The 114294-nt window shown below is 56.5% G+C and carries 111 protein-coding genes, 7 tRNA genes and 1 pseudogene (2 of these 119 running past the window's edge); 49 read left to right on the top strand and 70 right to left on the bottom strand.

The annotated features are described in order from the left end of the window. Together O1723_RS15885 and O1723_RS15880 are read left to right on the top strand one after the other, a co-directional pair. Positions 1–681, top strand: partial view of an alcohol dehydrogenase catalytic domain-containing protein gene (locus O1723_RS15885; protein WP_014882909.1) — the 3' portion only. 348 nt of this gene lie to the left of the window's left edge; the window shows 681 of its 1029 coding nt (coding positions 349–1029); the start codon falls outside the window, past its left edge; the stop codon is at positions 679–681. A gap of 4 nt (positions 682–685) precedes the next feature. Beyond that, on the top strand, positions 686–1891 hold the full coding sequence (locus tag O1723_RS15880) for an MFS transporter (protein ID WP_023336873.1): 1206 nt from the start codon (positions 686–688) through the stop codon (positions 1889–1891). Between the two features lie 228 nt (positions 1892–2119). Here the strand turns inward: O1723_RS15880 and O1723_RS15875 are convergent, their stop codons facing one another. Then, complete coding sequence (locus O1723_RS15875) at positions 2120–2575, bottom strand: hypothetical protein (protein WP_014882911.1); 456 nt, start codon at positions 2573–2575, stop codon at positions 2120–2122. A gap of 294 nt (positions 2576–2869) precedes the next feature. After that, on the bottom strand, positions 2870–3754 hold the full coding sequence (locus tag O1723_RS15870; protein ID WP_014882912.1) for a LysR family transcriptional regulator: 885 nt from the start codon (positions 3752–3754) through the stop codon (positions 2870–2872). Positions 3755–3873: 119 nt separating this feature from the next. On the opposite strand from O1723_RS15870, the gene gstA reads away from it, so the two are divergent. From gstA to O1723_RS15855, 3 genes are all read left to right on the top strand, one after another. Beyond that, positions 3874–4479 (top strand): glutathione transferase GstA, encoded by a 606-nt coding sequence (gene gstA / locus O1723_RS15865; RefSeq protein ID WP_023336874.1) that lies wholly within the window; start codon positions 3874–3876, stop codon positions 4477–4479. A 211-nt stretch (positions 4480–4690) separates the two neighbouring features. Next, the gene (locus O1723_RS15860; RefSeq protein ID WP_023336875.1) at positions 4691–5509 is read left to right on the top strand and encodes an AraC family transcriptional regulator; all 819 of its coding nucleotides are present in this window, start codon (positions 4691–4693) and stop codon (positions 5507–5509) included. Positions 5510–5584: 75 nt separating this feature from the next. Beyond that, a complete protein-coding gene (locus O1723_RS15855; protein ID WP_014882915.1) occupies positions 5585–5947 on the top strand; it encodes a cupin domain-containing protein in 363 nt (120 codons plus the stop codon). A gap of 65 nt (positions 5948–6012) precedes the next feature. Here O1723_RS15855 and O1723_RS15850 read toward each other — a convergent pair whose 3' ends face one another. Beyond that, positions 6013–6894, bottom strand: a complete 882-nt coding sequence (locus O1723_RS15850; RefSeq protein WP_014882916.1) for a LysR family transcriptional regulator — start codon at positions 6892–6894, stop codon at positions 6013–6015. Positions 6895–6999: 105 nt separating this feature from the next. Between O1723_RS15850 and budA the strand changes: the two genes are divergently transcribed. From budA to O1723_RS15830, 4 genes are all read left to right on the top strand, one after another. Then, positions 7000–7779: an acetolactate decarboxylase gene (gene budA, locus O1723_RS15845; RefSeq protein ID WP_014882917.1), complete on the top strand. Its 780-nt coding sequence runs from the start codon at positions 7000–7002 to the stop codon at positions 7777–7779. Positions 7780–7837: 58 nt separating this feature from the next. Beyond that, positions 7838–9472 (top strand): acetolactate synthase AlsS, encoded by a 1635-nt coding sequence (gene alsS, locus O1723_RS15840; protein ID WP_226862280.1) that lies wholly within the window; start codon positions 7838–7840, stop codon positions 9470–9472. Between the two features lie 20 nt (positions 9473–9492). Further along, positions 9493–10263, top strand: a complete 771-nt coding sequence (locus tag O1723_RS15835) for a (S)-acetoin forming diacetyl reductase (RefSeq protein WP_014882919.1) — start codon at positions 9493–9495, stop codon at positions 10261–10263. Between the two features lie 131 nt (positions 10264–10394). After that, a complete protein-coding gene (locus O1723_RS15830; protein WP_479983840.1) occupies positions 10395–10868 on the top strand; it encodes a cold-shock protein in 474 nt (157 codons plus the stop codon). Positions 10869–10976: 108 nt separating this feature from the next. Here the strand turns inward: O1723_RS15830 and O1723_RS15825 are convergent, their stop codons facing one another. From O1723_RS15825 to O1723_RS15805, 5 genes are all read right to left on the bottom strand, one after another. Beyond that, on the bottom strand, positions 10977–11681 hold the full coding sequence (locus tag O1723_RS15825; RefSeq protein ID WP_014882921.1) for an ABC transporter ATP-binding protein: 705 nt from the start codon (positions 11679–11681) through the stop codon (positions 10977–10979). Next, complete coding sequence (locus O1723_RS15820) at positions 11668–12504, bottom strand: ABC transporter ATP-binding protein (RefSeq protein ID WP_248190751.1); 837 nt, start codon at positions 12502–12504, stop codon at positions 11668–11670. Before O1723_RS15820 ends, O1723_RS15825 begins: the two co-directional genes overlap by 14 nt. Then, positions 12497–13330, bottom strand: a complete 834-nt coding sequence (locus tag O1723_RS15815) for an ABC transporter permease (RefSeq protein WP_023336877.1) — start codon at positions 13328–13330, stop codon at positions 12497–12499. The genes O1723_RS15820 and O1723_RS15815 overlap by 8 nt, the downstream gene beginning before the upstream one ends. Next, positions 13330–14343 carry an ABC transporter permease gene (locus O1723_RS15810; protein ID WP_248190750.1) on the bottom strand — a complete coding sequence of 338 codons (1014 nt, stop codon included), beginning with the start codon at positions 14341–14343 and terminating at the stop codon, positions 13330–13332. Before O1723_RS15810 ends, O1723_RS15815 begins: the two co-directional genes overlap by 1 nt. A 97-nt stretch (positions 14344–14440) precedes the next feature. Beyond that, on the bottom strand, positions 14441–16009 hold the full coding sequence (locus O1723_RS15805; RefSeq protein WP_014882925.1) for an ABC transporter substrate-binding protein: 1569 nt from the start codon (positions 16007–16009) through the stop codon (positions 14441–14443). A 201-nt stretch (positions 16010–16210) separates the two neighbouring features. On the opposite strand from O1723_RS15805, the gene O1723_RS15800 reads away from it, so the two are divergent. Then, entirely contained in the window at positions 16211–16909 is a 699-nt protein-coding gene (locus O1723_RS15800) for a GNAT family N-acetyltransferase (RefSeq protein WP_014882926.1), read from the top strand. 327 nt (positions 16910–17236) lie between these two features. Here O1723_RS15800 and O1723_RS15795 read toward each other — a convergent pair whose 3' ends face one another. The 7 genes from O1723_RS15795 to betI form a co-directional block, all read right to left on the bottom strand. Continuing rightward, entirely contained in the window at positions 17237–17977 is a 741-nt protein-coding gene (locus O1723_RS15795; RefSeq protein WP_014882927.1) for an SDR family oxidoreductase, read from the bottom strand. 274 nt (positions 17978–18251) lie between these two features. Further along, complete coding sequence (locus tag O1723_RS15790) at positions 18252–18899, bottom strand: anti-sigma factor (protein WP_014882928.1); 648 nt, start codon at positions 18897–18899, stop codon at positions 18252–18254. Beyond that, entirely contained in the window at positions 18896–19450 is a 555-nt protein-coding gene (locus O1723_RS15785) for an RNA polymerase sigma factor (protein WP_023332333.1), read from the bottom strand. Before O1723_RS15785 ends, O1723_RS15790 begins: the two co-directional genes overlap by 4 nt. A gap of 43 nt (positions 19451–19493) precedes the next feature. After that, on the bottom strand, positions 19494–20057 hold the full coding sequence (locus O1723_RS15780) for a fasciclin domain-containing protein (protein ID WP_014882930.1): 564 nt from the start codon (positions 20055–20057) through the stop codon (positions 19494–19496). Between the two features lie 150 nt (positions 20058–20207). Then, positions 20208–21872 (bottom strand): choline dehydrogenase, encoded by a 1665-nt coding sequence (gene betA, locus O1723_RS15775; protein ID WP_023336878.1) that lies wholly within the window; start codon positions 21870–21872, stop codon positions 20208–20210. A 13-nt stretch (positions 21873–21885) separates the two neighbouring features. Next, positions 21886–23358 carry a betaine-aldehyde dehydrogenase gene (betB, locus tag O1723_RS15770; protein ID WP_023336879.1) on the bottom strand — a complete coding sequence of 491 codons (1473 nt, stop codon included), beginning with the start codon at positions 23356–23358 and terminating at the stop codon, positions 21886–21888. A 13-nt stretch (positions 23359–23371) separates the two neighbouring features. Beyond that, positions 23372–23959 (bottom strand): transcriptional regulator BetI, encoded by a 588-nt coding sequence (gene betI / locus O1723_RS15765; protein ID WP_014882933.1) that lies wholly within the window; start codon positions 23957–23959, stop codon positions 23372–23374. A 128-nt stretch (positions 23960–24087) separates the two neighbouring features. Here betI and betT point away from each other — a divergent pair, with 128 nt between their 5' ends. The 7 genes from betT to O1723_RS15730 all read left to right on the top strand — a co-directional run bounded on the left by betT (position 24088) and on the right by O1723_RS15730 (position 30508). Next, a complete protein-coding gene (betT, locus tag O1723_RS15760) occupies positions 24088–26121 on the top strand; it encodes a choline BCCT transporter BetT (protein ID WP_023336880.1) in 2034 nt (677 codons plus the stop codon). A gap of 136 nt (positions 26122–26257) precedes the next feature. Continuing rightward, entirely contained in the window at positions 26258–26650 is a 393-nt protein-coding gene (locus tag O1723_RS15755) for a type II toxin-antitoxin system RelE/ParE family toxin (RefSeq protein WP_023336881.1), read from the top strand. Continuing rightward, entirely contained in the window at positions 26647–26931 is a 285-nt protein-coding gene (gene nadS, locus O1723_RS15750; protein WP_014882936.1) for a NadS family protein, read from the top strand. The genes O1723_RS15755 and nadS overlap by 4 nt, the downstream gene beginning before the upstream one ends. Before the next feature lie 166 nt (positions 26932–27097). Then, positions 27098–28009 carry a metal ABC transporter substrate-binding protein gene (locus O1723_RS15745; protein WP_014882937.1) on the top strand — a complete coding sequence of 304 codons (912 nt, stop codon included), beginning with the start codon at positions 27098–27100 and terminating at the stop codon, positions 28007–28009. Between the two features lie 2 nt (positions 28010–28011). After that, positions 28012–28818 carry an iron/manganese ABC transporter ATP-binding protein SitB gene (gene sitB / locus O1723_RS15740; protein WP_023336882.1) on the top strand — a complete coding sequence of 269 codons (807 nt, stop codon included), beginning with the start codon at positions 28012–28014 and terminating at the stop codon, positions 28816–28818. Beyond that, on the top strand, positions 28815–29672 hold the full coding sequence (sitC, locus tag O1723_RS15735; protein WP_023336883.1) for an iron/manganese ABC transporter permease subunit SitC: 858 nt from the start codon (positions 28815–28817) through the stop codon (positions 29670–29672). The genes sitB and sitC overlap by 4 nt, the downstream gene beginning before the upstream one ends. Further along, positions 29669–30508 (top strand): metal ABC transporter permease, encoded by an 840-nt coding sequence (locus O1723_RS15730; RefSeq protein ID WP_023336884.1) that lies wholly within the window; start codon positions 29669–29671, stop codon positions 30506–30508. The genes sitC and O1723_RS15730 overlap by 4 nt, the downstream gene beginning before the upstream one ends. Here O1723_RS15730 and entD read toward each other — a convergent pair. Further along, positions 30462–31136, bottom strand: a complete 675-nt coding sequence (gene entD / locus O1723_RS15725; RefSeq protein WP_248190748.1) for an enterobactin synthase subunit EntD — start codon at positions 31134–31136, stop codon at positions 30462–30464. The two genes, O1723_RS15730 and entD, sit on opposite strands and share 47 nt — an antisense overlap. Positions 31137–31195: 59 nt before the next feature. After that, positions 31196–33436 (bottom strand): TonB-dependent siderophore receptor, encoded by a 2241-nt coding sequence (locus O1723_RS15720; protein ID WP_023332349.1) that lies wholly within the window; start codon positions 33434–33436, stop codon positions 31196–31198. A 145-nt stretch (positions 33437–33581) separates the two neighbouring features. On the opposite strand from O1723_RS15720, the gene fes reads away from it, so the two are divergent. The 3 genes from fes to entF are packed head-to-tail and all read left to right on the top strand — an operon-like array spanning position 33582 to position 38855. After that, positions 33582–34778, top strand: a complete 1197-nt coding sequence (fes, locus tag O1723_RS15715) for an enterochelin esterase (RefSeq protein WP_023336886.1) — start codon at positions 33582–33584, stop codon at positions 34776–34778. Positions 34779–34788: 10 nt separating this feature from the next. Next, complete coding sequence (locus O1723_RS15710; RefSeq protein ID WP_023336887.1) at positions 34789–35001, top strand: MbtH family protein; 213 nt, start codon at positions 34789–34791, stop codon at positions 34999–35001. Then, on the top strand, positions 34998–38855 hold the full coding sequence (gene entF / locus O1723_RS15705; RefSeq protein WP_032665318.1) for an enterobactin non-ribosomal peptide synthetase EntF: 3858 nt from the start codon (positions 34998–35000) through the stop codon (positions 38853–38855). The genes O1723_RS15710 and entF overlap by 4 nt, the downstream gene beginning before the upstream one ends. 82 nt (positions 38856–38937) lie before the next feature. On the opposite strand, the gene fepC is transcribed toward entF, so the two are convergent. From fepC to fepD, 3 genes are read right to left on the bottom strand one after another with little or no spacing between them, the layout of a single operon-like run. Next, positions 38938–39732 (bottom strand): iron-enterobactin ABC transporter ATP-binding protein, encoded by a 795-nt coding sequence (fepC, locus tag O1723_RS15700; protein WP_023336889.1) that lies wholly within the window; start codon positions 39730–39732, stop codon positions 38938–38940. Continuing rightward, complete coding sequence (gene fepG, locus O1723_RS15695) at positions 39729–40721, bottom strand: iron-enterobactin ABC transporter permease (RefSeq protein WP_023338160.1); 993 nt, start codon at positions 40719–40721, stop codon at positions 39729–39731. The genes fepC and fepG overlap by 4 nt, the downstream gene beginning before the upstream one ends. Continuing rightward, complete coding sequence (fepD, locus tag O1723_RS15690) at positions 40718–41722, bottom strand: Fe(3+)-siderophore ABC transporter permease (protein ID WP_023336891.1); 1005 nt, start codon at positions 41720–41722, stop codon at positions 40718–40720. Before fepD ends, fepG begins: the two co-directional genes overlap by 4 nt. Positions 41723–41830: 108 nt before the next feature. Here fepD and entS point away from each other — a divergent pair, with 108 nt between their 5' ends. Next, positions 41831–43066 (top strand): enterobactin transporter EntS, encoded by a 1236-nt coding sequence (gene entS / locus O1723_RS15685; RefSeq protein WP_023332356.1) that lies wholly within the window; start codon positions 41831–41833, stop codon positions 43064–43066. Between the two features lie 83 nt (positions 43067–43149). On the opposite strand, the gene fepB is transcribed toward entS, so the two are convergent. Further along, positions 43150–44109 carry a Fe2+-enterobactin ABC transporter substrate-binding protein gene (gene fepB / locus O1723_RS15680; RefSeq protein ID WP_023336893.1) on the bottom strand — a complete coding sequence of 320 codons (960 nt, stop codon included), beginning with the start codon at positions 44107–44109 and terminating at the stop codon, positions 43150–43152. Between the two features lie 187 nt (positions 44110–44296). On the opposite strand from fepB, the gene entC reads away from it, so the two are divergent. From entC to O1723_RS15645, 7 genes are all read left to right on the top strand, one after another. After that, positions 44297–45472 (top strand): isochorismate synthase EntC, encoded by a 1176-nt coding sequence (entC, locus tag O1723_RS15675; RefSeq protein WP_023336894.1) that lies wholly within the window; start codon positions 44297–44299, stop codon positions 45470–45472. Between the two features lie 9 nt (positions 45473–45481). Next, a complete protein-coding gene (gene entE, locus O1723_RS15670) occupies positions 45482–47092 on the top strand; it encodes a (2,3-dihydroxybenzoyl)adenylate synthase EntE (RefSeq protein ID WP_023336895.1) in 1611 nt (536 codons plus the stop codon). Between the two features lie 10 nt (positions 47093–47102). After that, on the top strand, positions 47103–47957 hold the full coding sequence (locus O1723_RS15665; protein ID WP_023336896.1) for an isochorismatase: 855 nt from the start codon (positions 47103–47105) through the stop codon (positions 47955–47957). Further along, positions 47957–48712: a 2,3-dihydro-2,3-dihydroxybenzoate dehydrogenase EntA gene (gene entA, locus O1723_RS15660; RefSeq protein ID WP_023336897.1), complete on the top strand. Its 756-nt coding sequence runs from the start codon at positions 47957–47959 to the stop codon at positions 48710–48712. The genes O1723_RS15665 and entA overlap by 1 nt, the downstream gene beginning before the upstream one ends. After that, a complete protein-coding gene (gene entH / locus O1723_RS15655) occupies positions 48713–49126 on the top strand; it encodes a proofreading thioesterase EntH (protein WP_014882954.1) in 414 nt (137 codons plus the stop codon). A gap of 149 nt (positions 49127–49275) precedes the next feature. Next, positions 49276–51381 (top strand): pyruvate/proton symporter CstA, encoded by a 2106-nt coding sequence (cstA, locus tag O1723_RS15650; protein ID WP_023336898.1) that lies wholly within the window; start codon positions 49276–49278, stop codon positions 51379–51381. A gap of 59 nt (positions 51382–51440) precedes the next feature. After that, on the top strand, positions 51441–51638 hold the full coding sequence (locus O1723_RS15645) for a YbdD/YjiX family protein (RefSeq protein WP_014169079.1): 198 nt from the start codon (positions 51441–51443) through the stop codon (positions 51636–51638). Here the strand turns inward: O1723_RS15645 and O1723_RS15640 are convergent. The 4 genes and pseudogenes from O1723_RS15640 to O1723_RS15625 all read right to left on the bottom strand — a co-directional run bounded on the left by O1723_RS15640 (position 51635) and on the right by O1723_RS15625 (position 54391). After that, the gene (locus O1723_RS15640) at positions 51635–52039 is read right to left on the bottom strand and encodes a helix-turn-helix domain-containing protein (RefSeq protein WP_023336899.1); all 405 of its coding nucleotides are present in this window, start codon (positions 52037–52039) and stop codon (positions 51635–51637) included. The genes O1723_RS15645 and O1723_RS15640 overlap by 4 nt on opposite strands. Further along, positions 52020–52316 (bottom strand): annotated as a pseudogene (locus tag O1723_RS15635) (type II toxin-antitoxin system RelE family toxin). The gene O1723_RS15640 and the pseudogene O1723_RS15635 overlap by 20 nt, the downstream one beginning before the upstream one ends. Before the next feature lie 183 nt (positions 52317–52499). After that, positions 52500–53243: an SDR family NAD(P)-dependent oxidoreductase gene (locus tag O1723_RS15630; protein WP_014882958.1), complete on the bottom strand. Its 744-nt coding sequence runs from the start codon at positions 53241–53243 to the stop codon at positions 52500–52502. 59 nt (positions 53244–53302) lie between these two features. After that, positions 53303–54391, bottom strand: a complete 1089-nt coding sequence (locus tag O1723_RS15625) for an oxidoreductase (protein WP_023336901.1) — start codon at positions 54389–54391, stop codon at positions 53303–53305. A gap of 159 nt (positions 54392–54550) precedes the next feature. Between O1723_RS15625 and O1723_RS15620 the strand changes: the two genes are divergently transcribed. The 4 genes from O1723_RS15620 to O1723_RS15605 are packed head-to-tail and all read left to right on the top strand — an operon-like array spanning position 54551 to position 59367. Then, positions 54551–56053 carry a sugar ABC transporter ATP-binding protein gene (locus O1723_RS15620; RefSeq protein ID WP_023336902.1) on the top strand — a complete coding sequence of 501 codons (1503 nt, stop codon included), beginning with the start codon at positions 54551–54553 and terminating at the stop codon, positions 56051–56053. Further along, positions 56050–57045, top strand: coding sequence for an ABC transporter permease (locus tag O1723_RS15615; RefSeq protein ID WP_023332366.1), 996 nt, complete (start codon positions 56050–56052; stop codon positions 57043–57045). The genes O1723_RS15620 and O1723_RS15615 overlap by 4 nt, the downstream gene beginning before the upstream one ends. 19 nt (positions 57046–57064) lie before the next feature. Next, a complete protein-coding gene (locus tag O1723_RS15610) occupies positions 57065–58129 on the top strand; it encodes a sugar ABC transporter substrate-binding protein (protein WP_023336903.1) in 1065 nt (354 codons plus the stop codon). Beyond that, the gene (locus O1723_RS15605) at positions 58126–59367 is read left to right on the top strand and encodes an LVIVD repeat-containing protein (RefSeq protein ID WP_023336904.1); all 1242 of its coding nucleotides are present in this window, start codon (positions 58126–58128) and stop codon (positions 59365–59367) included. Before O1723_RS15610 ends, O1723_RS15605 begins: the two co-directional genes overlap by 4 nt. A gap of 61 nt (positions 59368–59428) precedes the next feature. Here the strand turns inward: O1723_RS15605 and mtnK are convergent, their stop codons facing one another. Next, a complete protein-coding gene (gene mtnK, locus O1723_RS15600) occupies positions 59429–60628 on the bottom strand; it encodes an S-methyl-5-thioribose kinase (protein ID WP_325824751.1) in 1200 nt (399 codons plus the stop codon). A 104-nt stretch (positions 60629–60732) separates the two neighbouring features. On the opposite strand from mtnK, the gene mtnA reads away from it, so the two are divergent. Next, a complete protein-coding gene (gene mtnA / locus O1723_RS15595; protein WP_023336906.1) occupies positions 60733–61749 on the top strand; it encodes an S-methyl-5-thioribose-1-phosphate isomerase in 1017 nt (338 codons plus the stop codon). A gap of 42 nt (positions 61750–61791) precedes the next feature. Then, entirely contained in the window at positions 61792–62262 is a 471-nt protein-coding gene (locus O1723_RS15590) for an SRPBCC family protein (RefSeq protein WP_248190744.1), read from the top strand. 52 nt (positions 62263–62314) lie between these two features. Here O1723_RS15590 and O1723_RS15585 read toward each other — a convergent pair whose 3' ends face one another. Genes O1723_RS15585 through O1723_RS15575 form a run of 3 tightly spaced genes read right to left on the bottom strand, consistent with a single transcriptional unit; the run spans position 62315 to position 64154 of the window. After that, a complete protein-coding gene (locus tag O1723_RS15585) occupies positions 62315–62857 on the bottom strand; it encodes a 1,2-dihydroxy-3-keto-5-methylthiopentene dioxygenase (protein WP_014882967.1) in 543 nt (180 codons plus the stop codon). Beyond that, positions 62854–63543, bottom strand: a complete 690-nt coding sequence (gene mtnC / locus O1723_RS15580) for an acireductone synthase (protein ID WP_014882968.1) — start codon at positions 63541–63543, stop codon at positions 62854–62856. Before mtnC ends, O1723_RS15585 begins: the two co-directional genes overlap by 4 nt. Continuing rightward, the gene (locus O1723_RS15575) at positions 63540–64154 is read right to left on the bottom strand and encodes a methylthioribulose 1-phosphate dehydratase (protein ID WP_014882969.1); all 615 of its coding nucleotides are present in this window, start codon (positions 64152–64154) and stop codon (positions 63540–63542) included. Before O1723_RS15575 ends, mtnC begins: the two co-directional genes overlap by 4 nt. 121 nt (positions 64155–64275) lie before the next feature. On the opposite strand from O1723_RS15575, the gene O1723_RS15570 reads away from it, so the two are divergent. Continuing rightward, a complete protein-coding gene (locus O1723_RS15570) occupies positions 64276–65436 on the top strand; it encodes a pyridoxal phosphate-dependent aminotransferase (RefSeq protein ID WP_023336908.1) in 1161 nt (386 codons plus the stop codon). On the opposite strand, the gene O1723_RS15565 is transcribed toward O1723_RS15570, so the two are convergent. The 3 genes from O1723_RS15565 to citR all read right to left on the bottom strand — a co-directional run bounded on the left by O1723_RS15565 (position 65437) and on the right by citR (position 68341). Continuing rightward, positions 65437–66063 (bottom strand): IbrB-like domain-containing protein, encoded by a 627-nt coding sequence (locus tag O1723_RS15565; protein ID WP_014882971.1) that lies wholly within the window; start codon positions 66061–66063, stop codon positions 65437–65439. Then, positions 66048–67271, bottom strand: a complete 1224-nt coding sequence (locus O1723_RS15560) for a phosphoadenosine phosphosulfate reductase (RefSeq protein ID WP_023332379.1) — start codon at positions 67269–67271, stop codon at positions 66048–66050. Before O1723_RS15560 ends, O1723_RS15565 begins: the two co-directional genes overlap by 16 nt. A 167-nt stretch (positions 67272–67438) precedes the next feature. Further along, positions 67439–68341 carry a DNA-binding transcriptional repressor CitR gene (citR, locus tag O1723_RS15555; RefSeq protein WP_023332380.1) on the bottom strand — a complete coding sequence of 301 codons (903 nt, stop codon included), beginning with the start codon at positions 68339–68341 and terminating at the stop codon, positions 67439–67441. A 616-nt stretch (positions 68342–68957) separates the two neighbouring features. Between citR and ahpC the strand changes: the two genes are divergently transcribed. From ahpC to O1723_RS15525, 6 genes are all read left to right on the top strand, one after another. After that, positions 68958–69521 carry an alkyl hydroperoxide reductase subunit C gene (gene ahpC / locus O1723_RS15550; RefSeq protein WP_014882974.1) on the top strand — a complete coding sequence of 188 codons (564 nt, stop codon included), beginning with the start codon at positions 68958–68960 and terminating at the stop codon, positions 69519–69521. Positions 69522–69706: 185 nt separating this feature from the next. Continuing rightward, complete coding sequence (gene ahpF / locus O1723_RS15545; RefSeq protein WP_023336909.1) at positions 69707–71272, top strand: alkyl hydroperoxide reductase subunit F; 1566 nt, start codon at positions 69707–69709, stop codon at positions 71270–71272. A gap of 186 nt (positions 71273–71458) precedes the next feature. Next, positions 71459–72034 carry a TorD/DmsD family molecular chaperone gene (locus O1723_RS15540; protein WP_032645219.1) on the top strand — a complete coding sequence of 192 codons (576 nt, stop codon included), beginning with the start codon at positions 71459–71461 and terminating at the stop codon, positions 72032–72034. After that, a complete protein-coding gene (locus tag O1723_RS15535) occupies positions 72031–74307 on the top strand; it encodes a molybdopterin-dependent oxidoreductase (protein WP_014882977.1) in 2277 nt (758 codons plus the stop codon). The genes O1723_RS15540 and O1723_RS15535 overlap by 4 nt, the downstream gene beginning before the upstream one ends. Next, the gene (locus tag O1723_RS15530; RefSeq protein WP_014882978.1) at positions 74304–74861 is read left to right on the top strand and encodes a 4Fe-4S dicluster domain-containing protein; all 558 of its coding nucleotides are present in this window, start codon (positions 74304–74306) and stop codon (positions 74859–74861) included. Before O1723_RS15535 ends, O1723_RS15530 begins: the two co-directional genes overlap by 4 nt. Then, positions 74861–75628 carry a dimethyl sulfoxide reductase anchor subunit family protein gene (locus O1723_RS15525; RefSeq protein WP_014882979.1) on the top strand — a complete coding sequence of 256 codons (768 nt, stop codon included), beginning with the start codon at positions 74861–74863 and terminating at the stop codon, positions 75626–75628. Before O1723_RS15530 ends, O1723_RS15525 begins: the two co-directional genes overlap by 1 nt. A 39-nt stretch (positions 75629–75667) precedes the next feature. Here the strand turns inward: O1723_RS15525 and uspG are convergent, their stop codons facing one another. The 3 genes from uspG to rnk form a co-directional block, all read right to left on the bottom strand. Next, positions 75668–76096: a universal stress protein UspG gene (gene uspG / locus O1723_RS15520; protein WP_014882980.1), complete on the bottom strand. Its 429-nt coding sequence runs from the start codon at positions 76094–76096 to the stop codon at positions 75668–75670. A 149-nt stretch (positions 76097–76245) separates the two neighbouring features. Continuing rightward, complete coding sequence (locus tag O1723_RS15515; protein WP_416241526.1) at positions 76246–76293, bottom strand: hypothetical protein; 48 nt, start codon at positions 76291–76293, stop codon at positions 76246–76248. A 182-nt stretch (positions 76294–76475) separates the two neighbouring features. Beyond that, a complete protein-coding gene (rnk, locus tag O1723_RS15510; protein WP_014882981.1) occupies positions 76476–76886 on the bottom strand; it encodes a nucleoside diphosphate kinase regulator in 411 nt (136 codons plus the stop codon). Positions 76887–77155: 269 nt separating this feature from the next. Between rnk and O1723_RS15505 the strand changes: the two genes are divergently transcribed. Further along, on the top strand, positions 77156–77773 hold the full coding sequence (locus tag O1723_RS15505) for a flavin reductase family protein (protein ID WP_023336911.1): 618 nt from the start codon (positions 77156–77158) through the stop codon (positions 77771–77773). Here O1723_RS15505 and rna read toward each other — a convergent pair. Both rna and dcuC read right to left on the bottom strand, forming a co-directional pair. Continuing rightward, the gene (rna, locus tag O1723_RS15500; RefSeq protein ID WP_023336912.1) at positions 77767–78576 is read right to left on the bottom strand and encodes a ribonuclease I; all 810 of its coding nucleotides are present in this window, start codon (positions 78574–78576) and stop codon (positions 77767–77769) included. The two genes, O1723_RS15505 and rna, sit on opposite strands and share 7 nt — an antisense overlap. 94 nt (positions 78577–78670) lie before the next feature. Beyond that, on the bottom strand, positions 78671–80038 hold the full coding sequence (dcuC, locus tag O1723_RS15495) for an anaerobic C4-dicarboxylate transporter DcuC (protein WP_014882984.1): 1368 nt from the start codon (positions 80036–80038) through the stop codon (positions 78671–78673). Positions 80039–80496: 458 nt separating this feature from the next. Between dcuC and O1723_RS15490 the strand changes: the two genes are divergently transcribed. The 3 genes from O1723_RS15490 (at position 80497) to cspE (ending at position 82512) form a co-directional block, all read left to right on the top strand. Then, entirely contained in the window at positions 80497–81465 is a 969-nt protein-coding gene (locus O1723_RS15490; protein WP_000654804.1) for an IS5-like element IS903B family transposase, read from the top strand. A gap of 71 nt (positions 81466–81536) precedes the next feature. Beyond that, positions 81537–82112, top strand: coding sequence for a lipid IV(A) palmitoyltransferase PagP (pagP, locus tag O1723_RS15485; RefSeq protein ID WP_014882985.1), 576 nt, complete (start codon positions 81537–81539; stop codon positions 82110–82112). A gap of 190 nt (positions 82113–82302) precedes the next feature. Next, positions 82303–82512, top strand: coding sequence for a transcription antiterminator/RNA stability regulator CspE (gene cspE / locus O1723_RS15480; RefSeq protein WP_002439184.1), 210 nt, complete (start codon positions 82303–82305; stop codon positions 82510–82512). A 219-nt stretch (positions 82513–82731) separates the two neighbouring features. On the opposite strand, the gene crcB is transcribed toward cspE, so the two are convergent. Beyond that, entirely contained in the window at positions 82732–83115 is a 384-nt protein-coding gene (crcB, locus tag O1723_RS15475; protein WP_479983839.1) for a fluoride efflux transporter CrcB, read from the bottom strand. A 67-nt stretch (positions 83116–83182) separates the two neighbouring features. On the opposite strand from crcB, the gene O1723_RS15470 reads away from it, so the two are divergent. Together O1723_RS15470 and tatE are read left to right on the top strand one after the other, a co-directional pair. Next, positions 83183–83971, top strand: coding sequence for a deaminated glutathione amidase (locus O1723_RS15470; protein WP_014882987.1), 789 nt, complete (start codon positions 83183–83185; stop codon positions 83969–83971). 125 nt (positions 83972–84096) lie between these two features. Then, positions 84097–84297 (top strand): twin-arginine translocase subunit TatE, encoded by a 201-nt coding sequence (tatE, locus tag O1723_RS15465; RefSeq protein WP_014882988.1) that lies wholly within the window; start codon positions 84097–84099, stop codon positions 84295–84297. A gap of 81 nt (positions 84298–84378) precedes the next feature. Here the strand turns inward: tatE and lipA are convergent, their stop codons facing one another. From lipA to leuS, 14 genes are all read right to left on the bottom strand, one after another. Continuing rightward, positions 84379–85344 (bottom strand): lipoyl synthase, encoded by a 966-nt coding sequence (gene lipA / locus O1723_RS15460; RefSeq protein WP_008501032.1) that lies wholly within the window; start codon positions 85342–85344, stop codon positions 84379–84381. A gap of 207 nt (positions 85345–85551) precedes the next feature. Then, a complete protein-coding gene (locus tag O1723_RS15455; RefSeq protein ID WP_014882989.1) occupies positions 85552–86505 on the bottom strand; it encodes a YbeF family transcriptional regulator in 954 nt (317 codons plus the stop codon). Between the two features lie 291 nt (positions 86506–86796). Then, entirely contained in the window at positions 86797–87438 is a 642-nt protein-coding gene (gene lipB / locus O1723_RS15450) for a lipoyl(octanoyl) transferase LipB (RefSeq protein WP_014882990.1), read from the bottom strand. Between the two features lie 95 nt (positions 87439–87533). Next, the gene (gene ybeD / locus O1723_RS15445) at positions 87534–87797 is read right to left on the bottom strand and encodes a DUF493 family protein YbeD (protein WP_003858718.1); all 264 of its coding nucleotides are present in this window, start codon (positions 87795–87797) and stop codon (positions 87534–87536) included. Between the two features lie 105 nt (positions 87798–87902). Beyond that, positions 87903–89114, bottom strand: coding sequence for a D-alanyl-D-alanine carboxypeptidase DacA (dacA, locus tag O1723_RS15440; RefSeq protein ID WP_014882991.1), 1212 nt, complete (start codon positions 89112–89114; stop codon positions 87903–87905). A 139-nt stretch (positions 89115–89253) separates the two neighbouring features. Then, a complete protein-coding gene (gene rlpA, locus O1723_RS15435) occupies positions 89254–90360 on the bottom strand; it encodes an endolytic peptidoglycan transglycosylase RlpA (protein ID WP_023336914.1) in 1107 nt (368 codons plus the stop codon). A 16-nt stretch (positions 90361–90376) separates the two neighbouring features. Continuing rightward, the gene (gene mrdB / locus O1723_RS15430) at positions 90377–91489 is read right to left on the bottom strand and encodes a peptidoglycan glycosyltransferase MrdB (RefSeq protein WP_014882993.1); all 1113 of its coding nucleotides are present in this window, start codon (positions 91487–91489) and stop codon (positions 90377–90379) included. A gap of 2 nt (positions 91490–91491) precedes the next feature. Next, complete coding sequence (gene mrdA / locus O1723_RS15425) at positions 91492–93393, bottom strand: peptidoglycan DD-transpeptidase MrdA (protein ID WP_014882994.1); 1902 nt, start codon at positions 93391–93393, stop codon at positions 91492–91494. Positions 93394–93421: 28 nt separating this feature from the next. Continuing rightward, positions 93422–93889, bottom strand: coding sequence for a 23S rRNA (pseudouridine(1915)-N(3))-methyltransferase RlmH (gene rlmH / locus O1723_RS15420; RefSeq protein WP_003858701.1), 468 nt, complete (start codon positions 93887–93889; stop codon positions 93422–93424). A 3-nt stretch (positions 93890–93892) separates the two neighbouring features. Next, a complete protein-coding gene (gene rsfS / locus O1723_RS15415) occupies positions 93893–94210 on the bottom strand; it encodes a ribosome silencing factor (protein ID WP_003858696.1) in 318 nt (105 codons plus the stop codon). 268 nt (positions 94211–94478) lie between these two features. Then, positions 94479–95144 (bottom strand): nicotinate-nucleotide adenylyltransferase, encoded by a 666-nt coding sequence (nadD, locus tag O1723_RS15410; RefSeq protein WP_032645220.1) that lies wholly within the window; start codon positions 95142–95144, stop codon positions 94479–94481. Further along, positions 95137–96168: a DNA polymerase III subunit delta gene (holA, locus tag O1723_RS15405; protein WP_023336916.1), complete on the bottom strand. Its 1032-nt coding sequence runs from the start codon at positions 96166–96168 to the stop codon at positions 95137–95139. Before holA ends, nadD begins: the two co-directional genes overlap by 8 nt. Beyond that, positions 96168–96737, bottom strand: a complete 570-nt coding sequence (lptE, locus tag O1723_RS15400; protein WP_014882997.1) for an LPS assembly lipoprotein LptE — start codon at positions 96735–96737, stop codon at positions 96168–96170. The genes holA and lptE overlap by 1 nt, the downstream gene beginning before the upstream one ends. Positions 96738–96751: 14 nt before the next feature. After that, complete coding sequence (gene leuS, locus O1723_RS15395; RefSeq protein ID WP_023336917.1) at positions 96752–99334, bottom strand: leucine--tRNA ligase; 2583 nt, start codon at positions 99332–99334, stop codon at positions 96752–96754. 214 nt (positions 99335–99548) lie between these two features. Between leuS and O1723_RS15390 the strand changes: the two genes are divergently transcribed. Further along, positions 99549–100031, top strand: a complete 483-nt coding sequence (locus O1723_RS15390) for a zinc ribbon-containing protein (RefSeq protein WP_014882999.1) — start codon at positions 99549–99551, stop codon at positions 100029–100031. Positions 100032–100110: 79 nt separating this feature from the next. Here O1723_RS15390 and rihA read toward each other — a convergent pair whose 3' ends face one another. The 10 genes from rihA to miaB form a co-directional block, all read right to left on the bottom strand. Continuing rightward, a complete protein-coding gene (rihA, locus tag O1723_RS15385) occupies positions 100111–101052 on the bottom strand; it encodes a pyrimidine-specific ribonucleoside hydrolase RihA (protein WP_038421218.1) in 942 nt (313 codons plus the stop codon). 120 nt (positions 101053–101172) lie between these two features. Continuing rightward, a complete protein-coding gene (locus O1723_RS15380) occupies positions 101173–101898 on the bottom strand; it encodes an amino acid ABC transporter ATP-binding protein (protein WP_014883001.1) in 726 nt (241 codons plus the stop codon). Then, a complete protein-coding gene (gene gltK, locus O1723_RS15375) occupies positions 101898–102572 on the bottom strand; it encodes a glutamate/aspartate ABC transporter permease GltK (protein WP_014883002.1) in 675 nt (224 codons plus the stop codon). Before gltK ends, O1723_RS15380 begins: the two co-directional genes overlap by 1 nt. Beyond that, entirely contained in the window at positions 102572–103312 is a 741-nt protein-coding gene (gene gltJ / locus O1723_RS15370) for a glutamate/aspartate ABC transporter permease GltJ (protein ID WP_014883003.1), read from the bottom strand. Before gltJ ends, gltK begins: the two co-directional genes overlap by 1 nt. Before the next feature lie 155 nt (positions 103313–103467). After that, positions 103468–104373: an amino acid ABC transporter substrate-binding protein gene (locus O1723_RS15365; RefSeq protein ID WP_014883004.1), complete on the bottom strand. Its 906-nt coding sequence runs from the start codon at positions 104371–104373 to the stop codon at positions 103468–103470. Between the two features lie 400 nt (positions 104374–104773). Continuing rightward, entirely contained in the window at positions 104774–106312 is a 1539-nt protein-coding gene (lnt, locus tag O1723_RS15360; RefSeq protein WP_014883005.1) for an apolipoprotein N-acyltransferase, read from the bottom strand. Between the two features lie 5 nt (positions 106313–106317). Next, a complete protein-coding gene (gene corC / locus O1723_RS15355; RefSeq protein WP_014883006.1) occupies positions 106318–107196 on the bottom strand; it encodes a CNNM family magnesium/cobalt transport protein CorC in 879 nt (292 codons plus the stop codon). A gap of 89 nt (positions 107197–107285) precedes the next feature. Next, positions 107286–107753 (bottom strand): rRNA maturation RNase YbeY, encoded by a 468-nt coding sequence (gene ybeY / locus O1723_RS15350; RefSeq protein ID WP_008501052.1) that lies wholly within the window; start codon positions 107751–107753, stop codon positions 107286–107288. Beyond that, a complete protein-coding gene (locus tag O1723_RS15345; protein WP_014883007.1) occupies positions 107750–108796 on the bottom strand; it encodes a PhoH family protein in 1047 nt (348 codons plus the stop codon). Before O1723_RS15345 ends, ybeY begins: the two co-directional genes overlap by 4 nt. 163 nt (positions 108797–108959) lie before the next feature. After that, the gene (miaB, locus tag O1723_RS15340; protein WP_014883008.1) at positions 108960–110384 is read right to left on the bottom strand and encodes a tRNA (N6-isopentenyl adenosine(37)-C2)-methylthiotransferase MiaB; all 1425 of its coding nucleotides are present in this window, start codon (positions 110382–110384) and stop codon (positions 108960–108962) included. A 135-nt stretch (positions 110385–110519) separates the two neighbouring features. Between miaB and ubiF the strand changes: the two genes are divergently transcribed. Further along, a complete protein-coding gene (ubiF, locus tag O1723_RS15335) occupies positions 110520–111695 on the top strand; it encodes a 3-demethoxyubiquinol 3-hydroxylase (protein ID WP_014883009.1) in 1176 nt (391 codons plus the stop codon). Between the two features lie 116 nt (positions 111696–111811). Here ubiF and O1723_RS15330 read toward each other — a convergent pair. The 8 genes from O1723_RS15330 to asnB all read right to left on the bottom strand — a co-directional run. Further along, positions 111812–111886 (bottom strand) — tRNA-Gln (locus tag O1723_RS15330). Between the two features lie 36 nt (positions 111887–111922). Then, positions 111923–111997 (bottom strand) — tRNA-Gln (locus tag O1723_RS15325). Between the two features lie 40 nt (positions 111998–112037). Continuing rightward, positions 112038–112114: transfer RNA gene (locus O1723_RS15320), tRNA-Met, on the bottom strand. Positions 112115–112131: 17 nt separating this feature from the next. After that, positions 112132–112206: transfer RNA gene (locus O1723_RS15315), tRNA-Gln, on the bottom strand. Positions 112207–112238: 32 nt separating this feature from the next. After that, positions 112239–112313: transfer RNA gene (locus tag O1723_RS15310), tRNA-Gln, on the bottom strand. A gap of 23 nt (positions 112314–112336) precedes the next feature. Beyond that, positions 112337–112421 (bottom strand) — tRNA-Leu (locus O1723_RS15305). Between the two features lie 8 nt (positions 112422–112429). Continuing rightward, positions 112430–112506, bottom strand: a tRNA-Met gene (locus O1723_RS15300). A gap of 224 nt (positions 112507–112730) precedes the next feature. Next, positions 112731–114294 carry the 3' portion of an asparagine synthase B gene (gene asnB / locus O1723_RS15295; RefSeq protein ID WP_014883010.1) on the bottom strand. 101 nt of this gene lie beyond the right edge of the window, so the window shows 1564 of its 1665 coding nt (coding positions 102–1665); its start codon lies off the right edge, out of view; its stop codon occupies positions 112731–112733.

Below are 114294 nucleotides of genomic sequence, written 5' to 3'. Positions count from 1 at the left end.
CTCAGCTGCGATGGCGGCTACGCAGAGTACGTTGTCATGCGGCATACCGCGCTGATAGCCATCCCCTCCGCGCTCTCTTCCGTACATGCAGCGCCGATCCTTTGCGCCGGTACCGCAACCTTCAACGCACTGCGTAATTCTGGCGCCAGAGCGGGTGACAGAGTGGCGGTTCTCGGAATGGGTGGCCTTGGCCACATGGCCGTTCAGTACGCCCGTAAAATGGGCTTTGAGGTGACCGTAATTGCGCGGGGTAATGAAAAAGAACGAGCGGCCATTGAGCTGGGTGCGCATCACTACATCGATACACTTAAGGAAAGCGCATCAGAACGTCTGAAAAATGACGGCGGTGTGGATTTTATTGTGGCAACGGCACCGGCTTCAGAAACGGTATCAGCCCTTCTGTCCGCCCTCGCTCCCCGGGGAAAAGGGATCCTGCTGGGTACCGGACAAACGCCGGTGCAGGTCGCGCCGGGTATGATGATCGGCGCTGAACGCACCCTGACAGGATCCTTCGTCAGCACACCGGCGCAAACCGAGCGCGCACTACAGTTCAGCCACCTCTTTCAGACGTTGCCTGTCACTGAACTGCTGCCATTTGAAAGGGCAAATGAGGCGCTCAGCAGAGTGAAGCAGGGTCTGGCGCGATACCGGATAGTGCTCACCATGAATCAGGATAATTAATCACATGTCCGCAGAACATTTCCTGCCCGTTGCAGATCAGAAAAATAATATTATACGCCTGTCGGCCGCACAGGCTCTCGCCGGTGCTAACTCCGTCGTCTTTTATGCCACAGGGGCAATTGTGGGTAACGCGATTGCACCCAGCAACTCACTGGCCACGCTGCCCATCACCATGTTTGTTCTGGGGATGGCAGCCTGCATTCTGCCGTTAGGCTCATTGGCGCGGAAAAATGGTCGTAAAACTGCCTTTATGGTCGGCACCGGAGCAGGCGTCATCACCGGCCTGACGGCTGCTCTGGCCGTCTTCATCGGCTCATTCCTGCTGTTCTGCATTGCTGCATTTATGGGCGGTGCCTATGCGGCGGTCGCGCTAAGCTTTCGTTTTGCCGCAACGGATGGCGTTACGCCCGAACGCCGGGCCCGGGCCCTGTCGCTGGTTATGGGGGGAGGAGTGATAGCTGGCGTGGTTGGTCCTATGCTGGTTTCCGGAACGATGCACCTCTGGCCGCCTCATACCTTTGCCGTCACGTTCATCGCCCAGGCGCTCGTGGCCGTTATATCAGCGTTCATTCTTAAAGGCGTGAAAACGATAGATTCCGTCAGCACGGTTGGAACAGGTGGACGACCTCTGAGCGTAATAGTCCGACAGCCGGGGTTTGCCAGAACCGTATTCAGCGGTGCGGTAACCTATATGGTGATGAACTTCCTGATGACAGCAGCACCACTCTCGATGCACATGCACGGCATTTCTCAGCAGGCGTCAAATCTCGGTATCCAGTGGCATGTTATTGCCATGTACGGTCCCGGTTTTTTCACCGGTAAATTAATTAACCGCTTTGGGGCTATGCGTATCGCCGCTGCGGGTCTGCTTATCACGGCATGCTCTGTGCTGGCCGGACTCGGTGGAACCGATATTTTCCACTACTGGCTGTCGTTAATATTGCTGGGTCTGGGCTGGAACTTTGGCTTCACCGGCGCATCGGCGAAGATCATTGAATATCACCGACCCGAAGAGAAAACCCAGGTCCAGTCCCTGAACGATTTTGTGGTGTTTGGGGTGATGATTGTTGGGTCATTTTCTTCAGGGGCCCTGCTCAGTCTCTACGGCTGGAACGCCGTCCTGTGGGGATCCCTTGTTCCCGTTGGGCTTGCATTTTTAGGTATTATTAACGGGTTGCGGACAAAAAAGCAGGATAAATTAATCTTCTGAAGCAGTTATATTTGCGGCCTGGAAGCGGTTTATATTGATGTGAAAGGTATCCAAAGCCCAAAATCAACGAGCATGATTTTGGGTATATTTCTCGATGTTCACTAGCCCCATAATCTAATCAACGTCCGTTTCTCGCTCTTATCAGACATTCAACAAACAAAATTGCATTTTGCGTAAGGACGACATCCTGTTTTTCATCAAGCAGAACCCGGCCCTTCATCACCCGCCTCAATGCGCCGTAATATAAGGCTTCTTCACAAACTCCGCCAGCAGCCAGACCATATCATGCAGCAGTCCGACGAGTTCTTTCGCCACGCTTGCAGGCAGTGTCTCGCCCATCACCGCCAGCGTTAACGCCACCGCATAGTCCACTTGCAGCGTCGTCTCCTGCCAGCAGTCCGGCACGCAGGAGGTCATCTTTTCCCCTGCTATTAACTGTTCAACCAGATACGACGGCAGTTCAGCATCACAGCACTCCCGCAGCCGCTTCAACGCAGCCAGCAATCGCTTGCAGAGCGTTTTAACCGTCACCGCGTCGTCAGTGTCCACCAGCACGCTGACATACGCGGTACAGGTATCGACCAATTCAAAGAGATCCGCAGAATCGGAAATTGTAGTATTGATAAGGTGATGAACTGCGCTTTCTTCACAGAACGCGTAAGAAACTTCAGGGGTAGTAGCCATTTAGCATCCTAATTGTCCAAAATAAGTCATGTTATGCTAACGGGTTCCTACGCCCGGTTACGGATGTGCCGCAACGCAGGCACTTTACGACCGTGAAGAAGGGAAGAAAAGCGATACACCTGAATTACATAAGGTTGCTTGCAGGTTTGCGAGGCGGCTTCCAGAAGGGCATTGCCGGGTGGCGGCTACGCCTTACCCGGCCTACAACGCCGCCAATCAGCTTACCCGCGACACGAACCGTGGGCCCGCGCAAGCGCAGCGCCGCCGGGAACTGTTTGCACCGCGGTTACGCCTTCACGCAGATCTTTTCATTTTGAGCAACCCTTCTAATAACGCCTGCGTTGCCTGGGAAGATTTTCCCGCCGCCGAACAAACCAGCCCAAATTCCCGGCAGAGTGAAGGCGTCACGGGCACGACGCACAACCCGCGTAATTCACCAGGCAGGGCGGATTCTGGTATCAGCGTGACGCCCATGCCTTCGCGTACCAGCAAGCAGGCGCTGATCCAGTCGCGGACGGTCACACGTACATCAGACAGCTGCAAACCAGCCTGTTCCATCAGGCTTTCTCCGTTGACGGCACAACCGCCCGTGGCGAGCACGAAGGGCTGGTCCGCCAGTTCCTCAAGCGTGATGCCGCGCGAACGTACATAGCGAGCCTGACGGTGACTGGCCGACAACACCGCGACCCATGCATCTTGTCCTAAGATCGCTTCAGCACGTCCGGGAACAGGGTTCATGACCACACCCACATCAACCGTATCTGCCGCCAGCCACTCTTCGACCTCCTGGTCCGTTCCTTCGAGTACGACCACCTCAATTTCAGGATGCAGGCGCTTAAAGTCGCGCAGCAGTCCTGGCAAAAATGTGGCTGTCACCGAGGGAAAACTGGCAAGACGAATGCGCCCGCCACTCAGCCCCCGGCTCTTATCCGCCAGTACGCGGATGGCGTCCAGCCGCGCCAGCATGCTCCTTGCTTCTTTGACCACCCGTTCACCCTGGGCAGTCACGCCGACGTGGCGTCGCTCACGCGTGAATACCGCAAATCCTAATGAAGCCTCTAACTGAGCGATCGCCTGGCTGGCACCCGATTGCGTCATGCCGACCTCTTCAGCGGCACGCGAAATATTACTGGCATCGGCCACGGCAACCAGTAAGCGCCAGTGTAAAAGATTCATCATATTTATCAGTAGCTCAGCTAATGGCTTATTTATGGATCATTAATTTTACAGCGAAGGCGGCTTTAAGCACAGTGTATTCAAACCGAAGTGTCACCCCTCACAGCTTTAACGGAGAGATTATGAAACTCTATTACGCCCCGGACACCTGTTCACTTTCACCCCATATTGTGCTTCGCGAACTGGCGATTGAGTTCGAACTGGTTAAAGTAGATAACAGAAGCAAGCTTACCGCTGACGGGCGCGACTTCCTGACCATCAACCCCAAAGGTTATGTCGCCGCGCTTGAACTGGATGACGGGAAAATCCTGACCGAGGGGCCAGCCATTTTGCAGTATCTTGCAGACCTCAAGCCAGAAAGCGGGCTGGCACCGCGAGCAGACAGCTGGGAGCGAGTGCGGCTTCAGGAATGGCTTAACTTTATCACCAGCGAAATACACGCGGGATCGGCACCTCTTTTTAACCGCCAACTGCCCGAAGAGGTCAAATCCATTTTTCGTGAGAAGCTGTTCAGGCGGTTCTGTTTTCTTCAGGAGACGCTTTCCGCAAACGCTTATCTGACAGGCTCGTCGTTCAGCGTGGCGGATGCCTATCTTTTCACCGTGCTGGGATGGTGCACGTTCTTCTCAATTGAACTGAACGACTGGCCAGCACTACTGGCATTCAGAGAAAAAATCAGTACCCGCCCCGCAGTGCAGGCCGCAATGCGTGCGGAGGCGAAAGTCTAGTTCTGCGTATTCCGCCGCATGGAGTAATGCCTGAAGCAGGAGTCTAGTGAGGATGGGGAGCCAGGATGCGTTAGCATCCTGTCACTCTGCATCTGATTGCCCTGCGCTGAGAGGGTGCTCTCCGACCCCGCGATGCCTACAACGACTTTCCAAACTCCACTCGATGCGTTTATGGTGTTGTTTCACCCTCACTGGGCATCAGGTGTCAGCTATGTCGAATGCAAAAGCCAACAAAGACTGGGTCAGACTGGCGCAACAACCCGGAAAAATAGAGCGCATAGAGGCGTATTTCAGCGGACATGGCTATGAGCCGCATCGTCATGACACTTACGCCATAGGACGGACCTTATCCGGGGTGCAGAGTTTTCACTATCGGGGGAGTAAACAACATAGCTTGCCGGGCGGGACAATGGTCCTGCACCCTGACGAAATACATGACGGAGAGGCGGGAACGAACGACGGATTCCAGTATCGGATGCTGTATATCGATCCGGCGTTAATTCAAAAAATCCTGGGCGGAAAGCCTTTGCCGTTTATTCCCGGCGGCATTTCATCCGATCCCCGGCTTTTTGCAGCGACCGAACCGCTGTTAAAAGCGCCAGAAGAATCTTTCGATACGCTGGAAGAAGACGATGCGCTCTACGATCTCGCCCACACGCTGGCCGTTGTGGGAGGGCAACGTTTTCGCCGGAATTGCGTGGATTATCACTCCGCAGAACGCGCGCGCGAATATATACACACTGAATTCATTCAGAACATTACGCTGGATACCTTATCCGCCGTAAGTGGCAGAGATCGCTGGAGCCTGAGTCGGGACTTCCGTGCGCTTTATGGAACGAGTCCTTATCGCTATGTGACCATGCGTCGTCTTGAGTACTGTCGGCGCCTGATTCAGGCGGGCCTGTCGCTTGCTGAGGCTGCCGTTGCTTCGGGATTTTCAGATCAAAGCCACATGACTCGTCAGTTCATCAAAACGTTGGGTATGTCACCGGGGCGTTGGCAAAAATTCATCAAAGGTAACCCTGCCTGACTTGCACGATCGTTCAAGACCGGCACTCCGACCTTATTCTATCCTGGACGTTTCTCAACCATAGGGAATGTCACCATGTATCAACCTGTTAATCTGGAAAATAAGTTTTCTCTCTTCGACGCACACTGGCAGCCGAAAGTCATCGCCCAGATGAACGACTATCAGTTTAAAATCGTCAAAATATCGGGTGATTTTATATGGCACGCGCACCCGGAAACCGATGAAGCATTCATCGTAGTTGAGGGTGTGTTACGTATTGATTTTCGTGACGGACATGTGCTCGTCAATCCAGGGGAAATGTACGTTGTGCCAAAAGGCGTTGAACATAAAACGTCTGCTGAAACAACGGTAAAAATGATGATGATAGAACCTTGTGGGGTCCTGAATACCGGACACGAAGGCGGGGATCGCACCGCAGAAAACGACGTCTGGATTTAACGACGGAGTCTATGTTGCCGGGTGGTGGCTACGCCTTACCCGGCCTACAAAAACCTATACAGCCGCTACCCCTCACTCATCATCGTCAAAAACCGCTTCACTGTCCGCGAACGCTCAAACCGACGCCAGCAGAGCGCGATATCGGTATAAAGTTCCGGTGAGTTCAACGCATGATAGGTGACATTCGGCGGAGAAATGGCCGCCATCGATTTCGGCACCAGCGCGAATCCGCCGCCCGCGGAAACCATGCTCAGCGAAGATGAAAGCTGTGACGCCTGCAGCGCATGCTGCACGTCGATTCCGGCCCGCTCGCAGTAGCTGTAAACCCGGTCATACAATCCCGGCGCGACCTCCTGCGGGAACAGCACCACCGGTGTATCCCGCAGCTGCTCTAAGGCCAGCGAATCGCTCTCCGCCAGCGGATGGTCGCGATGCAGCGCCACCACCATCGGCTCGCGGTCGAGAATTTTGATTTCAAACATCTTGCTGCTTTCGCACGGCAGGCGCACGAAGGCGATATCCAGTTCACCGTCCGCCAGCATCGTCGTCAGCGACGACATATTGGCTTCTACCTGATGAACCTGCACCGCCATGTTCTGCACCTGAAACTGACGGATTAGCGCGAAAATCTGAGGATGAAAAGCGTCGGAGCTGGTGATGCCTATCGACAGGCTGCCGTTCAGCCCGCGCGCGATGCCGCGCGCTTTCTCCAGCGCGGCGTCGCTCAGCGCCAGGATCTTACAGGCGTCCTCATAGAAGGCTTCTCCCGCCTCGGTCAGCTCTACGCCTCGCGTCAGACGCCTGAACAGCGGGGTGCCCACTTCCTCTTCGAGCCGTTTGATCTGCTGACTCAGAGGTGGCTGTGAAATGCCCAGCGCTTTGGCTGCTTTGGTGAAGTGTCGCTCGCGTGCAACCGCGACAAAATACCGCAGATAACGAAGTTCCATATCTAAAACGTCTCAAACCAGCATGGTTTCTATATTGGAACTCTCTGCTGAATCGGGTCAACATTTATTTAACCTTTCTAAATAAAGTTGAAGAGGACGAGCATGATGATGCATTCATCTGCCTGCGACTGTGAGGCCAGCTTGTGCGAGACCCTGCGTGGGTTCTCCGCCCAGCATCCTGACAGCGTGATCTATCAAACATCGCTAATGAGCGCCCTGCTAAGCGGCGTCTACGAAGGTGAGACCACCATCGCCGATCTGCTGGCACACGGTGATTTTGGCCTGGGTACGTTCAACGAACTGGATGGCGAAATGATTGCCTTCAGCAGCCAGGTATACCAGCTGCGTGCCGACGGCAGCGCCCGGGCTGCGAAGCCGGAACAGAAAACGCCGTTCGCGGTGATGACCTGGTTTCAGCCGCAGTACCGTAAAACCTTTGATACGCCGGTCAGCCGTCAGCAGATCCACGATGTGATCGACCAGCAAATCCCGTCCGATAACCTGTTCTGTGCGTTGCGTATCGACGGTAATTTCCGCCACGCCCACACCCGCACCGTACCGCGCCAGACGCCGCCGTACCGGGCGATGACCGACGTGCTGGATGACCAGCCGGTGTTCCGCTTCAACCAGCGCGAGGGCGTGCTGGTCGGGTTCCGCACCCCGCAGCATATGCAGGGCATTAACGTGGCCGGTTATCACGAGCATTTTATTACTGACGACCGTCAGGGCGGGGGACACCTGCTCGACTATCAGCTTGAGAGTGGTGTGCTCACCTTCGGCGAAATTCACAAGCTCATGATTGACCTGCCCGCCGACAGCGCGTTCTTACAGGCCAACCTTCACCCGAGCAATCTGGATGCCGCGATCCGTTCCGTCGAAAACTAACAGGAGAACTACCGTGAACAGTGAGAAACAGTCACGTCAGTGGGCGCATGGCGCCGATATGGTTGTCGGCCAGCTGGAAGCGCAGGGCGTGAAGCAGGTATTCGGGATCCCGGGGGCGAAAATCGACAAAGTGTTTGACTCCCTGCTGGACTCCTCCATCGAGATCATACCCGTGCGTCACGAAGCGAATGCGGCGTTTATGGCGGCAGCGGTAGGGCGGTTGACCGGTAAAGCCGGGGTGGCGCTGGTGACCTCCGGCCCCGGCTGTTCCAATCTGATCACCGGCATTGCCACCGCCAACAGCGAGGGCGATCCGGTGGTCGCCCTGGGCGGGGCGGTCAAACGCGCGGATAAAGCGAAGCTGGTGCACCAGAGCATGGACACCGTCGCCATGTTCAGCCCGGTGACCAAATATGCCGTCGAAGTCAGCTCGCCGGACGCGATTGCCGAGGTGGTATCGAACGCGTTTCGCGCCGCCGAGCACGGCAGGCCGGGGGGCGCGTTCGTCAGCCTGCCGCAGGATATCGTCGACCAGCCTGCGACGGGGACGATTTTACCCGCCAGCGGTGCGACGCTGATGGGTCCGGCACCGGAGTCTGCGATTAACGACGTGGCGAAGCTTATCGAAAACGCTAAAAACCCGGTCATTTTACTTGGCCTGATGGCCAGCCAGCCCGCGAACAGCGATGCCCTGCGTAAGCTGCTGGAGAAAAGCCGTATCCCTGTCACCAGCACCTATCAGGCCGCCGGGGCGGTGAACCAGGAGAACTTTACCCGCTTTGCCGGACGTGTCGGCCTGTTCAATAACCAGGCGGGCGACCGACTACTGCATCTGGCGGATCTGATTATCTGCATCGGCTACAGCCCGGTGGAGTACGAGCCGTCTATGTGGAACAGCGGCGACGCCACACTGGTGCACATTGACGTGCTGCCTGCCTATGAAGAGCGTAACTACGTGCCGGATCTTGAGCTGGTGGGGGATATCGCCGGAACGCTGAACCTGCTTGCCAGCCGGATCGAGCATAAGCTGGAGCTGAGCCAGCGCGCCTCTGAAATCCTGGTCGATCGTCAGCATCAGCGGGATCTGCTCGATCGTCGCGGCGCCTCGCTCAACCAGTTTGCTCTGCACCCGCTGCGCATCGTGCGCGCCATGCAGGACATCGTCAATAACGACGTGACCCTGACCGTCGATATGGGCAGCTTCCACATCTGGATCGCCCGCTACCTTTACAGCTTCCGCGCGCGTCAGGTAATGATCTCCAACGGCCAGCAGACCATGGGCGTTGCCCTGCCGTGGGCGATTGGTGCCTGGCTGGTGAACCCGGGCCGCAAGGTGGTATCGGTCTCCGGTGACGGTGGCTTCCTGCAGTCGAGCATGGAGCTGGAAACCGCGGTGCGCCTCAACGCCAACGTGCTGCACATCATCTGGGTGGATAACGCCTACAACATGGTGGCGATCCAGGAAGAGAAAAAATACCAGCGCCTTTCCGGCGTCGAGTTCGGCCCGGTCGATTTCAAAGTCTATGCCGATGCCTTCGGCGCGAAAGGCTTTGCCGTGGAGAGTGCTGAAGCGCTCGAACCGACGCTGCGCGCGGCGATGGATGTCGATGGCCCGGCCGTGGTGGCCATTCCCGTCGACTACAGCGATAACCCGCTGCTGATGGGCCAGCTCCATCTCAGCCAGATTTTGTGACTCAATATAAGGACAGAGAAATGCAAAAAGTTGCTCTCGTAACCGGCTCAGGCCAGGGGATTGGTAAAGCGATTGCGCTGCGCCTGGTGAAGGATGGCTTTGCCGTTGCCATTGCCGACTATAACGATGAGACGGCAAGAGCGGTCGCCGATGAAATCATCCGCAACGGCGGCAAGGCCGTCGCCGTGAAGGTGGATGTCTCTGACCGCGAGCAGGTGTTTGCGGCGGTGGAAAAAGCGCGCACCGCGCTGGGCGGATTTAACGTCATCGTTAATAACGCCGGGATTGCGCCGTCCACGCCTATCGAATCCATCACGCCAGAGATTGTCGACAAGGTCTACAACATCAACGTGAAAGGGGTGATCTGGGGTATTCAGGCTGCCATCGACGCGTTCCGCAAAGAGGGGCACGGCGGGAAGATCATCAACGCCTGCTCCCAGGCAGGCCACACCGGCAACCCGGAACTGGCCGTGTACAGCTCCAGCAAGTTCGCGGTTCGCGGCTTAACCCAGACCGCAGCGCGAGACCTTGCTCCGCTGGGCATCACCGTTAACGCCTATTGCCCAGGCATCGTCAAAACGCCGATGTGGGCAGAAATCGACCGTCAGGTCTCCGAGGCGGCGGGCAAACCGCTTGGCTACGGGACGGAAACTTTTGCCAAACGCATTACGCTGGGTCGTTTGTCCGAGCCGGAAGATGTCGCCGCCTGCGTTTCATACCTCGCCGGGCCGGATTCTGATTACATGACCGGGCAATCCTTATTGATTGATGGTGGGATGGTGTTCAACTAAATACTAATAAGCTCTGACATGAGTTTTCCCCTGCCCCCGTGCAGGGGCTTTTTTTTGTCTCCTTAGCCATTGTGCATTACACTGCGCGCTGCAAAACTTTAGTCATTACGATCTGACAGGCGGTAACAGCGATGAACGGAACAATCACAACGTGGTTTAAAGATAAAGGCTTTGGATTTATCAAAGATGAAAACGGCGATAACCGCTATTTTCATGTGATTAAGGTCGCCAACCCTGATCTGATTAAGAAAGATGCGGCGGTGACGTTCGAACCGACGACGAATAATAAAGGCCTTTCCGCCTATGCGGTGAAGGTGATCCCCGAGAGTAAACACCTCTATATTGCGGGCGAGCGCGTGAGGCTCACCTCGATCAAATCCTTCGTGGTGTTCAGCGAAGAAGAGCCGGTTGAAACCAAAATCGACAAAGAAAACGCGGTGCTGTCGGTGGGTCTGCTGATGAACAGCATTAAACCGAAATCCGAGGTAAAATCGGGTGAAATGCGCACCGTGAAGAAGCTGGCGATCACGACCTTCCAGAACACGACGCTGATCTTTACCGAAGATGAAATTGACATTGACGCTACGGTCAAGCTGCTGAAGTGATTTGTTGCCGGGTGGCGGCGATGCCTTACCCGGCCTACGAAAAACCCTCAACGCGGCACGAAACGTAGGCCCGGTAAGCATCGCGCCACCGGGCACAGCCGCACCCGTTTACCCCATCCTGTGCTCGCCCCGTAACATCGCCTCCCGATCAAACACCTTCTGGATCTCCCCGTGTGCCATAAATGCCGCCCGGTCGGACATATGGGCAATCACGTCCGCATCGTGGCTCACCAGAAGATAGGTCATGTCGTGGGCGGCTTTCAGGCGGTTGAGCAGGTTAAGAATTTCCGCCTGCACGGACATATCTAGTGCCGAGGTCGGTTCATCCAGCAGCAGAAGCTGCGGGCGCAACAGCAGGGCACGGGCAATCGCCACGCGCTGACGCTGGCCGCCGGAAAGCTGGTGCGGATAACGTTTCCCCGCATCGGCAGACAGGCCCACCTGTTTAAGCGCATCCGCCACCTTTTCCGCAATCTGCGTTTCGCCATGGATGTTCAACGGCTCCGACAGCGTGCGTGCAATGGTGTGGTTCGGGTGCAAAGACGCCCACGGATCCTGAAACACCATCTGCACGTTGCGACGCAGCGTGCCTTGAAAACGTCGCCCGGGCGTTAACGTCTCTCCCAGTAGCGTAATGTTCCCGCGCCACTCGCGCTGCAGCCCCGCCAGCACGCGCAGAAGGGTCGATTTCCCGCAGCCGGATTCCCCGATCAGGCTGAAGGTTTCGCCTTTCGCGATGGTAAAGCTGGCGGCAGAGACCGCCGTCTTTTCCCCGAAGGTGACCTGAACCTGGTTAACCTCAACGAGCGCCATCGTTCGCCTCCTTCCACGGCTGCGAACGGTCGAGCGTCGGCAGCATCTGCCCAAAGGTATTGGCATTTGGCCTGCAGGTCCACAGGGTGCGCGTATACGGATGCGTTGCCTGAGGGAGGTGGCTTGCCGCCATCTCATCTACCTTTTCGCCCTGATACATCACCAGCACGCGGTCGCAGTGTTCCGCCACCAGCGGCAGGTCATGGCTGATTAACAGCATCGCCATCTGGCGCGCTTCACACTGCTGCACCAGCAGTTCGAGGATCTGGTTGCGCAGGCGAGCGTCCAGCGCTGAGGTCGGTTCGTCGGCAATCAGCACCTGCGGGTTGTTGATGAGCGCAATCGCAATCATCACCCGCTGGCCCATGCCGCCGGAAAGTTCGCCGGGATAACGCTGAAGCACATGTTCGCTCAGTCCGACAGCACGAATGATGTCGTGAATGCGCGCCACGCGTTCTGAACGGGGCAGGCGCTGATGCAGCGTGAGCGCCTCGTCAAGCTGAGCGGCAACGCTTTTCACCGGATTGAGCGCGTAGCGCGGGTCCTGCAAAACCATCGCAATCCCGTTGCCGCGCAGCGCTTGCCAGCGGCGGGCGTTCAGGGTCAGCAGATCGTTGCCCAGCACGTTAAGTTGCCGGGCGCTCACCATGCCGGGCTTACGTACCAGCCCCATCAGGGCGCGGGCAGACATCGATTTACCCGAGCCGGATTCACCCACCAGCGCCAGACGCTCGTTGCCAAGCGTAAAGCTCAGGTTGTTGACCACGCGTGCGGCGGGGTAGTCGATATTCAGCGCATCGACGATAACGCGGTGTTCAGTCATGTTGCGGCTCCAGTACGTCACGCAGGCCATCGCCTAGCAGGTTAAAGGCCAGGCTGGCAAACAGAATGGCTCCGCCGGGAATGGCGGCGATCCACCACTGGTCGAAAATCACCTGCATGCCGTCAGCAATCATTGCCCCCCATTCAGCCATTGGCGGACGGGCGCCAAGGCCGAGGAAACCGAGCCCGGCGGCGGCCAGAATAATGCCGGCCAGATCCAGCGCCAGCCGCACAATCGCAGACGGCAGACACAGCGGCAGAATATGGCCGACCAGCAGGCGCGGGCCGCGAATTCCCATCATCTCGGCAGCGGCCAGATAATCGCTGTGGCGCAGACGCTGAATTTCACTTCGCGCCTGACGTGCATAAGCAGGCCAGGTGGTTAAGGCCAGCGCCAGCGCGCCGTTGACCAGCCCTGGGCCCAGCATCGCCACAAACGCGAACGCAAGGATGAGGCGCGGCATCGACATCACCACGTCGGTAAAGCGCATCAGGAGGCGCTCCATCCAGCCGCCGTAGTAGCCGGACAGGATCCCCACCAGCAGCCCGGTGGGCAGGGTAATGACCGTCACTAAGGCCACCAGCCCGAGCGCCGGACGGGTGCCGTAAATCAGGCGCGAGAGCAGGTCGCGCCCGTAGCTGTCGGTGCCGAGCCAGTGCTGGCTATTCGGTGCCTGCAGGCGCGAGGCGGCGTCCTGCCAGTTCGGGTCAACCGGTGCAAGCCAGGAGGCGAACAGGGCGATCACCATCAGCAGCACGATGGCAATCAACCCGCAAAAGGCGGCAGGAGAACGTCGCAGGCGACGTATAAAGAGATAAAACGGCATCAGCGCACCCTGGGATCGGTTGCCTGCACAAGCAGGTCGGTAAGGTTATTGATCAGCACAAAACAGATGCCAATCAGCAGCGTGCCGCCCATGACGGCGGTAGTGTCTCCGGCGAGCAGGGCGGTGGTGAGGTAGCGTCCGATGCCTGGCCAGGAGAAGACGGTTTCCGTTAATACCGCACCTTCCAGCATGCTGGTGTAGGCCAGCGCAATCACCGTCAGCAGGGTGCTGCGAATGTTCGGCAGCACGTGGCGCAGCAGAATAGTCATCTCCCCGGCCCCCTTGGCGCGAGCGAGCAGGATGTACTCTTTGTTCATTTCGCTCAGACAGGCGGAGCGCGTCAGGCGGGTAATGCTTGCGAGCGAGTAATAGGCCAGCAGCAGCACCGGCAGCACAAGGTGGCTGAGGGCATTGCGAAACGCCTCGCGATCGCCAGAAAGCCAGGTATCCACCAGCGCAAAGCCGGTGCGTGGTTCGACGGTGAACTGCCAGATGTCATCCAGCCTGCCGGGACCCGCGCTCCACTGCAGCTTCGCGTAGAACAGGGCCAGCATCAGCAGGCCAAGCCAGAAAATCGGCACCGAGTTGCCGAGCAGGGTGAGCGTTCTGAGCGTTAAATCAAGCGGCGAACCGGCATAGCGGGCGCACAGCACCCCGGCAATCACGCCGAGCACGGCGCCGATGATTAAGGCCAGCGTAGCCAGTTCGAGCGTGGCGGGAAAAGCGTGCAGCAAGTCCTGCAACACCGGCTGGCCGGTGGCGCTGGCAGTGCCCAGATCACCGTGGGCAAGGTCTTGCAGGTAGTGCCAGAACTGCACGGGCAGGGGGCGATCTAACCCGAGCTGGTGGCGAACCTGATCGTAGGTGGACTGGCTGGCGTGATCGCCGACGATCTGCAGCACGCGATCGACCGGTGAAAATGCCGAGAGCGCAAACGTGACGAGCAGCAGCCCGAAAAGCGTGAGCAGCAGAGTCAGCAGAGCCTGAAGCACGCGGGTGGAAAGATGTGGCATGGGAAATCTCTTCATGCCGGGTGGCGGCTTCGCCTTACCCGGCCTACAAAACCGAGAACACAGGCCGGGTAAGCGCAGCGCCACCCGGCAACAAAGGCTACTTCGTGACGCGATCGTACCAGACCATGTCCGCGTTCAAGCCCTGCTGATATCCCTTCACGTTATCGCGCACCACGATCTGGGTTTTGCCCTGATCGACGAACACATACGGCGAGCTATGTTGCAGCTGTTCCTGCATTTTCTTGTACAGATCCAGACGTTTCGCCGGATCCGGCTCGGCAACCGCCGCCAGCGTGGCTTTGTTAAGCTCGGGAATTTTCCAGCTGTTCAGACCGGCTACGGTACTGGATTTGCCATCGTTCCACGCAAAGGCGCTGGCGTTAGAGTGCGCATCAAAGTAGTCCGGGATCCACAGACGAATCGCCGCCTGATGCTGCTTTGCGCGCACGCGGGCATAGACCTGGCTCCCGGCAGCGGGCAGCAGATCGACCTTCACGCCCCCCTGAGCAAAGCTCGCCTGCATGGACTGGGCGATGGTGATAAACGGCGGCTTGTTCTCCACGTCCAGCGTGAAGTGCGCGTCTTTAATGCCCGCTTTGGCGAGAATTTCTTTCGCCTTAGCCGGGTCAAACGTGAATGGATTCGCTTCCAGCGCGCCCGGCAGACCGACCGGCAGGAAGCTCTGATGCACAAAATACTGGCCTTTCAGCAGGTTTTTGGTAATGCCTTCATAATCAACCAGCCAGCGTGAAGCCTCCCAGAACGCCGGGTTGTTGAGCAGCGGGTTAGCGCTGTTGCCGGTGTTAAACACCAGATAATTTTGCTCGGCGGACGGAATGCTCAGCACCTTCACGCCCGGCTTGCCCTCCAGGGCGCTAATCTGGTCTGCACCCAGATCGCGCGCCACGTCGGCATCACCCTGCTGGATCAGCAGGCGACGGGAAGCCGGATCGGGAACGTTTTTAATGATGATGCTTTTAAGCTTCGGCGCGCCGCCGGGAGCCGATTCGTTGGCTTCCAGCACGATAGCTTGATGCGGCTGATAAACGCGCATTTTGAACGCGCCGCTGCCTGCCGAGTGCATTTTCAGCCAGGCGTTGCCGAAGTCGTTGTCCTTCACGTTCGCCACCACCTGCTTTTCATCGACGATGGAGGCAATCGGCGTGGAGAGAATATTCAGCGCCACCGACGGGCTAACGTCCGCCGTCCAGTGAAGCTGGAGGGTATGGTCATCCACTTTTTTCAGCTGGCTGGCGATGTTGCTCGCGTCCCAGCCCAGCACGTTGAGGATAAACGCCGGGGATTTGTTCAGCGTCACGGCGCGGGTATACGAGAAGATCACGTCTTCCGGGCGCAGTGGGTTTCCGGAAGCGAATTTCGCATCGGGCTTAAGCTTGATGGTCAAGGTTTTTGCTGCCGCGTCGGCTTCCCAGCTTTCCGCCAGAATCGGCGTGATTTTTTCCGGGTTATCGCGGTCCGGTTGCACCAGACGCTGATACAGGCTCGGTACGGTCTGGATGCTGGAGAGCTCGTTGGCTTCGGCCGGGTCGAGGCTTACGATGTCATCAAGCCCCTGGGCAACCACCAGCGTATTCGGCGGAGTAGCGGCGTGGACTGCGTTTGAGAGCGCGGCCAGCACCAGTAACGGCAACAGTTTTTTTGTCATAGCGATCCCTGAAATAACTCTATTGTGATTGTTTTATGCTCCGCTACGTTAGGTCGACTAAGACATTCCGCAAAGTCGAAATTCAGCTTTGCTTATGCCTTCCGGGAATAACGCATACGCTAAGGCTATTAGAATGCGCTGCTTTTCGTCCGCTTTTTAACCTGCTATAACAAACTCCTTACCTTTCAGGGAGTCACCGCCGTGCCCGAAATCAATCAACATGGTCAAACCGTTAACGATATTGTTCCAGACTGGAAATGCGCCCGGATCTTAACCCGCACCCCACTTACCGGTCAGTATTGCCGACTGGAGCCGCTGGATACCGATCGCCATTCGGCTGATTTATACGAAGCCTACGCGCTGGGTGATGACAGTGACTGGACGTGGCTTGCCAGCACTCAGCCGGAAAGCGTTGAGGCCACTGCGCACTGGGTGCTGGGAAAGGTGATGGATGACGATCTGGTGCCCTTTGCCGTAATCGATTTACGCACTGAACAGGCGGTAGGGCTGGTGAGTTACATGGCGATTGAGCGGTTTCTCGGCTCGGTGGAAATCGGGCATGTCACCTGGTCGCGCAAAATGAAGGGCACGCGTTTGGGTACCGAGGCGGTGTGGCTGCTGCTGAAAAATGCCTTTGAGCATAAGTACCGTCGACTGGAATGGAAATGCGATTCAATGAACATTGCCTCGCGCAATGCGGCGGAGCGGCTGGGTTTTGTCTGGGAAGGTCGCCTGCGTCAGAAACTTGTGCGCAAAGGGCGTAACCGCGACAGCGATATGCTCTCCATTATTGATGGCGAATGGCCGCAAAGAAACGCGGAGCTGTGCGCCTGGCTGGCTGCGGAGAATTTTGACGCAGAAGGGCGGCAGATTCAGCGGCTTGAGGCATTTAGGTTATAAGTCTTGTATGTAGGGTACAGCTGGAACGGATAATTACTCTGAGGAAATGGCAATTTCAATCAGGTTGGTTTCTCCGGACTGGACACCCATGGCGTGACCAGGACCGCTGGCGGTATGCAAATTGATAAAGCCCGTTTTGCCGAGGCTTTGGCATAGCCGTCGGCAATGGCAACCACGCTGCTCTTCTGGAGTACCAAATATATTTTCTACGTCTTCTCTTTCCAGAAGTTCAAGGAAAATATCGGCACCCGTCCGCATATTTCAATCTGATATAGACGTTAATGATTTAATCATGATGACACCTCATTTAGCGTTATTTAAGGCATGCTAAAATTCTTCCTGCGTCGGACGAACCACAATTTCATTAATATCAACGTCGCCAGGCTGTTCAATGGCAAATAAAACGGCTCGGGCAATGGCGTCAGCCGGAATAGCCTGCTTATAGAATTCGTGCAAAAACGCCAGGCTGTCTTTATCAGAACTGCCGAACTGCAGTTCGCTTTCGACGGCGCCGGGGGAAATAAGCGTCGTGCGGATAGTTTTCCCCACCTCCTGACGTAACCCTTCGCTCAGGGCGCGAACGGCAAATTTAGTGGCGCTGTAAACGACGCCGCCGGGGGCAAGCACTTTGATACCCGCAACGGAAGCCACGTTAATAAAGTGTCCGCTACCCTGACGCTGGAACACCGGTAACGCCGCGGCAATGCCGTACAGCACGCCCTTCAGGTTAGTATCAATCATCTTGTCCCACTCGTCGGTTTTGCGCTCGCTGATGGGGGCTATCGCCATGTAACCGGCGTTATTGATCAATACGTCCACGCGCTGGTAGGCCGTCACAGCGGCATCGATGGCGGCCTGAACCTCTTCCTGACGGGTGACATCGGCCTTCACGGCAATCGCCTTGCCGCCCTGCTGGATAATCTGATCCACCAGGGCATTAATCCTGTCGAGGCGGCGCGCCACCAGCACCAGCGAAAAGGCCTTATTCGCTAAATACAGGGCAATGGCCTGACCGATGCCGCTGCTGGCGCCGGTGATAACGACAACGTTGTATGCACTGTTATTCATGATCTTATCTCGCTGTTGAGTAATGCAAAAAATAAAAGGCAGGGAGGTGTTAATGAATAATGACAAATTCATTAACGCGGATTTTTGATATATTGTGTATCGGAAATAAAATGATGGCTATTTAAAACTTAATGGAGTGTGGAAGAGTCTGTCAATATCATATTTTTAATATTTAAACGGATTGCATGCCTAACGTTTATTTATTATATGTAAGCGAGAATAGTATAAAAAGAAATGGGGTGACGCTGGAGGCCCTGCGAACAAGGCCTAAGGATTAGATTTTGCCACTATAAAGCACCGGGCCTGTTGGCAAGCCTGTGGGTGATCCGCCCTCTGGTTCAAGGCTTATCGCTATCGTGGCGCCAGGAGGAAGCGTTGTGTTCCTGAGGGTCACCTTCGTCGGTATGTTGCTATGCAGTAATCCCAGCGAGACAGGGTTCTGTCCGGTCGGAATCAGCCAAAGCTGCAGGCTGTGCTGCGCCGGGACGGCGGCAGGTCCGAGAGGAGCAATACTCAGCTGCTGACGGCGGCTGTCCGCACTCACGACCCACTGCCCGTGCTGTTGGGCATCGTTGAGCACCATCAGCGGTGCGAGCGTCGGCGCGCGGGTGGAATACCACGTCACGACGCTAAAGGCGGCAAGACCGGCTGCCACCATCCAGCCGAGGTAAGGTCGATGGTTGCGCAACGGCTGTTTAGACGGCAGTTCGAGGGCAATTTTTTTCCACACCGACTCAGGGGGAGGAATGGGGACAAGATGGCTATCGAGCGTGCTGAGCATTTCCTGCCAGTACGCTACGCGGGCGGCCAGAGCGGGCTCATTGGCAAGCCTTTTCTGGAACTGAAGCCGCGCGCCTCCCCGCAGGGTGCCGAGGGCATATTCTGCTGCCAGCATGTCGTCGCGTTTTTCTGCGTTATTCATAGCCCCACACACTCCCGGAGATGATCCATTGCGCGACGTATCCAGCTTTTCACTGAGCCTACAGGCTGCTGGAGCCAGTCGGCAATATCGCTGTGAGACATCCCCTGATAGTAGGCGAGCGTAATGCTCTGGCGCTGCTCGCTACTCAAATGTTCGAGACAATGCCTGAGCCGTTCTGCCTGCACATCGTCGTGCCAGTTGTTCTGCTCGTCATTCTCGCTCGGCAGAAGCGCGTCGGTATACGGCGTCTCGCGGTCGGCTGCCCGGGTTTGCCCGCAACGCAGCCAGTCAATACAGCGATTGCGAACAATATGCGTAAGCCAGGTCATCGGGGAACTGAGGGCGGCGTTATAGGTTTCGGCTTTACTCCAGACCGTGAGAAAACAGTCGTGAAGGATCTCTTCTGCCCATGCCCGGTCACGCAACATGCGCAGCGCGACGGCAAACAGATGCGGCGAGGTGAGTCGGTAGAGTTGTTCAAATGCACGGCGATCGCCTTTCGCGACCGCCTGCATTAATTTCTGCTGCTGTTCAGCCAGCGCGTTATCCATGTTTTTCCCGAAAGGCAACGGCACACTTCCGAAGTATAGACAACTACTTAGGCATCAGAACGGTATCAATGACATCGATAACGCCATTTTTTTGATGAACGTCGTAGGTGCTGATGTTTGCCACATTGCCCTGACCATCCTTAAGCTGAATATTGTGCAGGCCGTTGCTCATGATCCACAGCGGCTGACCGTTAACGGTCTTCAGCTCCGCGCGACCACCACCCTGTTTAATTTTCTGCTCCAGCGCTTTCATATCGTAATTACCGGCAACCACGTGATAGGTCAGGATGCTGGTTAGCAGTGCTTTGTTTTCGGGTTTGACCAGGTTATCGACCGTACCGGCGGGTAATTTCGCAAACGCCGCATTGGTCGGCGCAAACACGGTGAACGGTCCTTTGCTCTGCAGCGTATCCACCAGTCCGGCAGCTTTGACAGCGGCCACCAGAGTCGTGTGATCTTTCGAGTTCACGGCGTTTTCAACAATATTTTTGCTCGGGAACATTGCCGCTCCGCCCACCATCACGGTGTCAGACGTCATGGCTGCTGATGCGCCTGCACAGAAGAGTAAAGCGCTGGTTACGAATGCAACACGGGTTAGCTTTTTCATCATCATTCCTCGGATTGGGGAGCAAAGGGGTTGCTCACATACCCATATACGAAGGGAGGGTGGAAACTGGATGCAGGGAAATGAAAATAAATTTAGGAGACGTTTATTCCCTCTCCCCTGTGGGGAGAGGGTAAGGGTGAGGGGGCACCCTCAGCGGCGAACCGGCGCCCCGTTCGCGACATAATACGCGGCCGTGCTCTTCGCCAGCGGTTCGCGCCCGCGAATGGCGTCTGCAATCTTCTCGCCAATCATGATGGTGGTGGCGTTCAGGTTACCAGTGATGATCTGCGGCATGATCGACGCATCCACCACGCGCAGCCCTTCCAGCCCGTGAACGCGGCCTTCGCCGTCGACAACCGCCATCTCGTCATAGCCCATCTTACAGGTACCGCACGGGTGGAAGGCGGTTTCGGCGTGGTTGCGCACGAACTCGTCCAGCTGTTCGTCGGTCTGGCACTCGACGCCCGGGCTGATCTCGCGACCGCGGTACTTGTCCAGCGCAGGCTGGTGCATGATCTCGCGGGTGATACGGATCGCGTCGCGGAACTCCTGCCAGTCCTGTTCGTGAGACATGTAGTTGAACAGGATCGCCGGATGCTGATGCGGATCGCGCGACTTGATGCGCACGTGGCCGCGGCTCGGCGAGCGCATGGAGCCGACGTGGCACTGGAAGCCGTGCTCTTTTACCGCATTCGAACCGTTGTAGTTAATCGCCACCGGCAGGAAGTGGTACTGAATGTTCGGCCACGCGAACTCCTCGCGGCTGCGGATAAACCCGCCCGCTTCGAAGTGGTTGCTCGCGCCCACGCCGGTGCCGCCAAACAGCCACTCGGCGCCAATCTTCGGCTGGTTCCACCACTGCAGGGCAGGGTAGAGGGAGACCGGCTCTTTGCATTCGTACTGGAGGTACATCTCCAGGTGATCCTGCAGGTTCTCACCCACGCCGGGTAAGTCATGCACCAGCGGAATGTCGAACTGCTTCAGGAGTTCAGCGTTGCCCACGCCGGAACGCTGAAGGATCTGCGGAGAGGCAATCGCCCCCGCGCACAGCAGCACTTCTTTGTTCGCCGTTGCTTTCGACGGGATAGTGCTTTCGCCCTCCAGCCACTCGACGCCCACCGCGCGTTTGCCTTCAAAGAGGATGCGATCGGTCATGGCGTGGGTACGGATGGTCAGGTTCGGGCGTTGCTTTGCCTGGTCCAGATAGCCGCGCGCGGTGCTGGCGCGTCGGCCCTTCGGCGTGACCGTGCGGTCCATCGGGCCGAAGCCTTCCTGCTGATAGCCGTTGAGATCGTCCGTGCGCGGGTAGCCCGCCTGCACGCCCGCTTCCACCATCGCCTCAAACAGCGGGTTCACGCCCGGTTTGGAGGTGGTAACGCTCACCGGACCGTCGCCGCCATGGTAGTCATTCGGCCCTACGTCGCGCGTCTCCGCCTTGCGGTAGTAGGGCAGGCAGTTGAGATAGCTCCAGTGCTCCAGACCCGGCTCTTTCGCCCAGTGGTCGAGATCCATCGCGTTACCGCGCACGTAGCACATGCCGTTGATCAGCGATGAGCCGCCCAGCCCTTTACCGCGTCCGCACTCCATGCGGCGGTTGTTCATAAACGGCTCTGGCTCGGTTTCATACGCCCAGTTGTAGCGCTTGCCCTGCAGCGGGAACGCCAGCGCGGCAGGCATCTGGGTGCGGAAGTCAAAGCGGTAATCCGGTCCGCCCGCCTCAAGCAGCAGCACGGTGGTATTCGGATCTTCAGTCAGTCGTGTTGCCAGTACGTTGCCGGCAGAGCCGGCGCCGATAATGATGTAGTCAAATTGCAAATAAACCTCCCGGTTAAAATATGGACTGGAATTTACCCATCTCAACCTGGATGGACTTCACCTGGGTGTAGCTCTGCAGCGTCATAACGCCGTTCTCGCGGCCAATGCCGGAGTGTTTGTAACCGCCCACCGGCATCTCTGCGGCGGATTCACCCCAGGTGTTGATCCAGCAGATGCCCGCTTCGAGCTGATGAATGGTGCCGTGGGCGCGGTTCAGATCGGCAGTGACGATACCCGCCGCCAGTCCGTAGTCGGTATCGTTGGCGCGGCGAATCGCTTCTTCATCGGTTTCATAGGTGAGGATGGACATCACCGGGCCGAAGATCTCTTCGCGCACGATGGTCATCTCGTCGGTGCAGTCGGTGAACACGGTCGGGGCCACCCACGCGCCGTTATCAAACCCTTCGCCCTTCAGCACGTCGCCGCCGCACAGCACGCGCGCGCCTTCTTCTTTACCTTTGGCGATGTAGCGCAGCACGCTGTCGCGGTGCGGGAAGCTGACCATCGGGCCAAAGTTGGTTTTCACATCGAACAGATCGCCCGCGCGGATGCGGCCCACGCGCTCAACGATTTTCTGCTCAAACGCGGCCTTAAATTTCGCGGGCACGAACACGCGGGTGCCGTTGGTGCAGACCTGACCGGAGCTGAAGAAGTTGGCCATCATGGCGATGTCTGCCGCCAGATCCAGATCCGCATCGTCGAAAACAATCAGCGGCGATTTGCCGCCCAGCTCCATCGTCACCTCTTTCAGGGACGAGGCCGCCGAGTTGGCCATCACCTTTTTGCCGCTGGCAACGCCGCCGGTAAAGGAGACCTTCGCGATGCCCGGATGCTCGGTCAGGTACTGGCCGGTCTCCGCGCCTACGCCCGGCAGGACGTTAAACACGCCGTCCGGCAGACCCGCTTCGGTATAGATTTCGGCAAGCCTGAGGGCGGTGAGCGGCGTCACTTCGCTCGGCTTGAAGATCATCGCGTTACCCGCCGCCAGCGCCGGGGCCGATTTCCACAGGGCGATCTGGATCGGGTAGTTCCACGCGCCGATGCCCGCCACCACGCCCAGTGGCTCGCGGCGGGTGTAGACGAATGAGGTGTCGCGCAGCGGGATCTGGCTGCCTTCCAGCGCCGGGATCAGCCCTGCGTAATACTCCAGCACGTCCGCGCCGGTGACGATGTCCACTGTCGAGGTTTCGGAATACGCTTTACCGGTATCGAGGGTTTCCAGCTTCGCCAGCGCGTCGTTACGCTCGCGCAGGATATCCACGGCGCGACGCAGGATGCGTGAGCGCTCCATGGCGGTCATTGCCGCCCAAATTTTTTGCCCGCGTGTTGCGCTTTCCACGGCGCGGTCGACGTCTTCACGCCCGGCGGCCTGAACGCTCGCCAGGACTTCACCGTTGGCCGGGTTGATGGTCTCGAAGGTGCGACCGCTGGTGGCGGGTGTATAACCACCATTGATATAAAGCTGCTGTTCTGCCATTCGGGACATACTTTCTCCTCGGTTATTCGGTCGGTAAATGCTGGCTGATAAAGTGGCTGGTGAGCGACTGGGCCAGCGTTTTATCCAGCGGTTTGCCGCTCAGTGCGGCACGCAGCCAAAGCCCGTCGATCAGTGCCGCCAGCCCGTAGCCCGCTTCCTGCGCCTGCTCGCGTGGCAGTTCGCGGCGGAACTCGTACACCAGGTTCGACAGCAGGCGGCGGCTGCTGACCTGCTGCAGACGGTAGAGCATCGGCTGGTGCATGCTGCTCGCCCAGAAGGCCAGCCAGGCTTTCATTGCCGCGCTGCTGATCTGGGTTTCATCAAAATTGCCGCCGACAATCGCCTGTAATCGCTGCTCCGCGCTGCCGTCCGGCAGGGCGTGCAAGCGGCTTAATACCGCATCGCGCAACTGCCCGGTGATGTCGCGCATGGTCGCTTCCAGCAGACCGTTTTTGTCTTTGAAATAGTGACTGATGATCCCCGTGGAAACGCCCGCCCGACGGGCGATCTGTGCGATGGTTGCGTCGTGCATTCCCACTTCATTTATTGCTTCCAGCGTGGCGTTAATAAGCTGCCTGCGCCGGATCGGCTGCATCCCCACTTTGGGCATTGTTGCCACTCCATTCATCAGCGTTGGTAATACATTAAAGCGGTTTTTGATTGGACGTTCAATATAAAATGTGTCTTAATTGTTGCTGATTTGGATTTTAATAGTTACAAAAACAGTGGGGATACTGGATGACAGACCTTTCACAAGACAGAGAAAAAGACAAAATCAACCCGGTCGTTTTTTATACTTCCGCCGGGCTGATTTTGTTGTTTTCCCTGACGACGATCTTCTTTCGTGATTTTTCCGCCGAGTGGATTGGGCACACGCTGAACTGGGTGTCGAAGACCTTTGGCTGGTACTATCTTCTGGCGGCGACGCTCTATATTGTCTTCGTGGTTTGCATCGCCTGCTCGCGCTTCGGTTCGGTGAAGCTTGGGCCAGAGCAGTCCAAGCCCGAGTTCAGCCTGCTGAGCTGGGCCGCAATGCTGTTTGCTGCGGGTATCGGCATCGACCTGATGTTCTTCTCCGTGGCTGAACCGGTCACGCAGTATATGCAGCCGCCGGAAGGGGCAGGGCAGACGATGGAGGCCGCGCGCCAGGCGATGGTCTGGACGCTGTTCCACTACGGCCTGACGGGCTGGTCGATGTACGCCCTGATGGGGATGGCGCTCGGATACTTTAGCTACCGTTATAATTTGCCCCTCACTATCCGCTCTGCGCTGTACCCGATTTTTGGCAAAAAAATTAACGGGCCGATTGGTCACACCGTTGATATCGCAGCAGTGATTGGCACCATCTTCGGCATCGCGACCACGCTCGGTATCGGCGTGGTGCAGCTCAACTACGGGCTAAGCGTGCTGTTTGATATTCCGGATTCAATGGCGGCGAAAGCGGCGCTGATTGCGCTCTCCGTGATTATCGCCACCATCTCGGTGACCTCCGGCGTGGACAAGGGCATCCGCGTGCTCTCCGAGCTGAACGTCGCGCTGGCGCTGGGCCTGATCCTGTTCGTGCTGTTTATGGGCGACACCTCGTTCCTGCTCAACGCGCTGGTGCTCAACGTGGGCGACTACGTGAACCGCTTTATGGGGATGACGCTGAACAGTTTCGCCTTCGACCGTCCGGTGGAGTGGATGAATAACTGGACGCTGTTCTTCTGGGCGTGGTGGGTTGCGTGGTCGCCGTTTGTCGGCCTGTTCCTGGCGCGAATTTCGCGCGGGCGCACCATCCGCCAGTTTGTGATGGGCACGCTGATTATCCCGTTCACCTTTACCCTGCTGTGGCTGTCGATTTTCGGCAACAGCGCGCTGCACGAGATCATCCACGGCAATGCGGGTTTTGCTCAGGAAGCGATGGCGCACCCGGAGCGCGGCTTCTACAGCCTGCTGGCGCAGTACCCGGCGTTCACCTTTAGCGCCTCCGTGGCGACCATCACCGGGCTGCTGTTCTACGTCACCTCGGCGGATTCCGGCGCGCTGGTGCTGGGGAACTTCACCTCGAAGCTGAAGGACATCAACAGCGACGCGCCGAACTGGCTGCGCATCTTCTGGTCGGTCGCCATCGGTCTTCTGACGCTCGGCATGCTGATGACCAACGGTATTTCGGCGCTGCAGAACACGACGGTGATCATGGGCCTGCCGTTTAGCTTCGTCATCTTCTTCGTGATGGCCGGGCTGTATAAATCGCTCAAAGTGGAAGACTATCGCCGCGTCAGCGCCAGCCGTGATACCGCGCCGCGTCCGATGGGCGCGCAGGACAGGCTGAGCTGGAAGAAACGTCTGTCGCGCCTGATGAACTACCCGGGCACGCGCTACACCAAACAGATGATGGAGACGGTCTGCTTCCCGGCGATGGAGGAAGTCGCACAGGAGTTGCGCCTGCGGGGTGCCTACGTGGAGCTGAAAAATCTGCCGCCGGATGAAGGCGAAAACCTGGGGCACCTGGATCTGCTGGTGCACATGGGCGACGAGCAAAACTTCGTCTACCAGATCTGGCCGCAGCAGTATTCGGTGCCCGGGTTTACCTACCGGGCGCGCAGCGGGAAGTCGACCTATTACCGGCTGGAGACCTTCCTGCTGGAAGGTAGCCAGGGGAACGACCTGATGGACTACAGCAAGGAGCAGGTGATTACGGACATTCTGGACCAGTACGAGCGCCACCTGAACTTTATCCATCTGCACAGGGAAGCGCCGGGGAATAGCGTGATGTTCCCGGATGTCTAAACAGATTCTTAAAACTTCATCATGCTGTATATAAATACAGTCAACTGACGCAATATTACTCATGGAAGAGTAATATTGCAGCGACAGCCTGCGCTGATGAGCCAGGCTGTTATTGTTTTTCGGGAAGGAACCATGGATGAGTCACGCGATAGAATTTATCGAAACTTCACTTTTTACCCGCCAGATCAAAAGCATTGCTACGGATGATGAATTAAAGGATCTCCAAAAGGAACTCATTGCCCGGCCTGATAAAGGTGACCTGATTCAGCATACGGGGGGATTACGTAAAATAAGGCTGGCCGCAGGCTCAAAAGGAAAGAGAGGGGGAGCCAGAGTGATTTACTTTCTGGCAACGGAAGAGGTGATCTATTTCATCATGGCCTACCTAAAAAGCACCAGGGACAGCCTGACTGAGGCAGAGAAAGCTGAACTTAAAAAACTGACTTCTGTTCTGAAAAATACTACTTCCTATGCCATAAATGGTAGGTGTACTATGTACTCCATTCAGGCAGGAGGAGGCAGACAATGAGTATATTCGATGAATTAAAATCTTCGCTTGAAGAAGCCGTTGAGATCCATAGCGGAAGGAAGGCAGCTTCCAGAGTAACCCGCTATGAAGTTGCAGATGTTCGCGCAATCAGAGAACAGCTCAATATCACCCAAAGCGAAATGGCGAAGGCGCTTGGCACGAGCGTTGACACGATAAAAAGCTGGGAGTCTAAACGTCGCAACCCAACCGGACTGGCGGCGAAGGTACTGAATGTGATTCGGGAGAACCCTGCATTTTATAAGGCCCTTGCCGGGCATTAGGTAGCCCTCTTGCCGGGTGGCGCTGCGCTTACCCGGCCCACAAAACGAACCGCCTTCGTTGAGATATCTTTAATGATAACTATTTTCATTTAAATATAGCCTGTGCTATACCTTATAGCACGGGCTAATTTTGCTTTGAATTTAATCACCTCGGGAGAGTTCTGCGATGCACCTACTGCAAGGATTGAAGCGTCTGTTGTTCAGCTCGCTGCTACTGACCGCGGCCACCACGGGCGCGCAGGCGGCTGAAAAATTCCAGGTCATCACGACCTTTACCGTTATCGCTGATATGGCGAAAAACGTGGCGGGGGACGCCGCAGATGTCACTTCTATCACCAAACCGGGCGCTGAAATCCATGAGTATCAGCCCACGCCCGGCGACATCAAGCGCGCGCAAAAGGCGCAGCTGATTCTGGCGAACGGCATGAATCTGGAACTGTGGTTCCAGCGGTTTTATCAGCATCTGAACGGCGTGCCGGAAGTGATTGTCACCAAAGGCATTACGCCGATGGGGATCGGGGAAGGGCCGTATAACGGCAAACCCAACCCGCACGCGTGGATGTCTCCGGATAACGCCCTGATTTACGTCGATAACATTCGTGACGCGCTGGTGAAGTACGACCCGGCGAATGCGCAGACCTATCAGCGCAACGCTGAAGCCTATAAGCAGAAGATCACCGCTACCCTCGAACCGCTGCGTAAGCAGGTTGCGGAGATCCCGGAAGATAAGCGCTGGATGGTCACCAGTGAAGGGGCGTTCTCCTATCTGGCGCGGGATCTGGGCCTGAAAGAGCTTTACCTGTGGCCGATCAACGCCGATCAGCAGGGCACGCCTCAGCAGGTGCGCAAGGTTATCGATCTGGTGAAAAAACATCGCATCCCGGCGGTGTTCAGCGAAAGTACGGTCTCCGATAAACCCGCGCGCCAGGTGGCACGGGAAACCGATACCCATTACGGCGGCGTGCTGTATGTCGACTCCCTGAGCGCAGAAAACGGCCCGGTGCCGACCTATATCGATCTGTTGAACGTCACGACCCGCACGCTGGTGCAGGGCATCCGTGACGGCATGAAGGAGTAACCATGCAGAAGGGGATTGTCGTAACCGATTTGACCGTGACCTACCGTAACGGTCATACCGCATTGCGTGATGCCTCGTTCAGCGTGCCGGGCGGTTCGATTGCCGCACTGGTCGGCGTGAACGGTTCCGGCAAATCTACGCTGTTTAAGGCGGTGATGGGCTTTGTACGGGCGGCAAGCGGCACGATCACTATTCTGGGATTACCGCCTCACCGGGCGCTCCGTCAGAACCTGGTCGCCTACGTGCCGCAGTCGGAAGAGGTTGACTGGTCGTTCCCGGTGCTGGTGGAAGACGTGGTGATGATGGGCCGCTACGGACATATGGGTTTTTTGCGTCGGCCAAAAGCGCTGGATCGGCAGATCGTCACCGACGCTCTGAAACGGGTGGATATGCTTGAGCTGCGCCATCGGCAGATTGGCGAGCTCTCCGGCGGGCAAAAGAAACGCGTGTTTCTGGCGCGGGCGATTGCCCAGCAGGGCGAGGTGATCCTGCTCGACGAGCCGTTTACCGGCGTGGACGTTAAAACTGAAGCCAGAATTATCACCCTGCTGCGGGAACTGCGCGATGAGGGCAAAACCATGCTGGTATCGACCCACAATTTAGGCTCCGTCTCCGAGTTTTGCGATTACACGGTCATGGTCAAAGGTACCGTGCTGGCAAGCGGCCCGACGGAAACCACCTTTACCGCCGAAAATCTGGAGCGCGCCTTCAGCGGCGTGCTGCGCCACGTGGTGCTCAGCGGCTCTGAAGATCGCATTATTACCGACGATGAACGCCCCTTCGTGACGCACCGTCAGGAGGTAAAATGAGCGTACTTCTGGAACCCTTCGGCTACGAGTACATGCTGAACGCGATGTGGGTTTCGGCGATGGTGGGCGGGCTGTGCGCGTTTCTCTCGTGCTATCTGATGCTAAAAGGCTGGTCGCTGATTGGCGATGCGCTCTCGCACTCCATCGTACCGGGCGTGGCGGGAGCCTACATGCTCGGGCTGCCGTTTTCGCTGGGGGCGTTCCTGTCGGGCGGGCTGGCGGCGGGCAGCATGCTGTTTCTCAACCAGCGCAGCCGCCTGAAAGAGGACGCCATCATCGGGCTGATCTTCTCCTCCTTTTTCGGTCTGGGGCTGTTTATGGTCTCACTCAACCCGACCTCGGTGAATATTCAGACTATCGTCCTCGGGAATATCCTCGCCATTGCCCCGGAAGACATCGTCCAGCTGGCGATTATCGGCGTGGTGTCGATGCTTGTTCTGCTGTTCAAATGGAAAGATTTGATGGTGACCTTTTTTGATGAGAACCACGCCCGCGCCATCGGTCTGCGTCCTGAACGTCTGAAGATCCTTTTCTTTACCCTGCTGGCGGTTTCCACCGTGGCTGCGCTGCAAACCGTCGGCGCATTTCTGGTGATCTGTCTGGTGGTCACGCCCGGCGCGACCGCGTGGCTACTGACCGATCGCTTCCCGCGACTGCTGATGATTGCCGTCGCCATGGGTAGCATTACCAGCTTCCTTGGCGCATGGGCGAGCTATTATCTCGACGGCGCGACCGGCGGTATTATCGTGGTCGCCCAGACGCTGCTGTTCCTGCTGGCGTTCGTCTTTGCGCCGAAGCACGGGCTGCTCGCCAGCCGCCGTCGGGCGCGCCGGGCGCAGGAGGTCCACCCATGATCGCGCTGCTCCTTGAACCCTTCCAGTTTGCGTTTATGAACAACGCGCTGCTGATTTCACTGCTGGTCGCCGTGCCCTGCGCGCTGCTGTCGGTTTTTCTGGTGCTCAAGGGCTGGGCGCTGATGGGCGACGCCATGAGCCATGCGGTGTTTCCCGGCGTCGTGCTGGCCTGGATGATGGGGCTGCCGCTGGCGCTGGGCGCATTCATTGCCGGTCTGTTCTGCGCGGTCGCCACCGGATACCTGAAAGACAATAGCCGCATCAAGCAGGATACGGTTATGGGGATCGTCTTTTCCGGCATGTTCGGTGCCGGGTTGATCCTCTACATCGCCGTCAAACCCGAGGTGCATCTCGACCATATTCTGTTCGGCGATATGCTGGGTATTAACGGGATGGACATTCTGCAAAGCGGGATTGTGGCGGGGCTGATTGCGCTGGTGATTGGCCTGAAGTGGCGGGACTTTTTGCTGTTCTGCTTTGATTATCTGCAGGCGCAGGCGAGCGGGTTGCGCACTCGCTGGCTGCACTATGGATTACTGTGCATGGTTTCGCTGACTATCGTGGCGACGCTGAAAGCGGTGGGGATTATTCTGTCGATTTCGTTGCTCATTGCGCCCGGCGCGGTGGCGGTGCTGATCACCCGGCGCTTCCACATGGCGCTGCTGGTGGCGGTAGCCGTTTCCGCGCTCGTGTCCGTAAGCGGCGTCTATGCGTCGTTTTATCTCGACAGCGCGCCTGCTCCGACCATCGTCGTGCTGTTCGCGGTCGTGTTTATCGTGACGTTTGTAGTCACCAGCGTGAAGGCCCGTCGACAGGAGAGTGTGACAGCAGGGTAATCGCCTTTTCGCCGTGCTGTTGCCAGTGAACGGTAAAGGCGGTGCCTTCGGGATAGCCCGCGCGCTGGCAGGTCAATGCCAGCGTAAGCGTCTTATCGACGAGCTGCGTGACGCGGGCGCTGTCAAATCCCATCCAGGCCTGCACCTGCGGAAAGAGGGCTTTGAACAGGCTCTCTTTGGCGCTAAACACCAGCGTCAGGGCGAGGGCGAACGGGTAACCCGAGCGGGAAAGGACGCTCTCTTCCTGCGCATCAATAATGCCGTCTTTGATTTCCCGGGCTTCGTTTTCGGGGAGGATCGTTTCGCAATCAATGCCGATAAGCGCAGGGTGTTCGCGCATAACGACAGCCATGGCCTGCGTGCTGATGTGGGTAATGCTGCCAGACACTTCCTGTGGCCAGAGTGGTTCCCCGCTGGGGCCGATGCCGGGTATGGTGTGGTCCGGTAAGGCATGCGCCGCGGCGATGCGCCCGGCAAGATGCTCGGCTTTGCGTTTGCGTCCGGCGTTTGAAAGCTCTGCGTGATGGGGAAGCCAGAGGAGATCGGCGTCGGTAAAAGTGGTGGGGGCGAAGGTGACGCGGTGAACGGTGCGGTCGGCGAGAATGAACGTGCTGTGGGTTGTGTGCATGGTTTTCCCTCACGCTGACCCTCTCCCCGGAGAGGAGAGGGAAGGTTTACTTCAGTGCCTTAAAAATGCGTATTCACACTCATATACCACGTGCGACCCGGCTCATTATACGTATACGCTCCCGCACCGTACATATACGCGCCGGTGGTGGCATTCCCCGTGGTTTGGGCATTACCCGCACGCCACTGGCGCTTGTCGAAGACGTTATCCACGCCGCCGGTCAGGCTGACGTTTTTGGTCACGTCCCAGGTCGCGCTCAGGCCAACGATGCTGTACGGGCTAACTTCGTCTTTCTCAGACCCGCTCACCGGTTCTCCCTTGTAGTTGTATTTCTTCGGCTGCTGCTTGCCGTACCAGGTGAAGGTCGACTGCAGCGACACATCCTGATGCACCTGCCAGCTCAGGGTCGAGTTTAGCGTGTACTCCGGAATGATCGACAGACGGTCGCCGGTCTCCTTGTTCTTACTCTGCAGCATGTAAGTGATGTTATTGGTCCAGTTGATCGTGTCGCTGACCGGCACGTTCAGGGAGCCTTCCAGCCCTTCAACCACCGCTTTCGGGACGTTTTCCCACTGGTAAATATCCGTCTGCACCTTACCGGAAGAGGTGTGGCCAATTGGCGCATAGCCCGCTTCAATCTTGTCGCGGTAGTCGTTGCGGAACCAGGTCACGCCCGCCAGCCAGCCGTCGCGTTTCCACTCCAGACCGATCTCTTTGTTGATGCTGGTTTCGGCTTTCAGATCGTCGTTGCCCATCATGTAGCAGCCGACGCCGTCGCCGCTTGCGTAGCAACCCTGGCCTTTACTGTAGAGCAGATAGTTCGGGTTGGTCTGATACAGGCTTGGCGCTTTGTAAGCCCGCGCAATACCCATCTTCAGCGTGAAGTCATCTCCCAGACCTTGCGACAGGTTAAGTGACGGGCTCCAGTTATTGCCGACGATGGTGTGGTGATCGAAGCGCAGGGCAGGGGTCAGCATGGTGCTGTCGGTCAGCTCCATGTTGTTCTCCGCAAACAGGGAGAAAATCTCCGCCGAGGTGTACGGACTACGGTCGTTGCTCATGCCCGGAATGGTGCCGCCCTGCTGGGTTTGCGTGAAGGAGGTCGAATCCTTCATGCGCTGCTGGTTCCACTCGGTGCCCAGGGTCAGATTCTGGTTAACGAGGAAATCAATCGGCAGATTGATTTCGCTGTGCAGCATCACGTCGGCCAGATCGGTGTCGGTGAATTTATCGCTGTTAAACAGACCTTCCGTCCCGCCAGCCAGCCCTTCGCCCAGACGGGAGTTGCGGGTGTGTTCGTACTGCGCCCAGTTGCTGGTGGTAATGCCGTTATCCCAGCCGCCGTTCCAGGTCACCGCGAAATTCTGGCGATAAATACGGTTGGTCTCTTTGCCGTAGTTTTTCTTCACCAGCGCGTTGTCGTTATTGGTGTTCTGCGTGTCGCCCGCATAAAGGTTGTTCTGGCGGCTATAGCCTGCTTCAAACTCCAGGGACTGCATGGGGGCGAAGTCCCAGCGCACGACGCCGTTGATGTCTTTGTTCTCTACACCTTCACGACCTGCGGGCAGGGTGTTGGCGTAGGCGCCGGTACGGTCAGACTGATGGCCCTGGTTGATGTCCCACGCGTCGGCCTGGGTTTTGTCCAGGTTACCGAACATGCGGAAGCTGAAATCGCCGCCCAGCGGGCCGCTCAGGCTGAAGTTGGTGCGCTTAGTGGAACCTTCATCTTTATGTTCCGGCGCATTCAGGTAGGTGTTCCAGGAGCCGTGCCACTGGTCGTCGAATTTTTTGGTGATGATGTTGACCACGCCACCTGCCGCGCCGTTGCCGTAGCGGGCGGCCGCCGGACCACGGATCACTTCGATGCGCTCGATCATCTCCGGCGGTACCCAGCCGGTATCGCCCCGGGTATCACGCTCGCCGCGCCAGCCCAGACGGATGGAGTTACGGCTGGTAACCGGTTTACCGTCGATCAGGATCAGGGTGTTTTCCGGGCCCATGCCGCGGATATCAATCTGACGGTTATTCCCGCGCTGGCCGCTGGTGGAGTTACCGGTGAGGTTCACGCCCGGCATGGTGCGGATGATTTCCGACACGTCGCGCGCGGGCGGGTTTTTACGGATCTCATCGGCGGTGATGGTCGATACGCCCGGCGCCTGCAAATTTTGCTCGGCGGCGGTGATCACCATCGTGTCTTCGTGCTGCGCGGAGGCGGCGTTGTCGTCTGCCATGGCGGGCAGCGCGACGCCATAAATCCCTAAATTGACCAGCAAGGCCAGAGAGTGAATCTTCTTATTCATTGTACGTCCCGCTTTTATGGTTATTCATGAACGCGCTTCCCACAGCGCGGGCATTACGCTATTGCAAATGCAAATAGTTATCAATAATATTATCAATAAAATTTGTCCTGAAACAAAAAAGACTGTTAAACATGAGGTTATAAGGGTGACGGCGTTAACAACGGGCAGTGAAGCGTGGTGGCAGTCGAAAAGCGGGCCTGACTTGAAACCTGAAAACGGTAAATTTCGCGTCACGTTCTGGTGGCGCGATCCGAACGGAACGCAGACCTCGTCACCGATTAAACACGTCTGGCTCAATATCACCGGCGTGACCGATCACCATCAAAATGCCCGCCCGCAGTCCCTCAAACGCATCCCGGATACCGACGTCTGGCAGTGGGAGGGAGAGTTCAGTCCCGCGTGGCGGGGGAGCTACTGTTTTATCCCTTCCGTGAATGAAAACGATTTTGCCGACGCGGTGTTTGAAGGCGAGAGTCCGGACCGTATAGCGCTGCGCGAAGGCTGGGGTAAATTGCTGCCGCACGCGGTTTCCGACCCGCTTAACCCGCAGAGCTGGCGCGGTGGCCGCGGTCATGCCGTTTCGGCGCTGGAAATGCCGGGCGCACCCGTTCAGCCAGGCTGGGATCGTCCTGATACGCCCCACCACGCGCCGGTCTGCATTGATTGGGAAAGCGCACGCCTGAAAAACCGCCGCCGAGTCTGGATTTTTACCACCGGGGAGGAAAACCCCGAGCGCCCGCTGGCGGTGCTGCTTGATGGCCAGTTCTGGGCCGAAAGCATGCCCGTCTGGCCCGCGCTGGCCGCGCTTACCCGTGAAGGCAAACTGCCCCCGGCGGTCTATGTCTTAATTGATGTGATTGATACCGCACACCGCAGCCGCGAGCTGCCCTGCAACCCCGATTTCTGGCTGGCGGTGCAGGAAGAACTCCTCCCACAGATACAACGCATTGCCCCCTTCAGCGACCGCGCCGACCGTACCGTGGCGGCAGGTCAGAGCTTCGGCGGGCTTTCCTCCCTTTATGCGGGCCTCAACTGGCCGCAGCGCTTTGGCTGCGTGCTCAGTCAGTCCGGTTCCTACTGGTGGCCGCACCGCGGCGCACAGCAGGAGGGGCTACTCATCGGGCAACTTAAAGCGGGTGAAAAAACCGCACGCGGACTGCGCATCGTCCTTGAGGCCGGGCGCAACGAACCGCTTATCTTCCGCGTGAATCAGGCGATTTACGCCGAATTGCACGCGCAGCAGGTTTACTGGCGTCAGGTTGACGGCGGACACGACGCGCTTTGCTGGCGCGGTGGGCTGACGCAGGGGCTGATGACCCTCTGGCAGCCGCTTATTCAATAACGGAGTCTGTATGGAATTCAGCAATCCTTTCGATAATCCGCAGGGACAGTTTGTCATTTTGCAAAACGACCAGGGGCAGTACAGCCTGTGGCCGCAGCAGTGCGAATTGCCCGCGGGCTGGCGCGTGGTATGCGAAGCGCACTCTCAGGACGTGTGCCAGCAGTGGCTGGCGGAACACTGGAAGACGCTTGAGCCGTCCTGTTTTGCGGGGGAAAACGCATGAGCCGTCTTCCGCTTGTCGCCGCCCAGCCGGGTATCTGGATGGCGGAGCAGTTGTCCGCGCTGCCAAATGCCTGGAGCGTGGCGCACTACACTGAGCTAAAGGGCGATATCGACGCGACGTTGCTGGCAAAAGCCATTGCTGAAGGCATGATGCAGGCCGATACCCTGCGGATGCGTTTTGCCGAAGATAACGGTGAGGTATGGCAGTGGGTGGATGAAACCGTCATGCTGCCGGAAACGTCCATCATTCGCGTGGACTCTCATGATGCCGCCGTGGCGCTGATGGAAGCCGATCTCAACCAGAACCTGCGCGTCGACAGCGGTCAACCGCTGGCGTTTCATCTGCTGATTCAGGTGGGGGAAGAACGCTGGTACTGGTATCAGCGTTATCATCACTTAGTGGTGGATGGCTTCAGTTTCCCGGCGATTACCCGCCAGATTGCCGCCATTTATGCCGCATGGAAAAAGGGCGACCCCACGCCGCCTTCTCCTTTTTCACCCTTCGCCGAGGTGGTGGAAGAGTATCAGCGCTATCGTGAAAGCGAGGCGTATGCACGCGACGGTGGCTTCTGGGCAGCGCAGCGCAGACAGCTTCCTCCTCCGGTCTCTCTTTCTTCCGCGCCGCTGCCGGGGCGCGCCGCGACAACTGACATCCTGCGCCTGAAAATCGTCGCCGACAGCAGCGCGTTTAGCCAGCTTGCGCAGGCTGCAGGGCAGGCTCAGCGTACCGATCTGGCGCTTGCGCTGGTCGCGCTGTGGCTGGGCCGCCTGACCGGGCGTCTGGACTACGCCGCCGGGTTTATCTTTATGCGCCGCATGGGCTCCGTCGCGCTGACCGCAACTGGACCGGTGCTCAACGTCCTGCCGCTTGCGGTGAATATCGATCCGCAGGAGAGCCTGCCTGGGCTGGCGCTGCGTCTGGCGAGCCAGCTGAAAAAAATGCGCCGCCATCAGCGCTACGACGCGGAGCAAATTCTCCGCGACAGCGGTAAGGCGGCGGGTGATGAAGCCCTGTTTGGCCCGGTGCTGAACGTTAAGGTGTTCGATTATCAACTGGAACTCGACGGCGTAGAGGCCATCACCCACACGCTGGCGACCGGACCGGTGAACGATCTCGAGCTGGCCTTGTTCCCGGACGAGCAGGGCGGATTAAGTATTGAAATTCTCGCCAGCAAACAGCGTTACGATGAAACAACGCTGAAGGGCCACGTCGCGCGCCTGAACGCGATGCTGGTGCAGTTTGCCGCTAACCCGGACCTGCGATGTGGGGAAGTGGAAACCGTGTCAGAGCAAGAGTACGCGCAGCTTGCGCGCATCAATGACACCGGGCTGGCGCTACCCTCCACCACGCTCGCGGAGCTGGTGGCGGAACAGGCGAGCAGGACGCCGGACGCCCCCGCGCTGGCGGATGCGCACATCGAGCTGAACTACCGCCAGATGCGCGAGCAGGTGGTCGCGCTGGCAAACCTGCTGCGTGCGCGCGGCGTGAAGCCGGGCGACAGCGTGGCGGTGGCCCTCCCGCGTTCGGTATTCCTGACGCTGGCCCTGCACGGCATTGTGGAAGCCGGCGCCGCGTGGTTACCGCTGGACACCGGTTACCCGGACGACCGCCTGCGGATGATGCTGGAGGACGCAAAGCCATCCCTGCTGATTACCACCGATGAGCAGCTTCCGCGCTTTAGCGAACTGCCCATAGCTTCGTTTAGTTACAACATGCTTTTACCTGCTGCGGGTACTGAGCCTCTGCGCGTGGCGAAACCGGAGCAGACGGCGTACATCATCTTTACCTCGGGTTCAACCGGGCGTCCGAAAGGGGTGATGGTTGGGCATACCGCCATCGTTAACCGCCTGAAGTGGATGCAGAACCACTACCCGCTGACAGCGAATGACGTGGTGGCGCAGAAAACGCCGTGCAGCTTTGACGTCTCGGTCTGGGAGTTCTGGTGGCCGTTTATCGCCGGGGCGAAGCTGGTGATGGCCGAGCCGGACGCGCACCGGGACCCGCAGGCGATGCAGAGCTTCTTCGCCCGGTATGGCGTCACGACGACCCACTTTGTGCCGTCGATGCTGGCGGCGTTTGTCGCCTCGCTGACGCCGGAAAACGTCGACTGCTGCAGGACGCTTAAGCAGGTGTTCTGCAGCGGCGAAGCGCTGCCGACCGGGCTGTGCCGCGAGTGGGAACAGCTCACCCGAGCGCCGCTGCACAACCTCTACGGCCCGACCGAAGCGGCAGTGGACGTGAGCTGGTATCCGGCGTTTGGCCCTGAGCTGGCGGCCGTTGAAGGCAATAGCGTGCCGATTGGTTTCCCGGTGTGGAACACGGGGCTGCGCATTCTGGATGCACTGATGCGCCCGGTGCCGTTCGGCGTGGCGGGGGATCTGTATCTCACCGGCATTCAGCTGGCGCAGGGATATCTGGGGCGTCCGGATCTCACCGCCAGCCGCTTTATCGCCGACCCGTTCGCACCGGGCGAGCGAATGTATCGCACCGGTGACGTCGCCCGCTGGCTGGATAACGGGGCGGTAGAATATCTGGGCCGCAGCGATGATCAGCTAAAAATTCGCGGCCAGCGTATTGAGCTGGGCGAAATCGACCGGGCGATGCTGTCGCTGCCGGACGTGGCGCAGGCCGTGGCGCATGCCTGCGTGTTCAACCAGGCGGCGGCAACGGGGGGCGATGCCCGCCAGCTGGTGGGATACGTTGTCTCCGAATCCGGTTTACCGCTGGATCGTGATGCGCTGCTGGAATCGCTGAAGGCGCAGCTTCCGCCGCATATGGTGCCGGTGGTGCTGCTACAACTCAGCGCGCTGCCGCTCAGCGCGAACGGCAAACTCGACCGCAAGGCGCTGCCGCTGCCGGAGTTGACCAGCAAAACCACCGGACGCGCGCCGGAAACGGACACCGAAATCGGCGTGGCGCAGGCGTTTGCCGCGCTGCTGGGTTGCGAGGTGAACGATATCGAAGCCGACTTCTTTGCCCTCGGCGGCCACTCGCTGCTGGCGATGCGGCTGGCGGCGCAGCTCAGCCGCACGTTCGCCCGCAAGGTCACGCCGGGGCAGATTATGGTCGCCTCGACGGTGAGCAAGCTCAGTGCGCTGCTGGACTTAAAAATGAACGACGAGCAGGCGCAGCGTCTGGGGCATGAAGCCGTTCTGCCGCTGCGTGAAAGCCATGGCCCGACGCTGTTCTGCTTCCATCCGGCGTCCGGTTTTGCCTGGCAGTTCAGCGTCCTGGCGCGCCACCTCAGCCCGCGCTGGTCTATCACCGGCATTCAGTCTCCCCGACCGGAAGGGCCGATGCAGCAGTGTGCGGATCTGGATGGGGTGATTGATCATCACCTGAATACGCTGCGTAAGCAGCAGCCGCAGGGGCCGTATTATTTGTTCGGCTATTCCCTCGGCGGCACGCTGGCGCAGGGGATTGCCGCTCGTTTGCGCGCGCAGGGTGAAGAGGTGGCGTTCCTTGGCCTGCTGGATACCTGGCCACCGGAAACCCAGAACTGGGCGGAGAAAGAGGCCAACGGCCTCGACCCGGCAGTGCTGGCGGAAATTGAGCGCGAGCGGCAGGCGTTTATCGCTGCGCAGCAGGGGCAGGGCAGCAGTGAGCTGTTTGGCGCCATCGAGGGCAACTACGCCGATGCGGTGCGCCTGCTCACCACGGCGCACAGCGCGCGGTTTGACGGCAAAGCGACGCTGTTTGTCGCCGAGCGCACGCGCACGATGGATCCGCAGATCGCCTGGGCGCCGTGGGTGGCGGAGCTTGAGGTGCATAGCCAGGATTGCGCCCACGTGGATATCATTTCGCCGCAGGCGTTTGAGAAGATTGGGCCGGTGTTGAGGGAAATGTTGGGATAGTGCAAATGCCCGGTGGCGCTGTGCTTACCGGGCCTACGGGAGCTGAATGTAGGCCGGGTAAGGCGTAGCCGCCACCCGGCAGTTACCGCCGACCCAATGGCACCACCAGCGGCGTTCCCGCCACCGGATCGTCAATAATCATGCAGCGCATACCGTAGATCTGCGCGATCAGATCCGGCGTCACAATCTCCTTCGGCGCGCCCTGCGCCACAATCTCACCGTCGCGCAAGGCAATGAGATGCGTCGCGTAGCGGCACGCCTGGTTCAAATCATGGAGCACCGCCGCCAGCGTATACCCTTGGGTGCGGTTCAGCTCGCTCAGCAGCTCCAGCAGGTCAATTTGATGGCTGATATCCAGCCACGTTGTTGGCTCGTCCAGCAGCATGATGGAGGTTTCCTGCGCTAACACCATCGCAATCCACGCGCGCTGGCGCTGGCCCCCGGAAAGGGTATCGACGCTTTGTTGGGCGAGAGCGGTAATCCCCGTCGCCTGCATCGCGCGGTTTACCGCTTCATCGTCCTCTTTACGCCAGCGGGTAAATAGCGGCTGGTGCGGATAGCGCCCGCGCGAGACCAGTTCCTGCACCGTGATGTCCCCCGGCGTGGTGGCGTTTTGCGCCAGCAGCCCGATGCGCCTGGCCACCTCTTTGCTGGCGAAGCGCTGGATCTGCTCTCCGTCCAGAAACACGCTGCCCTCAACCGGGGTCATCAGGCGGCTCAGCGTGCGCAGCAAGGTTGATTTGCCGCAGCCGTTCGGGCCGATAATCGCCGTGAAGTGGCCCTCCGGAATAGCGACGGTTAAATCACGGGCAATGATTTTTTTGCCGTAGCCAAGGGTAAGGTTTTCGCCGCGCAAGCGGGTTGTTGTGTCTGTCATTTCTTGCGTGACTCCTGAACGAGCAAGACGATGAGGTAAATCCCGCCGAGGCTGACGGTTACCACGCCCACCGGCAGTTGATAAGGCATAAACAGCCGCTGGGCGCAGAGATCGGCGGCCAGCAGTAACAGCGATCCGCACAGCGCCGCCTGGGTTAATCCCCAGCGCGCGGTGCCGCTAAGACGCCGGGCGATGTGCGGGGCGACAAGCGCAATAAAGGATATCGGCCCGGCGATGGCGGTGGAGGCGGCGGTCAGTAATACGGCCACCAGCATCAGCATCAGGCGCGAGCGCTCAACGCTCACGCCCAGCGCGCAGGCGCTGTCGTCGCCCATCTCCAACAGCCGCATGCGGCGCACCAGCAGCAACGCGCCGATAAACATCAGCAAAATCAACGGCGCGGCGGGCCAGGTTTTGCCCCACGTCAGGCCGTTGAGTGAACCGGCATACCACAGCCCGGCGGAGATCGCGGTGTCCAGCGTGGCCTGCAGTAACAGCCAGGTGTTAAAGGCCATCAGCATGGCGCGCACGCCAATACCGATGATGATCAGGCGGAAGGTATCGATGCCGTTGCGCCAGGCAAGCAGCCAGATAACCAGCGACGTCAGAATACCGCCCGCCATCGCCGTAAAGGTGATGGCTGTCAGGTGCTGGCCGAACAGCACCATCGCCACCAGTACGCCACTCCAGGCTCCGGTATTCAGGCCCATTACGTCCGGGCTGCCGAGCGGGTTGCGCATCAGCGACTGGAAAATCGCGCCGCTGACCCCGAGCGCTGCGCCCACCAGAATCGCCATCGCCACCCGCGGCAGTCGCCATTCGGTGACCACCAGGGTGATATTGCGCGGGGCGCTGCCCGTGAGGGCGTGGAAGACTTGAACGAAATCGAGCGTGACCGCACCGCTTTGCAGGCTCCAGACCGCCAGCAGAACCGTGGCGATAACCAGCAGAGATACGCTGGTGATTAAACGACGGGACAGAACCCTCATGCCCCACCTCCGCGTCTGCGTCGTACCAGGACGATCAGCACCGGCGCGCCGATAAAGGCGCTGACCACCGAAACGCGCAGTTCGCCTGGCACCAGTAGACGGCCGAGCACATCGGCAAACAATAGCAGGGCCGGGGTGGCAAGCAAGGTGACCGGCAATGACCAGCGGTGATCGGCCCCCACCAGCCAGCGCGCCATGTGCGGCATCATCAGGCCGATAAAGGCAATCGGGCCGACCACGGCGGTCGCGCAGCCGCACAGGACGGTGATGGCGAGCAGGCCAACCAGCTGCGTACGCGCCACGCGGTTGCCGAGTGCGGTCGCGGTGTCGCTGCCAAGACTGAGGCTGTTGAGCGCCCGGCTTAACAACAGCGCCACGGCGGCGGCGATAATGACCGGGAGCGCCACCACTTTCAGCGTGTGGAGAGTACGGATATCCAGCGAGCCGGCCTGCCAGAAGCGCAGCTGGTCGTAGACGTCCGGGTTGAGCAGGGCGATGCCGTTGGATAAGCCTTCCAGGACCGCTGCGAGCGCTACGCCAGCCAGCGTCAGGCGTACCGGGCTTAGCTGTCCGCCGCCCTGGCTGCCGGTAAATGCGACCACCAGCGAGGCGGCCAGCGCGCCGCAAAAGGCCATCACCAGTTGCTCAGAAGGTGAAGTCAATCCGAACAGCGCCGCGCCGAGCACGATGGCAAAGCTGGCGCCAGAGTTCACGCCGAGAATGCCGGGGTCCGCCAGCGGGTTACGGGTGAGGGTTTGCATCAGGGCCCCGGCAAGACCGAGGGCACCACCGGCCAGCAGTCCGGCAAGGGTTCGGGGCAGACGAGCGTCGAGCACGATAACGCAGTCGGCGCTCTGACAACTTCCGGAGAGCGCATCGACAATAACGGATGCGGGCAGGGACTTCGCGCCGACCAGCAGACTGAGTGCAATCGCAAGGATCAGCAGCAGCAATAATACGGGCACGGCAATGGCGCGCACCGCAGAAGAGGAAAACGACATAGCAACATCCATGATTTGATAATGATAGTGATTATCGTTATCTATCTTATTTGGCTATGTTAGCATGTGCGCCCATGGAATGGGTAGAAATAGACTCAAGGCTTTGTCATGAATCAAAAATCCTGGCTGCTCAACCTCAGCCTGCTCAAAACGCACCCGGCGTATCGCGCCGTTTTTATCGCGCGCTTTATCTCCATTTTGTCCCTCGGGCTGCTCGGCGTGGCGGTGCCGGTCCAGATCCAGGCCATGACGCACTCCAGCTGGCTGGTGGGGTTATCGGTTACGTTAACCGGCAGCGCAATGTTTATCGGCCTGATGGTCGGCGGCGTGCTGGCGGACCGCTACGAGCGTAAAAAACTGATCCTGCTGGCGCGCGGCACCTGTGGCGTGGGCTTTATCGGGCTGTGTATTAACGCTTTGCTGCCGGAGCCGTCGCTGATGGCAATTTACGCCCTGGGGCTGTGGGACGGTTTTTTTGCCTCGCTAGGCGTGACGGCGCTGCTGGCGGCGACGCCTGCGCTGGTGGGGCGTGAGAATCTGATGCAGGCGGGGGCGATCACCATGCTCACTGTGCGCCTTGGCTCGGTGATTTCGCCGATGGTGGGGGGCCTGCTGCTGGCCACCGGCAACGTGGCGTGGAACTACGGGCTGGCGGCGGCGGGAACCTTCATTACCACGTTGACGCTGCTGCGCCTGCCGTTGCTGCCACCTCCGCCGCAGCCGCGTGAGCATCCGCTGAAGTCCCTGATGGCGGCCATTCGTTTTCTGTTCAGCAACCCGCTGATTGGCGGCATTGCGCTGCTCGGTGGCCTGCTGACCATGGCGAGCGCGGTGCGCGTGTTGTACCCGGCGCTGGCGGGCGAGTGGCAGATGAGCGCCTCGGAAATCGGTATTCTCTACGCCGCCATTCCGCTCGGCGCGGCGTGCGGCGCGTTGACCAGCGGTCATCTGGCGCAGAGCGGGCGTCCGGGGCTGATTATGCTGCTTGCTACGCTGGCCTCGTTTGTTGCCATTGGCTTCTTCAGCCTGATGCCGGTGTGGGCGCTCGGGGTGATGTGTCTGACGATCTTTGGCTGGCTGAGCGCCATCAGCTCGCTTTTACAGTACACCCTGATCCAGACCCAGACGCCGGAGGGGATGCTCGGGCGCATTAACGGTTTGTGGACCGCGCAGAACGTGACGGGGGATGCGATCGGTGCGGCGATCCTTGGCGGACTGGGAGCCGTCATGAGCCCGGTGGCCTCGGCGAGCAGCAGCGGGTTAGTGTTAGCCGTTGTTGGCGTGATTTTACTGGCGGTTTTGGTGGAGTTGCGTCGGTTCAGGCAGGAGAGTGCTCCGGTGTGATTTGCCGGGTGGCGGCTGCGCCTTACCCGGCCTACATTTTGCACCCGTAGGCCCGGTACGCGAAGCGCCACCGGGCGCAGTTATTACCTGAAAATTGACTCTAAACGCTGTAACACCAACATCGCGCTGTAATAATCCAGGCGGAACGTCTCCGTTCCCAGCGCCCAGACGCGCTTGTTCTGCACAGCTGGCAGATGCGCCAGCAGCGGGTTGGAGTAGATCGCATCCACGTCTTTCTGGTCGCCGGCAAAGACAAACAGCCCTTCGCCGTTTAGCCCCGTCGCCAGGTTTTCCCCGCCCAGCTGAATAATGTCGTGGCGTTTCCCCTGGCTTTTCGAGGTATGCAACCCGGCAGGCAGGTCCGCCAGCGTAAAGCCCAGCTGGTGCAGAAGCTTGCCCTGGGCCGATTCCGTGGTCCACAGGTTCGCCGTGTGTGCGGCGGCGGTATAGACGATGGCGTTTACTGGCTGCGGCGGCAGCGTCATCTGCTGCTTCACCTGGGCGAGCTGTTCATCAAATGCGGCAATGCGCTCGGCGGCCTGCTTTTCGTGTCCGGTCATCGTGCCCAGCTGCGTCAGCAGTTCCTGCCAGCTTTTGTCGTCGTAGTTGATGATAAGCGTGGGCGCGATGGCCGAGAGCTGATCGTACAGCGCCAGCGCCGAATCCCCGCCGGTGGCGCTGATCAAAATCAGATCCGGCATTTGGGCGGCCACCACCTCTGCGCTGGGTTCACCAATATACAGCCGCGCAACCTTACGCTGTTTCGCAATGTCTCCCCACTGGCGCAGGAAACCCTGCGCATCCGCCACGCGGTTATTCGGCGTGGTCGCACCGCTGGCGATAACCGGCGCATCAATTGCCAGCAGGGAGCCGGTCAGGGTCACGCTGGTGGAGACAATCCGCGTCGGTTTGCGCTCAAGGGTATGAACGCCACGGCTGTCGGTGACCTGACGCGGCCAGTCGGCGGCAATGGCTGAGGCAAGTCCTAAAACAAAAAGTCCAGGTAAAAGCAGGGTATTACGGAATAGGGCAGGGTATTTCACAGCGCGACATCCTGTTTTTGTTGAAGATAATGCTTCTCATTTTCATGGTTGCCGGGAAGGGATGCAAGCGTTTGTCGCATAAGTTATTTGTCCGACGGTTGACAGCGGGGCGCTGTGGGATTAGGTTAGCCGACGAAAATATAAATGATAATCATTATTGCTTCTTTTATCGTTTGTGGAGGATGATATGGACACGTCCCTGGCTGAGGAAGTTCAGCACACCGCGACCACGCTGCCATCAGACAGCTTTTTCTTTATGTCGCCTTACCGCAGTTTTACCACCTCCGGCTGTTTTGCCCGCTTCAGTGAACCCGCCGTCGGCGGCGACGATCCGGCAGGTCACTTCCAGCAAAAATTAGCCCAGGCTTTCCGGAATGCGAAAGCCAGCGGCATTGCCCATCCGGTGATGGTGGGGGCCATTCCCTTTGATACCCGCAAGCCGTCGTCGCTGTTTATTCCGCAACGCTGGCAGACCTTTTCCCGTCCTGCGCGTCAGCAATCCGCACGTTATTTCTCCGGTTCACAGGCGCTGAAGGTGCAACAACGCACCGAGATCCCTGCGCAGCCCGTGTTTGAAGAGATGGTCGCGCGTGCCGCGTCGCTCACCGCCACCCCGCAGGTGAACAAGGTGGTGTTGTCGCGCCTGATTGATATCGCGGCTGACAAAAAGCTGGACAGCGGTGCCCTGATGGAGCGCCTTATCGCGCAGAATCCGGCCAGTTTTAACTTCCACGTACCGCTGGAGGACGGGGGCGTGCTGCTCGGCGCCAGCCCGGAACTGCTGCTGCGCAAAGAGGGCGCACACTTTAGCTCGCTGCCGCTGGCAGGCTCCGCGCGTCGTCAGCCGGACGATGTACTGGATCGCGAGGCGGGTAATAAGCTGCTGGCGTCCGAAAAAGATCGCCACGAGCACGACCTGGTCACCCAGGCGATGAAAGCGATTCTGGAACCGCGCAGCCATCACCTGAGCATGCCGTCTTCTCCGCAGCTCATTACCACGCCAACGCTGTGGCACCTGGCAACGCCGGTGGAGGGCGAGGCGCGTGAAAACGAGAACGCCCTGACGCTGGCCTGCCTGCTGCACCCGACGCCTGCCCTGAGCGGCTTCCCGCATCAGGCGGCGAAAGCGCTGATTGCCGAGCTGGAACCGTTTGATCGCGAGCTGTTCGGCGGCATCGTCGGCTGGTGCGACAGCGAAGGGAACGGCGAGTGGGTGGTGACCATCCGCTGCGCGCGGCTGCATAAAAATACCGTTCGCCTGTTTGCCGGCGCGGGCATTGTGCCTGCCTCCTCTCCGGTGGGCGAATGGCGTGAAACCGGTGTGAAGCTTTCCACCATGCTCAACGTGTTTGGTTTGCACTAAGGAAGACTGATGACCATTCCCTTTACCCGCTGGCCGGAGGATTTTGCCCGTCGCTACCGAGAAAAAGGCTACTGGCAGGATCTGCCGCTGACCCACATCCTGACGGACCATGCGGACAGCGATGCCGTGGCGATTATCGACGGCGATCGGCGTATCACCTATCGTAACTTTAATCAGGCGGTAAACAACCTCGCGTCCGCACTTCAGGCGCAGGGGCTGCACCGTGGCGAGACCGCACTGGTACAGCTCGGCAACGTGGCCGAGTTCTACATGACCTTCTTTGCGCTGCTGCAAATCGGCGTCGCGCCGGTCAACGCGCTCTTTAGCCATCAGCGCAGCGAACTGAACGCCTACGCTATGCAGATCAAACCCGCCGTGCTGATTGCCGATCGCGATCACGCGCTGTTCGCGGGCGATGATTTCCTCAACACCTTCGTGGATGCGCATCGGTCGGTACGCGTCGTGCTCCTGCGCGGCGATAAGGGCGAACACGCCCTGGACGCGGCGATTACCCGCCCGGCGGACAACGTCATCCCGAACCCGACGCCCGCCGATGAAGTGGCCTTCTTTCAGCTTTCCGGGGGGAGCACCGGCACGCCGAAACTGATCCCGCGCACGCACAACGATTACGACTACAGCATCCGCCGCAGCAACGAGATTTGCGGCATTACCGCGAAGACCCGTTATCTGAACGCGCTGCCCGCGGCGCACAACTACGCCATGAGTTCGCCGGGATCGTTAGGCGTTTTCACGGCGGGTGGCTGCGTGGTGTTAGCGAGCGACCCGAGCGCCACGCTCTGCTTCCCGCTAATTGAGCAACATCAGATCAACGTCACCTCGCTGGTGCCACCGGCGGTCAGCCTGTGGTTGCAGGCGATTGCCGACGGCGCGGGGAACGCACAGCTTAAATCTCTCAAGCTCCTGCAGGTGGGCGGTGCGCGCCTTTCCGCCACGCTTGCCGCGCGCATTCCGGCGGAAATCGGCTGTCAGCTTCAGCAGGTATTTGGCATGGCGGAAGGGCTGGTGAACTACACCGCGCTCGACGACGCGCCGGAACGCATCATCAATACCCAGGGCCGCCCGATGTGTCCGGACGACGAAGTGTGGGTGGCAGATGAACACGGCAATCCGCTGCCGCGCGGGGAAGTCGGGCGTCTGATGACGCGCGGGCCGTACACCTTCCGCGGCTATTTTAACAGCCCGGAACACAACGCCAGCGCCTTCGACGCAGAGGGTTTTTACTGCTCCGGCGATCTGATCGCCATCGACGAGCAGGGTTACATCACCGTGCAGGGGCGCGAGAAAGATCAGATCAACCGCGGCGGAGAGAAGATCGCCGCGGAAGAGATCGAAAACCTGCTGCTGCGCCATGAGTCGGTGATCCACGCCGCGCTGGTGAGCATGGAGGACAGCCTGCTGGGCGAAAAGAGCTGCGCGTATCTGGTGGTGAAAAAGCCCCTGCGCGCGGTCGAGGTGCGCCGCTTCCTTCGCGAGGAGGGCGTTGCCGAGTTTAAACTGCCGGACCGCGTGGAGAGCGTGGATGCGCTCCCGCTGACGCCGGTCGGCAAAGTCGATAAGAAACAGTTGCGCCTGTGGCTGGCTGAACGGGCACAGGGCTGAGGAACAGAGTATGGCCATTCCAAAATTAACCGCTTACGCGCTGCCGACCGCTGCAGAACTGCCAGCCAATAAAGTGAACTGGGCGTTCGAGCCAGAACGTGCCGCGCTACTGATCCACGACATGCAGGAGTATTTCCTGAATTTCTGGGGCGAAAACAGCGCCATGATGCAACAGGTGGTCGCGAATATCGCCAGACTTCGCGCGTACTGCAAAGCGCACAATATTCCGGTGTACTACACCGCGCAGCCAAAAGAGCAGAGCGATGAGGACCGCGCCCTGCTGAACGACATGTGGGGGCCGGGCCTGACCCGCTCGCCGGAGCAGCAGCGTATTGTGGCCGAACTGACGCCGGACGAAGCGGACACCGTGCTGGTGAAGTGGCGCTATAGCGCGTTCCATCGTTCGCCGCTGGAGCTGATGCTGAAAGAGACCGGCCGCAACCAGCTGCTGATTACCGGCGTGTACGCCCACATCGGCTGTATGACCACCGCGACCGATGCCTTTATGCGCGACATCAAGCCGTTCTTTATCGCCGACGCGCTGGCGGATTTCACCCGCGACGAGCACCTGATGTCCCTCAACTACGTTGCCGGGCGTTCAGGCCGCGTGGTGATGACCGACGAGCTGCTGCCGTCCATTCCGGCATCGAAAACGGCGCTGCGCGCGCTGATCCTGCCGCTGCTGGACGAGTCCGATGAGCCGATGGATGACGAAAACCTGATCGACTATGGTCTGGACTCGGTGCGCATGATGGCGCTGGCCGCCCGCTGGCGCAAAGTGCATGGCGATATCGACTTCGTGATGCTGGCCAAAAATCCTACCCTCGACGCCTGGTGGGCGCTGCTCTCCCGCGAGGTGAAGTGATGGCGGGATTCGATTTCAGCGGCAAAACCGTCTGGGTGACGGGCGCGGGGAAGGGGATAGGCTACGCAACCGCGCTGGCGTTTGTTGACGCGGGCGCGCAGGTGACCGGGTTCGATCTGGCCTTCCCGCAGGACGACTACCCCTTCGCGACTGAAACGCTGGACGTAGCAAATGCCGCGCAGGTGAGTGACGTGTGTGGCCGCGTGCTGGCTTCGCTTGAACGCCTGGACGTGCTGGTCAACGCGGCGGGTATTCTGCGTATGGGGGCGACGGACCAGCTCTCGCAGGAGGACTGGCAGGAGACCTTCGCGGTCAACGTTGGCGGTGCGTTCAACCTGTTCCAGCAGACGATGGGCCAGTTTCGCCGTCAGCAGGGCGGGGCGATCGTCACCGTCTCCTCTGACGCGGCACATACGCCGCGTATCGGGATGAGCGCCTACGGCGCCTCGAAAGCGGCACTGAAAAGCCTCGCCCTGACCGTCGGCCTGGAGCTGGCGGGCAGCGGCATACGCTGTAACCTGGTGTCGCCGGGGTCAACGGACACCGATATGCAGCGGACCCTGTGGACGAACGACGATGCACAGCAGCAGCGCATTCGCGGTTTTGGCGAGCAGTTTAAGCTCGGCATTCCGCTTGGCAAAATCGCCCGTCCGCAGGAGATTGCCAGTACCGTGCTGTTCCTTGCCTCCGATGCCGCCAGCCATATCACTCTGCAGGATATCGTGGTGGACGGCGGCTCCACGCTGGGGGCGTAAATGATCTGGAAACGTCATTTATCGCTCGACGAGCTGAACGCGACCAGCATGAACACCCTGGTGGCGCATGTGGGCATCGTCTATACCCGCCTCGGCGACGACACGCTCGAGGCCGAGATGCCGGTGGATGCGCGTACCCATCAGCCGTTTGGCCTGCTGCACGGCGGCGCCTCTGCCGCGCTGGCGGAAACGCTGGGGTCGATGGCCGGATTTCTGATGACCCGTGACGGGCAAAGCGTCGTGGGCACCGAACTGAACGCCACCCACCACCGTGCCGTGGCGCAGGGAAAGGTGCGTGGGGTGTGCCAGCCGCTGCATCTGGGGAGAACAAACCAGAGCTGGGAAATTGTGGTTTTCGACGAGCAGGGACGACGATGCTGTACCTGCAGGTTGAGTACGATGGTGTTGGGATAAGTCATTCAGCTGAAAGTGATCGGCTTAACACTGTGGTGTAAATCTCTGGTTTGACCACACATTATTGCGTTTCAAAGTTGTTAAATATTTGCCGTTGTTCTAGAAACAAAATGTAACATCTCACTGTTTCACAACAACGGATAACCACAATGAACAACTCAGGGAAATACCTTACATGGGCAGGGCTCTCCGTTGTGGGAGCTTTTGCCCTGGGCTATATCGCCCTCAACCGGGGGGAACAGATCAATGCGCTCTGGATCGTTGTCGCCTCCGTCTGCATTTATCTGATCGCGTATCGTTTTTATGGCCGCTATATCGCGAAAACCGTCCTGGGCGTTGATGCGACGCGTATGACGCCTGCCGTACGTCATAATGACGGTCTGGACTACGTCCCGACCGACAAAAAAGTGCTGTTCGGTCACCATTTTGCGGCGATTGCCGGGGCGGGTCCACTGGTGGGGCCGGTGCTGGCGGCGCAGATGGGCTACCTGCCCGGGATGATCTGGATCCTCGCGGGCGTGGTGCTGGCGGGCGCGGTGCAGGACTTCATGGTGCTGTTCGTTTCCACTCGCCGCGACGGCCGTTCACTGGGTGAACTGGTGAAAGAGGAGATGGGGGCAACCGCCGGGGTGATTGCCCTGGTGGCGACCTTTATGATCATGGTGATCATCCTCGCGGTGCTGGCGATGATTGTGGTGAAAGCGCTGACCCACAGTCCGTGGGGGACGTACACCGTCGCGTTCACCATACCGCTGGCGCTGTTTATGGGGATCTACATTCGCTACCTGCGCCCGGGCCGCATTGGTGAAGTGTCGGTGATTGGTCTGGTGTTCCTGGTGTTCGCCATTATTTCCGGCGGCTGGGTGGCGGAAAGCCCGACCTGGGCACCGTTCTTCGACTTTACCGGTATACAGCTGACCTGGATGCTGGTGGGGTATGGCTTTGTGGCAGCGGTACTGCCGGTATGGCTGCTGTTGGCCCCGCGTGACTACCTCTCTACGTTCCTGAAAATCGGTACCATCGTCGGGCTGGCGATCGGCATTCTGATTATGCGTCCGACCCTGACCATGCCTGCGCTGACTAAGTTCATCGACGGTACCGGCCCGGTCTGGACCGGCAACCTGTTCCCGTTCCTGTTTATCACCATCGCCTGCGGTGCGGTGTCTGGTTTCCACGCGCTGATTGCCTCCGGGACCACGCCGAAGATGCTGGCGAATGAAAATCAGGCCTGCCTGATTGGCTACGGCGGCATGCTGATGGAATCCTTCGTCGCCATTATGGCGCTGGTTTCCGCCTGTATTATCGACCCGGGCGTCTACTTCGCGATGAACAGCCCGATGGCGGTACTGGCCCCGGCCGGGACCGTTGACGTCGTGGCGTCTGCTGCGCAGGTGGTCAGCGGCTGGGGCTTTGCGATTACCCCTGAAACGTTGACGCATATCGCTAATGAGGTGGGCGAGCAGTCAATTATCTCCCGTGCGGGTGGTGCGCCAACGCTGGCGGTGGGTATGGCCTACATTCTCCACGGTGCGCTGGGTGGGCTTATGGACGTGTCGTTCTGGTATCACTTCGCCATTCTGTTCGAGGCGCTGTTTATCCTGACGGCGGTGGATGCCGGTACGCGTGCGGCGCGCTTTATGCTGCAGGATCTGCTGGGGGTGATCTCCCCGAACCTGAAGCGTACCGATTCGCTCCCGGCAAACCTGCTGGCGACGGCGCTGTGCGTGCTGGCGTGGGGCTACTTCCTGCATCAGGGCGTGGTGGATCCGCTCGGTGGCATTAACACGCTCTGGCCGCTGTTCGGTATCGCTAACCAGATGCTGGCAGGCATGGCACTGATGCTCTGCGCGGTGGTGCTGTTTAAAATGAAGCGCCAGCGCTATGCGTGGGTGGCGCTGGTGCCGACCGCGTGGCTGCTGATCTGTACCCTGACGGCAGGCTGGCAGAAAGCCTTCAGCCCGGATAACAAAGTGGGCTTCCTGGCGATTGCCAATAAGTTCCAGGCGATGATCGACAGCGGCAAGATCCCGGCGCAGTACACCGAGTCTCAGCTGTCGCAGCTGGTATTTAATAACCGTCTGGATGCCGGGCTGACCATCTTCTTTATGGTGGTGGTCGTGGTGCTGGCGTTGTATTCTCTTAAAACCGCGCTTGCAGCATTGAAAGTGGATAAGCCAACGGCGAAAGAGATACCGTATGAGCCAATGCCTGAAAACCTGGAAGAGATTGTCACCCAGGCGAAAGGGGCGCATTAACCAGTGTGCCGGGTGGCGCTAGCGCTTACCCGGCCTACATTTTCTGTGAGACCAGAACGATGTTCGACACCCTCTCCAAAGCAGGTAAGTACCTGGGCCAGGCCGCCAAAATGATGATTGGTGTGCCGGACTACGACAACTACGTTGAACATATGCGCGTCAACCACCCGGACCAGACGCCCATGACCTACGAAGCCTTTTTCCGCGACCGCCAGGACGCCCGCTACGGCGGCAAGGGCGGGGCGAAGTGCTGTTAACCCTCTTTCGGTAAATAGAGGCTGATCTGTTCCTGCTTGCAGCCGTAAATTGCCGCGAGCTTTTCGCGGGTGCGCTTTTGCGGACGGGAGTCCAGCGCTTCCAGCTGTGAGACGGCGGACTGGGTGATGCCGAGTTTCTGCGCCACCTCCTGCTGGGATAACCCGCAATGGATGCGCCACGCGGCCTGCAGGCTGACGTTCTCGCTATGCATGATGTCGCACACTTCCCCCGGTAAACCTACGTCATCATAACAATCGTGTTCGACTTCAATATCCTCCAGATCATCGTCGGTTTCGTCGTCGATTTCTGCCATCTGTAAGCACATACGAAAGTATTCATCATAGGGAATAACCACGTACTGCGTTTTTCCGTCATCGTCCTTAATTAGCTGAACAGCCATAGGGGGCTTTCTCCTCGTGAAGGTAGGTCGTTGATGTTCTGTGCTTGACGGCCAAAACATAACAATGTTTATCGGGATCGTCCCGAAGTGTAATCAGAATGCGGTAATCGCCAACGCGTAGCCGGAAATGATTTTCTGTCGCCGATATTTTTTTGATATCGGGCCGGGGAGCTGAGCGATCGTCTAGCTCAGAAAGTTTAACTTTGATTCTTCGCTGATATCAGCCATCGATTTTGGAAAACTCTTTCTTTGCATTCTTTGACCAGACAATCTTCATCCGTACCTCCACTGTACGCCCACACAAAATATAAGGAAATAATAAGACTATTAGATAAAATCCGAATTTCTAATGGGGTACTGTAGAGTGGCGAAAAACCGCGAGAAAGCGGCAAAACGCAAACCGTCGAGGCGGCCCGGAAGAGCCTCTGCCGGGTGACAGAGGCTTGCAGAAAATATGCGTTCAGGCGTTCAAACCGCCGTCCACGTCCAGACCGGTACCGGAGATCTGCCCGGCGGCCGGGCTGGCAAGGAAAGTGACTGCCGCCGCGATGTCTTCCGGCTGACCGTAATGGCCGACCGCAATCATCTGGCGCTGGGCTTCCGCCTGTTCCCCGTCCTCCGGGTTCATATCGCTGTTGGTCGGACCGGGATGCACCAGGTTGACGGTGATGCCGCGCGGGCCGAGATCGCGCGCCAGGCCGCGGGTAAGAGAGTTGAGGGCCGACTTGGTCATGGAGTAAACGGCAATACCGGGCATGGCCACGCGGTTTGCCAGGCAACTGCCGATGTTAATGATGCGCCCGCCGTCAGACATGTGCACCAGCGCTTCCTGAATGGCGATCACCACGCCGCGGATGTTGACGTTGATCAGGGCGTCGATGTCAGCCAGCGTCATGGACTCCAGCGGGCCACCGCGCGCGATCCCGGCGTTGTTGACCAGAATGTCCAGCCCGCCGAGCGCGCGCGCCGCATGGGTGACGGCATCCTGAATCGCCTGCGCGCTGGCGCTGTCAGCCTGTACGGCTTCACCGTATCGGCCAAGCGCTTTTATCTCATCGGCGACCGCCTGGGCTTTATCGGCTGATTTTTCATACGTTATAACCACATCGGCACCGGCGCGGGCCAGCGACAGGGCTATCGCACGGCCCAACCCACGGCTGGCGCCGGTAACCAGCGCTTTCTTACCTGTTAAATCGATCTGCATGATGACCTCGTTGCGAGAGAGTGGTGAGAATCATCATTAGGTATAGACGGTCGGCGCATTTAACGGGGGAATGTTTCCACCTTCTCAAACGCGGCGCGCAGAACGTCAGGGGTTAACTCAACGGGCAGATAATGAATCGACTCCACCGGACGCAGGGTGTGGGTAATAACCTTATCCAGCGCGTCGCGGTTATTAATATCAACGTCCAGTTCGCGTAGCCGGGTCGGCAGGTTAAAGCGTTGATAGGCCGCCACCAGCTGCGCCAGCACGTCGTCCTGGCCGAGCAGGGCGCTTTGCACCAGAATGCCGTAGGCCACCTTGGTGCCGTGCAGGTATTTTTCCGTCTGCGGCAGCACGGTTAAGCCGTTATGTACGGCATGCGCCGCCGCCACGCGGGTGTAGCGCTCGCCCAGACCGCCGACCATTCCACCGCCGGCAACGATCGCATCCACTACGTCCCGGAACGCCTGCGATAACTCGCCACGCTGTTGGTCTGCCAGCGCTTCTTCGCTGCGTTCCAGCAGCACGTCGCGGATCGCCAGCGCGCTGTTGATGCCCAGCCGCACGGTCAGGGGCAGGTTTTCCGGCTCAGGTGCCAACACAACCGCTTCGTACCACTTCGCCAGCGTGTCGCCGATGCCCGCCAGCAGGTATTCCGCCGGGGCATTGAGAACGATCTGCGGCTCCACCAGCACCAGGAAGTTCGCGTCGTCGAAAATCTCAAACTGCAACGCCTGGCCTTCATCGTTGTACCAGACGGAGAGCGGGGTCCACGCCGCGCAGGTCGCGGCGATGGTGGGGATGCCCACGAACGGTACACCTGAACGGCGCGCCACGGCTTTGACGGTATCCATCACCGCGCCGCCGCCGATGCCTATCACCACGCTGACGTCGCTGCCGGCTTCATTCACCAGGTGGCTGACGTCGCGCTCGCTGCAGTGGCCCTTAAACAGCAGGTGTTTTGCCCCCGGCGCGTCAAAGCTCGCTGGCAGGAAAGGGCGCGCGGCTTCGATGGCGCGCTCGCCGTAAATCCACACCGCGCGGGAAAGCTGCTCTGGCGTGAAGAAATCATTGAGATGCGCAAGGCTGCCTGGGTGGGAGAAGTAGTTCGCCGGGCCGGGCACGACGCGGATATCGGTATTGCTCATGGTGTTGTCCTTTTTTAGCACGCGCTAACCCGATGTTATGTTTGGACATCCGGATGGCTAATAATATTTCGCTTTATCTTATGCCTTTTCCGTCGTTGTCAGTCAACCGGCGCTGTGAAAAATTCGATAAATCAGAAGAGTAATGAAGGATTTACGCGGATGGTTTCCAGTCGCCTTGAGATGCGTGGTATCAGCCTGGCCTTTTCCGGCTTTCAGGCGCTGTCACGGGTGGACTTTACCCTGAGCGGCGGGTCGGTGCATGCGCTGACCGGCGCCAACGGCGCGGGGAAATCGACGCTGATGGCGGTGCTGTGCGGAACGCACGATCGCTATGAAGGCGAGATTTGCATTAACAACCAGTCGGTGACGATCCGCGAGCCGCTGGACGCCAAAAGGCTGGGCATTCACCTTGTGCAGCAGGAAGTGGACGTGGCGCTGATCCCGGGGCTGAGCATTGCCGAGAACATCATGCTCGACCAGCTTGCGCAGCCCGGGCACCGCTTCAGCTGGCGTGTGGTTCGTCACCAGGCGAGACAGGCGCTGGCGCAACTGGACGTGTCCATGGATGTTCGGCGATCGGTCGACAGCTGCACGCTTGCTGAAAAACAGCAGATTTTGCTGGCGCGGGCGCTGTCCCATCATTGCCGTTTTTTAATTCTGGATGAACCCACCGCACCGCTGGATGCACACGAAAGCGAGCGCCTGTTTGCGGTGGTGAGACGCCTGCAGCAGCAGGGCATCGGCGTAGTGTTTATCTCGCACCGTATTCACGAGCTGAAAGCCATCTGCGACACCCTGACGGTGCTGCGTGACGGCAAGCTGATTGAGTCCGGCCCGATGGCCGATCTCAGCGGCGAAGCGATCGTTGAGAAGATGCTTGGCCACGTGCTGAGCGATATTTACCCGCCTGCTCGCCCCCCGCACAGCGACGAAACGTTGCTGCGCGTAGAGGGCCTGCACGATGACGCGCTGCTGAAAGATATCTCCCTTCACCTGCGCAAAGGCGAAATTCTGGGCATTGCCGGGCTGGCGGGCGCGGGTAAAACCGAACTTTGTAAGGCGCTGTTTGGCGCCACGAAAAGCCGGGTGGCACAAGGCGAATTGAATTATCAGCCCTGGAAACCGCACGACCCGGCCGACTCGGTGCTGCGCGGGCTGGCGCTGGTGCCGGAGGAGCGGCGCAAGGAGGGCATTTTTATCGACGAGCCCGTGAGCATGAACCTTGCCGTGTGCGCCGATAACAGCTTCTCGCGCTGGAGCCTGTTTGGTCATCGTCAGGCGTGGCGCTGGGCTGAAGAGGTGATCGCCCGCGTCGGCGTGCGTGCGCGGGGGCCGGGGCAGGTGCTGCGCCGTTTATCCGGCGGCAACCAGCAGAAGGTCGCCATCGGTAAATGGCTGCGTAATGATGCCAGCGTGCTGATTTTCGACGAGCCGACGAAGGGCGTGGACGTGAAAGCTAAAACCGATCTGTTCCAGCTGATTGACGGCCTGGCGCGCGAGGGCAAAGGGGTGATTTATGCCTCGGGTGAATTTGCCGAGCTGGTCGGGCTGTGCGACCGCATCTGCGTGCTGTGGGACGGACGTATCGTGGCGGAAATCGCCGGGGCCGAGGCCCGTGAAGAGACACTACTTTATTATTCAACCGGAGGATCGGCGTCGTGAGTAAGGCCCTTTCAGTGACTGCGGCGGCGTCAGGCCGTCAGCATATTTTCGATTTTCTCTACAAGTGGGGCATGCTGCTGACCGTCGTCGCGCTGGTGGCGGTGTTTGGCCTGGCCTCGGACAACTTCCTCGATCCGAACAACATCATCAACATATTGCGCGCGATCGCCATCGTGACGGTGATTGCCATTGGCGTATCGATTTCGCTGACCGTCGGCGGGTTCGATCTCTCCGTGGGATCCACCGCTTCGCTGGCAAACGCGCTGGTGATATCGCTTTTCGTCTGGCACGGCTTCGGCACTACCGAGTCGATTCTGATTACCCTTGCGCTCTGCACGCTGGTGGGGCTGTTCAATGCGTTTCTGATCGTCATCCTGCGTATTCCGGACATGCTCGCAACCCTCGCCAGCCTGTTTGTGATCCAGGGCGTGGCGATGACTTACAGCTATGGCGGGTCGATTACCGAAAACATGGTGCTGCCGAGCGGTGATATGGCGGAAGGGACCATTCCGGCGGCGTTCAGCCTGCTGGGGCAGGTGCCGACCATCGTCATCATCATGCTGGTGGTGACGGTTCTCGCGCAGCTGGGACTGTCCCTCACCACGCATGGCCGACGCATGTACGCCATCGGCGGCAACCCGGAAGCCGCGCGCCTCTCCGGTATTCGCACCACGCGCTACAAGGTGGCAGCTTACGTGATCGCCTCGCTGCTGGCGGGGCTGGGCGGGATTTTGCTGGCCTCGCGCATTGGCTCGTCGCAGGTGAATGCCGGGGGCGGTTATCTGATGGATGCGGTGGCCGCGGCGTGGATCGGCTTCTCGCTGGCGGGTTCCGGCAAGCCGAACGCGCTGGGGACGCTGGTTGGGGCAGTTATTCTCGGCGTGCTGTCGAACGGGCTGGTGATGCTCTCCGTGCCGTATTACGCCATGGACATTATAAAAGGGCTGGTGCTCGCGGTGGCGCTGGCGATGACCTACATACAAAAACGCTGATAACACAACAGGATAAAAAATGAAAAAAATTGCACGCTCATTGGTAGCACTTGGATTATTGACTGCGCTGCCAGGCTTCGCGGCCACGCCCGCACCGGTGCCGGCTGCCATTGCGAACCACGAGGGTCCGATCCGCATCGCGGTGATCCGCAACCTCGGCTCCGACGACAACACCACGCAGTTTGTGGCGGGGGCGATTCAGGAAGGGAAGAAACTCGGCTTTAAGGTCAGCACTTTTTTGAGCAACGGGGACGATGCCAAATTCCAGGACTTCGTGAACCAGGCAATCAGCCAGAAGTACGACGGGATTATCCTGTCTCAGGGGCGCGATCCGTACTCCACCGCGCTGGTGAAGAAGGCGGTGGATGCCGGGATTAAAGTCGCCGTGTTTGATACGGCGGTGAACGGCGAGATCCCGGGCGTGACCGTTACTCAGCAGGATGATGCTTCGCTGACGAACCTCTCCTTCGGCCAGTTGGCGAAAGATTTCAACGGCAAGGCCAATATCGTCAAGCTGTGGGTGGCGGGCTTCCCGCCGATGGAGCGTCGTCAGGCGGCGTACAAGGAACTGCAAAAACAGTATCCGGAGATCAAAGAGCTGGAATCCATTGGTGCGGTCTCCTCTGACGTGCAGGGGGATACCGCCAACAAGGTGGGCGCTATCCTGGCGAAATACCCGAAAGGAAAAATCGACGCTATCTGGGGCACCTGGGATGCCTTCAGCCAGGGCGCGTATAAGGCGCTGAAAGAGAACGGACGCACCGAGATCAAACTCTACAGCATCGATATATCTAACCAGGATCTGCAGCTGATGCGCGAGCCGGGTAGCCCGTGGAAGGTAAGCGTGGCGGTGGATCCGAAGTTGATTGGCGCAACCAACGTGCGTTTGATCGCCAATAAGATTGCCGGAGAAGCGACCCCGGCAACCTATGACTTTAAAGCCGCTGCCATTCCGCAGGCGCTGCTGACCGCCCAGCCGGGTGGGGTGAACGTGGCGTCGCTTGGGAAAATCATTCCGGGCTGGGGCCAGACGGACGATTTTATCGCGCCGTGGTTTGCGACGCTGGAAGCTAAAAATAAATGAGTGTGCTCCCTACGCCCGAATACAGCCGCAATATGCGGCTGATTGGCCATAGCGACCAGGGCGGTCGCCCGGACGGCGTGCAGCTGATGGTGCATCACGGTTTCGCGTATATCGGTCATATGGTGTCGCAGGGTTTTTCCATCGTCGATGTGCGCGACCCGAAAAACCCGAAAGCGGCAGGTTATGTTCCCGCGCCGCCCGGCACCTGGAACGTGCATTTGCAGGCGCATGACGATCTGTTGCTGGTGATCAACGCCCGGGATCTGTTTGCCGATGCCCGCTTTGCCGATGAGAAGGTTTACTACACCCGTCAGGTGGGGGAGATCGTCAGCGACGTGCGGGACAAAGGCTGGAGCGCCGGGCTGCGGGTGTTTGATATCTCTACCCCGGACAAGCCGCGTGAAATCGGCTTTCTTTCGCTGAACGGCATCGGGATCCACCGCATCTGGTACGTCGGCGGGCGCTGGGCGTACGTGTCGGCGCTGATTGACGGCTTTACCGATTATATCTTTCTGACCATCGATCTGGCCGACCCGCGCAAGCCTGAAGTGGCGGGGCGCTGGTGGCTGCCCGGGATGAACCAGGCCGAAGGGGAAAAGCCCAGTTGGCCCGAAGGGAAGCGCTACGCGCTGCACCACGCGATTATCGCCGGCGATACCGCCTATGGGAGCTGGCGCGACGGTGGCCTGACGCTGCTGGACGTGAAAGACCGCACTCAACCAAAGCTGATTAGCCATCGCAACTGGAGCCCGCCGTTTGGTGGCGGGACGCATACCGCGCTGCCGCTGCCGGACCGTTCCCTGCTGGTGGTGCTCGACGAAGCGGTGCTGGATAACCAGGAGGATGGGGAGAAGCTGATCTGGCTGTTTGATATCCGCGAGCCGTCGAACCCGGTGAGTATCTCGACTTTCCCACAGCCGGATGAAACCGACTACGTGGCGAAAGGGGCGCACTTTGGGCCGCACAACCTGCACGAGAACCGGCCGGGGAGTTTTGTCAGCTCGACGCTGATTTTTGCCACTTACCAGAACGCGGGCGTACGCGCGTATGACATTTCCAACCCGTATCGCCCGGTGGAGACCGGTGCGCTGGTGCCAGCTGCGCCGGAAAGAATGATGGATACGCGGCCGAATCGCCCGCAGGTGATCCAGTCCTGCGACGTGTTTGTGGATGCTCAGGGGATTATCTACAGCACGGATTATAACGGTGGGTTGTCGGTGATTGAGTATTTGGGGTGAGTGCGGATTGGTGCCCTCACCCCGCCCTCTCCCACAGGGAGAGGGAGAAAACCAGAAGCACTCAGCTGTACTGCCGCACGCGTGCCACCAGCTCTTCCGCGCTGTCGATGCGCTCGGCAATGACAATCAACGCCTTGCCGAGGGTAATCGCATGGCGCAGGCATTCGTGGCGCATGGCGTCATCCTGAATGGTGTCGATATCCGCGACGTGGGAAAGCCCGACGCTGCGGCGAATCAGTTCGGTGCCGCAGAAACCAATGGCGTCATGCCAGACCTTTTTCAGAAACGCGGAAGCATAGCCCGGCGTGCTGAGCGCGGCGTCTCGCGTTTTTTCGTTTGCTAATGCCTGGAAGCGCTCCGCGAAGGTGTTCCACAGCGCCTGAATGTCGATCAGGCGCTGCTCGCGGGCGGCGGCGGCATCGCGAATACCCAGATGCCCCGGCAGGCCGCAGAAGTTGAGCAGCAGGTTGCCAATGGCAGTGCCGACGTCAAAGCCAATCGGGCCAACGTAGCCGAACTCGGCGTCAATGGCCTTCAGGCTGCCGTCCGCCACAAAAATGGAGCCGCTGTGAATATCCCCGTGCAGCAGCGCTTCAGCGTGTGAGAAAAAGCGATGCTTCAGGGAGGCCACGGCAATTTTCAACTGGGCATCGTCGCGCAGGGCGGCGACGTCATTTTCCAGCTCGACCGGGTAGTTGTTGCGTTCGTGGATCTGGTACGGATCGTTGAAGAACAGATCTTCGGTGATCTCACACATCTCCGGGCTGATGAATTTCGCTACCTGCGCTTTTTTCGCGTGCGGATGCAGGTAGAAATCGCTGGTGTGGAACAGCGTGTATGCGAGGTATTCACCCAGCTGACGCGCGGCCTGTGGATAGTGATTGTTTTTAATCAGCTCGCCGCGCCAGATGCGATGGCTGGAGAGATCCTCCATCACCATCACCGCCAGTTCCGGGTCAAAGTGGTGGATTTTCACGGTGTGCTGCGGGCTGTGCTGGTAATGCTCGACCAGGGTTTGTGCCTCCAGACGGGCGCGGTCCAGCGTCAGCGGCCAGGACTCGCCGACGCAGCGCACGTAGGGCAGCGCCTGTTTGACGATGACGCGGCTTGTGCCCTGGGCATCGAAAATTTTGAAAACCAGATTGAGGTTGCCGTCGCCCACTTCCTGCGCCTCCACCAGCGAGGAAGGATCGTCGAGTCCACCAAACTGCCTGGCATACTCCACGGCGTCCTGAGCGGTAAAGGTACGGTATTGCGACATGGCCTGCTCCTCACGAGTTTGCTAATAAAGACATGTAGACGTCTATACATCTGGATTTCATCCTGACACAATGTGCTACAACAACGCAACAGGGAATTAACGACATGCAGACATTACAGACGACCAGCCTGCGGGTGGCGGATAATCAGCTCTTTATTCTCGACCAGCAGGCGCTTCCGCAGGAGAAACGCTGGCTTGAGGCCTCCACGGTAGAGACGCTGGTCGGGCATATCCATGCTCTGCGCGTGCGCGGTGCGCCGCTGATTGGTCTCTCTGCAAGCCTGCTGCTGGCATTGCTGGCGGAAAGCGGCAAAAGCCGTGATGAACTCGCCGTGGCGCTGGAAACCCTGCGCGCGTCCCGCCCGACGGCGGTGAACCTGATGAACAACCTTGACCGTATGAAGCTGGCGCTCTGGCAGGAAGATTTCGTTTCGGCGCTGGTGTCTGAAGCGCTGCGCCTGATTTCTGAAGACAGGCAGTTGTGCGACGCTATCGCCCGCGCGGGCAGCGCGCTGGTGACGCCCGGTAGCCGCCTGCTGACCCACTGCAACACCGGCGGGCTGGCAACGGCGGGCGTGGGCACGGCGCTGGGCGTGATTGCCCGCGCCTATCAGGAAGGAAATGTCAGCAACGTCTGGGTGGATGAAACCCGTCCGCTGCTGCAGGGGGGCAGGTTGACCGCGTGGGAGCTGGGCGAGCTGGGCGTGCCGTATCGGCTGATTACCGACTCCATGGCGGCAAGCCTGATGGCCAAAGGACAGGTCGACGCCGTGTGGGTAGGGGCCGATCGCATTGCCGCTAACGGCGACGTGGCGAACAAGATCGGCACCTATTCCCTGGCGGTGCTGGCGAAATTCCACGGCATTCCGTTCTACGTGGCCGCGCCGCAAACGACCCTCGATCCGGACTGCCCGAACGGGGACGCGATCCCGATTGAGCAGCGCGCCGCCAGTGAGGTGACGGGCGTTGCGGGAAGTTTTGGGGCGGTGCAGTGGGCGCCGGAAAACGCCCTGGTCTATAACCCAGCGTTTGACGTTACGCCAGCCTCGCTGATTAGCGGCTGGGTGCTGGATACGGGCGTAGTGACGCCGGAAGAGGTGGCAAACGGGAAATTCGCCTGAGTCCGGCTATCCTTTAAGGGGTTCCCTTTAGAGGACGATATCGTGACGCTTGACTCTGATACAGACTTAAAACTGGAGCGCGTGGTGGATGCACCGCACGACCTGCTGTGGCTCTGCTGGACCACGCCCGAGCACATCAAAAACTTCTTTATTCCTGCTCCCCATAAAGTGACCGAATGCGACCTCGACCTGCGCGTGGGCGGTCGGTTCAATACCGTATTTGAGGTGGACGGACAGCGGATGGATAACCGGGGTGTGTTTCTTGAAATCGACCCGGGAAAAAAACTGGTCTTTACCGACGGTTATACGGAAGGCTGGAAACCGGCCGAGAAGCCGTTTATGACGGCGATTTTGCTGCTGGAGGAGGTGGGCGAGGGCAAAACCCGCTATACGGCAATTGCGCGCCACCCGACGAAGGAAATTCGTGAGCATCATGAACAGATGGGCTTCCACGAAGGGTGGGGGATTGTGCTGGATCAGCTGGTGGGGTATGTGAAAGGGCTTAACGCGTAGTGCGCGTTAAGCCCTCACCCCAACCCTCTCCCACATGGAGAGGGAGAAAAGATTATGCCAGACGTGGATACGCATCCGCGATCGCATCACCGGTAAACTGCGCAACCCAGCCTTCCGGGTTATCGAAAATACGGATCGCGGTAAAGTTCGGCTCTGAACCCATATCAAACCAGTGCGGCGTACCCGCGGGTACGGAGATCAGATCGTTTTTCTCGCACAATACCTGATAGACCTCATCGCCAATGTGCAGGCAGAACAATCCCGCGCCTTCCACGAAGAAGCGCACTTCATCTTCGCCGTGAGTATGTTCGCTCAGGAACTTTGCGCGCAGCGCGTCTTTTTGTGGGTTATCGGCCCGCAGGCTGATGACGTCCCAGCTCTGATAACCTTTCTCTGCCACCAGTTTGTCGATCGCATGCTGGTAAGCCTCAATCACCGCCTCCGGGGCGGGATCCTGACCTAAATCGCGGTCCGCGTCCCAGCGTTCAAAACGTACGCCTTTGGCGTTGAGCTGCCGGGCGATCTCGGCGGCGTCGGTGCTGTGCCACTTTGGTTGACTGGCGTCTTTATCAGAATAGACAGTTAATGCGCTCATGAAGGGATCTGCTCCGGGTTTATCTCGTCAAACTGGTGGACCTGATGGTGATGGCTTGCCCCGTCATCATCGCCGCGAATCAGCTGCAGGGTACGAAAGCCTGCCTGTTCAGCCGCGTCCAGCTCCTGATGAATATCTGACAGGAACAGGATCTGCGACGGCGCGATGCCCGTTTGGGCCGCAATGTTCTGGTAAGACGCCACCTCGCGCTTGGCGCCGATGTGGGTATCAAAATAGCCGCTGAACAGATGAGTAATATCACCTTCGTCGCTGTAGCCAAATAACAGTTTCTGTGCGGCGACCGATCCCGAGGAATAAACATAGAGATCAATCCCTTGCGCTTTCCATTTTTCCAGCGCAGGCAGGACGTCCGGGTAGAGGTGGCCGGTAAAGTCGCCATTCACGTAGCCATCGTGCCAGATGATCCCCTGCAGCGCTTTGAGCGCCGTGGATTTACGGTCTTCATCCATAAAGGCAAAGAGGGCGTCAATAAGCTCGCTGACGCTGGCGTGCGGGTTACCGATTTCATCGCGCAGATTGTCCAGAATGGATTTGACCGGCTCGGCGTACTGCTGCGCGGTGACGAACGCCGCCAGCCGCTCACGCGCGTAGGGGAACAAAACATCGTGGACAAAACGGATATCGCTGGTGGTCCCTTCAATATCCGTCACAATTGCGCGAATCATACTCTCTCCAGTTGTCGTAAACGCATTTCGCATTCAAAAAGAAATTCAAGTCCTTCCAGATGGCGGCGGGCCTCGGCCACATCGCGTCCCCAGCAGGTTAAGCCATGACCGCGCAGAAGAAAACCATAATTAAGCGGGCGTTCCTGCGCGTAATGGGCGATTCGCGAGGCGAGGGCGTCGATATCCTGGTCATTATCAAACACCGGGATGGAGACGGTATCCAGATGGGTGGCCTGTCCGGTAAGCGATTTTTGCATCTCAAAGCCGCTGATGTTCAGCTCGGTTTCCCTGACCAGACGTGACAGCACCGTCGCGTTGACGGTGTGAACGTGCAGGACAGCGTTGGCCTCGGGGAACAGGCGATAAATGAGGGTGTGTAGCCCGGTCTCTGCCGACGGCTTGCGGCCTGATGGCGCACGGTTTGTGGCGATCTCGACCTGCAGAAAATCCGCCGTGGTCAGGCTGCCTTTGTCTTTACCGGATTCGCTCAACCAGCAGAGGTGTTCATCCTGTCGCACAGACATGTTGCCACCGGTGGCGGGTGCCCAGCCTTTGGCGCCAATCCAGCGGCAGGCGTCGACAAGTTGTGTGAGTTGCAGGTTGTCTGCCATTGCCTTTTACCTCTCGACCAGGAATATTGATATGGTATAGACGTCTAAGCGTCTTGATTGCCAAATGGTAACATCGTGTTATAGTGGCAGCAACATAAGTATTACATGCAGGCACCGCATAATGAGTAATAACGCATTGATTCCTCAGAGTAAACTTCCTAATCTCGGCACCACCATCTTTACGCAGATGAGCGCACTGGCGCAGCAGCACAACGCCATTAATCTCTCTCAGGGATTCCCGGATTTTGACGGACCGGCCTGGTTGCAGGAACGACTGGCGTACCACGTTGCGCAGGGAGCAAATCAGTATGCGCCGATGACGGGCGTGCAGGCGCTGCGGGAAGCCATTGCGGATAAAACGGCGGAATTGTATGGCCATAAACCGGATGCGAATAGCGACATTACGGTGACGGCAGGGGCGACCGAAGCGCTGTATGCGGCCATCACCGCGCTGGTGCGCGCGGGCGATGAGGTCATCTGTTTTGACCCCAGTTACGACAGCTACGCGCCTGCGGTTGAACTCTCTGGCGGCGTGGTGAAACGCGTGGCGCTGCAGCCGCCGCATTTCCGCCCGGACTGGCGGGCGTTCGCTGCGCTGCTGAGCGATAAAACGCGGCTGGTGATCCTGAATACGCCCCATAACCCGTCTGCGAGCGTGTGGCAGAAAGACGATTTTGCCGCGCTGTGGCAGGCCATTGCCGAGCGTGAAATTTATGTCCTGAGCGACGAGGTGTATGAGCACATCTGTTTTACTAAAGAAGGGCACGCCAGCGTGCTGGCCCATCCGCAGCTTCGTGAACGTGCCGTGGCCGTGTCGTCATTTGGCAAAACGTACCATATGACCGGCTGGAAGGTGGGGTATTGCGTGGCACCTGCCGCCATCAGCGCTGAGTTACGTAAGGTACACCAGTACCTGACGTTTGCGGTGAATACCCCGGCTCAGCTGGCGCTGGCGGACATGCTACGCGATGAACCACAGCATTATCGCGACCTGCCGGATTTTTACCGTGCACGCCGGGATCTGTTTGTGACCGCACTGGCTCAAAGCCGCCTGGAAATTTTGCCTTCCGAAGGGACGTACTTCCTGCTGGCTGACTACAGCGCCATTTCCGATCTGGATGATGTCAGTTTCTGCCAGTGGCTGACAAAAGAAGTCGGCGTGGCCGCTATTCCATTGTCGGTGTTCTGCGCCGATCCTTTTCCGCATAAACTGATTCGTCTCTGCTTTGCGAAGCAGGAATCGACGCTACTGGCTGCGGCAGAGCGTTTGAACACGCTCTGATTATTTCACCGTCCAGGCTTCTGAGTAACGACGGTCTGCAAACAGTTCGAGCAGGCCGTTGATTTGTTTGAGACGCAGCACCTCGTCACCATCCATACCGAGCTCTTCGCTAATTCTTTCATTGCTCCAGCCAAGCTGCGCAAGTTCTCGAACGATTTCAGACATCGCGTTGATTTGATGCCGCCCGCGTGCGCGGTTGTGTCGGATGGTTGAGGCCATGCGGTCATATTTACCGAGTCGTTCCTGACGCAGGCACGTGACAGGCAGGTAACCCTTCAGCTTGCGCTTTAACGCAGCCCGACTTTTGCCAATCTCATGACGATGAAAACCATCCACAATTTCATAATGTTGTGGTTCGTTTTCTGTTACAACAATAGGCTGGGTGAATCCATCAAGTTCCAGCGACTTAATGAGCAACCGTTTTTCCGGTGGGGCCACATTATTGGGGTTGTAATCGTTAGCCGTGATAGCGTCCTGTTTGATCCACAATACGCAGTCGATGGGTTGATCGTTAAACGGGCTATATTTATGCAGTGCCTGGCGAAAGGCATTAATGGCGTTAATTTGGTCCTCTTCAGGAAGTGACTGAAGGTACGTTTCGATTTCGTTGATTATTCTTTGTCGCATAAAATGCCCCACTCCTTGCGTTTTGCCTTCACTCTGTCGCTGTAGCGCTGATAATGTTTGGGTTTGTTTGGGCTGAAAGACAGCGCTCTGCACCAGTAGTCGTTATTAAGTAAAACCTTACAAACGCGGCGCCATGAAGGGATGTCTTTGGCACCGATATCGCCCTCCTGGGTATCGGGAATATCCTCCATGCCCCTCTTCTGGTACCAGTGCAGATATATGGCGATTTTATTGCGGTAATGCTCGGCCGTATTCTGCGGCATGCTGTCGAGAAGCAGCAGGGCATATTCCCGCCAGCAAAGATGGTCCGGCTTGAGTATTTTGCGGTGGCCGTAAAAATGGTTGTCGTGCCCGGCGTAAATTCCGCCGCTGCGCGCGCCGCTGACACGTGCGCACATGGTCGCCCAGCGTTCGGGCTCTACAACATGATAGAGCCATAAGCCCTGACGCTGTTCCGGGCCAAAAGGTTCGCAGATGCGCATATAGCGCGGTGGTACGCCGGCCTGATACATAAGGTCATAAAGTGTGTTATAGCTATTGCCGGTTTTTGCAAACCAGGTCCAGATATCCGCGGTTTTCCAGTCGTAGAGAGGATAGATATACCAGGCATGCCCACCCGGGGCGACGGTCGTCCAGGGTTTATCATCGGCAAAGCGTTGTTTACGCGCTGATGCGATAGCCAGAAAACGGTTGTATGACTCATCGGCGCGTATCCCGACCATGACGGCGGCCGGTCGGTTGAGAGAGAACCAGTCCGAGAAACTGCGCACAAAGGTCTCAAAAGACATTCCCCCCTGGTAAAAGGGGAAAAAGGCGGGATCTGTTATGGCATCGTCAGGCGGTTGCCGTACCCACTCGGTATTGGGTTCCCAGCATTGCCACTCTGGCTGGAATTGCGACAGGGAATTTTGCGTGGTCAGGGGAAGCGCTACCCACCAGAAACGATCGATGACATCGCTGTATAAGGCGCGCATATGTTCGACATGATTAATGGTGTAAGTAAATTGCGCTTCCCAGTCTATAAAGAGAACGTCTATTTTGCGTTTCATTTTACGGGCGCATAATGCCGTCAGATGTAACATGACGGTGGAATCTTTTCCCCCTGAAAAAGAGACACACACCCTGGATAAATTCTCCAGGGTCCATTTTATTCTCTCTTGCGTGGCATCGACTACGTTTTGATTCAATGGAAATTTGTAAAGTGACATATCAATCCATTACTGAGTGATACTGATCAGATGGCGCATGAATAATGGGGATGATACTCTTAGAAAGAAGATAATTATAGGTAAAAATTAATCATATAATTACGCTAAATACATTTCCCTTGTGAATGCATTAAAAGTAACTGACTGCTGAAAACAGTCAGTTATAATTATTGTGGTAAGTTTAAGTCATCAATAAAATTGGAGAAGGAAGCATTATTCAGTGCTGAGCGATTGTACATCATATAAACCGGGACTGTCGGGAAGGTAATGTCAGTCTCAATCTTACGGAGATTTAATGCCGGACCATACTGCTCATAGGCTGGCGTAGGGGCTAATCCAATCAGATCGGAATTGCCTATCATCGACAGCAGTGAGATAAAGGAGTCGCTGCGGAACAGGATATTTCGTTCGGGAAGCAGTTGCTCAGTATGCTCCTGAAAATTCTTCACGCTCAACTCATCACTCAGGTAGGCCGTAAATTTTTCCTGAAGAATTTCGTCACGCGTCGCCTGTAAACCCAGGCGGGGGTGATCCTGACGGCAAACCAGCGTAAAAGACATCTGCTGGAACAAGCAGCAGGCCGTTGAACGGCTATTCAGCGGGGCAAACGAGAAGACAAGGTCAGCCTTCCGGTAAGCCAGCAGGTCTTCTGCTGAGTCCGGGGCAAGGAAGACATCATGCAGCTCAACCTGATAGTTATATTTCTCGATCAGGATTTTCATCGGATCCAGCATGATTTTAGGCGTCATAAACTGCGGACCGTAAATGACAAAGCTCTTCTTCAACCCGTTGCTGTGCATCATATTGATGGTTTGCTCAAGCTGATTAAGGTTTTGTTCAAGATGATGATGAAGGTTGACGCCAACCGTAGTGGGGGTGATGCCCTTACCTGAACGGATAAACAAGGGATCGTTGAGTTGTCCGCGCAGACGTTGCAGTGACTGACTCACTGCTGAGGGGGTAATATAGAGCGTCTCAGCCGCTTTACTGATACTCAAATGTTGATAGATACATTCAAAAATGACTAGCAGGTTGAGATCAAATTTTTTAAGATCGTAGAGATTTGCCATGTGTCGTCCTGAGGATGCCGTGTTTGCATGGGTTATCATATCACTGATAACTATAGTTTGAAGTTAACCATTTACAATCCTTTCGGTTAACTCTCTTAATTTTAAATTAAACGCGCCTTAATATATCACGACGTCAGATTATTAAAATAGTACTTCAAAGATGATTAAGATAATTTTATCTCACTAAGAGGCACTTTAATTGACAATTGTCATTTATATATTGAGTTATTTTTATAATAAAAATTAATTTATAACGCCCCGTCATTATGTTCGAAACTGCCTATCACAGCCATAGGCAGGAATGCCTCTCCCGTGGATTGCTCAAGCCTGGCACGGATGGTGTAATTAAACGGCTGTTACCACCTTGATGTTAAGGGCGTAGAGCGCAACGCAACGCCAGCTTAAGCTGGCACTGAATGTACCTGCGGGGAATTCAGGTAAAAGGGCCGCCCGTAGAGGCGGCCTTTTTACTTTTGGCGTTTCCTTTAAAAGGTTCACCTTACTGTCTTGTTGATGTTGTTAGGTATGGCTGATTGATTTGATAAAGCAAACGCATTAGCCCCGATGAGCAAAGTTAGTTACCTTACATCTCAACGAAAACACGGAGGAAGTACAGATGTCTTTGATTAATACCAAAATTAAACCTTTCAAAAACCAGGCGTTCAAAAACGGTGAGTTCATTGAAGTCACTGAGAAAGATACTGAAGGTCGCTGGAGCGTGTTCTTCTTCTATCCGGCTGACTTTACCTTCGTTTGCCCGACCGAACTGGGTGACGTGGCTGACCACTATGAAGAACTGCAGAAGCTGGGCGTAGACGTTTACTCTGTCTCTACCGATACCCACTTCACCCACAAAGCGTGGCACAGCAGCTCTGAAACCATCGCGAAAATTAAATACGCGATGATCGGCGACCCGACTGGCGCCCTGACCCGTAACTTCGACAATATGCGTGAAGATGAAGGTCTGGCCGACCGCGCGACCTTCGTTGTTGACCCGCAGGGCATTATCCAGGCTATCGAAGTTACCGCTGAAGGTATCGGCCGTGATGCGTCTGACCTGCTGCGTAAAGTGAAAGCCGCTCAGTACGTGGCTTCCCACCCAGGCGAAGTGTGCCCGGCGAAATGGAAAGAAGGCGAAGCGACGCTGGCTCCATCTTTAGACCTGGTCGGCAAGATCTAAGTCTGCAAAGCCTGGCGGCGCCGCGTTTGCACAGGCCTACAGTATCGTAGGGCGGGTAAACGAAGTGCCACCCGGCAATCCATGGGCGCGCCCGCGCCCATTTCATTAGCACCATGATGCAAGTTGCATTCAGGCCGCCCCTATAAGGCAGCTTGCATGATGACGTCTTAAGAGAGGGAAGAACAATGCTCGACACGAATATGAAAACCCAGCTCAAGGCCTACCTTGAGAAACTGACCAAACCTGTTGAGCTGATTGCCACGCTGGATGACAGCGCGAAATCGGCAGAGATTAAGGAACTGCTGGCAGAGATCGCTGAACTGTCACCGAAAGTGACCTTCAAAGAAGACAATACGCTTGCTGTCCGTAAGCCTTCTTTCCTGATCGCCAACCCGGGCTCTGATCAGGGGCCGCGCTTTGCCGGCTCTCCGCTGGGGCATGAATTTACCTCACTGGTGCTGGCGCTGCTGTGGACCGGTGGGCATCCGTCTAAAGAAGCGCAGGCTCTGCTGGAGCAGATCCGCGACATCGACGGTGATTTCGAGTTTGAAACCTATTACTCACTCTCCTGTCACAACTGCCCGGACGTGGTGCAGGCGCTGAATCTGATGTCGGTGCTGAACCCGCGCATTAAACACACGGCGATTGACGGCGGTACGTTCCAGAATGAGATCACCGAGCGTAACGTAATGGGCGTGCCGGCGGTCTATCTGAATGGTCAGGAGTTTGGTCAGGGCCGCATGACGCTGACGGAAATTGTTGCCAAAGTGGATACTGGCGCAGAAAAACGCGCAGCAGAAGCGCTGAACAAACGTGATGCCTACGATGTGCTGATCGTCGGTTCCGGCCCGGCGGGCGCGGCAGCGGCGGTTTACTCCGCGCGTAAAGGGATCCGTACCGGTCTGATGGGCGAACGCTTTGGTGGTCAGGTACTGGATACCGTGGACATCGAAAACTACATTTCCGTGCCGAAAACCGAAGGCCAGAAACTGGCTGGCGCACTTAAAGCGCACGTCAGCGACTATGACGTGGATGTCATCGACAGCCAGAGCGCCAGCAAGCTGGTTCCTGCTGCGGTCGAAGGCGGTTTACACCAGATTGAAACGGCATCCGGCGCGGTGCTGAAAGCGCGTAGCATTATCATTGCCACCGGCGCGAAATGGCGCAACATGAACGTTCCGGGTGAAGATCAGTACCGCACCAAAGGTGTGACCTACTGCCCGCACTGTGACGGTCCGCTGTTTAAAGGTAAACGCGTAGCGGTGATCGGCGGCGGTAACTCCGGCGTGGAAGCGGCTATCGACCTGGCGGGGATTGTGGAACATGTGACCCTGCTGGAGTTCGCGCCAGAGATGAAGGCCGACCAGGTTCTGCAGGATAAAGTTCGCAGCCTGAAAAACGTCGACATCATCCTGAACGCGCAGACCACGGAAGTGAAGGGCGACGGCAGCAAAGTGACCGGTCTGGAATACCGTGACCGCATCAGCGGCGACGTACACAGCGTTCAGCTTTCGGGGATTTTCGTGCAGATTGGCCTGCTGCCAAACACCACCTGGCTGGAAGGCGCGATTGAGCGCAACCGTATGGGCGAGATCATCATTGATGCGAAATGTGAAACCAGCGTAAAAGGCGTCTTCGCCGCAGGTGACTGTACGACCGTGCCGTACAAACAGATCATCATTGCCACGGGCGAAGGTGCGAAAGCGTCCCTGAGTTCGTTTGACTATCTGATTCGCACCAAAACCGCATAAAAAAAAGTAAGACGATACCTGCAGTAGCCACCTCATCATGGGGTGGCTTTTTTATTGGTTTTTTTTATTCTCAATTATTGTCGTGATTGAACGCTTCATGCGTTAACTACCTGCTTCGATCAAAGAAATTAATAAGCCTGCTGATAATATCTCGTCGTTTTCTGTTGATAAATATTTATATTTAACATGAATGATAAAGATATATTCACACCTTCAATATATGAGGCGTTAACACCCTTTGAAATAAAGGGGTTGATGTTTCGTGATTTCTTCAACGCGGCGGATATGACCTCGCGATGCGCCTCGTTACGCTATTTTTTCCCTGAGAGTGAGTCCTGGCCGCAGGATGAGGCGTTAAACGTCGAGTATGACTTTAATGCGCTGTTTGTCGGCCCGGCGACGCTGCTGGCGCCACCTTATGCCTCGGTTTATCTGGACGACGAACCTCTGCTAATGGGGGCGACGACGCTGAGCGTGCGCGAATTCCTGCAGAGCATTGGGCTCTCCGTCACCGCGGAAAATAGCGTCCCCGACGACCATATCAGCTATGAAATTGAACTGGCCGTGATGCTATTAGTGCATGCCAGACATTCACCGCAATATCATGAAGCACTTACCCGTTTTGTCCGCGCGCATCTCGAATTATGGCTCCCGGGATTTATCGCAAAAATAAAGGATTGTGCGAAAACAGCCGTAATTAAATGCCTCGCCGTGCTACTGACTAATTGGTTTGATGAATTAAAAACGAGAGTAATATTATGACTATTGATAAAGGGCAGCTTAACCGGCGCTCCTTTTTAAAAGGACTGATTGCGCTAGGTACCGTCGCCGCATTACCCGGCGGATTATTATCCTCCCGATGTGCCATGGCACAACCGCCCATTCCGTTTAACCCGAAAACCTACAAAATCTTCCGTAACGCCTGTCCGCGTAACTGCTATGACACCTGCAGCTTAAAAACGTGGGTGAAAGATGACGTGATTACCTTCGTCGAGGGGGCAAGCGAATCCACCTTTACCCACGGTGCGCCGTGCGTGAAAGGGCTGACCTACCCACGCCGGGTCTACTCGCCGGACCGTATAAAATACCCGATGATTCAGGACGGACGCGGCAGCGGCAAATGGCGACGCATCTCCTGGGATGAGGCCATGCAGCGGATCGCCAGCAAGATGCTGGAGATCAAAAAGAAAGATGGCTCCCTGCTTGGCCTGGCGCTGACCAAATATTCCGGCAACCTGGGGGTGATGAGCTATGCCGTGGAGGGGATGATGTCCTCGCTCGGCTACACCACGCGTTTTGCCGGTACGCCGTGCTGGCCTGCGGGCATTGACGCACAGCACTACGACATGGGCGACATGTGGTGTAACGACCCGGAAGATCTGGTTAAAGCCAAATACATTATCCTCTGGGGGGCGAACCCGGCCTGGTGCTCCATGCACACCATGAAGTACATCTATCAGGCCCGCGAGAAAGGGGCGAAAGTGGTGGTTATCGATCCGCTGTTCTCGCAAACTGCCGCGAAAGCCGACCTCTATCTGCGCGTGCGTTCAGGTTCGGACGGTGCACTGGCGCTGGGTATGGCGCGCCATCTGGTGGACACCGGCCGCGTGGACCAGGAGTTCGTCAATCATTTCGCGCACGGGTATCCGGAGTTTGAGCAGTACTTGCTCAACAACATCACGGTAGAGTGGGCATCGGAAATTTGTGGTCTGGCGCCGGATGTGATTCGCCAGCTTGCCGAGGAGTTCACGGCGGTTAAGCCCTCCACCGTCTGGATTGGCTACGGTATGCAGCGCCACGTGAACGGCGGTGCGAACGTGCGTGCGATTGATGCCTTTGTCGCCATGACCGGCAATATCGGCGTAGAAGGCGGTGGCGCTCGCTACGGCCATCTGCAGACCTGGGGCTATAACTACCACGCAATGACGCAGACACCCCCGGTGGGTTCTGTAGGGATGGAAGGGGCATCAGGCCCGGTGGGCGAGTTTGTCAGCGATAGCGGCGAAAAGCGCAAGTACTCTGACCGCGCGCTCAACCTGAACCAGACTGCGCAAAGCATTCTGGACGCCAACGATCCCCCTATCCGCATGCTGTGGGTGGCCTGTAAGAACCCGTTTGCCCAGGACTTCGACCGCAACAAGATGAAAAAAGCGTTCGACAAGCTGGAAATGGTGGTGTGCGTGGATCAGTTCTTTAACGAGACGGTTCAGCACGCGGATATCGTTCTGCCTGTCACCACCACCTTCGAGCACTGGAGCGCCTCTTCGTCTTACTGGCACTACTGGCTGACGGTAAACGAACCTGCCATCAAGCCGATGTACGAATGCAAGAGCGACCTGGATATTGCCGTGTTGCTCTCCCGTACCATCAACAAAATGGAACCGGGCTCTTGCACCTTCCCACAGGATGTTGACCAGAAAAAATGGCTGGATCTGGAATTCAACGACGGGCTGGCGAAGCAGTTTGGCATCAGCTCCTGGGACGATCTGCTGAAGGGGCCGGTGAAGGCCAAAATGCCGAGCAGCGCAGCCTGGCACGATCGGAAGTTCAAAACGCCGTCAGGCAAGTATGAGTTTTTATCCGCGCGCTGCGAAGAGAACGGCCATAAAGCGCTGCCGGAATATCTGCCAGCCGCAGAAGGTAAACTGCCGTTCCAGCTCTTTACACCGCACCTGCAGTACGGCCTGCATTCGCAGTTCGTTAACCTTGACTGGATGCAGGTCTTCTGGCCGGAGCCCTTTGTCTATATCCACCCGGTTGCTGCGAAGAAAAAGGGGATCCGTGACCTGGCGACAGTGCGGGTATTCAACGAGATCGGCGAGGTTCAACTGCGTGCCAAAGTGACCACCAATGTACCGGAAGATTTCCTGGTCATGTACGAATCCTGGTTCAACAAGCTCAGCTATAACGTGCAGAACGTGGTGAAAGATACCCCGGCCGATATGGGCAAAATGGCCACCGGTGCACCGGGCGCGGCTATTCACGATCAGTTTGTCGATATTGTCCTCATTGCCAATGAAGGAGTGGACGCATGAGACGCGCATTTTTAGTGAACAGTGATAAATGTATTGGCTGCCGCGGATGCGCCATGGCCTGTAAGAGCTTCAACCAGCTCGAACCCGAACGTTTCTGGCGCTATGTCTACCCGCTGGATAAAGAAATTTACCCGCATGAGGAGCGTGCGTTCTTTTCGCTGGCCTGTAACCACTGTGAAAACCCCGCTTGTCTGGCGGCGTGCCCGGTGGAAGCCTACACCAAACGTGATGATGGCGTGGTGGTGCATAACCCTGAGCGCTGCATCGGCTGTAAAAACTGTATCCGCAATTGTCCGTATGGCGCTCCGCGCTTCAATGAGGAAACGCAGAAGGCCGAGAAGTGCAGCATGTGCTATGAGCGTCTGGATATCGGCTTGAATCCTGCCTGCGTTAACGCCTGTCCGGTTGGGGCGCTGACCCTGATCGATCTGGATGCCGATCCGCTGCCAAATAATGCCGTGCAGTATCCGCCGGGCTTCCCAAAAATGCCGCAGCTTAATCCGGGTACGCGCTTCATTCTGGCACGCCAGCCGAAACAGCCGGGGGACAAATAATGGAAAAGTACGAACTGCCGTTGGTGATTTTTACCGTGCTGAGCCAGATGTCCGTTGGGATGACGCTCCTGTTGAGCTGGCGCACGCTGCGTGGCGAAGTGCAGGGCAACCGTCTTCACTGGCTGATCACGGGGCTGATCCTGGGGGTTGCCTCCATCGCCGCGGTATTGCATCTGGCGCACCCGGAACACGCTTATAATGCGTTAATCAACCTGAAACATGCCTGGCTGAGCCGTGAGATTCTCGGCGCGACGCTGTATGGCGGCACAATTGGCCTGGCTTTCCTTACGAAAGGCAACAAAGGCGCAGCGCTGCTGGCGTCCCTGTTCGGGATACTGCTGGTGGTGGTGCAGGGGATGACCTACGCCGCGCCGGCGATGCAGGCCATTGCCAACGGCATCACCATGATGCTGTTCTTTGCCACCGTCTGGGTGCTGGGCTGTGCAGCTACACCGCTGCTCGGGATGAAAGCGTCAGCTGTCGCACTGCGTCAGGGCATTATCGCCCTGATGGCGCTGCTGATTGCCGCACCGGTACTCTGGCTCAGCGGCGGTACCATCATGAAAATGACCGCTCACGCCTGGTTAAGCTCGCCGCTCTATCTGGGCTGCCTGCTGTGCTGCGTCGTGGGGTTCACGTTGTCGCTAAGGCGCCATCCGATGCAGAAAGCCGTATTTGTTATCCTGCTGGTGGGCGTGGTGCTCAGCCGCCTGACCTTCTTCGGTGATACCGTCAGTACCATCGTCAATATTGGTCATCTGTACTGATAAACAAAACCCCGCGCAAGCGGGGTTTTTTATGGGCAGTTAACGGACCACCATCACCGGAATGTGGGTATGGCGGATCACGCTGGAGGCGTTTGACCCCAGCAGGTGAGTGGTGATGGAAGGATTGCGTGAACCGATCACCACCACGTCTGCATTCAGCTCCGCGGCCAGTTCATTGACGGCATCGCGTACGCTACCGAACCGGACGTGGGTTTTGATGCGCGACGGGTCGATGCTGAAATGCCCGACCATGGTTTGCAGGCGCGTCTCGGCTTCATGCTGTAAGTGCTCTTCGAAGCGACGCACATCGGCGGCAAAGCGGTGCAGACTCAGGCTGGCGGAGCCCGGCAAGACATGTAAAAGGTGAATAATACCGTCCTGCTGTGCGAGAAATTCCGCGTGACGCACTGCTTTGTCACTCAGTTCCATTTCAAAAACATCAACCGGCATAATGATTCTCTGATACATACCCGTTTCTCCTTGTTTATAAACGCTGAAATCATTCAACCACAAAATAGTTATGGATTCTGTAATCACTCCGTCAATTTTGATGACGATCGTGATGCCGCGAAAAAAATCATTGCGCAGCGTGCGGGGCAGAGCGGTGACGTGAGCGTTCACCAGTGGCGTTCAAGGTAAAGCACAGCCGAGACGATGATGGCCACAAAAAGTAAAAAAAATGAATGTGATAACCACTATCTCACCCATGACCGTCCCCACGGCACCAAAACAGATTAAGCGTGTATTAAGGGGAATAAGGGTGATATAGGAAAATCAGGTGAATTTGCGGAAAGAGGATGCGGGTGCATCCTCTGTGCAAAGCGAGTGGGCGCTTGTTCAGAAGGGATTAACGCAGGTAATCGCCCGCAGCTTCTGGCTGGTAGAGCAGTTCCAGCACTTCCAGATGAGTGGAGGCCCCGCCCGGTAAATCCCAGTGGATGGTATCTCCTGTGCGCAGTCCCAGCAGTGCGGCGCCGACAGGGGCAAGAACCGAAAGCTGCGCGCTGCTGTCAGTCATCTGAGCCGGGTAAACCAGCGTGCGGGTCAGCTCTTCACCGGTGGTCAGGTTGCGGAATTTTACCCGGCTGTTCATGGTGACCACGTCATGCGGCATTGACTCAGGTGTGCACATCTGCGCGCGGTCGAGTTCCTCATTCAGGGCATCGGCCACCGGAAGTGAGGCGAATTCGGCTTTTTCCAGCAATCGGTCGATACGTTCTGCGTCGAGTTCATTGATGATAATGGTGGGTCTGGACATTTTTTACTCCATGTCGTTAATGCTGCGTCTAACGCAGAAACCAATCCAAAAGAAAACCCTCGCCGTCTGGCAGCGAGGGTTTAACTTACCCGATGATACTGGCTGAACGCTCAAGTTTGAAGTGATGAAGGTCACATTCATGTCCCATATGAATTTTCGCTGAAATTTATTCAGTCTTAATTCCAGGCGGATTGCGTTACGCTGAGTATCCTGAACCCGGGTGTTGCGCGAAGCATTATGCGTGTCTGCCCCATCAACGAGAGAGCACTATGTACTTCTATCAACCGTCTCAGGGGCACGGCCTGCCGCATGACCCGCTGAACGCCATTATTGGTCCCCGTCCGATTGGCTGGATCTCCTCTTGCGATCGGGCCGGTCAGTTGAATCTCGCGCCGTATAGCTTCTTTAACTGTTTTAACTATCGCCCGCCGATCATCGGCTTTTCCAGCAACGGCTGGAAAGACAGCGTGCGAAATATTCACGAGACAAAGGAATTTGTCTGGAATCTGGCGACGCGCGATCTGGCACATGCCATGAATCAAACCTCGGCTACGCTTCCTCACGATCGGGATGAATTTACCTTTGCAGGATTAACCCCCGCCGCAAGCCAACTGGTGAGTGCTCCCCGAGTGGCGGAAAGCCCGGTCAATTTTGAGTGCCGCCTTTCTCAGTGCATTCAGCTTACCGGAGCCGATGGCACCCCGGTTGATACCTGGCTGGTGCTGGGTGAAGTGGTGGGGATCCATATAGCGGAAACGCTACTGGAAGAGGGGATATACCAGACGGCGAAAGCGCAGCCCATCCTGCGAGCGGGTGGGCCGACGGCGTACTATGGGATCAGTGATGAGCACCGGTTCGATATGGTGCGCCCGGTGGTGGGTCAGTAACCGGCTTTATCAATGACAAATTGTTTTCCGCAGTTACCAGGATGTGGCTGCGGGGCAAAGGACGTTGTGGAAAGCGGTTGGTTAATGGTGTCTGCTTTCAGCGAAATCTGCATCTCAGTGAGATACGCCGGGTTGCCATTGCAGGTCAGCTTAAAGGCTTTGATGTTTTCTTTGCCCCAGCTTTTGGCAATGGCGTTGTCAAAATCACGACGACTGACGGCTTTACCGTAGTTAGCCGCGAGGAATTGACCGACGGCACTGTTTTTCATTTCCTGATTCATTCTCACCATGGTGCCGAAATAGGCATCGGGATCAAAACCAAAACAGACGCCATGCTTGGCGTATTCGTACCGTTCCAGGCAGGAGTTTCCGCCCGCGCCTGGCATCACCTCATTAAGTTTTGCCGCACCGGAAAGCGACAGCCCGGTTTCGGCAGCAGCACATTTGCGGCTGGCCTTTGCTTCCGGCATATTCGGGATGGGACGCGTGGCACAACCAAATCGCATCCATCGACGTTCATCCACGCCTCGTGCCGCTATCGATTTCGGCAGACCAGGCCATAACCCGTGGACGGTCAGAAAATCGGCTTTATTTTCGCTCTCTTTTTGCAGACGACATTCATCCGGTTCATTGCGGTTACGCTCAACCATGCTTTGACAAAACCCGGTTTGCCAGGACAGCGCCAGTACATAGCGATCGAAATCGCCATATTGCGTAGCGTTGAGCGGTTCTGCCTGTGCGGAGAAGACACTGAGTGCAAGCGCAACTGCGCCAGACGAGATAACAATATCCTTCCTGAACATGTGATTTCCTGATTGGTTGTGCTCGATTAATTTTTGGGAGTTATTAAAGCACAAAAAGCGCCAGCAGGCGCTTTTTGGAAATCAGGAATTTTACTTAGGCAGCGCCGGGAACCAGCACTTCGGTAGCAATAATGACGATGATCAGGCCAACCAGCACCGGGACTGACGTGCGTTTGACGACCTCAAACGGAGAGATTTTTGCCATACCGGCAACCGCAACGACCACGCCTGAAACAGGAGAGATAGTGCGACCCAGGTTTGAGGCCTGAAGCATCGGAATAGACAGGTAAGCCGGGTTGATGCCAGAGGAGTGAGCCAGCTTAGGGATCATCTCAACGAAAGCGTAAAACGGCGCGTTACCAGAACCGGTGGTCATCGCCGCCAGCATGGTCAGAACGACCAGCACCAGCATCAGGATAATACTGGCTGAGCCGAACGACGTGGCGATGGAGATCAGGCTCTGGATAAAGCCAATAGTGCTCAGACCCTGGGCAAACACGCCTGCCGCAACCAACAGCATCACCACGCCCGCGAAGGCATCCGCCATTCCACGATACGCCACTTCCAGGCCGGAGAAGACTTTTTGCGTGTTGAAACCGCGCACGAATTCCAGCACGGCAGCCAGCAGCATACAGATGACCAGAATAGTAATAATGTGCAGCTGTGGACCCCATTTGCCGTCAAAAATCAGCACGCCGATAATCGGTGTGAACGGCAGAATGGCGTAGAACGCTGGAGCGGTGGTGGTGATTTCGCTGACATCCATCATCTCATGGCTGATGTTCTCTTTTTTATCGAGATAGCGCTGCCAGAAGAAATGCGCGACCCCCATTCCCACAATGGCGACAATCGAGATCGGCAGCGTGGTCTTAAAGGCGAAGTCGATCAGCGACATCTCGGCTGCTTTGGCGGCCAGCACAACGTCGCCAGAGGTTGGGGAAAGAATAATGGCGGCCGGTGATGCGCAAATGGCTGCCGCTGCACCGCGGCTGATGCCCACGTTCACCATCACCGGGAACAGCGTGGCCATTAACAGTACGCCAAGACCGGTGGCCGATGAAACGGCCAGCGACATCAGACAGGCGAGGAAATAGGCGGCAACCATTAACAGATACGGGGAGTTAATATACTGCAGGGGTTTCGAGGCAAGCTTAACCACCATGTCATTAGCGCCGATATGGGTCATGTAGGCGGCAAAACCGCACAGCATCATGATCATCATACCGAGATCGCCGCCACGGCTCATGAGCAGTATTTTAATATATTCAACAATATCCGTGGCAGTATAACCCGTGCTGGCTGCGCTGGCAGGTAATACCTGATGCCCCATTAATGCGCTGACAATCAGGAGAGTTAAGCCGCCAACAAATAAAACGCCCGTGGCTGAGTACCCTTTAATGATGTAGCGGGCTACACCGACAATGACGACGACCCCAATAAGGAGTTCGATAAACGTAAGCATGGTTTCCCCTGTATCCTGTGCCCTGAGGTAGAAAAAAATTAATAAAATAAGAAGGATGAAAATGTGCCGAATTAATGGCCTGTCCTTGCTGATTAAAATCAATAAATAGACGACTAAAGAACAGTATCACAGCGTTTTTGCCATGGCCCAGGCATTTATGTCATCAGGAAGTTGACCGCCAGAAACAGCGTAGCATGTCTCTTTAATGATAACAAAATGTTAAAATTATGTGTTTTTCGGCCTGTTAATCGGGATGGATGAAAATGTTATAGTCATACATATTGTAGGTTTATTTGGGCCAGCCTGAACGCTGCCTTAAGAATATTCCCGAAAAGAGGCCTGATATTTAGGAGTAGTGCTGATGCCGTTAAGACATGGTTCAACTATTGTGTGGTAAACTTTGCTTCGAATATTAAGAATGGTAATGGCTTTGTTGAATAAATCGAACTTTTGCTGAGTTGAAGGATCAGATCACGCATCTTCCCGACAACGCAGACCGTTCCGTGGCAAAGCAAAAGTTCAAAATCACCAACTGGCCCACCTACAATAAAGCCCTCATCAACCGTGGCTCCATAACTTTCTGGCTGGATGATGAAGCTATTCAGGCCTGGTATGAGTCAGCAACACCTTCTTCACGAGGCAGACCTCAGCGCTATTCTGACCTTGCCATCACGACTGTGCTGGTCATTAAACGCGTATTCAGGCTGACCCTGCGCGCTGCGCAGGGCTTTATTGATTCCATTTTTTCTCTGATGAACGTTCCGCTACGCTGCCCGGATTACAGCTGTGTCAGCAGGCGGGCAAAGTCGGTTAATGTCAGTTTCAAAACGCCCACCCGGGGTGAAATCGCACACCTGGTAATTGATTCCACCGGGCTGAAGGTCTTCGGTGAAGGCGAGTGGAAAGTCAAAAAGCATGGCCAGGAACGCCGCCGTATCTGGCGTAAGCTGCATCTCGCCGTTGACAGTAAAACACATGAAATCATCTGCGCTGACCTGTCGCTGAACAACGTTACGGACTCAGAGGCCTTCCCCGGGTTAATCCGGCAAACCCACCGGAAAATCAGGTCAGCCGCCGCCGATGGCGCTTACGATACCCGGCTATGTCACGATGAACTGCGGCGTAAGAAAATCAGCGCGCTTATCCCTCCCCGAAAAGGTGCGGGTTACTGGCCCGGTGAATATGCAGACCGTAACCGTGCAGTGGCTAATCAGCGAATGACCGGGAGTAATGCGCGGTGGAAATGGACAACAGATTACAACCGTCGCTCGATAGCGGAAACGGCGATGTACCGGGTAAAACAGCTGTTCGGGGGTTCACTGACACTGCGTGACTACGATGGTCAGGTTGCAGAGGCTATGGCCCTGGTACGAGCGCTGAACAAAATGACGAAAGCAGGTATGCCTGAAAGCGTGCGTATTGCCTGAAAACACAACCCGCTACGGGGGAGACTTACCCGAAATCTGATTTATTCAACAAAGCCAATGGTAATTGCATTGTGAGCTTACGTAATACTTTTTTCTCTCTTTTATTGTTTATTTTTGGTCAGTTAACGTTTTCATCTGTTGCACAGGCAGAAGACAACGCGACGAATAAAGGCTGGTTCTCTACTTTTACGGATAATGTTTCGCAGACCTGGTCAGCACCTGAACATTATGATCTCTATGTACCGGCAATAACGTGGCATGCGCGCTTTGCTTATGACAAAGAGAAAACAGATAAATACAACGAGCGCCCGTGGGGGGCTGGTTTTGGTCAGTCACGCTGGGATGAGAAAGGAAACTGGCACGGCATCTATCTGATGGCCTTTAAAGACTCGTTTAATAAATGGGAACCGATTGGGGGTTACGGCTGGGAGAAAACGTGGCGCCCGCTGGCGGACGAGAATTTCCACGTCGGGTTAGGCTATACCGCAGGAGTGACGGCGCGTGATAACTGGAACTACATTCCGATCCCCGTGCTGCTGCCTTTGGCCTCGATTGGCTATGGCCCGGCAACGTTCCAGATGACCTACATCCCCGGGACGTACAACAACGGTAACGTTTACTTCGCCTGGATGCGTTTTCAGTTTTGACTGAAAAAAGGTTACCAGCTGGTGAAAAAACGCGCAGGCATTGATTCCTAAGCGATAAAAATCTGCCAGTGAAAATTAACGCGACTTTAGTCACTTTTTGTCAAAGATCCGCTGGACAAAAGGTCCCACAATTGTTGTACTGGTAACCGACACAGCATTTGTGTCGTTTTTTAATGTAAAGGTAATTTTGATGTCTAAGATTAAAGGTAACGTTAAGTGGTTTAATGAGTCCAAAGGATTCGGTTTCATTACTCCTGAAGATGGCAGCAAAGATGTGTTCGTACACTTCTCTGCAATCCAGTCTAATGGTTTCAAAACTCTGGCTGAAGGTCAGCGCGTAGAGTTCGAAATCACTAACGGTGCCAAAGGCCCTTCTGCTGCTAACGTAATCGCTCTGTAATTCAGACGCGTCAGCAAGAATTTCAAAACCCGCTCATTGAGCGGGTTTTTTTCGTTATGAATCAGCCAAGCAGGTACATTTTCAGGAAGCTGGCAACGATCAGTACGCTCAACAACACCATTCCTGCGCTCATCAGATTCTGTTTCATTCTGTCACCCTCGTTCAGTATGGCCTCCAGAGTGACAGAGAAAAATTAAGCCAACATTAACGCCCCGGCGGTTAATGCGTGCTTACTGAGGAAAATAGCCAAAATGCGATCCCCGTCATCGCGAAGGATCCAAGCATGTTGATCGCGATATTCACCAGCGCCCAGCCGATACGGCCTTCCTGAAAGAGAAAAACCGTTTCCGCAGAAAAGGTTGAGAAAGTCGTTAAACCGCCACAGAACCCGGTGGTAATCAGGACCTTCCACATGGGATCGATGTGCGTCATCCGGTTAAACCAGGCCAGCCCCATACCAATGATAAAAGCACCAATCAGGTTGGCAGCCAGTGTCCCCATGGGAATCGCCCGGTGCAGGGGGTTAAACCGCATACTCAGGAACCATCTCGCAACGCTCCCTGTGCCTCCACCAATAAAAACAGCCAAAAGGAGTTGTAACACGCTAAATACCTGCTATTTGATGTGTAAGAGTAGCGAGTTTAACGCTGTTTATGATGAGGGGACAAATATGTATGTGGCGGTAGGGCAGTTTGCAGTCACGCCTGACTGGCAGGTTAATGCACTACAATGCGTGAACCTGATGACACAGGCCCGGCAGAAGGGCGCGTCGCTGTTGGTTCTCCCGGAAGCGCTGCTGGCAAGGGATGATAATGACCCGGATCTGTCCGTGAAGTCCGCGCAGCCGCTTGATGGCGACTTTTTACAGCCGTTGCTCACCGAGAGCGTGGGTAACGCGATGACGACCATCTTAACAGTGCACGTTCCTTCAGCGCCGGGGCGCGCCGTAAATACGCTGGTGGCTATCCGTGATGGCGTGATTATCGCGCGCTATGCCAAGCTTCATCTTTATGATGCGTTCAGCATTCAGGAGTCACGGCGTGTTGACCCTGGAGACCGCGTTGCGCCGTTAATTGATATTGACGGGTTTAAGGTTGGGTTAATGACCTGCTACGACCTGCGTTTTCCTGAGCTGGCATTGCATCTGGCTCTGCAAGGGGCAGACGTGCTGGTATTGCCTGCTGCATGGGTTAAGGGACCGCTGAAAGAGCAGCATTGGGCAACGCTGCTTGCGGCGCGCGCGCTGGACACGACCTGCTATGTCGTTGCTTCCGGGGAGTGTGGCAATAAAAATATCGGGCAGAGCAGGGTGGTTGATCCACTGGGAGTCACGGTTGCCGCAGCAGCGGAAGCGCCGGTGCTGCTGATGACGGAGATATTTTTAGAAAGAATTGCGCTTGCGCGTCAGCAATTACCTGTTCTTCGTAACCGACGCTTTGCGCCACCGCAATTAATGTGATGTTTTTTTCAACAATGCTTGATTCACCTTGTTACAGATTGCTATTGTGTGCACGCGCCAAATGACCGTTAATACAGTCAGGTTTTGGCGCTGAATGCAGCCTGTTTTATGTAAAGAAGGTATCTATGGGTGAGATTAGTATTACCAAACTGCTGGTGGTTGCTGCACTGGTCGTCCTGCTGTTTGGTACCAAGAAGTTACGCACGCTGGGTGGTGACCTGGGGGCTGCCATCAAAGGCTTTAAGAAAGCGATGAACGACGATGATGCAGCCGCGAAGAAAAGCGCTGAGGACATCCCGGCAGAGAAGCTTTCTCACAAAGAGTAATAGCAATGCCTGAGGGCTTGCGAAAAAAAACCGGCTCATCAGGCCGGTTTTTTTGCATTACTGTAAATGGATATTACAGCACTATTTGACTTCTTCGCCTTTTGCCTGCATATCAGCATGGTAAGAAGAGCGAACAAACGGACCGCATGCTGCGTGGGTAAAGCCCATCGCCAGCGCTTCGGCTTTCATCTCATCAAACTCATCCGGGCTAACGTAGCGCTGTACCGGCAGATGGTGACGGCTTGGCTGCAGATACTGGCCCAGCGTCAGCATGGTCACACCGTGGCGGCGCAGATCGCGCATCACTTCGATGATTTCGTCATTAGTTTCACCCAGACCGACCATCAGACCTGACTTGGTAGGGATATGCGGATGGGCTTCTTTAAAGCGCTCCAGCAGCTTCAGAGACCAGTTGTAATCCGCACCCGGTCGTACCTGACGATAAAGACGCGGCACGTTCTCCAGGTTGTGGTTAAACACATCTGGCGGCGTCGCGGTCAGGATGTCCAGCGCACGGTCCATACGGCCGCGGAAGTCAGGAACCAGCGTCTCGATTTTAATGTTCGGGCTTTTCTCGCGAATAGCAGTAATGCAGTCAGCGAAGTGCTGAGCTCCACCATCGCGCAGATCGTCACGGTCAACGGATGTGATGACCACATAACGCAGCGCCATGTCAGCGATGGTTTGCGCCAGTTTTTGCGGCTCGTTAGCATCGGGCGCGACTGGGCGGCCATGAGCAACGTCACAGAATGGGCAGCGGCGGGTACAGATGGCACCCAGAATCATAAACGTCGCGGTGCCGTGATTGAAACATTCAGCAAGGTTAGGGCAAGACGCTTCTTCACAGACGGAGTGAAGGCCATTCTTGCGCATCGCCGCTTTGATCCCCTGGATACGCGAAGAGTCAGCCGGAAGTTTGATTTTCATCCATTCCGGTTTTCTTAACAGCGCCTCGCGCTCGGTAGCCACGTTTTTAACCGGGATAAGGGCCATTTTATCGGCATCGCGGTATTTAACACCGCGTTCCATCACAATGGGTTTACTCATAGCGTGCGTGTTCCAGTTGCGAATATCGAAGGAAAGCGTTTCAATTCAAGGGAATGTTGTATTTATCAACTATTTTTGAACGAACGACAGGCAGTATATCATTGAAACGGCCATGAAAGCAGCCTGCCACGTCGTCAATTTGTAAAATAGTTGTTGTTTTGTGCCTTTCGCCCTGCTTGTGGCAGGGGCTTGTGCTGACACTCGCTGTCAGAAGGCCTGACGGATAATGCGGATGACGTTTTCCAGTACCGGATCGCGCAAACTGAGTTTGTTGTAATGCAGTGAAATCTCGATAGATTCCGCATTGAGCTGGCTGAGCGGAATACTCTCCAGCGACCAGCATTTCCGCAGCAGGTGATACAGGCGTGAAGGCATGATGCACAGCATATCGCTGCTGCCAATCAGGGAGGCGGTGGTAAACATATTGTAACTGCTGAAACTGATCTGACGTTCCGGGAAAATTTCATCAATGCGCTGGCGCAGACCATGGTTGGACTGCCCTTCGGTCATGAAAGACGAGTGGTCGTAATTGCGCAGGTTCTCAATGGTTAACGGCTCGCTGAGCGCGGGATGCTGCTGGCGGCAAACCAAAACCAGATTATCGGCATAAAGCACGTTTTGCCCCAGCGCTCTGGCGCTGAAGCTGCCGCTCTCAATAACCAGATCCGTCTGGAACTGGGCAAGCTGAACGTCAGGTTCGTTGAGTGGCACATTGCGCAGCAGAAGCTGGGGAGCATGCTCTTTCACGGCCTGGTAGATGGCGGGCATGACCAGCACGCCCACTGAAGGAGAGCAGCCGATGGTGATCGTTCTTTGTTTGTCATAGCTCCCGGTTAAATCCAGCGCACCCAGAATCGACTCCAGCCCCTGGCTGATGTATTCGTGGAGGTGGGTCGCATAGGCCGTCGGCGTGACGCCCTGGCCTTTACGGATAAATAACGGGTCAGGAAATATAGCGCGTAGCTTTTGAATCGACTGACTTATTGCCGATGGCGTGAGATTAAGAATTTTCGCAGCGTTAACGATACCCTTATGGACATATACTGCCTCAAAAATAGTCAGTAAATTGAGATCAATATTACGTAAAGTCCGAAAAATTTGTGGCTTGTCTTCGCCACCGGGTTCATTCAGTCGTTTGGCTGGTAAATTAGTAGACTCCACGCTTTCACTCCGTATACATTCACAATATGAATGATAGTTGAATTTATTTATTATGCTTGTAGAGATTCGTAAAGTGTTGGTTTTGTTTCACTTGTTTATCAAAAACAAACAGTTGTGTGATTATCACTCACGTTACTTAGCCTGTGTATGCCGTGCTGTCCGGAGGCTAAATAATATGTAACGGCAATATTCGGGCGCTTCGAAAATATAGAATCTGCGGATTATTGTAAAGCGTAAAAGCGGTAAATAAATAGTTGCCCGTCAAATTAACGGGCTCCCCTGTATGATATATTAAGCAGGGATATATTCATGCGGTGGATTGTTAAGTAGCGCTAACACATTCTTCAGAAGAACAGGGCGTATATTATCTGGCGTGGCGGTATCTACCCACTGGCGCATCTGCGTCATTTCCATACCGGCGTAGCCGCAGGGATTTATGCGCTGGAAAGGCGTCAGATCCATATTAATATTCAACGCCAGACCATGGAAGGAACAGCCTTTACGAATACGTAGCCCCAGCGAGCAGATCTTCATTTCGCCAACGTAGACGCCTGGAGCATCGGCCCGCGGATGCGCGTCAATACCATATTCCGCCAGCGTGTTGACGACGGTTTGTTCCAGCAACGTCACCAGCTCACGCACGCCAAGCTTTCTGCGCTTCAGATTAAGCAGGACGTACATCACCTGCTGGCCCGGGCCGTGATAAGTCACTTGTCCACCCCGATCGCTCTGGATCACCGGGATATCGCCCGTCATTAATAAATGTTCCGCTTTACCGGCCTGACCCTGGGTAAATACCGGCAGGTGTTCAACCAGCCAAATTTCATCAGGGGTCGTGTCATCGCGTGAATCGGTGAAGTCATGCATAGCCTGGGAGACAGGCTCATAAGGTTGCAGCCCGAGATGACGGACCAGAATTTTATCCTGATACAAAACAGCGTCTCCGAAGACGAGGAACCAATGATGAGGGGGAGTATATCACAGCGGGGGAGAGGGGTTACCCGGTAAGCCGGGTAACCGCAAAGGGACTACAGCACCATACGCACAATTTCGATATTGCCGAGTTCTTCGTAGAGCGTCTCAACCTGTTCGATATGGGTCGCGGTGATAGTAATAGAAACCGAGTGGTAGTTGCCCTTGCTGCTTGGTTTTACTGACGGAGAGTAATCACCGGGCGCATGGCGCTGTACCACTTCAACCACCTGATCAACCAGCTCAGGTTTCGCCAGACCCATTACTTTGTAGGTAAATGGGGTAGGGAATTCAAGCAGTTCGTTAAGTTTGGTTTTCATGTCAGCTCCGGCGTAACGTCAAAAAGAATAACTCCCACGTCAGGTGGGAGTTATCAGGATACTTAGTATATGGGGATCAAAATCACACTTTCAAGTGTTCGATTTTTAGCCAAACCAGTGATGGAACATCAATTTAATGTAATCAATGATTTTGCCGAAGAAATTGCCTTCAGGAATTTCCTGCAGAACAACCAGCGGACGCTGATCGATAGTCTTGCCATCCAGCTGGAAGTTGATGGTACCCACGACCTGATTTTTCTGCAGCGGGGCATGCAGTTCGGTGCTGTTCAGGACGTAGCTGGCCTTCAGATCCTTCATACGACCGCGAGGAATGGTCAGGTACAGATCTTTATCAACGCCGAGGGAAGCACGGTCGTTGTCGCCGAACCACACTGGCTCAGACGCGAACTCTTTGCCTGCTTTCAGCGGATTCACGGTTTCGAAGAAACGGAAGCCCCAGGTCAGCAGTTTCTTGCTTTCGGTTTCACGACCTTTAAAGGTACGACCGCCCATCACGGCAGAGATCAGACGCATCTGGCCTTCAGTGGCAGAGGCCACCAGGTTGTAACCGGCTTTATCGGTATGACCTGTTTTGATACCGTCAACGTTCAGGCTGTTATCCCACAGCAGGCCGTTACGGTTGGTCTGACGAATACCGTTGAAGGTAAACTCTTTCTCTTTATAGATGGAGTATTCGTTCGGTACGTCGCGGATCAGGGCTTGACCAATCAGTGCCATATCACGTGCGGAGCTGTACTGACCGTCTGCATCCAGGCCGTGTACGGTCTGGAAATGGCTGTTTTTCAGACCCAGCGCGGTGACGTAGCTGTTCATCAAGCCGACGAAGGCATCCTGGCTACCGGCGGCGAAATCAGCCATTGCTACGCATGCATCGTTACCTGACTGCAGGTTGATACCCCGGATTAACTGGGAAACCGGAACCTGCATACCGGGCTTCAGGAACATCAGAGAAGAACCTTTGAACACAGGGTTCCCGGTTGCCCACGCATCGTTACCAATGGTGACCAGATCCGTTTCTTTGAATTTACCGGCTTTCATGGCCTGGCCGATAACATAGCTGGTCATCATTTTGGTCAGGCTGGCCGGGTCACGGCGGGCATCGGCGTTCTGTTCTGCCAGAACTTTGCCAGAGTTGTAATCGATCAGGATGTAGGATTCCGCGTCGATTTGCGGAACGCCAGGGATCATGGTCTTGATATTCAGGTCATCGGCATGAGCAGCAGAGAGTGCTGCTGCGCAAAGGGCCGTGGTCAGCGCCATGCGCTGCACAAAACGAGCAGAAAAAGTGGTCTTCATGGTCAGAACTACGACATCCGTGATGGAATTAAAAAAAGTGCCTTACTATAGCAAATGCTATTCAGGCAGGCATCCGACTTTAAGCATGAGTTTGTGAATGCGTTTTACACAAACTGACATTTCGGATACCGCCGATTAATTATTTTGCAACAGTGACGAAGGACTGCAGTTGTGCTTCGCTCTGCAAACGCTGTTGCAGAGACGCTGCCTGCGATTTACTGGCAAAAGGCCCCATCTGAATACGCCAGACCACGCCGTTCTGCTCAACGCGTCCAGGTACGCCAAACTGCTGGCTTAGACGCTGTTGATACTGCTGGGCTCGGGCCTGATCGCTCACTGCCCCCACCTGAACGACAAAGCCGCCGCTGGCTGCTGCTGGCGCAGCGGCTGCCGCGCTTTGCGTGGTCGCTGGCGCTGTTACCGGCGCTGGCTGCGTCACCGGAGCCGCAACCGGGGCTGGCGTCGGCTCACTGCCTTCCAGCACGCCCGTCGCTAAGGTCGTCGGTGCGCCTAAAAAGCCGCTACTTTTTACCGGGGCGCCAGTGGAATCATCGCTTTGCAGCGTATCATTGCTGATTGGACGTATTTCTCCCGCCGGCTGAGAAGGCTCAGCCGGAGAAGAGACGCTACCCATTCCGCCGTCAAGATTTGGGCGGTCTGGCAGGGCATAGGTCTGCTTCGCCACCGTCGTACAGGCGGTACCCGGCCCGGACATCGAGCCATCCTGCGCCACGATAATCGGGTCAATGCGAACTTTGGTGTTGTTCGACGTGTTCAGGCGATCGGCAGACGCGCGGGACAGAGAAATCACCCGGTCATTACCATATGGACCACGGTCATTAATACGCACGACGATCATGCGACCATTAGCCAGGTTAGTGATACGCGCGTAGCTTGGAATTGGCAGCGTTGGGTGCGCGGCAGTGAGCTGCATGGGGTCAAATGTTTCACCGGATGCCGTGAGGTTACTGCCCGGTTCTGCATCATAAATGGCAGCAAAGCCCGCCTGGCTGAAGCGGGAAGGGTCCTGCACGATTTTGTAGCTTTTGCCGTCGCGCTCGTAATCCTGATTCGCGCTGGCATTCAGCGGTTCATAAACGGGATCGGCCCCACTGATTTCAACGATCGGACCATTACACACCGCAGGCTGCGGCGGCGCGACGGTTGCCTGTTGCTGACCATCATCACTTGTGCAGGCCGCAAGTAAACTTGCCGCGATGCAGATCCCCAGCCACTGCTTACGCATTCCGATCCCCTTATTTTTAAACGCTTTTTGACAACATTTTTCTGTGGGTATGGATCGACATCACGATCCCAAACCCGGCCATCAACACGATCAGTGCCGAGCCTCCGTAACTGACCAGCGGCAGCGGTACGCCTACTACCGGCAGAATACCACTCACCATACCAATATTTACGAAGACATAAACGAATAAAATCAGCATCAATCCGCCTGCCATGACGCGGCCGAAGGTGGTTTGCGCCCGGGCGGCAATCCACAATCCTCGCATGATCAACAGCACGTAGAGCGCGAGCAAAATCAGGATACCAACCAGCCCCAGCTCTTCAGCCAGTACCGCAAAGATAAAGTCGGTGTGACGTTCCGGTAAAAATTCCAGCTGCGACTGGGTACCGTGCAGCCAGCCTTTACCGCGCAGGCCGCCGGAGCCAATCGCAATCTTGGACTGAATAATATGATAGCCCGCACCGAGCGGGTCAGTTTCCGGGTCGAGAAGCATCATAACGCGCTGGCGCTGGTAATCATGCATCAGGAAGAACCAGAGGATAGGGATAAACGCCGCAATCAGCACCACAGCGATACCAATCAGACGCCAGCTTAAGCCCGACAGGAAAAGGACAAACAGACCGGAGAGCGCGATAAGGATCGAGGTGCCGAGGTCAGGCTGCGCAGCAACCAGCAGCGTCGGCAGGAAGATCAGCACCAGCGCGATCGCGGTGTTTTTCAGCGACGGCGGACAGACATCACGGTTGATAAAGCGCGCCACCATCAGGGGGACGGCAATTTTGGCAATCTCCGAGGGCTGGAAACGAACAACGCCCAGATCCAGCCAGCGCTGCGCCCCTTTTGAGATGGCGCCGAACGCGTCTACTGCCACCAGCAAAATAATACAGAAGATATAGAGATAGGGCGCCCAGCCTTCATAGACGCGCGGTGGGATCTGCGCCATCACCACCATGATGACCAGACCCATCGCGATCTGGCCGATTTTGCGTTCCATCATACCGATGTCCTGACCACTGGCGCTCCAGATAACCAGGGCGCTGTAAACCAGCAGAGCCAACAGGATCAGCAGCATGGCTGGGTCGATGTGGATTTTATCCCACAACGATTTTTTGTTTGGATTATCCGTCATGATTATTGGTCCTCCGCCGCAGCGGCGGCCGGGTTTTCAGCCGGCAGTTCGGTGTTGTTATCACCCAGCATAATGTGGTCGAGGATTTGGCGCATGATGGTCCCTACCGCCGGGCCAGCGCCGCCGTTTTCCAGAATCATCGCCACCGCCACCTGCGGGTTATCGTAAGGGGCAAATGCCGTCATGAGCTTATGGTCACGCAGACGTTCAGCAATGCGGTGTGCGTTGTAGGTTTCGTTGGCTTTCAGGCCAAAGACCTGCGCCGTACCGGATTTTGCAGCCACTTTATACGGCGTTCCGGCGAAATATTTGTGCGCGGTACCGTTCGGACGGTTTGCTACGCCGTACATACCGTCTTTCGCGATTTCCCAGAAGCCGGAATGAATGTCACCCACGGGCGCTTCATGGGGCTGTACCCACGGCACCTTTTTGCCGTCTTCAACGGTGCTTTGCAGCAGATGCGGGACTTTGACCACGCCATCGTTAATGAGGATCATCATCGCTTTGTTCATCTGAATCGGCGTTGCGGTCCAGTAGCCCTGGCCGATACCCACCGGAATGGTATCACCCTGATACCACGGCTTCTTAAAGCGCTTCAGCTTCCACTCGCGCGTCGGCATGTTGCCGGATCGCTCCTCTGAAAGGTCGACGCCGGTGTAGTGCCCGTAGCCGAACTTGCTCATCCATTCTGACAGGCGGTCAATCCCCATGTCATAGGCGACCTGATAGAAGAAGGTATCCGCTGACTCTTCCAGAGATTTGGTCACGTTCAGATGGCCGTGGCCCCATTTTTTCCAGTCGCGATAGCGTTTTTCAGACCCGGGTAGCTGCCACCAGCCCGGGTCAAACAGGCTGGTATTACGGTTGATGACACCCGCACTCAGCGCCGAGACCGCCACATACGGTTTCACCGTAGATGCCGGCGGGTAAACGCCTTGCGTGGCGCGGTTTACCAGCGGCGTATTGGGATCATTCAGCAGGCCGGAATAGTCTTTACTGGAGATGCCGTCAACAAAAAGGTTCGGATCATAGCTAGGCATGGACACCATAGCCAGAATTCCCCCGGTACGCGGATCGGTGACCACGACGGCGGCGCGACTGCCCGCCAGCAGGGTTTCAATATACTGCTGCAGTTTGAGGTCGAGCGTCAGATAGACGTCATGCCCCGCCTGAGGCGGAACTTCTTTCAGCTGTCGAATGACGCGGCCACGATTGTTAACCTCAACTTCTTCATAGCCGGTTTGTCCATGCAGGACATCTTCGTAGTAGCGTTCGATCCCGAGCTTGCCGATATCGTGCGTCGCGGCATAGTTCGCCAGCTTGCCGTCTTTATCAAGGCGGTCAACGTCTTTGTCGTTAATCTTGGAAACGTAGCCAATGACGTGCGTCAGCGCGGAGCCGTAAGGATAGTAGCGACGTTTGTAACCCTTCACTTCCACGCCGGGGAAGCGGTACTGGTTCACCGCAAAACGGGCCACCTGAACTTCCGTCAGATTGGTTTTCACCGGAATGGAGGTAAAGCGGTGGGAACGGGCGCGCTCTTTTTTGAAGGCTGCGATATCGTCATCGTTGAGATCGACAACGCTTCTTAGCGCCTCCAGCGTGTCCTGAACATTATCGACCTTTTCCGGCATCATCTCGATTTGATAGATGGTGCGGTTTAGCGCCAGAGGGGTGCCGTTACGGTCGTAGATAATGCCGCGGCTGGGTGCGATAGGCACCAGCTTGATGCGGTTTTCGTTTGAACGCGTCTGGTAATCGGTAAAGCGGACGATTTGCAGATTATAAAGGTTGGCGATCAGCACGCCGGTAAGCAGCAAAATCCCCGTAAAGGCGACCAGTGCCCTGCGCACAAAAAGCGCGGACTCAGCCGTATAGTCGCGAAAAGAATTCTGTAGTTTCATCCGCTGCTTAATCTACCCTGGTCAGTCATTACTCGCGGTGATAGGGGTGGTTGGTAGTAATGCTCCACGCGCGATACAGACTTTCTGCCACCAGGACCCGAACGAGCGGGTGGGGCAGCGTCAGCGCGGAGAGAGACCAACTTTGTTCTGCTGCCGCTTTGCAGGCAGGGGACAACCCTTCAGGTCCGCCAATCAGCAGACTAACGTCACGGCCATCCTGCTTCCAGCGCTCCAGTTCGTGCGCCAGCTGCGGCGTATCCCAGGGTTTACCCGGAATATCGAGGGTGACGATGCGGTTCTTGCCAGCGGCAGCCAGCATCAGTTCGCCCTCTTTATCGAGAATACGTTTGATATCCGCGTTCTTACCGCGCTTCCCGGCAGGGATCTCCACCAGTTCGAACGGCATGTCTTTTGGAAAACGACGCAGATATTCAGTAAAACCGGTTTGTACCCAGTCCGGCATTTTGGTGCCGACGGCGACCAGCTGCAACTTCACGCATTAACCCCAGAGTTTTTCCAGCTCATACAGGCGACGGCTCTCTTCCTGCATGACATGGACAATCACATCGCCGAGGTCAACCACCACCCAGTCAGCGGTCGCTTCACCTTCAACGCCAAGCGGTAACAGTCCTGCTGCACGCGATTCCTGAACCACATGGTCGGCAATCGAAACAACATGACGCGTAGACGTCCCGGTGCAGATAATCATGCAGTCGGTGATACTGGATTTACCCTTAACGTCGATAGCGATGATGTCCTGACCTTTCAGGTCATCAATTTTGTCGATAACAAAATCCTGGAGTGCTTTACCCTGCAAGTTTTCCCCCTGGGTGAATAAGATGGTGCAACTATGAATTTGTAGCCAGACAGTATACCTGAACTGGCGCCCTTGTCGGGACAAATGTCACCGGCCGGGATTTTGAAGGCGGGTATCATCCCACCCTCCGCCAGAGATTGCATCGCCATTTTTGTAAAACAATTTCTGTAAAGCAATGACTGGCGGGAAAGTCTGGCAGCGGAGGATAACAGTATGGCTTTACCTGTCAAGGCAGGAGAATCAATAAGCCGCTTTTTATGACGCCTGACTAAACATCTGCGCTTTTCTGATACAACCCGTGCGTATGAATATACGCCAGCACCGGGGCAGGCAGCAGATCGTCACACGTTAAACCGTGTTGTAAACGCTCACGAATAAGGGTGGCGGAGATATCGAACCACGGGGTTTCCGCCAGATAAATCTTCCCGGCGGGCTGGTTGTGAAGATCCTCTACGTTATCGGTAAGATGGTCTTCAAGCCATTGCTGATACTGCTCTTCACGCATGGTCAGCGGATAGCCTGGGCGGCGGCAAACGAGCAGGTGGCTGTTCTCCAGAATGGTTTCATACTTGTGCCACCCAGGAAAGTTGAGCAGAGAATCCTGACCAATGATAAACGCCAGCGGCTGGTCAGGCCCTTGCTCGGCTCGCCACTCCTGCAGCGTTTGCGACGTCCACGAGGGGGTGTCGCGACGCAATTCCCGCTCATCAAGCCTGAAAAGCGGTTTATCCGCAATGGCAAGCGTTAGCATCTCTTTTCGCTGCTCGCTGGTTGCCTCAGGCTGAGGGCGGTGCGGCGGAACGTTATTGGGCATAATGGTGACGCGCTGCAGGCCGATCAAATTCGCCAGAATTTCCACCGGCTTAAGATGCCCGTAGTGTACCGGGTCAAAGGTGCCGCCATACAGGGCCTGTAAAGAGTGCATACTATCCATCAATAAATACGTCAGCCAGCGCCTTGTGGCAGAGCAGCAGGGAAAGGCTTTCCAGCTCCGCCCAGACCGACTGGCCGTAATCTTGTTTTAAGGTGAGCTCAGCGCGCATCAGAAGCTGGGCAGCCTGACGAAGCTGTTCATGGCTCAGGCGGTTGACGGCCTCGGTGGTCATTGCGCGGCGATTTTGCCATACCCGGTGTTTATCAAACAGCGCGCGCAGCGACGTATGGGCAGACTGTCGCTTGAGCGTAATCAGCAGCAACAGTTCACGCTGCAGCGTACGCAGCAGAATAACGGGCTCGCTGCCTTCCAGGCGCAGCTGCTGAAGGATATGCAGGGCGCGTTTACTTTTCGCGGCCAGCAATGCATCCACCCAGTGGAACGGCGTGAAGTGCGCGGCGTCATTAACGGCCTGCTCGACGCGGGGGAGTGTCAGTTTGCCATCCGGCCAGAGCAGGGAGAGTCTGTCCAGCGCCTGTGCCAGCGCCAGGAGGTTACCCTCATAGCAGTAGCAGAGCAGTTGATTTGCCGCATCATCCAGCTGAAGGTTGTTCTGCTTTGCTCTTGCGGCCACCCATTTTGGCAGATGCGCCTGCTCAGGTGTCTGACAGGTAACCAGCACCGCGTGGGTCGCCAGTTGAGTGAACCACGCGGCATTTTCCTGCGCTTTGGTGAGCTTATTGCCGCGGACAATTAACAGCAGATCGCTGTGTAACAGGCTCACCAGAGTGGCAAGCTGCTCATTGATGGCCGCGTTAGGGCCGTTTTCTGGCAGCAGGATCTGAATTGTCTGACGCGACGCGAAAAGGCTCATCGCCTGACAGAGTGAGAAGAGGGCGTCCCAGTCGGTATTGTTATCCACCTGGACGGTATGGTGTTCATCAAAGCCCTGAGCACCTGCAGTATGTCGCACGGCATCCAGGCTTTCCTGCAGCAGTAAGGGATCGTTTCCAAGCAGCAGATACGCCGCGCGCAGCCCTTCATTGAGCTGCGCGCGGAGTTGTTCAGGATACAGCCTGATCATCAGTTACCCATAGAGGTAGAAACCGGGGGCGTACTGGCATCCGGTTTTTCAATAATGTCAGAGCCTTCTTTTGTCGACGCGGCAATACCTGGCAGTTTACGGATCAGCTGTTCCGCTGCCTTGTCGTACATTTCGTTGATGATAATCTGCTGTTCGGCATCTTTCGCCAGCGCCGTTTGCGGGTTATCAAAGAACGAACGGTACACTTTTGTGCTGATCGGATAGATGTCTTTACCCGGGATCAGCACGGCTGCGTTAACAGTCATTACCATCTGATACTCTGCGGTACGGCCATCCTGGAAGATAGACGCTGTATCTTTGCTCAGGGTCGTCCCCAGAACGCGGAGAGACGGTACATCCTGGCGCAGCGTGTCTTTCTCAATGAGTTCAACACCGTTCAGGCGCAGCTGGTTACGAACTGCCCGGCTGAATGGGCCATTCGGATCTGATGAGTCGAAAATCATCGTTTTCATCTCAGCAGGCACTGCCGTGGTATTGCGCAGGTGCCAGCCACAGCCAGCGGTGACAAGCACCGCCAGTGATAAGAGTATTGTTGCCAGTTGTCGCACGTTTCCTCCCGCGCTTAGCCAACGACCAGATTGAGCAGTTTACCGGGTACGTAGATCACTTTACGTACGGTAACGCCCTCAAGATATTTCGCGACCAGAGGTTCCTGGCCTGCACGCTCGCGAACCTGTTCTTCGGTTGCGTCGACCGCCACGGTAATTTTACCGCGCACTTTGCCGTTGACCTGGACTACCACCAGCGTGGTGTTTTCCACCATTGCTGCTTCGTCCGCAACCGGCCACGGCGCGTTGTCGATATCGCCTTCGCCTTTCAGTTCCTGCCACAGAGTAAAGCTGACGTGTGGCGTGAACGGGTTCAGCATGCGAACGACGGCCAGCAGCGCTTCACGCATTAAGGCACGATCCTGCTCGCCATCCTGCGGGGCTTTCGCCAGCTTGTTCATCAGTTCCATAATAGCCGCAATTGCGGTATTGAAGGTCTGACGACGACCAATATCATCGGTGACTTTTGCAATTGTTTTATGAACATCACGACGCAGCGCCTGCTGATCTTCCGTCAGGGCAGCAGCGTTCAGCGCCGGAGCATCACCCTGTGCGGTATGTTCGTAAACCAGTTTCCAGACGCGTTTCAGGAAGCGGTTCGCGCCTTCAACACCGGATTCCTGCCACTCCAGCGTCATGTCAGCCGGAGAGGCAAACATCATGAACAGACGCACGGTATCTGCACCGTAACGCTCAACCATCACCTGCGGGTCGATACCGTTGTTTTTCGACTTGGACATCTTGCTCATGCCGGTATAAACCAGCTCATGACCTTCAGCGTCTGTCGCCTTCACGATACGGCCTTTCTCGTCGCGCTCTACGATCGCGTCCACCGGAGACACCCAGTTACGCTCGCCGTTCGCGCCAACGTAGTAGAAGGCATCAGCCAGCACCATGCCCTGACACAGCAGCTGTTTGGCTGGTTCGTCAGAATTCACCATGCCAGCATCGCGCATCAGCTTGTGGAAGAAGCGGAAGTAGAGCAGGTGCATGATGGCGTGTTCGATGCCACCGATGTAGATGTCTACCGGCAGCCAGTAGTTGGCCGCGTCAGAATCCAGCATGCCTTCCTGATACTGCGGACAGGTGTAGCGTGCGTAATACCAGGAAGACTCCATAAAGGTGTCAAAGGTGTCGGTTTCACGCAGCGCAGGCTGGCCGTTAACGGTGGTTTTCGCCCACTCAGGATCGGCTTTGATCGGGCTGGTGATGCCGTCCATGACCACATCTTCCGGCAGGATCACCGGCAGTTGATCTTCTGGCGTCGGCATCACGGTGCCGTCTTCAATGGTCACCATTGGAATTGGCGCGCCCCAGTAACGCTGACGGGAAACGCCCCAGTCGCGCAGACGGAAGTTGACTTTACGCTCACCTACGCCCAGCGAGGCCAGCTTGTCAGCGATGGCATTGAAGCCCTCTTCGAAGCTCAGTCCGCTAAATTCGCCGGAGTTGAACAGGGTGCCTTTTTCGGTCAATGCCTGCTCAGACAGGTCGGGTTCAGAACCGTCTGCGGCCAGGATCACCGGCTTAATAGTCAGGCCATATTTGGTGGCAAACTCGTAGTCGCGCTGATCGTGTCCCGGAACGGCCATCACCGCACCGGTGCCGTATTCCATCAGTACAAAGTTCGCCGCCCAGACAGGAATAGCTTCACCCGTCAGCGGGTGAATCGCTTTAAAGCCGGTATCAACGCCTTTTTTCTCCATCGTCGCCATGTCGGCTTCAGCCACTTTGGTGTTGCGGCATTCGTCGATGAAAGTTGCCAGTTCCGGATTGTTCTCTGCCGCTTTCTGCGCCAGCGGGTGACCAGCGGCCACGGCCAGATAGGTCGCCCCCATAAAGGTGTCCGGACGGGTGGTGTAGACGGTCAGCGTTTGGTCGTAGCTCTCAACGTTGAAGGTAATTTCCACACCTTCAGAACGGCCGATCCAGTTGCGCTGCATGGTCTTAACGGTGTCAGGCCAGTGATCCAGTTTATCCAGATCGTTCAGCAGTTCGTCAGCGTAAGCGGTGATTTTGATAAACCACTGCGGGATCTCTTTACGCTCAACTTTGGTGTCACAGCGCCAGCAGCAGCCGTCGATAACCTGCTCGTTCGCCAGAACGGTCTGGTCATTTGGGCACCAGTTAACCGCAGACGTCTTCTTGTACACCAGGCCTTTTTTGTACAGCTCAGTGAAGAATTTCTGCTCCCAGCGGTAATATTCCGGGGTGCAGGTCGCCAGCTCGCGGCTCCAGTCATAGCCGAAGCCCAGCATTTTGAGCTGGTTTTTCATGTACGCGATGTTGTCGTACGTCCATGGTGCCGGTGCCGTATTGTTTTTTACTGCTGCGCCTTCTGCCGGCAGGCCGAACGCATCCCAGCCGATAGGCTGCAGCACGTTTTTGCCCAGCATACGCTGGTAACGGGCGATCACATCACCAATGGTGTAGTTACGCACGTGGCCCATGTGTAGTCGACCAGAAGGATAGGGAAGCATCGACAGGCAGTAATACTTCTCTTTGCTCTCGTCTTCGGTTACTTCAAAGGTGCGCTTCTCGTCCCAGTGTTGCTGGACTTTTGATTCTATCTCTTCCGGGCGGTATTGCTCTTGCATGGCAGCCAGTGGTCCTGTTTTTAATACAGCTACAAATGTAGCCAATGGATGTGGTAATTCAGATCCGCTTAGCATAGCCCAAACGTCCGCGTCAAAACAGCCTTTCGCACAAAAGCACTTTGCAGGAATTTACCGGGTCTGTGCTTCACCTGACAAAGCGGCGGTGAAATAAGGTCTATTATTAGAGTTAGTTACTTACCCGGGAGGCAAAATGATGAACAAGGTTGCTCAATTTTACCGCGAGCTGGTGGCGACACTGACGGAGCGGCTGCGTAACGGCGAGCGTGATATTGATGCGCTGGTCGAACAGGCGCGTGCCCGCGTGACGCAAACGGGTGAGTTAACGCGAACCGAAGTGGAAGAGGTGACGCGTGCGGTACGTCGTGACCTGGAAGAGTTTGCGCGCAGCTATCAGGAGAGCCAGGAAGAGGTCTCGGACAGCGTGTTTATGCGGGTGATCAAAGAGAGCCTGTGGCAGGAGCTGGCGGATATCACCGATAAAACGCAGCTTGAGTGGCGCGAGGTGTTTCAGGATTTGAACCATCACGGTGTGTACCACAGCGGCGAAGTGGTAGGGTTGGGAAATCTGGTGTGTGAGAAATGTCATCACCACATCGCGGTGTATACGCCGGAGGTGCTGCCCTTGTGCCCGAAATGCGGTCACGACCAGTTCCAGCGCCGGCCGTTTGAGCCCTAGGTAAAAGCAAAACGGCAACCCTGTTGCCGTTTTTAGTGTTTGCTCCCTCTCCCCGTGGGAGAGGGTTGGGGTGAGGGCATCAGGCCGCACTATAGTAAGCCAGTCTCTCCGCCAGCAAATCTACAAACGCTTCCCGGTCGATATCCACCATCACCGCAGTATTCGGCTCGTTCCCCGTCAGCGAGTAGTAATCCACCACCGTCATTCCCTGGGTATATTTCCCCTGCGTTTCCACACCAACCCAGCGGTCAACCGTGGTAAACATCTCAGGTTTCAACAGCCAGGCAATCGTGCACGGGTCATGCAGCGGTGCGCCATGGAAGCCCCATTTCTCGGCTTTGTGGTACTCCATAAAGAAGTCGAGCAGTTCTGCCATAGTCGTTGCCACCGGATTACCCACAGAGCGGAAGCGTTCAATATCGTCTGCCATAATTTGGGCCCGATGCGTCACATCCAGCCCCGCCATCACAATCGGCAGACCGGACTGGAAAACGATCTCTGCGGCTTCAGGGTCAACATAGATATTGAACTCCGCGGCTGGCGTCCAGTTTCCGAGCCCCATTGCGCCGCCCATGATGACGATCCGGGCGATTTTACCGTGCAGTTCTGGATGGCTGTTAAGCAGCAATGCCACGTTCGTCTGCGGACCTGTAGCCACCAGCGTCACGGGCTCTGCACTTTCGCGCAGCACCTTCGCCATCAACTCAACGGCGGTGCAGCCTTGTGGCGCGAAGCCCGGTTCCGGCAGTTCAGGGCCGTCCAGTCCACTTTCGCCATGAACGTTATCCGCAATGATCAGCTCGCGCATCAGCGGTTTCACGGCCCCGCCAGCGACAGGAATATCGGTGCGTTTGAGCAGGGTCAGCATGCGCAGCACGTTGCGCAAGGTTTTATCCGGCGTCTGATTTCCGGCGGATGAGGTAACCGCTTTTACGTCCAGTTCAGGGGAGGCAAGAGCGAGGACGAGAGCAATGGCGTCATCATGACCCGGATCGCAATCGAGAATAATAGGCTGTGCCATAGCGTTCTCCATACGTAGCGTTATTTTGTGACAAGGTTAACGCTGCAATGTGACGCCGACGAGAACAAGAGCGCGAAAGCGTGAGGCAGTGCGCAATCCGCAGATTGCGCACTGAGAAGATTAATGCAGGATTTTGGCGAGGAAATCTTTTGCACGTTCGGATTTCGGGTTCGCGAAGAACTCTTCTTTCGGCGAGTCTTCCACGATCTTCCCTTCGTCCATAAAGATGACGCGGTTGGCCACTTTACGGGCGAAGCCCATTTCGTGCGTCACCACCATCATGGTCATCCCTTCGTGCGCCAGCTCGACCATAACGTCGAGCACTTCGTTAATCATCTCTGGATCGAGCGCCGACGTCGGCTCATCAAACAGCATTGCCACCGGATCCATACACAGCGCGCGGGCGATCGCGACACGCTGCTGCTGACCACCCGAAAGCTGCGCCGGGAACTTATCGGCATGTGCAGAAAGCCCAACGCGCTCCAGAAGCTTAAGGCCTTTCTCACGCGATGCTTTTTTATCGCGCTTAAGCACTTTCACCTGCGCCAGCGTCAGGTTCTCGATGATGGAGAGGTGAGGGAACAGCTCAAAGTGCTGGAACACCATACCAACGTGAGAGCGAAGCTGGGCAAGGTTGGTTTTTTTGTCGTTCACTTTGGTGCCGTTAACAACAATTTCGCCCTGCTGCACAGGTTCCAGACCATTAACGGTTTTGATCAGCGTGGACTTACCGGAACCGGACGGGCCGCACACCACCACCACGTCGCCTTTTTTCACTTCCGTGGAGCAGTCGGTCAGCACCTGAAAGTGCCCATACCATTTAGAAACATTTTTCAGGGAAATCATTATACCGTCCTTTTCTTCAGCCAACTGACCAACAGCGACGCGCTTAAACTAATCACAAAATAGACCGCGCCCGCGAAGAGCACCATCTCGACCTGCGTACCATCACGTTCACCGATGGTTGACGCGGTACGGAAGAAGTCTGCCAGACTCAGGACATACACCAGCGAGGTATCCTGGAACAGCACAATGCCCTGGGTCAGCAGGAGCGGAACCATGGCGCGAAACGCCTGCGGCAGAATAATCAGCTGCATGGACTGCCAGTGCGTCATCCCCAGCGCCAGCGCGGCGCTGGATTGCCCGCGGGAGATGCTCTGAATGCCCGCGCGGATAATCTCTGAGTAGTAAGCGGCCTCAAACATTGAGAACGCCACCATCGCCGAGATCAGGCGGATATCGGTTTTTGGTGACAGCCCCAGGACGTTTTGCAGAAAGCCGGGAACAATCAGGTAAAACCACAGCAGCACCATCACCAGCGGGATGGAGCGGAAAACGTTAACGTAGGCGGTCGCAAACCAGGCGAGCGGCTTAAAGCTCGACAGGCGCATCACCGCCAGCAGGGTGCCCCAGACGATACCAATGATGATGGCAATAACGGTGATTTTTAAGGTAATCACCAGGCCATCCAGCAGGTAAGGCATGGAAGGAACGATAGAACTCCAGTCAAATTCGTACATTATTTGCCCCCCAGATTGCCCGGCAGGCGTACTTTGCGTTCAACCAGGTTCATCACCAGCATGATGAAAGCGTTAATCAGAACATACGCGAGCGTGATCGCGGTGAAGGATTCCCACGCGTGAGCGGAGTAATCCAGCAGCTTGCCCGCCTGGGCCGCCATATCGACCAGGCCGATAGTGGAGGCGATGGCCGAGTTTTTCACCAGGTTCATCATCTCCGAGGTCATCGGTGGCACGATAACGCGGTAGGCATTAGGCAGCAGCACGTAGCGGTAGGTTTGCGGCAGGGTCAGGCCCATCGCCAGACCCGCATTTTTTTGTCCGCGGGGTAATGACTGAATGGCGGCACGCACCTGCTCACAAACGCGCGCAGCGGTAAACAGCCCCAGACACATCATGGAGGAGACAAAGAACTGCACATTTGGATCCAGCTCCGACTTGAACCACATGCCAATATTTTCCGGCAGCAGTTCCGGGATAACCAGATACCAGGTAAAGAATTGCACGATGAGCGGAACGTTACGGAACAGTTCCACATAGAGCGTGCCCAGTGTTGAAAGAAAACGGTTAGGGACGGTGCGCAGAATACCGAACAGCGAACCGACAAGAAACGCGATAATCCACGCTGTTATCGATAGTGCCACGGTGACCTGGAAGCCGCTCCACAGCCAGCCAAGATAGGTGGTGTTGCCGAACGGGGCTTGTTGCAGGAATATGCCCCAGTTCCAGTCTATTGACATAATAAACTCCAGAAAAAAAAGGGTAGCAGCGCTACCCTCGAAGATTGGTGAGAAGCTCATTTTTCGCGCTGAGTGGGGAACGACCACTCAACGTATAGTCTGTCCATGCTTCCCGACAATCGAGAGGGCAGGAGATCCCGCCCCTGTTGTTCTAATTAGTTAAGAGCCTTGTCATTTGGAGATTTGAACAGCGCTTTCATGTCATCAGACAGTTCAAAGTTCATGTTGAGATTTTTTGGTGGAATCGGGTTCTTGAACCATTTGTCGAACCATTTTTCCGCTTCGCCGGAAGTCTGTACCTGGGCGATAGTGTCATCGATCAGCTTCTTGAACTGCGGATCGTCTTTACGCAGCATGCAGCCGTAAGCTTCTTTTGACTGCGCGGTGCCGACGATATCCCAGTTGTCTGGTTTCTTCGCTTTCGCACGCTCACCCGCCAGCAGGGCGTCATCCATCATAAACGCGACGGCACGGCCACTTTCCAGGGTACGGAAGGAGTCGCCATGGTCTTTCGCGCTGATGATGCGCATATCCATTTTCTTCTCGTCGTTCAGCTTGTGCAGCAGCACTTCTGAGGTGGTACCGGACGTTACGACGACCGCTTTGCCTTTCAGGTCAGCAAAATCTTTGATATCACCGCCTTTCTTCGTCAGCAGACGGGTGCCCACGACAAAGATGGTGTCAGAGAAAGCGGCCTGTTTCTGGCGCTCGAGGTTGTTGGTGGTAGAGCCACACTCAAAATCAAAGGTGCCGTTTTGCAGCAGTGGAATACGGTTCTGTGAAGTGATGGGGATCAGCTTCACCTGCAGGTCAGGTTTGTTCAGCTTTTTCTTCACAGCTTCAACGATGGCGTTGGAGTAATCCTGTGAATAGCCCACGACTTTTTGCGTGTTGTCGTAGTAAGAGAACGGGACAGAAGATTCACGGTGGCCGACCACGATCACGCCGTTTTTGGCAATCTTGTCGAGAGTACTGCCTGCTGCCGGAGCATCTTCAGCGTGAACCACGCCGGCAGACATTCCCATAACCAGCATTGCTGTGGCCAGTTTACGTAATTGCATACCCAACTCCTTTCTTATCAGCGCCAGTGACGCATTGATACCCATTGTGATGTTGTTATATCTCGCGCGAAGCGAGTGCAGTGTTATGCAAGCTTGTTAACATTTAGTCTGGCTTAATGTAAAGATTTTGCTGCGTTATTGTTTATTTTTGCGAAGCGCGCCGCACCATTCAGAGGCAAATATCTCCCGTTGCACCGTTTCGGTGCTACCGGTGATCTACGCTGGTGCGACAAGGTTGCACGTTAAGCCAAACTGCGTTTGCGTGAATATACAAAGCAACAGGCGTGCCAGATTTGGCACTGGAAGGAATTTGTCGGGTGGCGGCTACGCCTTACCCGAGCTACGGAGTCAAAATGTAGGCCGGGTAAGCGTTAGCGCCACCCGGCAACAGAAGGTAAGATTAGCGACGACGCTGACGCAGGCTCATCAGCACGGCACCGAAACCGAACAGCGCGGTCAGGATCCACAGCGGCCAGTTGCCGGTGCGGGCATACGGCGTCAGGCCGGTGGTTGGTGTGACTTTTGTGGTCAACACCTCACGGGTGAACTGCGGGATCATGGCCTGGATTTCACCCTGTGGACCAATCACGGCGGTGATGCCGTTGTTGGTGCTGCGCAGCAATGGGCGCGCCAGCTCCAGAGAACGCATACGCGCCATCTGGAAATGCTGCCACGGGCCGATAGATTTACCGAACCACGCATCGTTGGAGATGGTCAGCAGGTAGTCGGTATCCGGGCGGAAGTTATCGCGAACCTGCTCGCCGAGAATGATTTCGTAGCAGATGGCCGCCGTCAGGGCAAGGCCGTGCGCATGCAGCTGGGGCTGTACGTACGGGCCACGGCTGAAGGAGGACATCGGCAGATCAAAGAACGGCGCCAGCGGGCGCAGAATCGACTCCAGCGGAACAAATTCACCAAACGGCACCAGGTGGTTCTTGTTGTACCGATCCGTGGAGTTGTAGCTGTATTCGCTGTCTTTGCCGAGCGTAATGATGGTGTTGTAGGTGTCATAACGGTTCTGCTGATTCAGACGCGCATCGACAATCCCGGTAATCAGCGTGCTGCCGCGAGCCAGCAGCAAGTCGTTCATCATGTTCAGGAACGGCTGCTGATTGATCTCCAGATCGGGAATGGCGGATTCCGGCCAGATGATCAGCTGCGATTTACCCATCACCTCTTCGGTGGCGTTGGCGTAGATCTTCAGCGTGTTCAGCAGCTCTTTTTCATCCCACTTCATAGATTGCGGGATATTTCCCTGCACCATAGAAACCTGCATGGTGCGCTCAGGCTCAGGCGTGAACCACTGGATATACCGCAGCGGGAAGGGCAGGGCAAACAGCACCAGCGCCACGGCCAGCGGTTTCCAGCAACGCGTGACCAGCGCCAGGATCAGCAGGCCGCTGACCACCATTAGCAGGAAGTTGATTGCCTCAACGCCCATGACCGGGGCCAGGCCTTTCAGCGGGCCATCAATCTGGCTGTAGCCGAACTGCAGCCACGGGAAGCCGGTCAACACCCAACCGCGCAGGAATTCGGTGATCTGCCAGACCACCGGCGCGGCAATGGCGACGCGCAGCCAGGTGGTTTTAGGCCACAGGCGGGAAAGGATCCCTGCGAACAGACCAGTATACAGTGAGAGATATGCCGCGAGCAGGACGACCAGGAAGACGTTAACCGGGCCCGGCATACCGCCAAACTGGGCGATGCTGACGTAGACCCAGTTAATGCCGGAGCCAAAGAGCCCCAGTCCCCAGAAGTAACCAATGGCGGCAGCCTGTACCGGACGCCGGTTCAGGGTCAGACCCTGAAGCCCCATCAGGGAGAGAATAGCCGCAGGCCAGATATCGTAAGGAGAAAAAGCCAGCGTACCGCTGGCTCCGAGTAACAGCGCCAGCAGCAAACGGACGCGCTGGCGTTCAAGTAATGGGGCAAATGCCATTTACATTAATCTTCCAGTTTTGGCACCGGTGAGTCGTCCGGCGTTCTGACATGAACCTGTATAATACGGCGGCTGTCGGCCATTGCCACTTTGAACTGGTAACCGTCGATGTCAACGGTTTCACCGCGCGCCGGAAGGTGGCCAAAGGCCTGCATCACCAGCCCGCCAATGGTATCGACCTCTTCATCACTGAAGTGAGTGCCGAAAGCGTCGTTGAAGTCCTCAATCGAGGCCAGCGCGCGCACGGTCCAGGTGTGGCGGCTGAGCTGACGGAAGTCGATATCTTCCTCTTCGTCATACTCATCTTCGATTTCACCCACGATCAGCTCAAGAATATCCTCGATCGTGACCAGTCCGGAAACGCCGCCAAATTCATCAATAACAATCGCCATGTGGTAACGCTGAGAGCGAAACTCTTTCAGCATCCGGTCCACACGTTTACTTTCCGGCACAACCACGGCCTGGCGTAACACTTTTTCCATGCTGAAGGCTTCGGCATCACTGCGCATAAACGGCAGCAGATCTTTCGCCATCAAAATCCCTTCGATGTGATCTTTATCTTCGCTGATGACCGGGAAACGCGAGTGGGCGGATTCGATGATCACATCGAGGCACTCGTCCAGGGTCTGGTTACGTTTCAGGGTGATCATCTGCGAGCGGGGGATCATGATATCGCGAACACGCTGGTCAGCAATGTCCATCACCCCTTCGAGCATTTCGCGCGTATCTTCGTCGATAAGGTCGTTTTGCCCGGAATCACGAATCAGCTCCAGCAGTTCATCACGGTTCTTGGGTTCGCCGTGGAAAAGCTGGTTCAGAATGAGGGAGAAAAATCCCTTTTTAGTGTTTGTCGTGTCGCTACTGTGTGAATTGTCGTCGCTCATGGCGTTTGTTAAGGGTTCTCTTGTTAGTTCAACATTTACCGCCACGCGAATTCCCTGCGCGGCGGCATAGTCGTCAGTAAGTTAACTGACTATTCTTTCTCGGCAATGTACGGATCCTCATAGCCCAGAGCAAGCATTATCTCTGTCTCGAGGGACTCCATCTCTTCCGCTTCGTCATCTTCAATATGATCGTAGCCAAGCAGATGCAGGCTGCCATGCACCACCATATGCGCCCAGTGGGCTTCCAGCGGCTTTTGCTGCTCTTTGGCTTCCTGTTCAACCACCTGACGGCAGATGATCAGATCCCCCAGCAGCGGCATCTCGATACCCGGCGGGGCTTCGAACGGGAAAGAGAGCACGTTGGTTGGCTTATCTTTCCCACGGTAAGTCAGGTTAAGCTCATGGCTTTCTGCCTCATCCACCAGGCGAATCGTCACTTCTGATTCTTCCTGAAACTGGGGGATAACGGCATCCAGCCATTTCTGAAACTGTGCCTCATCTGGCATACCGGAATTGTCTTCACAGGCCAGCTGTAAATCGAGGATCACCTGACTCATTTCTGTTCTTGCTCCTGCGCGTCGCGCTTACGTTCTGCGGCCAGTTCGGCCCTGCGTTTTTGATCCGCCTCTTCCCAGGCTTCATAGGCGTTAACGATGCGCGCAACTACCGGATGGCGTACCACGTCTTCACTGTGGAAGAAGTTAAAGCTGATTTCATCGACTTCGGCCAGCACTTCAATGGCGTGGCGCAGGCCGGATTTGGTGCTGCGCGGCAGGTCGATCTGGGTAACGTCACCGGTAATGACCGCTTTCGAGTTAAAGCCAATACGCGTCAGGAACATCTTCATCTGTTCGATGGTGGTGTTCTGGCTTTCATCAAGAATGATGAACGCGTCGTTTAACGTGCGACCACGCATGTAGGCGAGTGGGGCCACTTCAATCACGTTACGCTCAATCAGCTTTTCGACCTTCTCAAAGCCGAGCATCTCAAACAGCGCATCGTATAAAGGACGCAGATACGGGTCGACCTTCTGACTCAGATCGCCCGGCAGGAAGCCCAGTTTTTCACCCGCTTCCACCGCCGGACGGGTCAGCAGGATACGGCGGATTTCCTGACGTTCCAGCGCATCCACCGCCGCGGCAACGGCCAGATAGGTTTTACCCGTACCCGCCGGCCCCACGCCGAAGGTGATGTCGTGGTCGAGAATATTGGCGATGTACTGCGCCTGGTTTGGCGTACGCGGCTTAATGACGCCACGCTTGGTCTTGATGTTGATGGCCTTACCGTAGTCCGGCACACTTTCCGCGCTCTGCTCAAGCACGCGCGCCTCTTTAATGGCGAGGTGAATTTGTTCCGGTTCGATATCCTGAATTTCGCCGCGCATCGGGGCGGTATCGACATACAAGCTGCGCAGGATATCTGCAGCCGCATTGACGCAGATAGGGCGTCCGGTAAGTTTGAAGTGATTATCGCGACGATTGATTTCGATACCCAGACGTCGCTCCAGTTGTTTGATGTTGTCATCAAACGGTCCGCACAGGCTCAGCAGGCGAGCGTTGTCTGCGGGCGTTAGGCTGATTTCACGCGTATCTATGTTCAAACTGTTCCTCTTTGATTGGTTAGCTGACCCGCTGCCACCCGGCGTAATAAAACGGTCATTACCGAAATTATTCACGCCATAGAATAAAGGCGCAAGCATTGCAGATGATATTGGGGACGATGAGAGGAAATACAAGGCCTGCCGAAGCGGCAGGCCCGAAGGATTAAGGCTGGTAAATCCCCACGCCAGAATCGTTTTCTTTGCGGGTACGCGAAATGACGGATTCCGGTGACTCGGCAATACGCAGGCCCATTTCGTCTTCAGTGCGGACCACTTTCGCACGCAGTGAGTTGGTGAGCACTTCGACAATCTCAACGTCCACAAATTTACCGATCATGTCCGGGGTGCCTTCAAAATTCACCACGCGGTTGTTTTCTGTACGACCGGAGAGTTCCATAATGCTCTTGCGTGAGGTGCCTTCTACCAGTATGCGCTGGACGGTGCCGAGCATACGGCGGCTCCAGGCGTTGGCCTGCTGGTTGATGCGCTCCTGCAGAATATACAGACGCTGCTTTTTCTCTTCTTCCGGCACATCGTCAACCATATCGGCCGCAGGGGTTCCAGGACGCGCGGAGAAGATGAAGCTGTAGCTGACGTCAAAATTCACTTCACCAATGAGCTTCATGGTGCGCTCGAAGTCATCCGCGGTTTCACCAGGGAACCCGACAATAAAGTCGGAGCTTATCTGGATATCCGGACGCGCTTCACGCAGCTTACGGATGGTGGATTTGTACTCCAGAACCGTATGCGGACGGCCCATCAGGTTCAGAACGCGGTCAGAGCCGCACTGAATCGGCAGATGCAGGAAGCTCACCAGCTCTGGCGTATCGCGATAGACATCAATGATGTCATCGGTGAATTCCATCGGATGGCTGGTGGTAAAGCGAATACGGTCGATACCGTCAATCGCGGCCACCAGGCGCAGCAGTTCAGCAAAGGTGCCGGTGGTGCCGTCGTAGTTTTCCCCACGCCAGGCGTTAACGTTCTGGCCCAGCAGGTTCACTTCGCGAACGCCCTGCGCGGCAAGCTGCGCGATTTCAAACAGAATATCGTCTGCCGGGCGGCTGACTTCTTCGCCACGGGTGTAAGGCACCACACAGTAAGTGCAGTATTTGTTGCAGCCTTCCATGATGGAAACGAAAGCGGTCGGGCCATCTGCGCGCGGTTCTGGCAGACGGTCAAATTTCTCGATCTCCGGGAAGCTGACGTCAACGACCGGGCTACGATTACCGCGAACCTGGTTGATCATCTCCGGCAGGCGGTGCAGTGTCTGCGGGCCAAAGACGATATCCACATAGGGGGCTCTCTGGCGGATCAGCTTACCTTCCTGTGATGCGACGCAACCGCCCACGCCGATGATCAGGTCCGGATTTTTTCGTTTGAGAAGTTTCCAGCGGCCTAACACGTGGAAGACTTTTTCCTGCGCTTTTTCACGAATTGAACAGGTGTTCAGCAGCAACACGTCGGCTTCTTTCGGATTTTCAGTCAGCTGGTATCCGTGGGTGGTGTCCAGCAGATCGGCCATCTTGGATGAATCGTATTCGTTCATCTGACAGCCCCAGGTTTTTATATGGAGTTTTTTAGTCATCGACTTGCTCAGCTCAGGATTGCAAGCCGCGTATTGTAATGCTTTGGTGGGGTTGTGACCAGTATGAAGGTTATGTGTCTCAGGACCGCAAAAATCCGGTAAACTTAAGGGATTCTCCAATAAGGAAAAATGACCATGACACTCCAACACACCGAAGTTGCCGTTGTCGGCGGCGGTATGGTCGGCGGCGCACTGGCGCTGGGGCTGGCGCAGCAGGGATTTGAGGTAACGGTAATTGAACAGGCTGCACCGCCGGCATTCGATCCCGCCAGCAAGCCGGATGTGCGCATTTCTGCTATCAGCGCGGCGTCGGTCGATCTGCTGCGCGGTCTGGGCGTCTGGGAAACGGTGCAGGCGATGCGTGCGCATCCCTACAGCCGTCTTGAAACCTGGGAGTGGGAAAATGCCCACGTTGCGTTTGATGCTGCGGAGCTGAAGCTGCCGCGCCTGGGCTACATGGTGGAAAACAATGTGCTCCAGCTGGCGCTCTGGCAGGCCCTGGAGGCGCACCCGAAGGTGACGCTGCGTATTCCTGCGTCACTTAAGGCACTTCATACTCACGAAAACGGCTATTTGCTGACGCTCGACAGCGGTGATGAGCTGGCTGTGAAGCTGGTCGTCGGGGCGGATGGTGCCAATTCTCAGGTCAGACAGATGGCAGGTATTGGGGTACATGCCTGGCAGTATGAGCAGTCTTGTATGCTGATTACCGTCCAGTGTGAGAATTCGCCGGGTGAGAGCACCTGGCAGCACTTTACGCCGAATGGCCCGCATGCCTTTTTACCGCTATTTGATCATTGGGCGTCACTGGTGTGGTACGACAAACCGGCGCGCATTCGCCAGCTACAAGGGCTTTCAATGGAACAACTGCAGCGCGAGATCCTGCAGCACTTCCCGAGCCGTCTGGGGCATATCACACCAGTCGCCGCTGGCGCATTCCCGCTCACGCGACGTCACGCTTTGCAGTATGCCCGTGACGGGCTGGCGCTGGTGGGGGATGCGGCACACACCATACACCCGCTGGCCGGGCAGGGGGTAAATCTTGGGTATCGTGACGTTGACGCGTTACTGGACGTTTTAAGTCATGCGCGCGGGCATGCGGAAGCGTGGTCCAGCCATCAGGTACTGAAGCGTTACCAGACGCGACGTATGGCGGATAATTTTATTATGCAGTCTGGAATGGATCTGTTCTATGCCGGGTTCAGCAATGACTTAGCGCCAGTACGTATTCTGCGTAACATTGGCCTCATGGCGGCGGAACGTGCCGGTGGGTTGAAACGTCAGGCCCTGAAATACGCTCTCGGACTTTAATCGCTGCTTCGACTATTCCCTCGCCCCTTTGGGGAGAGGGGTAGGGTGAGGGGGCATCAGGCCGCACAGACAACAAAAACAAAAAAGCCCGCAGAGCGGGCTTATTTGTTTTTAAGTGGCTGGGGTGCAGGGATTCGAACCCCGGAATGCTGGTATCAGAAACCAGAGCCTTACCGCTTGGCGACACCCCAATTGCGTTAAACAAACTGCTTAACGACTTTTTAAATTGGCTGGGGTACGAGGATTCGAACCTCGGAATGCCGGAATCAGAATCCGGTGCCTTACCGCTTGGCGATACCCCAACAATTTGTCTTGATTACCGAAAAATCGACAATCTTAATTTGGTGGCTACGACGGGATTCGAACCTGTGACCCCATCATTATGAGTGATGTGCTCTAACCAACTGAGCTACGTAGCCAGTACTGCAATCTTCGATGGCTGGGGTACCTGGATTCGAACCAGGGAATGCCGGTATCAAAAACCGGTGCCTTACCGCTTGGCGATACCCCAATACCGCGGAGAACCGCAAAATCGAAGAAATATGGCTGGGGTACCTGGATTCGAACCAGGGAATGCCGGTATCAAAAACCGGTGCCTTACCGCTTGGCGATACCCCATCCGTGCAACGCTTACCTGGGAATGGTGCGGGAGGCGAGACTTGAACTCGCACACCTTGCGGCGCCAGAACCTAAATCTGGTGCGTCTACCAATTTCGCCACTCCCGCAAAAAAGATGGTGGCTACGACGGGATTCGAACCTGTGACCCCATCATTATGAGTGATGTGCTCTAACCAACTGAGCTACGTAGCCATCTTTTTTCGCGTTACCTTATCGGCGTTGCGGGGCGCATTATGCGTATAGACCCTTGCAGCGTCAACACCTTTTTCAACGAAAATAGCCGGAATGTGACTGTTTGGTTAGGTTGCGAACAGCGTGACCGAATATTCGGCAATTATTGGTTATTAATCGTTTTTCGAGAGTGAAATGCAAGGCAAAAAAAAGGCCCCAGAGGGGCCTGATTAGAATCGTCGCGATTATTTGTAGGCAGACTGGTGAACGCCTACCGCACGGCCAGATGGATCGTTCATCGCTTTGAAAGATTCATCCCATTCAATCGCTTTGGCAGACGAGCAGGCGACGGATGGGCCACCTGGAACACACTCTGCCGCACTCGGCACCGGGAACAGCTCTTCAAAGATTTCACGGTACAGATACGCTTCTTTCGAGCCCGGCGTGTTGTACGGGAAGCGGAAGCTTGCCGTTTCCAGTTGCTGGTCGGAAATCTGTTTTGCTGCCACCTCTTTCAGGGTGTCGATCCAGCTGTAACCTACACCATCAGAGAACTGCTCTTTCTGACGCCACGCCACGCTCGCGGGCAGGTATGATTCAAAACATTCGCGCAGGATATGTTTTTCCATTTTACCGTTGCCGCACATTTTGTCCTGCGGGTTGATACGCATCGCCACGTCGAGGAATTTCTTATCCAGGAACGGGACACGCGCTTCTACTCCCCATGCCGACATTGCTTTGTTGGCACGTGCACAGTCAAACATATGCAGTGCCTGCAATTTACGCACGGTCTCTTCATGCAGCTCTTTGGCGTTTGGCGCTTTATGGAAGTACAGGTAGCCGCCAAACACTTCGTCAGAACCTTCACCGGACAGCACCATCTTGATGCCCATCGCTTTAATCTTACGTGACATCAGGTACATCGGCGTTGAGGCACGAATGGTAGTAACATCATAAGTTTCAATGTGATAGATCACATCGCGGATTGCATCCAGGCCTTCCTGCACGGTGAAGTGAATTTCATGGTGCACGGTGCCCAGATGGTTTGCCACTTCCTGCGCAGCTTTCAGGTCAGGTGCCCCTTCAAGACCCACGGCAAAGGAGTGCAGCTGCGGCCACCAGGCTTCGGAGCGCTCCTGATCTTCCACGCGGCGAGCGGCGAATTTCTTGGTGATCGCGGAGATCACGGAGGAGTCCAGACCGCCGGAGAGCAGCACGCCATAAGGTACATCCGACATCAGGTGGCTTTTCACGGAATCTTCCAGCGCCTGACGCAGCTCGGCTTTATCCGTCACGTTGTCTTTAACCGCGTCATAATCGAACCAGTCGCGCTGGTAGTACGGACGGATCTCACCGTCTTTACTCCACAGATAGCTGCCTGCCGGGAACTCTTTAATGGTGCGGCAGACCGGTACCAGAGCTTTCATTTCAGAGGCAACATAGAAGTTGCCGTGTTCATCGTGGCCCATGTACAGCGGGATAATACCGATATGGTCGCGGCCAATCAGATACGCGTCTTTTTCGCTATCGTACAGGGCGAAGGCAAACATACCCTGCAGGTCGTCCAGGAATTCCGGACCTTTCTCCTGATAGAGCGCCAGAATCACTTCACAGTCAGACCCGGTCTGGAAGGCGTAGCGATCGCCGTACTCGGCGCGCAGTGCCTGATGGTTATAGATTTCACCGTTAACAGCCAGCGCGTGCGTTTTTTTCTCGTTATACAGCGGCTGTGCACCGGCGTTGACGTCTACGATAGACAGACGTTCGTGAGCCAGAATCGCTTTATCACTGGCGTAAACGCCTGACCAG

The organism is Enterobacter cloacae complex sp. HYC080_NIDB, assembly GCF_056673325.1.
Note: the sequence above shows the minus strand (reverse complement) of the source record. Positions and strands in the feature narration are given on the sequence as shown.

Bases quoted from the DNA above. Each gene is read 5' to 3' on its own strand.
- O1723_RS15880 (WP_023336873.1), top strand. From the start codon at position 686: ATGTCCGCAGAACATTTCCTGCCCGTTGCAGATCAGAAAAATAATATT.
- O1723_RS15875 (WP_014882911.1), bottom strand. From the start codon at position 2,575: ATGGCTACTACCCCTGAAGTTTCTTACGCGTTCTGTGAAGAAAGCGCA.
- O1723_RS15870 (WP_014882912.1), bottom strand. From the start codon at position 3,754: ATGATGAATCTTTTACACTGGCGCTTACTGGTTGCCGTGGCCGATGCC.
- gstA (WP_023336874.1), top strand. From the start codon at position 3,874: ATGAAACTCTATTACGCCCCGGACACCTGTTCACTTTCACCCCATATT.
- O1723_RS15860 (WP_023336875.1), top strand. From the start codon at position 4,691: ATGTCGAATGCAAAAGCCAACAAAGACTGGGTCAGACTGGCGCAACAA.
- O1723_RS15855 (WP_014882915.1), top strand. From the start codon at position 5,585: ATGTATCAACCTGTTAATCTGGAAAATAAGTTTTCTCTCTTCGACGCA.
- O1723_RS15850 (WP_014882916.1), bottom strand. From the start codon at position 6,894: ATGGAACTTCGTTATCTGCGGTATTTTGTCGCGGTTGCACGCGAGCGA.
- budA (WP_014882917.1), top strand. From the start codon at position 7,000: ATGATGCATTCATCTGCCTGCGACTGTGAGGCCAGCTTGTGCGAGACC.
- alsS (WP_226862280.1), top strand. From the start codon at position 7,838: ATGGTTGTCGGCCAGCTGGAAGCGCAGGGCGTGAAGCAGGTATTCGGG.
- O1723_RS15835 (WP_014882919.1), top strand. From the start codon at position 9,493: ATGCAAAAAGTTGCTCTCGTAACCGGCTCAGGCCAGGGGATTGGTAAA.
- O1723_RS15830 (WP_479983840.1), top strand. From the start codon at position 10,395: ATGAACGGAACAATCACAACGTGGTTTAAAGATAAAGGCTTTGGATTT.
- O1723_RS15825 (WP_014882921.1), bottom strand. From the start codon at position 11,681: ATGGCGCTCGTTGAGGTTAACCAGGTTCAGGTCACCTTCGGGGAAAAG.
- O1723_RS15820 (WP_248190751.1), bottom strand. From the start codon at position 12,504: ATGACTGAACACCGCGTTATCGTCGATGCGCTGAATATCGACTACCCC.
- O1723_RS15815 (WP_023336877.1), bottom strand. From the start codon at position 13,330: ATGCCGTTTTATCTCTTTATACGTCGCCTGCGACGTTCTCCTGCCGCC.
- O1723_RS15810 (WP_248190750.1), bottom strand. From the start codon at position 14,343: ATGCCACATCTTTCCACCCGCGTGCTTCAGGCTCTGCTGACTCTGCTG.
- O1723_RS15805 (WP_014882925.1), bottom strand. From the start codon at position 16,009: ATGACAAAAAAACTGTTGCCGTTACTGGTGCTGGCCGCGCTCTCAAAC.
- O1723_RS15795 (WP_014882927.1), bottom strand. From the start codon at position 17,977: ATGAATAACAGTGCATACAACGTTGTCGTTATCACCGGCGCCAGCAGC.
- O1723_RS15790 (WP_014882928.1), bottom strand. From the start codon at position 18,899: ATGAATAACGCAGAAAAACGCGACGACATGCTGGCAGCAGAATATGCC.
- O1723_RS15785 (WP_023332333.1), bottom strand. From the start codon at position 19,450: ATGGATAACGCGCTGGCTGAACAGCAGCAGAAATTAATGCAGGCGGTC.
- O1723_RS15780 (WP_014882930.1), bottom strand. From the start codon at position 20,057: ATGAAAAAGCTAACCCGTGTTGCATTCGTAACCAGCGCTTTACTCTTC.
- betB (WP_023336879.1), bottom strand. From the start codon at position 23,358: ATGTCCCGAATGGCAGAACAGCAGCTTTATATCAATGGTGGTTATACA.
- betI (WP_014882933.1), bottom strand. From the start codon at position 23,959: ATGCCCAAAGTGGGGATGCAGCCGATCCGGCGCAGGCAGCTTATTAAC.
- betT (WP_023336880.1), top strand. From the start codon at position 24,088: ATGACAGACCTTTCACAAGACAGAGAAAAAGACAAAATCAACCCGGTC.
- O1723_RS15755 (WP_023336881.1), top strand. From the start codon at position 26,258: ATGAGTCACGCGATAGAATTTATCGAAACTTCACTTTTTACCCGCCAG.
- nadS (WP_014882936.1), top strand. From the start codon at position 26,647: ATGAGTATATTCGATGAATTAAAATCTTCGCTTGAAGAAGCCGTTGAG.
- O1723_RS15745 (WP_014882937.1), top strand. From the start codon at position 27,098: ATGCACCTACTGCAAGGATTGAAGCGTCTGTTGTTCAGCTCGCTGCTA.
- sitB (WP_023336882.1), top strand. From the start codon at position 28,012: ATGCAGAAGGGGATTGTCGTAACCGATTTGACCGTGACCTACCGTAAC.
- sitC (WP_023336883.1), top strand. From the start codon at position 28,815: ATGAGCGTACTTCTGGAACCCTTCGGCTACGAGTACATGCTGAACGCG.
- O1723_RS15730 (WP_023336884.1), top strand. From the start codon at position 29,669: ATGATCGCGCTGCTCCTTGAACCCTTCCAGTTTGCGTTTATGAACAAC.
- entD (WP_248190748.1), bottom strand. From the start codon at position 31,136: ATGCACACAACCCACAGCACGTTCATTCTCGCCGACCGCACCGTTCAC.
- O1723_RS15720 (WP_023332349.1), bottom strand. From the start codon at position 33,436: ATGAATAAGAAGATTCACTCTCTGGCCTTGCTGGTCAATTTAGGGATT.
- O1723_RS15710 (WP_023336887.1), top strand. From the start codon at position 34,789: ATGGAATTCAGCAATCCTTTCGATAATCCGCAGGGACAGTTTGTCATT.
- entF (WP_032665318.1), top strand. From the start codon at position 34,998: ATGAGCCGTCTTCCGCTTGTCGCCGCCCAGCCGGGTATCTGGATGGCG.
- fepC (WP_023336889.1), bottom strand. From the start codon at position 39,732: ATGACAGACACAACAACCCGCTTGCGCGGCGAAAACCTTACCCTTGGC.
- fepG (WP_023338160.1), bottom strand. From the start codon at position 40,721: ATGAGGGTTCTGTCCCGTCGTTTAATCACCAGCGTATCTCTGCTGGTT.
- fepD (WP_023336891.1), bottom strand. From the start codon at position 41,722: ATGTCGTTTTCCTCTTCTGCGGTGCGCGCCATTGCCGTGCCCGTATTA.
- entS (WP_023332356.1), top strand. From the start codon at position 41,831: ATGAATCAAAAATCCTGGCTGCTCAACCTCAGCCTGCTCAAAACGCAC.
- entC (WP_023336894.1), top strand. From the start codon at position 44,297: ATGGACACGTCCCTGGCTGAGGAAGTTCAGCACACCGCGACCACGCTG.
- entE (WP_023336895.1), top strand. From the start codon at position 45,482: ATGACCATTCCCTTTACCCGCTGGCCGGAGGATTTTGCCCGTCGCTAC.
- O1723_RS15665 (WP_023336896.1), top strand. From the start codon at position 47,103: ATGGCCATTCCAAAATTAACCGCTTACGCGCTGCCGACCGCTGCAGAA.
- entA (WP_023336897.1), top strand. From the start codon at position 47,957: ATGGCGGGATTCGATTTCAGCGGCAAAACCGTCTGGGTGACGGGCGCG.
- entH (WP_014882954.1), top strand. From the start codon at position 48,713: ATGATCTGGAAACGTCATTTATCGCTCGACGAGCTGAACGCGACCAGC.
- cstA (WP_023336898.1), top strand. From the start codon at position 49,276: ATGAACAACTCAGGGAAATACCTTACATGGGCAGGGCTCTCCGTTGTG.
- O1723_RS15645 (WP_014169079.1), top strand. From the start codon at position 51,441: ATGTTCGACACCCTCTCCAAAGCAGGTAAGTACCTGGGCCAGGCCGCC.
- O1723_RS15640 (WP_023336899.1), bottom strand. From the start codon at position 52,039: ATGGCTGTTCAGCTAATTAAGGACGATGACGGAAAAACGCAGTACGTG.
- O1723_RS15630 (WP_014882958.1), bottom strand. From the start codon at position 53,243: ATGCAGATCGATTTAACAGGTAAGAAAGCGCTGGTTACCGGCGCCAGC.
- O1723_RS15625 (WP_023336901.1), bottom strand. From the start codon at position 54,391: ATGAGCAATACCGATATCCGCGTCGTGCCCGGCCCGGCGAACTACTTC.
- O1723_RS15620 (WP_023336902.1), top strand. From the start codon at position 54,551: ATGGTTTCCAGTCGCCTTGAGATGCGTGGTATCAGCCTGGCCTTTTCC.
- O1723_RS15610 (WP_023336903.1), top strand. From the start codon at position 57,065: ATGAAAAAAATTGCACGCTCATTGGTAGCACTTGGATTATTGACTGCG.
- O1723_RS15605 (WP_023336904.1), top strand. From the start codon at position 58,126: ATGAGTGTGCTCCCTACGCCCGAATACAGCCGCAATATGCGGCTGATT.
- mtnK (WP_325824751.1), bottom strand. From the start codon at position 60,628: ATGTCGCAATACCGTACCTTTACCGCTCAGGACGCCGTGGAGTATGCC.
- mtnA (WP_023336906.1), top strand. From the start codon at position 60,733: ATGCAGACATTACAGACGACCAGCCTGCGGGTGGCGGATAATCAGCTC.
- O1723_RS15585 (WP_014882967.1), bottom strand. From the start codon at position 62,857: ATGAGCGCATTAACTGTCTATTCTGATAAAGACGCCAGTCAACCAAAG.
- mtnC (WP_014882968.1), bottom strand. From the start codon at position 63,543: ATGATTCGCGCAATTGTGACGGATATTGAAGGGACCACCAGCGATATC.
- O1723_RS15575 (WP_014882969.1), bottom strand. From the start codon at position 64,154: ATGGCAGACAACCTGCAACTCACACAACTTGTCGACGCCTGCCGCTGG.
- O1723_RS15570 (WP_023336908.1), top strand. From the start codon at position 64,276: ATGAGTAATAACGCATTGATTCCTCAGAGTAAACTTCCTAATCTCGGC.
- O1723_RS15565 (WP_014882971.1), bottom strand. From the start codon at position 66,063: ATGCGACAAAGAATAATCAACGAAATCGAAACGTACCTTCAGTCACTT.
- O1723_RS15560 (WP_023332379.1), bottom strand. From the start codon at position 67,271: ATGTCACTTTACAAATTTCCATTGAATCAAAACGTAGTCGATGCCACG.
- citR (WP_023332380.1), bottom strand. From the start codon at position 68,341: ATGGCAAATCTCTACGATCTTAAAAAATTTGATCTCAACCTGCTAGTC.
- ahpC (WP_014882974.1), top strand. From the start codon at position 68,958: ATGTCTTTGATTAATACCAAAATTAAACCTTTCAAAAACCAGGCGTTC.
- ahpF (WP_023336909.1), top strand. From the start codon at position 69,707: ATGCTCGACACGAATATGAAAACCCAGCTCAAGGCCTACCTTGAGAAA.
- O1723_RS15540 (WP_032645219.1), top strand. From the start codon at position 71,459: ATGAATGATAAAGATATATTCACACCTTCAATATATGAGGCGTTAACA.
- O1723_RS15535 (WP_014882977.1), top strand. From the start codon at position 72,031: ATGACTATTGATAAAGGGCAGCTTAACCGGCGCTCCTTTTTAAAAGGA.
- O1723_RS15530 (WP_014882978.1), top strand. From the start codon at position 74,304: ATGAGACGCGCATTTTTAGTGAACAGTGATAAATGTATTGGCTGCCGC.
- O1723_RS15525 (WP_014882979.1), top strand. From the start codon at position 74,861: ATGGAAAAGTACGAACTGCCGTTGGTGATTTTTACCGTGCTGAGCCAG.
- uspG (WP_014882980.1), bottom strand. From the start codon at position 76,096: ATGTATCAGAGAATCATTATGCCGGTTGATGTTTTTGAAATGGAACTG.
- rnk (WP_014882981.1), bottom strand. From the start codon at position 76,886: ATGTCCAGACCCACCATTATCATCAATGAACTCGACGCAGAACGTATC.
- O1723_RS15505 (WP_023336911.1), top strand. From the start codon at position 77,156: ATGTACTTCTATCAACCGTCTCAGGGGCACGGCCTGCCGCATGACCCG.
- rna (WP_023336912.1), bottom strand. From the start codon at position 78,576: ATGTTCAGGAAGGATATTGTTATCTCGTCTGGCGCAGTTGCGCTTGCA.
- dcuC (WP_014882984.1), bottom strand. From the start codon at position 80,038: ATGCTTACGTTTATCGAACTCCTTATTGGGGTCGTCGTCATTGTCGGT.
- cspE (WP_002439184.1), top strand. From the start codon at position 82,303: ATGTCTAAGATTAAAGGTAACGTTAAGTGGTTTAATGAGTCCAAAGGA.
- O1723_RS15470 (WP_014882987.1), top strand. From the start codon at position 83,183: ATGTATGTGGCGGTAGGGCAGTTTGCAGTCACGCCTGACTGGCAGGTT.
- tatE (WP_014882988.1), top strand. From the start codon at position 84,097: ATGGGTGAGATTAGTATTACCAAACTGCTGGTGGTTGCTGCACTGGTC.
- lipA (WP_008501032.1), bottom strand. From the start codon at position 85,344: ATGAGTAAACCCATTGTGATGGAACGCGGTGTTAAATACCGCGATGCC.
- ybeD (WP_003858718.1), bottom strand. From the start codon at position 87,797: ATGAAAACCAAACTTAACGAACTGCTTGAATTCCCTACCCCATTTACC.
- dacA (WP_014882991.1), bottom strand. From the start codon at position 89,114: ATGAAGACCACTTTTTCTGCTCGTTTTGTGCAGCGCATGGCGCTGACC.
- rlpA (WP_023336914.1), bottom strand. From the start codon at position 90,360: ATGCGTAAGCAGTGGCTGGGGATCTGCATCGCGGCAAGTTTACTTGCG.
- mrdB (WP_014882993.1), bottom strand. From the start codon at position 91,489: ATGACGGATAATCCAAACAAAAAATCGTTGTGGGATAAAATCCACATC.
- mrdA (WP_014882994.1), bottom strand. From the start codon at position 93,393: ATGAAACTACAGAATTCTTTTCGCGACTATACGGCTGAGTCCGCGCTT.
- nadD (WP_032645220.1), bottom strand. From the start codon at position 95,144: ATGGATAGTATGCACTCTTTACAGGCCCTGTATGGCGGCACCTTTGAC.
- holA (WP_023336916.1), bottom strand. From the start codon at position 96,168: ATGATCAGGCTGTATCCTGAACAACTCCGCGCGCAGCTCAATGAAGGG.
- leuS (WP_023336917.1), bottom strand. From the start codon at position 99,334: ATGCAAGAGCAATACCGCCCGGAAGAGATAGAATCAAAAGTCCAGCAA.
- O1723_RS15390 (WP_014882999.1), top strand. From the start codon at position 99,549: ATGAACAAGGTTGCTCAATTTTACCGCGAGCTGGTGGCGACACTGACG.
- rihA (WP_038421218.1), bottom strand. From the start codon at position 101,052: ATGGCACAGCCTATTATTCTCGATTGCGATCCGGGTCATGATGACGCC.
- O1723_RS15380 (WP_014883001.1), bottom strand. From the start codon at position 101,898: ATGATTTCCCTGAAAAATGTTTCTAAATGGTATGGGCACTTTCAGGTG.
- gltK (WP_014883002.1), bottom strand. From the start codon at position 102,572: ATGTACGAATTTGACTGGAGTTCTATCGTTCCTTCCATGCCTTACCTG.
- gltJ (WP_014883003.1), bottom strand. From the start codon at position 103,312: ATGTCAATAGACTGGAACTGGGGCATATTCCTGCAACAAGCCCCGTTC.
- O1723_RS15365 (WP_014883004.1), bottom strand. From the start codon at position 104,373: ATGCAATTACGTAAACTGGCCACAGCAATGCTGGTTATGGGAATGTCT.
- lnt (WP_014883005.1), bottom strand. From the start codon at position 106,312: ATGGCATTTGCCCCATTACTTGAACGCCAGCGCGTCCGTTTGCTGCTG.
- corC (WP_014883006.1), bottom strand. From the start codon at position 107,196: ATGAGCGACGACAATTCACACAGTAGCGACACGACAAACACTAAAAAG.
- ybeY (WP_008501052.1), bottom strand. From the start codon at position 107,753: ATGAGTCAGGTGATCCTCGATTTACAGCTGGCCTGTGAAGACAATTCC.
- miaB (WP_014883008.1), bottom strand. From the start codon at position 110,384: ATGACTAAAAAACTCCATATAAAAACCTGGGGCTGTCAGATGAACGAA.
- ubiF (WP_014883009.1), top strand. From the start codon at position 110,520: ATGACACTCCAACACACCGAAGTTGCCGTTGTCGGCGGCGGTATGGTC.